The 115,343-nt window shown below is 60.8% G+C and carries 87 protein-coding genes and 3 pseudogenes (2 of these 90 running past the window's edge); 28 read left to right on the forward strand and 62 right to left on the reverse strand.

What is annotated here, in order from left to right; genetic code table 11:
• Both AO356_RS23305 and AO356_RS23310 read right to left on the reverse strand, forming a co-directional pair.
• A protein-coding gene (locus AO356_RS23305) for a monovalent cation/H+ antiporter subunit A (RefSeq protein WP_060741751.1) crosses the window boundary here: on the reverse strand, positions 1-2,019 show its 5' portion. The gene continues 906 nt to the left of window position 1, outside the view; the window shows 2,019 of its 2,925 coding nt (coding positions 1-2,019); the start codon lies at positions 2,017-2,019; the stop codon falls past the left edge of the window.
• A gap of 204 nt (positions 2,020-2,223) precedes the next feature.
• Positions 2,224-3,228 carry a DMT family transporter gene (locus tag AO356_RS23310; protein ID WP_060741752.1) on the reverse strand — a complete coding sequence of 335 codons (1,005 nt, stop codon included), beginning with the start codon at positions 3,226-3,228 and terminating at the stop codon, positions 2,224-2,226.
• 12 nt (positions 3,229-3,240) lie between these two features.
• Between AO356_RS23310 and AO356_RS23315 the strand changes: the two genes are divergently transcribed.
• Both AO356_RS23315 and AO356_RS23320 read left to right on the forward strand, forming a co-directional pair.
• A complete protein-coding gene (locus AO356_RS23315) occupies positions 3,241-3,804 on the forward strand; it encodes a helix-turn-helix domain-containing protein (protein WP_060741753.1) in 564 nt (187 codons plus the stop codon).
• A gap of 17 nt (positions 3,805-3,821) precedes the next feature.
• Positions 3,822-5,261 carry an FAD/NAD(P)-binding protein gene (locus AO356_RS23320; RefSeq protein WP_060741754.1) on the forward strand — a complete coding sequence of 480 codons (1,440 nt, stop codon included), beginning with the start codon at positions 3,822-3,824 and terminating at the stop codon, positions 5,259-5,261.
• A gap of 129 nt (positions 5,262-5,390) precedes the next feature.
• Here AO356_RS23320 and AO356_RS23325 read toward each other — a convergent pair whose 3' ends face one another.
• The 7 genes from AO356_RS23325 to AO356_RS23355 form a co-directional block, all read right to left on the reverse strand.
• Positions 5,391-8,177: an RHS repeat domain-containing protein gene (locus AO356_RS23325; protein WP_237140770.1), complete on the reverse strand. Its 2,787-nt coding sequence runs from the start codon at positions 8,175-8,177 to the stop codon at positions 5,391-5,393.
• A 27-nt stretch (positions 8,178-8,204) separates the two neighbouring features.
• Entirely contained in the window at positions 8,205-13,037 is a 4,833-nt protein-coding gene (locus tag AO356_RS23330; protein ID WP_060741755.1) for a neuraminidase-like domain-containing protein, read from the reverse strand.
• Positions 13,038-13,053: 16 nt separating this feature from the next.
• Positions 13,054-16,548: a Tc toxin subunit A gene (locus AO356_RS23335; protein WP_081015410.1), complete on the reverse strand. Its 3,495-nt coding sequence runs from the start codon at positions 16,546-16,548 to the stop codon at positions 13,054-13,056.
• Positions 16,541-20,863 carry a SpvB/TcaC N-terminal domain-containing protein gene (locus AO356_RS23340; protein ID WP_060741757.1) on the reverse strand — a complete coding sequence of 1,441 codons (4,323 nt, stop codon included), beginning with the start codon at positions 20,861-20,863 and terminating at the stop codon, positions 16,541-16,543. Before AO356_RS23340 ends, AO356_RS23335 begins: the two co-directional genes overlap by 8 nt.
• A 326-nt stretch (positions 20,864-21,189) precedes the next feature.
• A complete protein-coding gene (locus AO356_RS23345) occupies positions 21,190-22,305 on the reverse strand; it encodes a Gfo/Idh/MocA family protein (protein ID WP_060741758.1) in 1,116 nt (371 codons plus the stop codon).
• 232 nt (positions 22,306-22,537) lie between these two features.
• A complete protein-coding gene (locus AO356_RS23350) occupies positions 22,538-23,305 on the reverse strand; it encodes an SDR family oxidoreductase (RefSeq protein WP_003180553.1) in 768 nt (255 codons plus the stop codon).
• Positions 23,306-23,328: 23 nt separating this feature from the next.
• Positions 23,329-24,396, reverse strand: coding sequence for a phosphotransferase family protein (locus AO356_RS23355; protein ID WP_060741759.1), 1,068 nt, complete (start codon positions 24,394-24,396; stop codon positions 23,329-23,331).
• A 195-nt stretch (positions 24,397-24,591) separates the two neighbouring features.
• On the opposite strand from AO356_RS23355, the gene AO356_RS23360 reads away from it, so the two are divergent.
• On the forward strand, positions 24,592-24,987 hold the full coding sequence (locus AO356_RS23360; protein ID WP_060741760.1) for a DUF4280 domain-containing protein: 396 nt from the start codon (positions 24,592-24,594) through the stop codon (positions 24,985-24,987).
• Between the two features lie 172 nt (positions 24,988-25,159).
• Here AO356_RS23360 and AO356_RS33455 read toward each other — a convergent pair whose 3' ends face one another.
• Both AO356_RS33455 and AO356_RS33460 read right to left on the reverse strand, forming a co-directional pair.
• Positions 25,160-26,077, reverse strand: coding sequence for a methyl-accepting chemotaxis protein (locus AO356_RS33455; RefSeq protein ID WP_420480622.1), 918 nt, complete (start codon positions 26,075-26,077; stop codon positions 25,160-25,162).
• Between the two features lie 3 nt (positions 26,078-26,080).
• Positions 26,081-27,187: pseudogene (locus AO356_RS33460) on the reverse strand (FIST signal transduction protein); the annotation flags it as partial.
• 342 nt (positions 27,188-27,529) lie between these two features.
• On the opposite strand from AO356_RS33460, the gene AO356_RS23370 reads away from it, so the two are divergent.
• Positions 27,530-28,636 (forward strand): hypothetical protein, encoded by a 1,107-nt coding sequence (locus tag AO356_RS23370; protein WP_060741762.1) that lies wholly within the window; start codon positions 27,530-27,532, stop codon positions 28,634-28,636.
• A gap of 435 nt (positions 28,637-29,071) precedes the next feature.
• Here the strand turns inward: AO356_RS23370 and yghU are convergent, their stop codons facing one another.
• The 5 genes from yghU to AO356_RS23395 form a co-directional block, all read right to left on the reverse strand.
• On the reverse strand, positions 29,072-29,911 hold the full coding sequence (gene yghU, locus AO356_RS23375; protein WP_060741763.1) for a glutathione-dependent disulfide-bond oxidoreductase: 840 nt from the start codon (positions 29,909-29,911) through the stop codon (positions 29,072-29,074).
• Between the two features lie 43 nt (positions 29,912-29,954).
• The gene (locus tag AO356_RS23380; protein ID WP_060741764.1) at positions 29,955-30,689 is read right to left on the reverse strand and encodes a substrate-binding periplasmic protein; all 735 of its coding nucleotides are present in this window, start codon (positions 30,687-30,689) and stop codon (positions 29,955-29,957) included.
• Positions 30,690-30,717: 28 nt separating this feature from the next.
• Positions 30,718-32,061 (reverse strand): GGDEF domain-containing protein, encoded by a 1,344-nt coding sequence (locus AO356_RS23385; RefSeq protein WP_060741765.1) that lies wholly within the window; start codon positions 32,059-32,061, stop codon positions 30,718-30,720.
• Between the two features lies 1 nt (position 32,062).
• On the reverse strand, positions 32,063-32,821 hold the full coding sequence (locus tag AO356_RS23390) for a substrate-binding periplasmic protein (protein WP_060741766.1): 759 nt from the start codon (positions 32,819-32,821) through the stop codon (positions 32,063-32,065).
• A gap of 123 nt (positions 32,822-32,944) precedes the next feature.
• Complete coding sequence (locus AO356_RS23395; protein WP_060741767.1) at positions 32,945-33,940, reverse strand: aldo/keto reductase; 996 nt, start codon at positions 33,938-33,940, stop codon at positions 32,945-32,947.
• A 113-nt stretch (positions 33,941-34,053) separates the two neighbouring features.
• Here AO356_RS23395 and AO356_RS23400 point away from each other — a divergent pair, with 113 nt between their 5' ends.
• Positions 34,054-34,977 (forward strand): LysR family transcriptional regulator, encoded by a 924-nt coding sequence (locus AO356_RS23400; RefSeq protein WP_060741768.1) that lies wholly within the window; start codon positions 34,054-34,056, stop codon positions 34,975-34,977.
• Positions 34,978-35,071: 94 nt separating this feature from the next.
• Positions 35,072-36,274 carry a hypothetical protein gene (locus AO356_RS23405; RefSeq protein ID WP_060741769.1) on the forward strand — a complete coding sequence of 401 codons (1,203 nt, stop codon included), beginning with the start codon at positions 35,072-35,074 and terminating at the stop codon, positions 36,272-36,274.
• Positions 36,275-36,469: 195 nt separating this feature from the next.
• Here AO356_RS23405 and AO356_RS23410 read toward each other — a convergent pair whose 3' ends face one another.
• The 6 genes from AO356_RS23410 to ppk2 form a co-directional block, all read right to left on the reverse strand.
• Entirely contained in the window at positions 36,470-37,213 is a 744-nt protein-coding gene (locus AO356_RS23410; RefSeq protein WP_060741770.1) for an SDR family NAD(P)-dependent oxidoreductase, read from the reverse strand.
• Between the two features lie 186 nt (positions 37,214-37,399).
• The gene (gene phnE / locus AO356_RS23415; protein WP_060741771.1) at positions 37,400-38,167 is read right to left on the reverse strand and encodes a phosphonate ABC transporter, permease protein PhnE; all 768 of its coding nucleotides are present in this window, start codon (positions 38,165-38,167) and stop codon (positions 37,400-37,402) included.
• Positions 38,164-38,991 carry a PhnE/PtxC family ABC transporter permease gene (locus tag AO356_RS23420; RefSeq protein WP_060741772.1) on the reverse strand — a complete coding sequence of 276 codons (828 nt, stop codon included), beginning with the start codon at positions 38,989-38,991 and terminating at the stop codon, positions 38,164-38,166. The genes phnE and AO356_RS23420 overlap by 4 nt, the downstream gene beginning before the upstream one ends.
• Positions 38,985-39,785 (reverse strand): phosphonate ABC transporter ATP-binding protein, encoded by an 801-nt coding sequence (locus tag AO356_RS23425; RefSeq protein WP_060741773.1) that lies wholly within the window; start codon positions 39,783-39,785, stop codon positions 38,985-38,987. Before AO356_RS23425 ends, AO356_RS23420 begins: the two co-directional genes overlap by 7 nt.
• Entirely contained in the window at positions 39,782-40,633 is an 852-nt protein-coding gene (locus tag AO356_RS23430) for a putative selenate ABC transporter substrate-binding protein (RefSeq protein WP_060741774.1), read from the reverse strand. The genes AO356_RS23425 and AO356_RS23430 overlap by 4 nt, the downstream gene beginning before the upstream one ends.
• Before the next feature lie 318 nt (positions 40,634-40,951).
• A complete protein-coding gene (ppk2, locus tag AO356_RS23435) occupies positions 40,952-41,869 on the reverse strand; it encodes a polyphosphate kinase 2 (RefSeq protein WP_060743179.1) in 918 nt (305 codons plus the stop codon).
• A 222-nt stretch (positions 41,870-42,091) separates the two neighbouring features.
• Between ppk2 and AO356_RS23440 the strand changes: the two genes are divergently transcribed.
• The 3 genes from AO356_RS23440 to AO356_RS23450 all read left to right on the forward strand — a co-directional run bounded on the left by AO356_RS23440 (position 42,092) and on the right by AO356_RS23450 (position 45,646).
• Positions 42,092-43,027, forward strand: a complete 936-nt coding sequence (locus AO356_RS23440) for a Ppx/GppA family phosphatase (RefSeq protein ID WP_060741775.1) — start codon at positions 42,092-42,094, stop codon at positions 43,025-43,027.
• Positions 43,028-43,278: 251 nt separating this feature from the next.
• Positions 43,279-44,376 (forward strand): carboxynorspermidine decarboxylase, encoded by a 1,098-nt coding sequence (locus AO356_RS23445; protein ID WP_058545429.1) that lies wholly within the window; start codon positions 43,279-43,281, stop codon positions 44,374-44,376.
• A 25-nt stretch (positions 44,377-44,401) separates the two neighbouring features.
• Entirely contained in the window at positions 44,402-45,646 is a 1,245-nt protein-coding gene (locus tag AO356_RS23450) for a saccharopine dehydrogenase family protein (protein ID WP_060741776.1), read from the forward strand.
• Positions 45,647-46,030: 384 nt separating this feature from the next.
• On the opposite strand, the gene AO356_RS23455 is transcribed toward AO356_RS23450, so the two are convergent.
• The 3 genes from AO356_RS23455 to AO356_RS23465 are packed head-to-tail and all read right to left on the reverse strand — an operon-like array spanning position 46,031 to position 47,701.
• Entirely contained in the window at positions 46,031-46,786 is a 756-nt protein-coding gene (locus AO356_RS23455; protein WP_060741777.1) for an SIR2 family NAD-dependent protein deacylase, read from the reverse strand.
• A gap of 14 nt (positions 46,787-46,800) precedes the next feature.
• A complete protein-coding gene (locus AO356_RS23460; RefSeq protein ID WP_060741778.1) occupies positions 46,801-47,280 on the reverse strand; it encodes a DUF4760 domain-containing protein in 480 nt (159 codons plus the stop codon).
• The gene (locus tag AO356_RS23465; RefSeq protein WP_060741779.1) at positions 47,273-47,701 is read right to left on the reverse strand and encodes a DUF1810 domain-containing protein; all 429 of its coding nucleotides are present in this window, start codon (positions 47,699-47,701) and stop codon (positions 47,273-47,275) included. Before AO356_RS23465 ends, AO356_RS23460 begins: the two co-directional genes overlap by 8 nt.
• 245 nt (positions 47,702-47,946) lie before the next feature.
• Between AO356_RS23465 and AO356_RS23470 the strand changes: the two genes are divergently transcribed.
• Both AO356_RS23470 and AO356_RS23475 read left to right on the forward strand, forming a co-directional pair.
• The gene (locus AO356_RS23470; protein ID WP_060741780.1) at positions 47,947-48,729 is read left to right on the forward strand and encodes a hypothetical protein; all 783 of its coding nucleotides are present in this window, start codon (positions 47,947-47,949) and stop codon (positions 48,727-48,729) included.
• On the forward strand, positions 48,716-49,381 hold the full coding sequence (locus AO356_RS23475; RefSeq protein WP_081015411.1) for a LuxR C-terminal-related transcriptional regulator: 666 nt from the start codon (positions 48,716-48,718) through the stop codon (positions 49,379-49,381). Before AO356_RS23470 ends, AO356_RS23475 begins: the two co-directional genes overlap by 14 nt.
• 4 nt (positions 49,382-49,385) lie before the next feature.
• On the opposite strand, the gene AO356_RS23480 is transcribed toward AO356_RS23475, so the two are convergent.
• From AO356_RS23480 to AO356_RS23520, 9 genes are all read right to left on the reverse strand, one after another.
• On the reverse strand, positions 49,386-51,038 hold the full coding sequence (locus AO356_RS23480; RefSeq protein WP_203225761.1) for a sensor domain-containing diguanylate cyclase: 1,653 nt from the start codon (positions 51,036-51,038) through the stop codon (positions 49,386-49,388).
• A gap of 148 nt (positions 51,039-51,186) precedes the next feature.
• Positions 51,187-51,885 carry an outer membrane protein gene (locus AO356_RS23485; protein WP_060741782.1) on the reverse strand — a complete coding sequence of 233 codons (699 nt, stop codon included), beginning with the start codon at positions 51,883-51,885 and terminating at the stop codon, positions 51,187-51,189.
• 56 nt (positions 51,886-51,941) lie between these two features.
• The gene (locus AO356_RS23490) at positions 51,942-52,463 is read right to left on the reverse strand and encodes an SRPBCC family protein (protein ID WP_219739241.1); all 522 of its coding nucleotides are present in this window, start codon (positions 52,461-52,463) and stop codon (positions 51,942-51,944) included.
• Positions 52,464-52,470: 7 nt separating this feature from the next.
• On the reverse strand, positions 52,471-55,881 hold the full coding sequence (locus tag AO356_RS23495) for a beta-ketoacyl synthase N-terminal-like domain-containing protein (RefSeq protein ID WP_060741783.1): 3,411 nt from the start codon (positions 55,879-55,881) through the stop codon (positions 52,471-52,473).
• A gap of 74 nt (positions 55,882-55,955) precedes the next feature.
• Positions 55,956-57,047, reverse strand: a complete 1,092-nt coding sequence (locus AO356_RS23500; protein ID WP_060741784.1) for an acyl carrier protein — start codon at positions 57,045-57,047, stop codon at positions 55,956-55,958.
• Positions 57,048-57,166: 119 nt separating this feature from the next.
• Positions 57,167-58,930, reverse strand: a complete 1,764-nt coding sequence (locus tag AO356_RS23505; RefSeq protein WP_060741785.1) for an FAD-dependent monooxygenase — start codon at positions 58,928-58,930, stop codon at positions 57,167-57,169.
• 3 nt (positions 58,931-58,933) lie between these two features.
• Positions 58,934-59,545 (reverse strand): HAD-IB family hydrolase, encoded by a 612-nt coding sequence (locus AO356_RS23510; protein WP_060741786.1) that lies wholly within the window; start codon positions 59,543-59,545, stop codon positions 58,934-58,936.
• A complete protein-coding gene (locus AO356_RS23515) occupies positions 59,535-61,055 on the reverse strand; it encodes a class I adenylate-forming enzyme family protein (RefSeq protein WP_060741787.1) in 1,521 nt (506 codons plus the stop codon). Before AO356_RS23515 ends, AO356_RS23510 begins: the two co-directional genes overlap by 11 nt.
• 81 nt (positions 61,056-61,136) lie before the next feature.
• Entirely contained in the window at positions 61,137-62,150 is a 1,014-nt protein-coding gene (locus tag AO356_RS23520) for an SDR family oxidoreductase (protein WP_060741788.1), read from the reverse strand.
• Between the two features lie 513 nt (positions 62,151-62,663).
• Between AO356_RS23520 and AO356_RS23525 the strand changes: the two genes are divergently transcribed.
• Positions 62,664-63,260 (forward strand): TetR/AcrR family transcriptional regulator, encoded by a 597-nt coding sequence (locus tag AO356_RS23525; protein WP_060741789.1) that lies wholly within the window; start codon positions 62,664-62,666, stop codon positions 63,258-63,260.
• A gap of 10 nt (positions 63,261-63,270) precedes the next feature.
• Here the strand turns inward: AO356_RS23525 and hisM are convergent, their stop codons facing one another.
• From hisM to AO356_RS23550, 5 genes are all read right to left on the reverse strand, one after another.
• A complete protein-coding gene (hisM, locus tag AO356_RS23530) occupies positions 63,271-63,972 on the reverse strand; it encodes a histidine ABC transporter permease HisM (RefSeq protein ID WP_060741790.1) in 702 nt (233 codons plus the stop codon).
• Positions 63,969-64,658 (reverse strand): ABC transporter permease, encoded by a 690-nt coding sequence (locus AO356_RS23535; RefSeq protein WP_060741791.1) that lies wholly within the window; start codon positions 64,656-64,658, stop codon positions 63,969-63,971. The genes hisM and AO356_RS23535 overlap by 4 nt, the downstream gene beginning before the upstream one ends.
• Positions 64,659-64,682: 24 nt before the next feature.
• The gene (locus AO356_RS23540; RefSeq protein ID WP_060741792.1) at positions 64,683-65,453 is read right to left on the reverse strand and encodes an ABC transporter substrate-binding protein; all 771 of its coding nucleotides are present in this window, start codon (positions 65,451-65,453) and stop codon (positions 64,683-64,685) included.
• 61 nt (positions 65,454-65,514) lie between these two features.
• Complete coding sequence (locus AO356_RS23545; protein WP_060741793.1) at positions 65,515-66,369, reverse strand: PfkB family carbohydrate kinase; 855 nt, start codon at positions 66,367-66,369, stop codon at positions 65,515-65,517.
• 2 nt (positions 66,370-66,371) lie between these two features.
• Complete coding sequence (locus tag AO356_RS23550) at positions 66,372-67,385, reverse strand: SIS domain-containing protein (RefSeq protein ID WP_060741794.1); 1,014 nt, start codon at positions 67,383-67,385, stop codon at positions 66,372-66,374.
• A 246-nt stretch (positions 67,386-67,631) separates the two neighbouring features.
• On the opposite strand from AO356_RS23550, the gene AO356_RS23555 reads away from it, so the two are divergent.
• Positions 67,632-68,423 (forward strand): GntR family transcriptional regulator, encoded by a 792-nt coding sequence (locus tag AO356_RS23555; protein WP_060741795.1) that lies wholly within the window; start codon positions 67,632-67,634, stop codon positions 68,421-68,423.
• Between the two features lie 182 nt (positions 68,424-68,605).
• Positions 68,606-69,517, forward strand: a complete 912-nt coding sequence (locus AO356_RS23560; protein WP_060741796.1) for a bifunctional helix-turn-helix transcriptional regulator/GNAT family N-acetyltransferase — start codon at positions 68,606-68,608, stop codon at positions 69,515-69,517.
• 6 nt (positions 69,518-69,523) lie between these two features.
• Here AO356_RS23560 and AO356_RS23565 read toward each other — a convergent pair whose 3' ends face one another.
• Positions 69,524-70,267 carry a GntR family transcriptional regulator gene (locus AO356_RS23565; protein ID WP_060741797.1) on the reverse strand — a complete coding sequence of 248 codons (744 nt, stop codon included), beginning with the start codon at positions 70,265-70,267 and terminating at the stop codon, positions 69,524-69,526.
• A 134-nt stretch (positions 70,268-70,401) separates the two neighbouring features.
• Here AO356_RS23565 and AO356_RS23570 point away from each other — a divergent pair, with 134 nt between their 5' ends.
• The 8 genes from AO356_RS23570 to AO356_RS23605 all read left to right on the forward strand — a co-directional run bounded on the left by AO356_RS23570 (position 70,402) and on the right by AO356_RS23605 (position 81,139).
• Positions 70,402-71,241: an ABC transporter ATP-binding protein gene (locus AO356_RS23570; RefSeq protein ID WP_060741798.1), complete on the forward strand. Its 840-nt coding sequence runs from the start codon at positions 70,402-70,404 to the stop codon at positions 71,239-71,241.
• Positions 71,238-72,239, forward strand: coding sequence for an ABC transporter substrate-binding protein (locus AO356_RS23575; protein WP_060741799.1), 1,002 nt, complete (start codon positions 71,238-71,240; stop codon positions 72,237-72,239). The genes AO356_RS23570 and AO356_RS23575 overlap by 4 nt, the downstream gene beginning before the upstream one ends.
• A 7-nt stretch (positions 72,240-72,246) precedes the next feature.
• Complete coding sequence (locus AO356_RS23580; RefSeq protein ID WP_060741800.1) at positions 72,247-72,996, forward strand: ABC transporter permease; 750 nt, start codon at positions 72,247-72,249, stop codon at positions 72,994-72,996.
• A gap of 52 nt (positions 72,997-73,048) precedes the next feature.
• Complete coding sequence (locus AO356_RS23585) at positions 73,049-75,418, forward strand: hypothetical protein (RefSeq protein WP_060741801.1); 2,370 nt, start codon at positions 73,049-73,051, stop codon at positions 75,416-75,418.
• Between the two features lie 102 nt (positions 75,419-75,520).
• Positions 75,521-77,305 carry a type I secretion system permease/ATPase gene (locus AO356_RS23590; RefSeq protein WP_060741802.1) on the forward strand — a complete coding sequence of 595 codons (1,785 nt, stop codon included), beginning with the start codon at positions 75,521-75,523 and terminating at the stop codon, positions 77,303-77,305.
• The gene (locus AO356_RS23595) at positions 77,274-78,599 is read left to right on the forward strand and encodes an HlyD family type I secretion periplasmic adaptor subunit (protein WP_203225762.1); all 1,326 of its coding nucleotides are present in this window, start codon (positions 77,274-77,276) and stop codon (positions 78,597-78,599) included. The genes AO356_RS23590 and AO356_RS23595 overlap by 32 nt, the downstream gene beginning before the upstream one ends.
• A gap of 2 nt (positions 78,600-78,601) precedes the next feature.
• A complete protein-coding gene (locus AO356_RS23600) occupies positions 78,602-79,975 on the forward strand; it encodes a TolC family outer membrane protein (protein WP_060741803.1) in 1,374 nt (457 codons plus the stop codon).
• Positions 79,976-80,419: 444 nt separating this feature from the next.
• Positions 80,420-81,139, forward strand: coding sequence for a LuxR C-terminal-related transcriptional regulator (locus AO356_RS23605; RefSeq protein ID WP_060741804.1), 720 nt, complete (start codon positions 80,420-80,422; stop codon positions 81,137-81,139).
• An 84-nt stretch (positions 81,140-81,223) separates the two neighbouring features.
• Here the strand turns inward: AO356_RS23605 and AO356_RS23610 are convergent, their stop codons facing one another.
• On the reverse strand, positions 81,224-81,583 hold the full coding sequence (locus tag AO356_RS23610; RefSeq protein ID WP_060741805.1) for a DUF6124 family protein: 360 nt from the start codon (positions 81,581-81,583) through the stop codon (positions 81,224-81,226).
• Positions 81,584-82,360: 777 nt separating this feature from the next.
• Positions 82,361-86,536, reverse strand: a complete 4,176-nt coding sequence (locus AO356_RS23615) for a DUF5801 repeats-in-toxin domain-containing protein (RefSeq protein WP_060741806.1) — start codon at positions 86,534-86,536, stop codon at positions 82,361-82,363.
• Between the two features lie 307 nt (positions 86,537-86,843).
• On the opposite strand from AO356_RS23615, the gene AO356_RS23620 reads away from it, so the two are divergent.
• The gene (locus tag AO356_RS23620) at positions 86,844-87,608 is read left to right on the forward strand and encodes an SDR family NAD(P)-dependent oxidoreductase (RefSeq protein WP_060741807.1); all 765 of its coding nucleotides are present in this window, start codon (positions 86,844-86,846) and stop codon (positions 87,606-87,608) included.
• A gap of 60 nt (positions 87,609-87,668) precedes the next feature.
• Here the strand turns inward: AO356_RS23620 and AO356_RS23625 are convergent, their stop codons facing one another.
• The 13 genes from AO356_RS23625 to AO356_RS23685 all read right to left on the reverse strand — a co-directional run bounded on the left by AO356_RS23625 (position 87,669) and on the right by AO356_RS23685 (position 104,744).
• Positions 87,669-88,724: a hypothetical protein gene (locus AO356_RS23625; RefSeq protein WP_060741808.1), complete on the reverse strand. Its 1,056-nt coding sequence runs from the start codon at positions 88,722-88,724 to the stop codon at positions 87,669-87,671.
• A 32-nt stretch (positions 88,725-88,756) separates the two neighbouring features.
• Positions 88,757-90,574 carry a hypothetical protein gene (locus AO356_RS23630; RefSeq protein WP_060741809.1) on the reverse strand — a complete coding sequence of 606 codons (1,818 nt, stop codon included), beginning with the start codon at positions 90,572-90,574 and terminating at the stop codon, positions 88,757-88,759.
• 3 nt (positions 90,575-90,577) lie between these two features.
• The gene (locus tag AO356_RS23635; protein ID WP_060741810.1) at positions 90,578-91,882 is read right to left on the reverse strand and encodes a hypothetical protein; all 1,305 of its coding nucleotides are present in this window, start codon (positions 91,880-91,882) and stop codon (positions 90,578-90,580) included.
• 18 nt (positions 91,883-91,900) lie between these two features.
• Complete coding sequence (locus tag AO356_RS23640) at positions 91,901-92,821, reverse strand: hypothetical protein (protein WP_060741811.1); 921 nt, start codon at positions 92,819-92,821, stop codon at positions 91,901-91,903.
• Positions 92,822-93,055: 234 nt separating this feature from the next.
• Complete coding sequence (locus tag AO356_RS23645; protein WP_060741812.1) at positions 93,056-95,440, reverse strand: hypothetical protein; 2,385 nt, start codon at positions 95,438-95,440, stop codon at positions 93,056-93,058.
• 10 nt (positions 95,441-95,450) lie between these two features.
• Positions 95,451-96,593 carry a hypothetical protein gene (locus AO356_RS23650; protein WP_060741813.1) on the reverse strand — a complete coding sequence of 381 codons (1,143 nt, stop codon included), beginning with the start codon at positions 96,591-96,593 and terminating at the stop codon, positions 95,451-95,453.
• Positions 96,572-98,017 (reverse strand): alkaline phosphatase family protein, encoded by a 1,446-nt coding sequence (locus AO356_RS23655; RefSeq protein WP_060741814.1) that lies wholly within the window; start codon positions 98,015-98,017, stop codon positions 96,572-96,574. The genes AO356_RS23650 and AO356_RS23655 overlap by 22 nt, the downstream gene beginning before the upstream one ends.
• Positions 98,007-99,236 carry a metabolite traffic protein EboE gene (eboE, locus tag AO356_RS23660; protein WP_060741815.1) on the reverse strand — a complete coding sequence of 410 codons (1,230 nt, stop codon included), beginning with the start codon at positions 99,234-99,236 and terminating at the stop codon, positions 98,007-98,009. The genes AO356_RS23655 and eboE overlap by 11 nt, the downstream gene beginning before the upstream one ends.
• Positions 99,233-100,117 carry a TatD family hydrolase gene (locus AO356_RS23665; protein ID WP_060741816.1) on the reverse strand — a complete coding sequence of 295 codons (885 nt, stop codon included), beginning with the start codon at positions 100,115-100,117 and terminating at the stop codon, positions 99,233-99,235. The genes eboE and AO356_RS23665 overlap by 4 nt, the downstream gene beginning before the upstream one ends.
• A gap of 38 nt (positions 100,118-100,155) precedes the next feature.
• Complete coding sequence (locus AO356_RS23670; RefSeq protein ID WP_060741817.1) at positions 100,156-100,929, reverse strand: EboA domain-containing protein; 774 nt, start codon at positions 100,927-100,929, stop codon at positions 100,156-100,158.
• Positions 100,926-101,816, reverse strand: a complete 891-nt coding sequence (locus AO356_RS23675; RefSeq protein ID WP_060741818.1) for a UbiA family prenyltransferase — start codon at positions 101,814-101,816, stop codon at positions 100,926-100,928. The genes AO356_RS23670 and AO356_RS23675 overlap by 4 nt, the downstream gene beginning before the upstream one ends.
• Complete coding sequence (locus AO356_RS23680; protein ID WP_060741819.1) at positions 101,813-103,687, reverse strand: 3-dehydroquinate synthase; 1,875 nt, start codon at positions 103,685-103,687, stop codon at positions 101,813-101,815. Before AO356_RS23680 ends, AO356_RS23675 begins: the two co-directional genes overlap by 4 nt.
• Before the next feature lie 241 nt (positions 103,688-103,928).
• Positions 103,929-104,744, reverse strand: coding sequence for a helix-turn-helix transcriptional regulator (locus tag AO356_RS23685; protein WP_060741820.1), 816 nt, complete (start codon positions 104,742-104,744; stop codon positions 103,929-103,931).
• Positions 104,745-104,837: 93 nt separating this feature from the next.
• On the opposite strand from AO356_RS23685, the gene AO356_RS23690 reads away from it, so the two are divergent.
• Positions 104,838-105,794 (forward strand): threonine dehydratase, encoded by a 957-nt coding sequence (locus AO356_RS23690; RefSeq protein ID WP_060741821.1) that lies wholly within the window; start codon positions 104,838-104,840, stop codon positions 105,792-105,794.
• 291 nt (positions 105,795-106,085) lie between these two features.
• Positions 106,086-106,595 (forward strand): hypothetical protein, encoded by a 510-nt coding sequence (locus AO356_RS31195; RefSeq protein ID WP_072404789.1) that lies wholly within the window; start codon positions 106,086-106,088, stop codon positions 106,593-106,595.
• A 129-nt stretch (positions 106,596-106,724) separates the two neighbouring features.
• Here AO356_RS31195 and AO356_RS23700 read toward each other — a convergent pair whose 3' ends face one another.
• From AO356_RS23700 to AO356_RS23715, 5 genes are all read right to left on the reverse strand, one after another.
• Positions 106,725-107,315 carry a helix-turn-helix domain-containing protein gene (locus AO356_RS23700; RefSeq protein ID WP_162491264.1) on the reverse strand — a complete coding sequence of 197 codons (591 nt, stop codon included), beginning with the start codon at positions 107,313-107,315 and terminating at the stop codon, positions 106,725-106,727.
• Positions 107,316-107,368: 53 nt separating this feature from the next.
• Positions 107,369-107,530 (reverse strand): hypothetical protein, encoded by a 162-nt coding sequence (locus AO356_RS32885; RefSeq protein WP_177431673.1) that lies wholly within the window; start codon positions 107,528-107,530, stop codon positions 107,369-107,371.
• 122 nt (positions 107,531-107,652) lie between these two features.
• Positions 107,653-108,366: an ABC transporter ATP-binding protein gene (locus tag AO356_RS23705; protein ID WP_060741824.1), complete on the reverse strand. Its 714-nt coding sequence runs from the start codon at positions 108,364-108,366 to the stop codon at positions 107,653-107,655.
• A gap of 3 nt (positions 108,367-108,369) precedes the next feature.
• Complete coding sequence (locus AO356_RS23710; RefSeq protein WP_060741825.1) at positions 108,370-109,215, reverse strand: ABC transporter permease; 846 nt, start codon at positions 109,213-109,215, stop codon at positions 108,370-108,372.
• 62 nt (positions 109,216-109,277) lie between these two features.
• Positions 109,278-110,270, reverse strand: coding sequence for an aliphatic sulfonate ABC transporter substrate-binding protein (locus AO356_RS23715; protein WP_060741826.1), 993 nt, complete (start codon positions 110,268-110,270; stop codon positions 109,278-109,280).
• 302 nt (positions 110,271-110,572) lie between these two features.
• On the opposite strand from AO356_RS23715, the gene AO356_RS23720 reads away from it, so the two are divergent.
• Entirely contained in the window at positions 110,573-111,520 is a 948-nt protein-coding gene (locus AO356_RS23720) for an ABC transporter substrate-binding protein (RefSeq protein ID WP_060741827.1), read from the forward strand.
• 411 nt (positions 111,521-111,931) lie between these two features.
• On the opposite strand, the gene AO356_RS23725 is transcribed toward AO356_RS23720, so the two are convergent.
• On the reverse strand, positions 111,932-112,882 hold the full coding sequence (locus AO356_RS23725; RefSeq protein ID WP_060741828.1) for a DNA/RNA non-specific endonuclease: 951 nt from the start codon (positions 112,880-112,882) through the stop codon (positions 111,932-111,934).
• Between the two features lie 364 nt (positions 112,883-113,246).
• On the opposite strand from AO356_RS23725, the pseudogene AO356_RS33465 reads away from it, so the two are divergent.
• Positions 113,247-113,876: pseudogene (locus AO356_RS33465) on the forward strand (PAS domain-containing protein); the annotation flags it as partial.
• Positions 113,877-114,038: 162 nt separating this feature from the next.
• Positions 114,039-114,512, forward strand: a pseudogene (locus AO356_RS33470) (methyl-accepting chemotaxis protein); the annotation flags it as partial.
• On the opposite strand, the gene AO356_RS23735 reads toward AO356_RS33470, so the two are convergent.
• Positions 114,493-115,343, reverse strand: the 3' portion of a protein-coding gene (locus tag AO356_RS23735; protein ID WP_060741830.1) for a hybrid sensor histidine kinase/response regulator. 787 nt of this gene lie beyond the right edge of the window; 851 of the gene's 1,638 nt are visible here — the last part of the coding sequence; its start codon lies off the right edge, out of view; the stop codon is at positions 114,493-114,495. The pseudogene AO356_RS33470 and the gene AO356_RS23735 overlap by 20 nt on opposite strands.

The following is a 115,343-nucleotide window of genomic DNA, read 5'->3' on the forward strand; positions in this document are numbered from 1 at the left end:
CAGCAGGATCAGCACGGTGGTCACCACTTCCACCACCAGTTGCGTCAAGGCCAGGTCGGGGGCGGAAAACCAGACGAAGGTCACGCAGGTCATCAGGCCGCAGACGCTGACCATGGTCAGGGCCGCGAGCCGGTGATACTTGGCCTGCCAGGCCGCGCCCAGGGCACAGATGATTGCCAGCAGCCACAAGGTGACGAAGACGATGGAGCCGGGGATCTTCGGCCGGTCGCCCCAGACCAGCGTGCTGTGCAGCATCGGGATCAACCCGGCGAGCACGGCAGCCAGGACCAGCCAGAACAACTGGGCTTGCAGGCGGCGGGTGCTGATCCGTCGTTCCAGGCGCCGGCCCTGGCGCATCATCAGCACCAGGCAGCGCTCGAACAGGCGCTTGCCGCTGAGTCGGCCAATGAACGGCGGGTGCTTGATGTGGCCTTGCCGGAACTGATTGCGCAACAACAGGTACAGGACGATGCCGCCGGACATCGCCACCAGGCTCATGATCATCGGCGCGTTCAGGCCGTGCCAGATCGCCAGGCTGTACTCGGGCAGCGTGCCACCCACCACCGGCAACGCGGCGGCCGCGAGCAGCGAGCCGACCACCTGGGCCGGAAAAATCCCCACCAACAGGCAGGTGAACACCAGTAATTCAACTGGCGCGCGCATCCAGCGCGGCGGTTCGTGGGGGGTATGGGGCAGGTCGGTGGCGGTGGGGCCGAAGAACACATCCACGGTGAAGCGCAGGGAGTAGGCGACGCTGAAGGTCCCGGCGATGGTGGCGATGATCGGCAGCGCCAGCTCGACCCAGACCGTGGCGGAAATGAACACCGTCTCGGCGAAGAACATTTCCTTGGACAGGAAACCATTGAGCAGCGGCACCCCGGCCATCGCTGCGCTGGCGACCATGGCCAGGGTGGCGGTGAACGGAATCAGCCGCACCAGGCCGCTGAGCTTGCGAATGTCCCGGGTGCCGCTTTCGTGGTCGATGATCCCGGCGGCCATGAACAGCGACGCCTTGAAGGTGGCATGGTTAAGGATATGGAACACCGCCGCCACGGCCGCCAGTGGACTGTTCAGGCCCAGCAACAGGGTGATCAGCCCGAGGTGGCTGATGGTGGAGTAAGCCAGCAAACCCTTGAGGTCGTTCTGGAACATGGCGCAGTAGGCGCCCAGCAGCAAGGTACAGGCCCCCGCGCCGCTGACGATGTAGAACCATTCTTCACTGCCCGACAGCGACGGCCATAACCGCGCCAGCAGGAACACCCCGGCCTTGACCATGGTCGCCGAGTGCAGGTACGCCGACACCGGCGTGGGGGCGGCCATGGCGTGGGGGAGCCAGAAGTGGAAAGGGAATTGCGCGCTTTTGCTCAGGGCACCGATCAGGATCAACGGCAGCAGGATGGGGTAGAGGGCATGGGCACGGATCAGGTCGCCAGCGGCCAGGACCTTGTCCAGCTCATAGCTGCCTACCACATGGCCGAGCAGCATCACCCCCGCCAGCAGGCAAAGCCCGCCGGCCCCGGTCACCATCAAGGCCATATAGGCACCGCGCCGCGCGTCTGAGCGGTGGTGCCAGTAACCGATCAGCAGGAACGAGAACAGGCTGGTCAGCTCCCAGAAAAACACCATCTGGATCAGGTTGCCGGAGATCACCAGCCCGAGCATGGCCCCCATGAACGCCAGGAAGAAGGCGAAGAAGCGCGGCACCGGATCGTCCGGCGACATGTAATAGCGGGCGTACAGCGATACCAGCGTGCCGATGCCCAGCACCAGCAACGAAAACAGCCAGGCGAACCCGTCCAGGCGCAGCACGAAATCCAGGCCCAGGCTGGGCAACCAGGCATAGTGCTCGCGGATTACGCCGCCGTCGGCGATCTGCGGGTACAGCAAGGCCACCTGAACGGTACCGGCCAGGGCGACGAGGCCGGCCAGCAGTGATTCGGCGTTACGGGCGTTATGCGGCAGCAGCGCCGCGACACAGCTGCCGATGAAGGGCAAAAGCAATAGAACTATCAGTGACATAGGCTTCTATTCGGCGGGAGGTTGTGAGGGATCATACGTGGCGTATTCCCGATCACCAACCGTGAGGGTGTCGCAGAATCCTACAAGGTAGGCAGTGTTTTCCGACTTTGCAGGGTTTCAGATGACCTCGGACGAAGCGTCAACGCCGGAATGGCCGCTGCCGAGGCGGCTTTTTTTCGGTGGCGAATGGATTGCTGGCCGGCCTCAACCTTCCCGCTCAAGCGATTCATTGGCTGCAATGGCATCTTTGCTGCGGGTCTTCAGCTCACTGACAATCACCGCCGCCACGATCAGCGCCGCGCCGAACAAGGCAATCGCCGGCAACCGCTCACCGGCCAGGCGCCCGGCGATGCCGGCCCACACCGGTTCGCCGGCATAGATCAGCGTGGCGCGGGTCGGCGAGACGCTTTTCTGCGCCCAGTTCATCGCCACCTGGATCGCGGCACTGGCGGCGCCCAGGCCCACGGCACTGACCAGCAGCAACAGGGAAAAATTCGGGATCGCTTCCTGGGTCGGCACCACCATCAGGAACGCCAGCACCGCCGTGCTCGCCAGTTGCACCACGGTCACCCGGCGCACGTCGACCTGGCCGGCATAGGCGCTGATCAGGATGATCTCGGCGGCAATCGCGATGGCGCTGATCAACGTGGCGATTTCACCGGGGCTGAAATTCAATGAAGCGCCCGCCGGCCCCGACACCAGCATCAAGCCGGTGAACGCCAGCATGATGCCGATGCTGGGCATCAGCCCAGGGCGACGGCCCAGCACCAGCCATTGCAGCAAGGGCACGAAGGGCACGTAAAGCGCGGTGATGAACGCCGACTGGCTGCTGGGAATGGTTTGCAGGCCGACGGTCTGCAAACCGTAGCCGAGCATGATTGCCACGCCGATGAAGCACCCGGCCTTGAGTTCGAACAGCGTCAGGTCGCGCAGGTGCCGCCAGGAAAACAGTGCGACGAACGCGGCGGCGGCCGCGAAGCGCAGGCCGACGAAAAACATCGGCCCGCTGACCGTCATGGCGTGCTGTACCAGCAAGAACGTTCCACCCCAGATCATGGTGATCAGCACCAGCACGCATTCGGCCTTGCTGAACCGGGAGAAACGGGGGGAAGCTTGAGGGGAGTTCACCGATACCATGACCTTGCGCGCCACTTGAGGGGAACGCACAATGCGCCCGAAGGTGGGCAGTATAATGCGCAACCCAGCCATGTGAGCAATATAGTGCACAAAGAATCCGGCCAGCGGGCCTCCGTCCTGCAACACGTCAGCCAGAACGTCCGTCGTCTGCGCCATGCCGCCGAGCTCAGCCAGACCGCACTGGCGGAATTGTCCGGGGTCAGCCGGCGCATGCTGGTGGCCATCGAGGCGGGGGAAAAGAACGTCAGCCTGACCACCCTCGATCGGGTCGCCGAAGCCCTGGACGTGGCCTTCAGCGACTTGATCCAGGCCCCCGAGGCGCGTGACCCGAGCCGCATCAATGAACTGGCCTGGGCCGGCACCATCCCCGGCAGCAAGGCCGTATTGCTGGCCAAGGCCACCGCCAGCCGTGAAGTCGAGCTTTGGGAATGGCGCCTGGAGCCCGGCGAGCATTACCCTTCAGAGCCGGACGCCGACGGTTGGAGCGAGCAGCTTTATGTCTTCGAGGGTTGCCTGACCCTGCTGTTGGGCAGCGAGGAGCGCCGCATTGGCGCCGGTGAGTTTTTCATGTTCGCCAGCAACCAGCCCCATGCCTATCGCAACGATGGCCCGGTGGCGGCGAGATTCGTACGCAACGTGGTGATTTGATTCCTGGGGAGAGCGGTATGGACACAGCGCTGGAACGACAGGGGAGTGGCCTCATCCGCGAAGCCGACATCCTGATTATCGGTGGCGGCCTGAGCGGTGCCATGCTGGCCGCGCAGTTGCTGCGCCTGCCGGGCCGGCGCGAGGTGCTGATCGTCGAGCCGCGCAGCGAGCTGGGCCGGGGCGAGGCCTACAGTGCCGTGGAGCTGGGGCACACCTTGAACGGCAACGCCGCGCGCATGAGCGTCGATCCGGACAACGCCGACGACCTGACCCAATGGCTCACCGCGTTCATCGAAGCCGGCGGCTGGCCCGAGTCGGATCAGCAGCACGTGCCGATCAGCGAGTTGTTCCCGCCCCGGGGAATCTTTGGCCTGTATGTGCAGCAACGCCTGGCCGAGGCCCGCGAGTTGGGCGCACAAAACGGTTCGACCGCCGAGCATGTGCGCGGGGAGGCTGTGGACCTGCGGCTTGCCGACGATGCCGTGATGGTTACGCTCGCCGACGGCCAAGTCTTGCGAGGCGGTTTCGCGGTGCTGGCCACCGGCATGTTCCCGGCGGCGCGCACCCCGCAAACCGAATCCAGCGGCTTGAATGCCGCGGCCCTGGATCCCTGGGATGTGGCCGCGATGCGCCAGCTCGATCCCCAGGCCACGGTGCTGATCATCGGCTCGGGACTGACCATGGTCGACGCCGTGGTGTCCCTGGAGCAGGCCGGGCACCGTGGCCCCATCGAAGTGTTTTCCCGCCATGGGCTGTTGCCACACGTGCGCCGCCAGCCGCCGGCCTGGGTGGATTTCCTCGCCGAAGATCACAGCCTGCGTTCGCCCCGCCAGTTGATGCGCGCCCTGCGTGAGCAATGCCGCCAGGCCCAAGCTCAAGGCATCGATTGGCAAGCGCCGCTGGACACCGTGCGTGCGCACATCGGGCGTTTGTGGAACCAGGCCAGCGATGTGCAGCGCCGGCAGTTCGTGCGGCATGTGCGGCCGTGGTGGGAGAGTCATCACCATCGCTCGCCACCGTTGAGCGCGGAGCTGGTGGCGCGTTTGCATGGGGAAGGGCGGTTGCGGATCCAGGCGGCGTCGTTCAAAGGGTTGGCGTCGTCTCCCGAGGGCACAGTGGGTATTCGCATCCGTCGCCGGGGCGAGGCAGGACTGGAAGTGGTGCAGGGCGCCGCGCTGATCAACTCCAGTGGCATTGAATATGACTGGCGCCGCGTTGCGCGGCCGTTGCCGCAACAGCTGCTGGCCCGGGGGCTGGTCCAGCCGGGGCCGCTGGCCCTGGGCATCGCCGCCCGTGCCGATGGTGCGGTGCTGGATGCTCGAGGCGAACCCGCCGAGCGCCTGTTCGCCATGGGCCCGCCACTGCGGGGGATGTGGTGGGAAAGTACTGCCGTGACTGATGTGGCGAGTCAGGCCAAGGCGTTGGCGGGGCGGTTGGTTGGGTTGCAAACCCAGTGACCGCGGTCCCCCGTGACGAGGGAGCTTGCTCCGCTTAGATGAAGTCTTCGGTGTGCAATTTAGAGGCTTTCCTGGTGGCTCGGATATGAGATCTGCTCCCGTACGGCTGTGCGGGAGCGATCACGACGATCAAAACCAATATTGCTGAGTTCTTTTTTCAAAGAGTGTTCTATTCTCTGGGGTGTATTCAGGTGCCGAGAAAAATAGTTCACTCCCAAGTTTTTCATGGAACTCATCAGCTTTGTGAAACATTACTGAGCCCAAATCAAATTTCACGCCATCATCTGTATATACTTCGTCTGAGATGAATGTGCGGGTTAGATCAATACCTGCTTTTTTTAAAAAATCGAGCGTCCGATGTTTTTGCTCCATGTAGGGTCGATAGTGTCCGCTTTTGTTTTCAATGTAAGCAATATGGCCTTCATGGATCGTCATCATGCCGGCATCTACAACTCGCCCCCCCGCGGCACCGCTGGAATGGTGAAATCGATTTTTTTGGTGAGGAAAAATCAATAGTTCCTTCTGCTTAGGGTTATCATTTTCCCACTTCAATACATAGGCCATCTGAGAGTTTTTCCAATTCAGGCCAGTTGTGGTTTTAGGTGTGCGTAAGCTGATGGTTGCTCCATTTAATTCTTTTTCTGAGTACGTGGTTAATGGCTTGCTTTTTTCGCCAGAGGAATAAACTAGGCCTTTTTTAATGATGGCTTTATATTTTTCTTGTTGATCGGAGTCAAAGTATTCTACGCCTTGAAATTTTCTTGAGTCGCTCCTCTGTCGCTCTGGGTCAACTAAATTTTCGCCAGCTGCGCGAGTTAGTCGGCGACTGCCTATGTACTTATGTTGTAATGAGAGTGGTCGGGTGTCGGGGAATAACTTGGTTTTAATTGCCCAGCGTGCCCGTTTCCATCCTTCACCCTGTAAACCGAGACGATCCAAATAAAGTATTGGGTTGTTGGAGACCATTAGAAAACGATTCAAGCCATCCACATCCCCAGCCGGATCCGGATTAACCCACCGCTGCAACCATGTTGCGTAATACCTGAACCCATAATAATAAAGCCCCGTCGCATCCCGCTCTTTCCCCGAATAACGCACGGTCTTGTAACTGGCCTCCACCTCACTGCGCCCGGCAAACCAGGCCGTACTGCCGTAGGGATGGTAGGTTTCCCGGCTGATCACGCCGGCCTCGCCATCCAGTTCCAGGCTGCTGGAACCCAGATGGTCGGTCAGGCTGTAGCGATATTGATCGTTGTTCATACCTGCAGGCGGTGTGGTTTCCCAGTGCAGCACCTGCATGGCGCTGCGTCCGGCCTGTACGCAGATCACTTGCAACACTTCGCCCGTACCTTGGCGAGTGCGAATCTCCAGGCCTGGCAAATAGCGAACTTCCGAGATCAGCGAACGGGCATTGGTTTGGGTGGAGCGGACCTTGCGGCGCCGCATTCCGTCGCCGCCGTAGAAGTACCGTTCGCGGTCATCGTCACCGCTGTCACGTTCCACCGGGCGCACCTCGTGCAATTGATTGCGCAGGTCCCAACTCATGACTTGCCCCGGTTGCAGTTCCAGCAGATTGCCGTTGCCATCGAACGCCGCGACGATTTCCTCTTCAGTCGGTGGTCGGTCATCCAGGTCAGGCAGGCAACGATTGCTGTAACGAGCGGCCGTCAGTTTGCGGCTGTGACTTTGTGGACCTGCATGAATCAGTTCCAGCAAGTTGCCACCTGCATCGTAGTGGTATGTTTGCTGATAGTTGGCGACTGCGCCCGGCTCGTCGAAGCGGTTGAAGCCCGGACCTCGACTGGCACTTCCGGCCTCCCAGCCGGTTGCCTTGGTCAATTGATAGAGGCTGTCATAGTCATAGCGGTTGATCGGTTCCACCCGTTGGTTGGCGAAGTAACGAATTGGCAAGGCAGCATCTTCGATACTCAGCACATTGCCCACCGGGTCGTAGACATAGCGAAGATCCTGCAGAGGGGCATCGGCATCGCGCGCGGCGTGCAGCCGCAGAAGGCGCCCGTCCTCGGCACGGTAAGTCAGGGTGCTGACCACACCGTTACCGGCAGTTTCCTGTTCAACCTGGCTATAGGCGTTGTAGGCGATATCACCGACCAGCGTCCGAGGCGTTGCTTGACCGCTCAGTTGCAGGTGGCTCGCGAACAACAACCCATCGACGGTGTAGTCGAACAATTGCCGATTGCCCTTGGCATCGATCTGTTCCAGCACATCGCCCAGTGGGTTAAAGCGAGAAGAGCTGGTGGCTGCTTGAGCAACAGGTTCCAACAGTGCTTCTCGGTCCGCGGGCCCTGGTGGCCAATCCGGTATTTCCAAGGAACTCAAAAAGCGTTGGGTCTGTTCAAGTATCCCGCCGGTTAAAGCGTACTCGTCCAGAGTCTGGGTGCCCGCCGGATCATCGTGTCGGATCACTTGCCCGCACTGGTTGTGAGCGGCAAAGCTGGTGTCGCCATTGGCGTATTCATAACGTTCGGTGCATCGCGCGGCTTCGCCTTTACCCTGTTCGTAAATGGCCAATGGGCGCAGCAGATCGTCGTATTCGACCCGTCGTTCAGTCTCCCGGCTGTCCCACGTTTCCACTAACTGATCTGCATCGCCGAACAAGCTGATCCGCTCACCGGCATCGACACTCACCGAGCCCAGTACTTTGCCTGACAGCGAGTAGCGGTTGTTCAGGTTCGCCGGTGTTGCCGCATCTTCTGTCTTGAGCGCCCATAGTCTGGGGTCCCATTGTTTAACCAGGCGTCCCATCGCGTCATAAGCGCTGCGGTTGATTCGCTCTTCGGGGGCTGTCGTCTCGACGGCACGGTAGTAGGTGACTGAACGCACATCGAGGCCACGCGGGTCTGCCACCGTCAGGGTCGGTGTGTGAGTGTGAATGCCCTGCGTCAGAACCGTCATGGTTGACACTCTCTATATCGATAGCACCTAGGACTTGGCAGTGTATTGGACGTGCACGATGATATCGGTCAGGGACCGTAGCGCATCCTGCTGTCGGTCCGACCGCGGAAACACCAGGGCCCAGCGTGACACCGCGCCGGTACCCTCGAACGGCAGGTAGCGTTCATCGTCGAAGTTCAACGCGAACATCCCGTCATCGCTGAGTCCGCTGGACAGCGCGATCTGCTGGCTGGCGCGCAGGTTTTCCCGCACCACCCCATCGACGGTCGCACTCAGCTGGACCTTGTTGTAAGTCTGCGTCAGCTCGGCTCGGATATTTTCATAGGGGCCCACGAGCAACGGCAGGGACACGCCGATGCGCTTGATACGGCGTAGGTAGTGCCCGGGATAATCGTCGTCGAACATCACCTGGGTCAGTTCGAAAGCAACGCTGCCGTCTTGCTCCAGACGGTCCTGCAGTGCCTCCCAGGACAGATTGATGGTCGATTCCGGATCCTTGTCCTTGAGCTCGCGTAGCGAAACGGTCTTGGTAATTTCCAGCTTGCGTTCGTGACGCTTGAGGTACTCGCTCTCCATTCTCAGCAGATTGACTTTCAACGACTCACCGGCGCCCAAGCCTCGATAGCTGTCGTTCCAACCACCGGTGTGAATGAAGGTGGTGACGAAGTCGGCGATCTCGTATTGCCAACTGGCCTGGGTGGCCAGGCACAGGGACAAGGTCGCGTCGTACATCTGGTAATAGAACGTCGCAAACTGGCCGATCAGCCATTGATACAACTGGGGGGTAGTGAAGCGTTTGGACAGGAAGGCATAGCTGACCCGGGCCTGTTCCAACGCTGCTTCGGCCTGCAGCAGTTGCAATCGGGTGGCCTCCTGCTGCTCGTCCATTACCTTGAGCTGGGCATCTATCTGGGCGATTTCCAGTACCGCCTGATCACGGGCCTGCATCCATTCCTGGTGGCGGCGACGGTAGCCTTCGGCACGATCCAACGCTTCGCCGGTTGCGTGGCTCAGTGCCGCGACACCGCGGGCGATATGGGCAACAACCTCAGGAACGGCGTTGCTCTCAATCCCGCTGACACCGGCACCGCCTATTGCTCCATTCGCCGTGCCGGCCATTGCCCCTGCGTTCACCGAAGTACCGCTAGGCACCAGCTTGAGTCCCGCGGCGATAGTGTCAGAGAACGCAGCCCCTCCCTCAAGGATACGTCCTTGCAAATGCTCCATGCCGGCCAGGATTTCTCCGGAACTGACCACTTCTTCGCTCAATCCTTTGTAGAAAATCCGGCGGCCTTCAACAACCTTTTTACTGGCTTCCAGAGCCTCGCGACTCTCTATTTCAATCTTCTGTGCCTGCTTTTGCAAAACAATGGCATGTTCGGCGAACTCCCAGGCTTGCTGGTGCTGCAATTCCAGGAACTCCGCTTGCTCCTTGCGTTCGATCAACGATAGCAAGGTCTGGCCAAACTGGATCAGGCTGTCCACTGCGCTGCTGGCGCTACGGAACATGATCGAGAAACGATAATGCGGGGTGTCCGCGGCGATCAGGCGGCCAACACCGCCACTGCCGCCGCCCTGGCCGAAGGCAGCGAGCAGGGCTCGCGGGTCGAGCGGGGCAGCGAACAAAGGCAGCAGCAAAGGCTTGCCGTCCAGGGTGCGATTGTTACGCAAGTTGTGCAGTCGGCTCTCGGCGGTATCCCAGAGTTCCACCAGCTTGAAGTTCATTGGTACACGCAGGAATTCGCTGTCCACGCTCAGCACGTTTGGATCCGGGGCGAAGGTGCGCAACTCAAGCGGTGGTTCGTTGAACAAGACCAGAGACACGCCATCGTTGGCCTCCGCGCTTTCGCGCCGCTCCTGATCCTGGGCCGCCAATCGCCGCTCATAGTCGCGCAGGCCTTGGCTCGAACTGGCGGCCAGGGTCTGCAGGGTGATCGGTGTCCAGGGGTCGATCAGGTTGATATCCGGTCGCGGTCCCAGCAGATCCAGCACGCGTACGTACCAGAGTTTCGCTTCGGCCAGGCTGTCGGGCGTCAGTTGCCGGTAGGCGCTGTCGCCCCGGTCGAGCAGATTCTTCAGAGAAAAGCTGTAGATGGCCTTGCGATAATGGATCGGGTTGCTGCTGGCGATGCCATCCGGATCCTGGGGCGCCCGGGAGGCATAATCGAGATCACGACTCTCGTTCTCCACCAACGGGCGCACATTCCAATAGGCCGGGCGGCCGCTGCTATCAGGTTTGCGGCTGGTGTCGAAAATGAAACTCAACCAGTATTCGCTGCCGTCGAACTGCTGCTCGAGGTTCATGCGATGGGCCACCATGAACGGCAGGTGCAGGAACAACTCCCAGAAGTACAGGCCGTTGGCACCATTGAAATCCATCTTGTTATTGGTTGTCGGTGGCGTCAATGGCGGTTCTTCCTGTTGCTGGGTTTCCCAGGACAACAGGCTTTCCAGCGCGATATTGGCCTTTTCCACCAAGGTACGGGCGAACAGGGTGTTCATGCGAATAGGTTTGCGAGCGACCGTGGTCGAACCGTCGCTGAACGCGATGTCGGACCCCGCGAAATCTATGAACTCGGCGATGCCCAGTGTGGGGCTATCACGCGTGCCCATGCCAGGGGCTTTCAACGTATCGCCGCTTGTGGTCTCCAGTTTCAACTCGACGGTTAAGTGTTTGTTGCCGCCACCGAGCAAGGGGCCATTAGCTGCGCCATCACGAACGTAGACACCGTGGTTGAATGGAATCACTTTAGAGTTTTCAGGCCATTCCACCGGCCAGTCGGGAAGCAAGGTTTCTGGATTTATTTTAATCTTGGCACTTAGATTATTAGGCGCTGGCAGATCTGTTGAATAATTGGTGTTCGCCAACCAAACGGATCCGGCCACCAGATTGGCAGGTGTGGGGGCGCTGATTAATTTAGGGCGTGCAAGTTGGTGCTGGAAGTACGATCTCGTCAATCCAGGATAGAGAGTTCGCTGCTGGAGCATGGCATGGTCTGGTGCATTGTCATCTGGGTGTGTTACTTCTAATCGATACAAAAATGACTCTTCAAAAAGTTTTTCAATAGCTCTTGTCCGAACATATTTTCCGGCAAGGGATATCATCTTGGCGCCGTTCTCGATAGCCGGAATTGTTAAACCTCCGCCGCTTTTGTTGTCGCATAAAAAGTCAATGCCTGACTCGGGAATGGGCAAAACAATGATTCCGGAATTAAATATATATGGCTTGCTTTTGTTGAAGTACCACGGGGCAAAAAGACTCATGATGGAAGACCCGTCCATCAATATCTGGAACTCATCAGCTACGATCCTTTCAGTGATAATCAGGGTTATCCGAAATCTTTCTGTCTGTGGACCTATATCTATACACTGAATAACAATCAGTCGAAGCTTTTCTCCCGTCAAATCAGATGTTATTTGCGAAGTGATCTCCACTTCCGATTTCGTGCGGTCATATGTAACATTGGTGCTGGTCACATCAGCAATAATGCTTTGCAGGTTCTCATGATTCCAGTGAGGTTCTGTTCGGAGCGGCGATGAGTTTTTTACTTCTTTCAAGGAAATCTGAAATGCCGGTAATTTGAATTGAAACTTATCCTTGTTTTCATGGGCAAATATTCGTGCTACTTTTAATACGTGTGGTTTTTTACGGCCTGGGTCCGATTGATTCAAGCTGACTTTGCCGGCAATCGGAAACAGAAATTCGCGATTGAAGTTCTTGTCTATGTTGGCCGTCTTGAGGAAGGCGTATGTATCTTTACTGCCATCAATTTCAGTACTAGGCGTATACCCTGCGTACATCGCAATGAACAAGGCGTCGGGCGTCGTTGAAGTGTCCTGGATAGCAATGGTCTCCAACACCCCGTTCAAATCCTCGCCCAGCGGAAAGTTATCCGCCTCACTGGTGGCAGTGATGTAACAAAGCGGGGCACTCCAGGAATTGTCATATTTCTTATAGGAAACGTTCAAGTGCAACTCGGTACGGTTGAACGTGATGGTCTCTATTTCGGGTGGGGCGTTACCAACGGGAGGCTTCTTGTTGAATTCCGTTCTTTCGGCCAGGTGCAGCACATCGACCCAAACCACGAACAAGCGATTATTGAAAAACACCGGGCGGATGGTTTTCTCTACCGTAGCCTCGGAAATTCCCAAGTCTGCGCTTGTCCAGTCTGACCAAGCCCCCGGTTGCGGGTAGTCGTGTTTGGGCCCGTTGGTGCCACTCACGTAGCTGCGTTGCGACATGTCCACCGAGCGCCAGTAATACCGGTTCTCCGCTCGTGACTTGCCGATGAAGTAATAGGTGCCGTTGGCGAAGTCGTCATCGGTGATATAGCCATTGACGATGGTCAGGTTGGCCACCTCCTCGAAGCTGGCCAGGTAGTGCTTGACCGCTTCCTGGGTCGTGTCGAGGTGGATCTTGTTCTGGTTGATATCGTTTTCCAACTGGAGGAAGTACTTGGACTTCTTCATTCGCAAGCTAGGGTCGATATAGATCGAAGGGTAATAGGCCAACTGCTGGTTCGCCGCCCACAGCGGGTATTGGCATTGCTGGTCGCGCCATTCGGCGATCTGGTGGTCAGCCAGGGTTTTGGTCTCGTAGCCAGGTTCCATGCCCATGAGTACGCCATTGATGTATTGCTGCAGGCTGGCGATGGCCGAGGCGACATAGCTGGTCTCCACTTCCTGGCTGACTTGGACATCCAGCAGTAGAAACTCGTACAGGTCGTTGGCGGTTTTCAGTTTGTCGCCGAGGCCTAATTGCTGCAAAACAGGGTCGTGGGGCACAACCTGATCCAAGTAGTAAGCCACTTGAATATCGCGCAACGTTTCATTCAGTTGTTTTTCGATGGAAATCGTCATTAGGAATACCTCCTGATCAGCGACTTGCAGCCATCATGGCTTCGCCCAAAGGGAGCCAACTGGTGCTGTTACTGTAGGCGCTCACCCCCGCGCACAGCAGCACGGAGGCGGCCCCAAGCCCCGTCGTCTGGCACACCTGTTGGCAGCGGTACACCCACTCCATCTGAAGCCATTGGGTCGCACGACCATCCGGCAAGGTATCGCATAAGGTTTTCACTTCGCCGGGCTGCCAGCCCAGTAGTTGGGCCAACGCTGTGTTGGCTGAGTCGTTGATGGTTGCCGCTCGATCTTTGGCTTTCCGGGCTTTGTCGGGGGAGTTTGCGAGCGCCAGATAAGCAAGCCACTCGGCTTCCGATTTGCCCAGGGTGTCGAGCAAAAGGCCGTAGCGCTCAAGGTAGTAGAGGCTGGCCAGGGTAAGGTTCGATGCGTTGTTCGCGAGGCCTAGCCAGGCCGGTTCACGGAGGAATGTTCGCAGCGCACGTTCACTGATCCCCAGATGCCGTGCGACGGCGGCATGGCACAGCAGTGGCTGAAAACGCTCAGTCAGGGCGGTGTTCTGGCCCTGGGTCGGCATCGCGAGCACCTCGGACAGCAAGCCATGTGTGGTGTTATTGCTCCATTGGACGACACTCTCCGCCAGGGCCATGGGCAAGCCCAGGGTATCTTGCAGCAGGCCTTCAAGCAGCTGCAGTTGTCGTGCGTAGCCATTGACCAGGCACTCGCCGAGCTTCGCCTGAATGCTTGTCTTGACGTCATTTGATAAATGCAGAGGCTGGAGTACTTGCGCCAGAGTGCGGTCGATCATCTGGACCGTTGTATCCTCCAAAGTCTCTGGATAGGGATAGCCACCGGTCACCAGCCCCTGATCGTTGAGCAATCGGGTTCTGAGTAAGGCGCGCCAGGCGATGTCCGCGTTCTGGTCGTCTTTTACCGGAAGGCTCAACCGATCCAGCTCCGATGGGCTGACGAGCGCCGGCGTCAACTCGGCCGCCAATCGATTCAAACGCTCCAGCAACGTTTGTAGCGGGAGGAACTCATACGGGTCTCGGCTCAGCAGACGCCGCACATCACCGACTTTGCGTTTAGTGTCCCTGAGCCAGGTAACGGCCCAGTCCATGTGCATCAATATATCGGCGATATCCGGCGCGCCGCCGCCCAAGCGGAACCGGCCCGTGGCGAGATTCTTCTGATAGGCTTCGCCCCCCAGCAAGTCCAGCAAGGCACAGTAATCCTCAATCGACAGATCCAACATCCGCGCGATACGGGCCTGGCGGTAAAGCGAGGAGACGGTCTCCAACGAACGCGTCAAGGGACCGACATGGGCAATCGTGATATTCGCCAGTTGCAGCAGAGAACCTTCAGTCAATTGAACGCCAAGGCCGGCGCAGAGCTGATAGGCGGTTTTCTGATCGGCGGGATCTGCGCTGGTAAGATCGAATGCTTGCTGGTCCAGTACGAACGGCGTATCGAACAGGCTCGGGCTGTTGAATACCTGGTCGAACAGTGGGGTCCGGTCTCCCGTGGCGTAGGGGGGCAGGTGATGGAAAAACGCCGCGAACTCTTCAGCGGTGATCTGATAGTGGCTGCTGAAATAGCGAAATAGCCCCAGAACACGCATGACATCGCCATTGAGCGCCATGTCCAGGTTGTTTTCACCGCAGCCGCGAATGGCACTGACCACCAGGGTATCCAGTTCGGCGAAGGGGATGTTCATCCAGCGTTGCAGGCGAATCATGCGTTGCAGGCGGTCGAAACGGTTCAGAGACGTCTTGGTGATGGACCATTCGCTGCGCCCGTCCTCAAAGGTTTCCTTGAGCCCCATGGAGTTATCGAACCTGTCGAAGTCCGGGTTTTCGGCGGACGCATCGAACCTGTCGGAGCCCACGCCGTTCACGTAACAGGCCCCATAATGTGACGCGTGCGGATAGGGTAGATTGAACTGCACACCGTTTACCAAAGGGTTGAGGGACGGGCAATTGGCCGATAGCCGAGGGCGCTGGCTGCGTTGGGAAAGCAGGGCCTCGACCTGGTCGGCATTCAATCCGGTCCTGGCCATGAAGGTGTTCAGGTTCGACAGGGACGCCGTGTTCAGCGTCATCACCTCCATGCCGTAGTAGGTACGAAAGAATTCCTGCTCTGGACCGGTCAACACGTAAGCTTCATCGAGTGCCAGGGTGAAGCGCTGTTTTTCGAGAAGTTGGGTACTGTTATCAGCACCTAACGTCGCCACGAGCATATCGAAGGTCACTTGATAACCGGGACTTACTTGCAGCGAGGCACCTGCATTATCAGCCGGTAGATATTGAATATACGTGCATGCTGGTTGAGCCTTGACCGGGGAGTAACGGTTGATCGCATAATTTGTATTTTCTCTGATCCGGCGAACGCCAAAGCTCAATACAGTGTCTTTATCGGCCTCGCCGGATTTGCTGAAAGCAAGCGTTACCTGAGTGCTCATGGCCCCTCCCGAAGTCGCAATTTCATGCGCCTCGGGTTCTGCACGCTTGATCACCTCTTGCTGGGGCAACAGGTAACTGGTCGAGCGGGCCTCAAATAGATTCAGGTTGGAAATGCTTGGTCCCTGCCAGCCTTGGACCAGTTGGGAATGCGAAATGTAGTAAGTGCTGAACGGTGTAGATCGCGTCAACACGCCGTATTGCTCGACGCTCAACCCTGCAAACAGCTGTTGCGCGACTGTGGGGTGTTGCTGCCCTCGGCCGTAATTGTTGCCGCCCGTGACGGGCAGTTGTGGACTGATTAAATAGTTGATCTCACCCAGCATCAGTTTTTTCTGGGACAACCCCAACTGGCACTGGTGATGAGCGTGGGTGTACGGAAAACTGAAGGGGTAATACTTCGCGGCAAACAAACGGTGAAGCGGCGTTCCTGCGGAAGGCGTACCGGACAGATAACGTTCGATCCCCTGACTCAGGACCGTGTTGGCAATATCCAGCATCGGCAGGGGCTTGAAGGTCGCTTGTTGGTCGATCAATAAGGTCTTGATATCGGGCCGGCGAACATCCAGACGAATCTTCTTCGACGCGTCGCCCGTGTTCTCCTCCTCCAATGACGTCGTTGCCAGGCGATAGAGGGCACTCAGGTAAGCCACCGGAGAATCCACCGCCGCCAGTGCACCGACTTTGCAGAACTCGTCCCAACGCTCCTTGAACAAGTTGGGATAGCTGGGGCCGATATCCACCAGGGCGCGAACCCCTGTGCGTTTGGACGCGGGACGAGCGCTGTCGGAAGTCACCTGCTTTTCGCGGTACAAACGGGCAATTTGTACCGCGTAGCACAAGGCATTGTCATAGGCCAGTTCGCCATCGGCATCACTGAACTTGGCCAGGCGTTGGCAAAAAAGTCCCTTGGGTTGCCGGACGATATCAAACACCGACTGGATATCGAGGCGTTCCATCGCAGTGACGAAGTCGACTTTCTCTTCCTTCGTCCCATCCGCAGGTGCCTCGGTAGCGTCAACGAGATGGCTCAATAACGGATTGGACTCACTCATCGCTCAGCCCTCTGTCAAACAAGGTGTCATTCTCGTCTTCGCCAATCCCATACCAACCTAGATACCGCTGCCGCCGCCAATACCCCATGGCCGTGACCGTCAAGGTCGGTCTACCCAGTGGGTCATAGAACTGCTGGTCGCAATGGCCGAATCGGCGAAACGATTCATCGTTGATGTAGCGATAGCCGTCGGCGAAATACGGTCGGTAGATGCGCACCGCCAGACCTTTGTTGTTGTACTCGACCCGTTCGCTGACCCGCCAACGCTCGGCGGCCGGCGCGCTCACCGGTTGGTCGTCGTCCAGCACCAGGCTGCCGTCCTCCGCGATCTGATAGGCCGTACCTGGCTCGACCTTTTGTTTGCTCTGTAGACTCCGGCCAAAGCCATCCCAGCACTGCACGGCGATACGGATCTTGCGTTCGGGATTGTCCGGCGGTTGCGGATAGCGGTCGGCTTGCAAGACGGCGGCGTGTACCGGCTCACGGCGCTGCACCCAACTGAAGGCATCGCGAAAACAGGCGCTGGCCGCGCCTTGCAGGGCGGCGTCGGGGGCGGCAATGGCTTCGGTCGGTAAACGGATACCCGGCTGGTGCTGGTCTATTGGGTCGAAACCGACCTCGATGCCGCGCTCGGTGCCATGGAAGCTGCTGGCCGACAGCTCGCCAAAACCGTCATAGCGGGCCTCCTGAATGTTCTGGTTCGGATCGACGATGCGCCGGGGTAGCAGGAACCGGTAGTCGACTTCGGCCACGCGGGTGCTGCATCCGTCAGCCGTGGTGACGCTGAGTGGCAGGCAGTGATAGGCATCGAAAACAATGTCCGTCGGCCCCTGGCTTTCAGTGGGCCGGGCGCTGATCAGCCGGTAGAATCCCTCCGGTCCGGCATAGGTCATGAACCCCTTGCGCGTCGACCACAACACCCGGTCCGGTTCCGTCGGCAACACGGCGGCCATGGAGTGATAACCGAGCCCAGGGAGTTTGTCCGCCAGCTCTTCGGGGCTGAGCACTGACGCATACGCTTGTAGCGCTGTCTCATCCAGCTCGGCGGATTCAAGGTAGTCGGCCAAGGCCTCGAAGCTGGCCTGTCCCGCCGGCAAGGTCTGGCCGGCGTGTTGATAGCGCTGTTCGGACAAGTGGGCCAGCACTCGCTGGAATTCTCCGCCGGGCGGGGCATTGAGGCGGTCGAACAGCGCCTCATGGGAGATGTCTTGCGGCCGCAGCACCGTCTTCGACAGCACCATCACGTTGTTCCGGGACAGGTAGGGCAAGCCCAGGCGAACGGCTTGCTGATCGTCCAGGTGAATGAACTGGGCGCGGTGTTCATTCAGGTAGTAGAAACGCTGCGCGTCATCGTGGGCGGCACGCCACCAGGTTTGTTCATGGACGTCGTCGAACGGGGGCGTGTCGTCGATAGTTTTGCGTCGGGCATAGTCGACCGTCACTTCGTGGGTGAGCGCGCCATAACGATCCCAGGCCAGGTTGATGTGGTGCTGGCACAGCGGGTCGTCCGGCTGGCGCTCGTAGGTGTAGACGATGGACTCCAGTTCCAGCGGTTGCATCCGACAGTACGGCTGGTAGTCGTCCCGCCCTTGCCACAGGCGCACGGCATAGCGCGATTGCTGCACCGAATAGGGCCGGGCCTGCAACGGGTCGGCGGCGTCTAGGCCGAATACCTCGACCCGCAGCAACACGCCGGCCAGGGCGTAGGCCATGTCGTGGCGGGTTTCGTCATTGGCGTTGCCGATGATCTCGTCCGGTGCGTCACCTTGGGGTGCCAGCAGCAAGGCCATGCCCAGGGGCTGGGCCGCGCTGTCCGAACGGTCATAGTCCAGCCCCGGCAGGTCGGGCGTGCGCCCGGTATGGAACCAGCTTTTGCGCAGTACCGGCGCGGTAAAGCCGACCTGGCGCTGTTCGTCGCCGGTGGTTTCGCTGTCGGTTTGCAGCACCAGGCCAAAGCCGCGGAATTCGCGTTCCTGCCCGTCGTAAAAACCCTGTCGGTATTCAAAGCACTGGGTCAACTGATTGCCGGTGATTTCATCCAGCCGGATCTGCCGCACGGACACGGGCATCGGAAACGGTACATAACTGGCGATTTCCAGGTTCGCCGCCAGCAGTGCCTGTTTTTCATCGAGCCATTCCTGGGCTGAGCTGCGGTAGAACACTTCGCCTGCCGCGCCCATATTGTTGTTCGTACGGTGCAGCAGATAGGGCTTGGCCTGGACAAAGTCGCAGCGCCAGTGCCGGGGCTTCATGTGCGGTACGGTCAGCACCAGGCTGGAACAGCCGAGGCCTTGCAAATCGGCGGCGCTGACCTGGCACAGACGGTCATAACGCACGCCCGGGGGCCAGGGCAGGATCCGTGGGGTGGTCTCGAACCCCATGCCGGTGCGGTTCATGAAGATTTCGACGTGTTCGCTGGTGAGGTAGATCAGGTCAGCGGCGCCGGAACCGTCCAGATCGGCAAGCAGCACCCGCGAGGCATCGAAAGACTTGTAGGTGTAAGGCAGGTTCCCGAGACGGAAGCCTGGGTCGAAGCGACCGTGGCCACGGTTGGGCCAACAGACGATTTCGTTGTGGCGAATGCGCACCAGATGCTGTTGGCCAGTGCCCAACACATCACTGAACGCCACCAATTCGGTCTGCGCCTGGCTCAACAAGGGCAGGCGATCGTCGGGGGCCGTTTCGACGAAATGCGCGACATCCTTGCCCGCCGCGAAGCCTTCATTTCGACGATTGGCGTACAACCGCACACTGCGTGGGCCGATCAAGGCCAGGTCGGACAATCCACCGCCCATCAGGTCGGCCAGTTGGCTTTGTGGATGGAAGAACTCCACGGGGAAGGCACCAAAGGTGACGAACTTCGACCAGTGGCGATCCGGGTTGAGGGTGAAAAAGCCACTCACGCCGGGTTGCGCCATGACCCAATCCAGCCGGCCATCGCCAGTGAGGTCCATCAATGACTGGCGCACCGGTTTGCGGCTGTCCATGACCGGGATGGCGTCCAAGCGTTTCCACGCGTCGTAGCTCACCTCATCCGGTGTTTGGGGCGCCTGGGCGCGCAGCGGCTCGCGGTAGTACCAGGCCTTGTCGCTGCGATAGAGCACACCGGGAATACCCTCGCCATACAGGTCGACCAACTGGTATTGCTGGCCGTCGTTGAGGCCGGGCATGGCATCGAATTTCTGGTACCCGGCATCTTCGGTCGAAAACGCCGCGTAGCTGAACGCCACCGGTGGGCGCGACTCGATGTGCCCTTGTTCGTCGTAGCCTTGTTGATGCGCGGCAGACAGCAGGTTATAGCCCAGTTCGGTGGTGTGGTACTCCAGCAGCAAGCGCTGCACCAGCCGTGGTTCGCTGCCCAGTTCAGCGAAATGGTGGAACATCAGCACTTGCCGGCACAGACGCAGGTTGCCCAGCAGGAAACCGTAGCCGTAGGTGGCGAAAGCATCGCTGCGTACCGGCCACGTATTCGTCGGCGCGTAGGCGGGGATGTCCGTCAACCCGGTGTCGCGCTCGCCATAATCGAAGATCAGGTCGAAGTGCCACTGGGCTCGTTCGTGTTGGGACGGCGCCCAGTGATAAAGGTGCGCGTTCGCTTCGGCATTGCCATAGCGCACTCGGCTCAGGTAACACTGGGCGCGAAAGTCCCGCGGCGTATCGGCGGGCATGCCCGCATGATCTTCGCCCGCGTATTCATAGAGAATGTGTTCGCCATGGGCGTTCAGGCTTTCTTCCAGCAGCCACTCGCCGACACGCAGGGCGTCTTCGAGGTCGGTGCTGCGTGACGAAGCGTTGAAACCATACAGATGCAGGCTGCCATCGGCCCCGTGAATCAACCAGAACCCTGGGTAGTCATCCGCTGACCGCCAGTGTTCGATACGTTCGAAAGCACCCTCGATACGCGGAAAATAACGCGCGACCTGATAGACCGTGCCCAGGTCCAGACCTTGATACGTGTCGACAGGCCGGCGAATGATCTCGGCGTCATCATCGCGCTCCGGCATCCACACCGTGCCGTCGGGGCCCAACATGACATCGTCGTCGGTGTAGGCCGGTACGCCCTTGCTGATCCGCCGTGCGACGCAGCCCAGCGACAGCACCCAGCCGATTCCGAACAGGCTGTTGCCCACGCTGCTGCCGTAACCGAGCCGCAGGGCAGGGGCGAAACCGCGTCCTGGAGAAATCGGCAGCGGCAAGTCGAAGGACGCCTTGCCGGTGGAACCCACTTCGCCCCAGCCGCTGCCGATGCTCTGGATGGCTCCGCCGCCCTTTGGCAACGAAGGAGGGGTGATGCTCAAGCGTTCCGGTTGATCCATCGCCAGGCTCTGTGCGGGTGTGCAGGGAGCTAATTTGGCGCGAATCTGAGGGGGTATCTACTGTCAGAGCTGACAGTTCTCTAGTCGTTAATGAAATAAGAAAATGGTGGGAGGGGGCATATCTCACCACAGACTTACTCTCTACCCTTGGGGAACATGCTTTTGTGGCGAGGGAGCTTGCTCCCGCTGGGCTACGAAGTAGCCCCAAAACCATTCACCCGGGTGTGTCAGGTTGGTCGCATTCAGCATTCAGTCTTTTTAGGGTTGCTGCGCAACCCAGCGGGAGCAAGCTCCCTCGCCACAAAAGTGTTCACTGAGGTGAGCGGTTACAGCTCGCTGACCTTGACCCAGCGCTGCTCCCGCGCCGCCATCCGAATCGCTGCCGCCAGCCGCTCCACTTCCCAGGCCTCGTCGAAGTCCGTGCCGCTGCCGCCTTCGCCAGCGAGGGCCATGATCAGTTCCTGCACCTCCAATGTCTTCAATTCGTTGTAGCCCAACTGGTGCCCGGCGGCGGGGCTGAATGCGGCATAGCCGGGCAGGTCCGGGCCGGCCAGCAGGCGCTGGAAACCTGGCTGGCCGGCGCGACACAGGCGCAGTTCATTGAGCCGTTCCTGATCGAAGGCCAATGTGCCGAGGGTGCCGCTGATCTCGAAACTCAGATGATTCTTGTAGCCATGCTTGAGCCAACTGCTGCTCACCGTGCCCCGGGCGCCATTGGCGAAACGCAGCAGCCCGTGGACGTGGTCGTCCACCGCGATGGCCCGTTGTTCGGCATTGCCGGCGCTGGCAGGGCGTTGGTGATGCACGGTCTGGCTGTCGGCGCACACGGCCTCGACATCGCCCAACAAGTGTCGGGCCATGGCCAGCAAGTGGCTGCCCAGGTCGGCCAGTGCGCCACCGGCGTGGCTCGCTTCGCAACGCCATGACCACGGCGAAGCGGGATCGGCCATGAAGTCTTCGCTGAACTCACCCTGGAAGCTGATGATCTGTCCCAGCTCGCCGCGCTGGATCATGTCCCGCGCCAGTTGGATGATCGGGTTGTGCTGGTAGTTGTAGCCGACCCGCGTCACTACCCCGGCGGCTCTGGCCGCCTGGCGCATCTGCTCGGCCTGCTCCAGGGACACCGCCAGGGGCTTTTCACAATAGACCGGCTTGCCCGCCGCCAACGCCGCCATGGCCATCGGGAAGTGCAGGTGGTTGGGGGTGGTGATGGCGATCAGGTTGACCTTGGGGTCGTCGATCAGCTGTTGCCAGTCACTGTGGGCCGTCTCGAACCCCCAGCTTTGGGCGCACTGCCGGGCACGCTGCGGATCGGCGTCGGCCAGGGCCGCGAGTGTCAGGTTCAGGGGGAGGTCGAACACCGCCTTGGCATTGTGGAACGCCAAGGCATGGGCACGGCCCATGAAGCCGGTGCCAATCAGACCGATGCCGAGTTCACGCATGAGAAAGAGCCCTTTGAATTGTTATTTTCAGAAGGTTCTTTATGGAATAAATATTCTCAAATTGCAAATGTTGGAATAAATATTCATTTGTGCGATCGCAGAGGATCCCTTGTGGGAGCGAGCTTGCTCGCGATGGCGGCGTGTCAGTGAAAAAGATCTTGGCTGACACACCGCCATCGCGAGCAAGCTCGCTCCCACAGGGTTTCTCACAGGTCTGCCATGGCGTTCGCTATCAGGAGAGGAACCCACCATCCACATTCAACGCCACACCCGTGGTGTAGCTCGACGCATCGCTGGCCAGGTACAGCACCGCGCCGGCCATTTCGCTCGGGTCGGCCACGCGCTTGAGGGGGATCTGCGCCAGGGCGGTTTTCAGGATGGCGTCGTTCTTGACCAGCGCCGAGGCGAACTTGGTGTCGGTCAGGCCCGGTAGCAGGGCGTTGCAGCGGATGCCGAACTGCGCGCATTCCTTGGCGAAGACCTTGGTCATGTTGATCACCGCGGCCTTGGTCACCGAATAGATGCCCTGGAAGATCCCCGGCGAGATGCCGTTGATCGACGCCACGTTGATGATGCTGCCGCCGCCGTTTTCGCGCATCAGCTTGCCGGCTTCCACCGACATGAAGAAATAGCCGCGGATGTTCACGTCCACGGTTTTCTGGAACGCACCCAGGTCGGTGTCCAGGACGTTGCAGAACTGCGGGTTGGTGGCGGCGTTGTTCACCAGGATGTCCAGGCGCCCGAACTGTTCGCGGATACCGGCGAACACCTGGCTGATCTGCTCCATTTCCCCGATGTGGCAGGCGATGGCGGTGGCCTTGCCGCCGGCGGCGATGATCGCATCGGCCACGTGCTGGCAACCGTCGAGCTTGCGGCTGGACACGATCACATGGGCGCCTTGCTGGGCCAGCAGTTTGGCGATGGCTTCGCCGATGCCGCGGCTGGCGCCGGAAACGAAGGCGATTTTACCGTCGAGGTCGAACAACTGGGTCTTGGACATGCTGTTTCCTTGTGATGGGGCGCTCAGAGCGTGGATTTACCGATGACCTGCAGGCTCATCTGCTCCAGCAGTTTGTTCATCTGAACGAACTGCGCGAAGCGTTTGTCCTGGGTCTGGCCGTGGAAGAAGCGGTAGTAGATCTGCTGGACGATCCCGGCCAGGCGGAACAGGCCGTAGGTGTAGTAGAAGTCGAAGTTGTCGATGCGGATCCCGGCGCGCTCGGCGTAGTAATCGACGAATTCGCGGCGGGTGAGCATGCCGGGGGCGTGGCTCGGCTGGCGGCGCATCAGTTGCACCGGCGCCGGGTCGTCCGCCTCGATCCAGTAGGCGAGGCTGTTGCCCAGGTCCATCAACGGGTCGCCCAGGGTGGTCAGTTCCCAGTCCAGCACGCCGATGATCTGCATCGGGTTCTCGGGGTCGAGGATCACGTTGTCGAAGCGGTAGTCGTTGTGGACGATGCTCGACGTCGGGTGGTCGGCGGGCATCTTGTCATTGAGCCAGGCCTTGACCGCCGCCCATTTCGGCGCATCGGGGGTCAGGGCTTTTTCGTAGCGGTCGCTCCAGCCACGGATCTGCCGGGCCACGTAGCCTTCGGGCTTGCCCAGGTCGGCCAGGCCGCAAGCGTTGTAGTCGACGCGGTGCAGTTCGACGAGCCGGTCGATGAAGCTCTTGCATAGCGCTTCGGTGCGGGCGGCGTCGAAACCCAGCTCCGGCGGCAGGTCGGAGCGCAGGATGATGCCCTTGACCCGTTCCATCACATAGAACTCGGCGCCCATCACCGATTCGTCAGTGCAATGCACATAGGCTTTGGGGCAGTACGGGAACGCTTCGCGCAATTGGTTGAGGATGCGGAACTCACGGCCCATGTCGTGGGCGGACTTGGCCTTGTGGCCGAACGGCGGCCGACGCAGGACGAATTCCTGTTCGGGGTATTCCAGCAGGTAGGTCAGGTTCGACGCGCCACCGGGAAACTGGCTGATCCGTGGCAGGCCGGTCAGGCCTGGAATGTGGGCCTTGAGGTACGGGTCGATCAGGTTGGCATCGAGTTCTTCACCGTCGCGCACGCGGGTGGACTGATCAGTAAACGCCATGCTTATCCCTTCTGCTTATTTTGGAGGCCATCGATCATTGGCTAATCTAATGGCGCGTGGGAGGCGTCACAAGCACGCCAGGGTCTTATAGGTTAGCGTGTTGCCGGATAATCAGCGGGCTTGATGCATGGCGGCGTGCGCGTCGGATGCGGGCGAGCTATGGTTCGGGGAGTCGCTGTCAAAGGAGCCACCGCGATGGGATGCCCGCAAGTCTGTAGCACCGCGACCCTGCAATGCAGCTTCGGCGCAGCCCCGGCGGTGCTCAATGTGCTGCCGGTCAATCGCCTGCTGACCGGCGGGATGCCGGCGGCGAACATCATGGATCACATCCCGCTGGTGAACGTCACCACCTTCGGCATGTGCATGAGCCTGGCGAACCCCACCGTGGCCGCCGCCACGGCGGCGGCCCTGGGCGTGCTGACCCCCATGCCCTGCATCCCGGCCACTGCGGCCCCGTGGATCCCCGGCGGCGCACCGACCCTGTTGCTGGGCAACATGCCGGCCATCGACGCCAACAGCACCTTGATGTGTTCCTGGGCCGGGGTGATCAAGATCGTCGTGCCGGGGCAGGTGCAGATGTTGATTCCCTGACGGTGACGCCTGTGAACAACCACAAACTCCCTGTGGGAGCGAGCTTGCTCGCGATAGCGGTAGATCAGTTTGCGGTGATTGACTGTGCCGACGTCATCGCGAGCAAGCTCGCTCCCACAAGGGGACGTGTGCTGATCGCTCAATCTTGATCCATCGCCGGGGCGACTTGGCCTCACGCATTGGCGTGGGTCAGCCCGGTCAAGGTGTCGGCGATGGCCTTCGTGCGTTGTGCCGTGCCTTCGGTGGTACGGCTGGAGTCTTCCAGGGCATCGAGCATCTCCCGCAGGGCGCTCACGGCGACGGACTGGTCTTCGATCTGTTGGGCGACGCCTTGGATCTCCGTCGAGAGCAGGTCGATGTCCACGCCGATTTCCGCGGCATTCTTGCGGGTGATTTCCGCAAGCTTGCGGACCTCATCGGCCACCACCGCAAAGCCTCTGCCCATCTCACCGGCCCGCGCTGCTTCGATGGCGGCGTTGAGGGCCAACAGGTTGGTCTGTCCCGCGATTTGCTGGATGACCTGTACGATCGACTGGATACGCAAGCTCGAACTGGCGAGCGCACGGGCACCGACCACCGCTTCACCCGCTTGCGTGGCAAGCTGCTCGACGGTGGTGCCGGCCTGCTCGGCCACGCTGTTTTGCCGGTCGATGGTGCCCGTCAGGTCATCCATCGACAGGTGCAGTTCGCCGGAGTAATGCTTGATTTGCGTCGCCATCGACGCTTGGTGCTGGCTGGCCTGCGCCAATACCTGGCCCAGGTCCGTCAGGCCGTCGAACACCGGCAGGATCGTCTGGTCCAGGCCGCGAGTGTCCAAGGCGCTGCTGAAGTCATTCATCTTGAACGCCATGATCTGCTTGACCACGACATGGTTCAGGCCCGCCAGCTTCTTGATCTGGCGGCGCAGGAAAAAGGCTTTGAACTCGCCATAGTGAGTGATGAAGTGATCGACGTACTCGTCGACAAACCCGGCGCCCTTGGTGACCCTGAAGAAGAAAATCGCCGTGAGTGTCTGGTTAAGGTTCAAACCGAGGATTTCACCAAACGTCGAGAAGCCGGCCAGAGGCACATCCCCGAAAATACCGGCCATGCTGCCCAGGTCGCTGCTGTTGTTGAGCCGGCGCAGGATGCAATCGTTGAGAATGGCGGCCACCGGCCGGCCACCTTTGCCTTTGAGAAATTTCTCGTAGTCGAGCCGGGTCGCCTCGCGCAGGGGCGTGCGCTTGACCATCACCAGCTCTTCGCCGGGCGCCACGTCGCAGAACAACTGGATGATCTGCTGCTGATGGTCGATGCGGGCAATGGAACGGACGAACAGCTCATCACCCACGCGGATGGCGAATGAATAATCGGCCAGCTTCTTTTCCAGCGCCTGGGCACTGCACTCGAAGGCCTCGCACAGCGCCTGGACCATGCTCTTGATGTTTCCACGGCTGTCGATGACCTGATCGATGGTGCGGTCTTCGACCGACGCGGTCAGCACGCTGAACGTCAGCCCGGCAGGTTGGAAGTTCTGGCTCTTGAACACTCCGAAGCGCACATCCGCCGCGGTTTTCAGAAAGACAATCTGCGCATGGTTCTGGTAACTGCGCTGCCCATCACTGATCAGGGTCTTCTTGAAATCCGCCTTGCCACCGGCTGAACCGCCGACGAACAGGCAGGGGAAGCGTCCAGACTCATAAAGCGCCTCCATAAAGAACGACTCGGAAGCCGAAAGACCATCGAACACCACGTAGGCCAAGGTATCGCGATGGTCAATGGGCGTGCTCACCTGCGCCTGCTTGATGTTACTCACCAACCGAGCGATTCGCTCACGCATGGCCAGGCGCTTGCCGCCACCGCGAATGTCCTCGCACTCCAGCGGTACCATCACCACCTCGGCTGACGCAATCACACTGGCGTCGAACAGCTGCAACACCACCCGGTCCCAGGTCTCTCCAGTCTGGCAATACAGCGCGTTCGCACCGTTGCACAGCTCACCCGACGTCGTGCACAGGCTGATGGCGCTTTGGGGAAAACGCTGTTTGACCTTGGCGGCGACCCGGTCGATGTCCAGGTGAGGGGAGACAAACCCGGCGATCAATACCGGTGTGATGCGTACGCTGGCCAGTGCCTGGTCCAGTTCGCTCAACGTGCAGGCCACGCTGACCGCCCCCTGTGTGCGGGCTCGGGCTTTGTTGAAGAGATTCGATAGGTTCATGGCAGGACTCGGTTGAGCGCGACGTGACGCGTACGAGGTATGCGTGCGGAGTCCTTTCTCTGTAGCGATCACGGCAGGGGACTTGTATGGGCGTGAGCTTGTGCTATTTGCGGGGGCGGTCCATAGGGGCTTTTGGTTGGGATTTACTCCGTCTGTTGGATAGCGACTTTCGTATTGGTCCCAGGAAACCTACTGGAAAAAATCAGCATTTGCGCGCTGGACGACAAAGCCCCACCCGCTATGCTATCGACGATGGCCTCTTGCCATTTGCCATGCCCACCACAACCCATCCCCGGCGCGAGACGAGAACCTGCTCGTCACCGCCCTTTGCAGAGACGATTCATGAACAAACACAAAGCCGTGTCAGGAGTTGCCTGGGGTGTTCTGTTGGGTTGCATCGGACACGCCAACGCTTTTCAACTCTCGCCGGATGGCACGTTGGCTGAACGGGAGATGGCCAAGAAATACGGGGTTTCCTATAAGGCGACGGTGCCTTTCGCCAGTTTCGCGCTGCATAACTTTTCCGATCCTGCCCACGAGGCGCTGACGCAGAAGATCTATGGGTGTGACGGGGATTGGCAGGATTGCAGCAACCCCAACCTGGAGAACGCCGGCGCTTATGTCATTGCCGGGGTTCGCTGGAACGATGATCCGGTGTTCATGCCGGGCGCGGACGATGCCAAGACCAAGGGCTGCGATGGACGTTACTCGGTTGGTTTCATCTCGCAGACGCGGTGCTGGGTCAATCTCTTCGAGAAAGCCGAGGACATAAGCGCTTCTGATCCGATGGCGTTCATGGGAGCGGGGAACTACATCTCCCGTTCGCATTTTGGCGACCTGCAATTCTTGCATGCAATGGCGTCCCAAGAGGGCGACGCGCCAGAGAAGACCAAGCGCGAAATCATGATGTGGGCCGAGTTCGCCTGGGGGGTTGCCGATGGTACCTACCCCCTCAATACCTATTTGAAAGACATCCAGATCGAAGGCTGGGAACAGCATTTCAATAACGGACAAACCGTGCAGGATCTTTTTGCGGTGGGGCGTCCATGGTTGCGGGCGAATGTGAATCAGGTGGCGTTTGGCAGTTTGCTTCATCTTGTCCAGGACAGCTTTGCCGGTGGACATGCGCAGCGGCGCGAAGAGGTCCTGGGTGACAAGTGCATGGGCGGTGCCGAGGCTGTGTTGGGGCGGATCGAGGAGTTTCATTCCTACGCTCGGCAGGATCATGCCAAGCACAAGGACGATGACGCCAGCTCAGTCGCCAGGCTCATGTTGATGGCCCATGAGCCGGATGTTGTGGATGCCGGTAAGAAGCTGCGAGGGTTTATCGCCGATCGCAAGAAATGGGCGGATGTCAGGCCTTATCTGGATGAGTGTGTTTTTGCCCTGGCCAATGAGACGACTCCGGCGTCGGCGGGTGATAGGTACAAGCTGGAAGCCAGCCGCTGAACATTTGACAAAAAACTGTGGGAGCGAGCTTGCTCGCGAAGACGTCGGCATATTCAGCATCGAGGCCAACTGATCCACCGCTATCGCGAGCAAGCTCGCTCCCACAGGGGGGCTGTGCCAGTCGAGAAAGCGAGGTTCACCACCGATCCAATGTGGGAGCGAGCTTGCTCGCGATGACGTCGGCATATTCAGCATCGAGGCCAGCTGATCCACCGCTATCGCGAGCAAGCTCGCTCCCACAGGGGGGCGGTGCCAGTCGATAAACTGAGGTTCACCCCCGATCCAATGTGGGAGCGAGCTCGCTCGCGAAGACGTCGGCACATCCAGCATCGAGGCCAGCTGATCCACCGCCATCGCGAGCAAGCTCGCTCCCACAAGGGGGCTGTGTCAGTTGAGGAATCCAGGTTCATCACCGAGCCGGCGTGCGACCTGGCCTCAGCCCAAATCCCCAGCCCCATGCCGCTCCGGCACCTGGCTCGCCTCATCCCCCCACGTGCGGTTGACCCGCTGTCCGCGCAGGACGGCGGGGCGCTTGGCAATGTCTTCTGCCCAGCGCTGCACATGGGTGTATTCGTGGGCACTGAGGAATTCGGCGGCGCCGTATACGTTGTTGCGCACCAGTTGGCCATACCAGGGCCAGACCGCGATGTCGGCGATGGTGTAGTCGTTGCCTGCCAGGTATTGGCTTTCGCCGAGGCGGCGGTCCAGGACGTCGAGTTGACGCTTGGCTTCCATAGTGAAGCGATTGATCGGGTATTCGAGTTTCTCCGGCGCATACGCGTAGAAATGCCCGAAGCCACCGCCCAGGTACGGGGCAGAGCCCATCTGCCAGAACAGCCAGTTCAGTGTTTCGGTGCGGCCCGCCGGATCGGTGGGCAGGAAGGCGCCGAATTTTTCCGCCAGGTAAAGCAGGATCGAGCCGGATTCGAAGACCCGAATGGCGGGCTCCACGCTGCGGTCCAGCAGGGCCGGGATCTTGGAGTTGGGGTTGATCTCGACGAAGCCGCTGGAGAACTGGTCGCCCTCGTTGATGCGGATCAGCCAGGCATCGTATTCCGCGCCCGTATGACCCAGCGCCAGCAGTTCCTCCAGCAGGATGGTCACCTTCACGCCGTTGGGCGTGGCCAGGGAATAGAGCTGCAGCGGGTGCTTGCCAACCGGCAAGGTTTTGTCATGGGTCGGCCCGGCGATGGGGCGGTTGATGCTGGCGAACTGGCCGCCAGACGGGGCGTCGTTTTTCCAGACCTTGGGCGGAACGTAGGACGCTTTACTCATCGGGACATACCTCATCGTTGCTTGCGGTGTGATCCCCCAGAGTCTACCGCTGTTCGTTCATGATGCGTGCGACTTCACCGGAAGCCTTGAGTTGTTCGAAGGCGCGTTGGGCCTTGGCGACGACTTCATCCGGTGTGCTCAGGCTGAAGGCCAGGTGGACCCTGTGGGGTTGTTCGTCGAGGGTATAGACCTCTTCCAGCGAAGCGAAATCCAGTTGTGCATCCTGGCTCATCAGGCGCGCGGTGTTCTCCGGCATTGGCAGCAATTGGATCTGGCGATTGAGCAGTTTCTGAAAGTTGTCGTGGTTGTTGGCCGAGATGACCAGCCGGGTGAACCCACGCTGCTGCAGGTAAATCTGCTTGGCGTCGTTTCGCACCACGCCGATGCTGTACTGCTTGGCCTCCTCGAGGCTGCTGACGGTGATGTCGCGGTTATCGCGCAGTTTATAGAGCCGGCTCGCCACCCGATGTATTTCACCCACCCATTTGAACAATGTCTCGCGGGCCGGGGTGCGGTCCAGCGGGAAGATCAGCACGTTGGGTTCGTGCAGCGCTTTTTCGTAGGCCCGGGCCCACGGGTACAGCGACAGGCTGTAGTCGGTGAGCTGCGCGTTTCTCAGTGTTTCCTCGGCAATGCGAATGCCCGGCCCGACGACCTTGTCGTCACGCTGATAGGCGTACAGCGAGTCTTCGGTAACGACTTCGATTGTGTCGGCGTGGCTTGCCAGGCTGATCGAGGCGAGTAGCAGGCATGAGCAGAGTGTCAGGCGAATGTGCATATGCAGACCTCATGGCGCGCGGTGGTCGTTACAGGGCAACGCGGTCGCGTCCCTGGTGTTTGGCCCGATATAGCGCCTGGTCGGCGCGTTGCAGCACTTGATCGAAATGGTCCATGGTCTCCGGGTCCAGCTCGGCAACGCCGATGCTCACGGTGACGAAAGGCGAGACCTTGGAACCGCTGTGGGGCAGCTCGCGTTCCGCCAGGCTGGTGCGAAAGCGTTGAGCCGCTTGGCAGGCCTGTGCGGCGTCGATATTGGGCAGGACCACGACGAACTCTTCGCCGCCTACGCGGGCGGTCAGTTCGCCGGAGCGGCCGAACACGCTGCGCAGGGTCTCTGCGATCTCTTTCAGGCACAGGTCGCCCTGCATGTGGCCGTAGGTGTCGTTGTAGATCTTGAAGAAATCGACATCGCACATGAGCACGGCCAGCGGGGTGTTGTGGCGGATTGCCCGGCGAAACTCGATTTCCTTCAATTCGTCGAAGTAGCGACGATTGGCCAGGCCCGTCAAGGCATCGTGACGGGACAGCGCTTCGAGCGATTGGTTGGCCGCTTTCAGTTCCGCAGTGCGTGCCTCCACCAGTTCGGCCATTTGATCGCGGCTGGCGGCCAGGGCCAGTTCGTCCGAATGCTGGCGTTCGAGGTGGGCGTACAGATTGTCCTGGAGTTCGTTGACCTGGAATTCCAGCAGGCCCAGTTCGTCCTGGCGATTCACCGCCCGTTGCAGCTTGAGGTGATGCTTGAGGGTATGCGGCGCGAGTCCGCCCAGGTGACGGGCGATATGCACCACATGCACGGTCACCAGGCGATTGAACATGGTCATGACCAACCCGGCCAGCAGCAGGGACTGGATGAGCTGGGTGATGACGATGCTGCGTGCTTCGCTCCAGAGACGCTCCCACAGCAGGTTATTATCGCCTTCGATGGTCAGCTCACCGACTTTCTCATGGGCCCCGGCGTAGGGCTCGGCGATAAGCTGGCGATGCAGCACCGGCACCACACCCGATTGATCGACGGCGTATCGATTGAGTTCGATGACTTCCGGCGCTTGCCCGGGGCGCAGGATGTTCAGCACCACGCGGCCCACGGGGGCTGCCGCGGCAACGCTGGTGATTTGCTGGTCCAGGGATTCACGGTCCAGTTCCCAAATGGCGTAGGCCAAGGTGTTCTGGAACACCTGATCGATCAGGGCCAGCTCCGAATTCATTTCCGCCAGGTTGTTTTCCCAGGCCAGCCAGGTGCGCCAGGTGACCATCGCCAGGGTAAAGAACAGGCAGAACAACAGCGTTGCCAGTACCAGGCGCCGTCCCAGGGAGCTGAACGCCTTGGTCGGTGGTGGCTGGGACGATGCCGTGCGGAAAGGGGCCCCCATGTCATAACCATTTGCGCAGGATGGCGTCGTAGACCCCATTGCGACGGATGGTCTCAAGGCCGGCGCGGAACTTTTCCACCGTTTCGGCCGGCGTCTTGCGGCTGAACGCCATGCTCAGGCCGTCCGGGCTGCTCAGTTCGGGAAGCGCCAGCGAGCGGATCAGCACCTTGTTCGGGTCTTCGCCATTCTGGCGAGTCAGGTACAGCGCGTTGAGCTCGTTGGAAATCCACAGTTCCACGTGATCGACCTTGAGCTTGCGGTAGTTGTGTTCGTACTTGGTGCTCGACTGCAATTCCTCGCCGATGCGGAAACCCTTCGAGACCAGGTATTGCTCGCCCACGTCCTGATTGACCGTGGCGATCTGGTGACCATGGGCGTCGGCCAGCGAGTCGAGTTTTACCGGCCGGTCCGCCAGTGAGTAGATGTACCACTGTGTCGGGCCAATGGTGCCCACCCACTGGAAAAGCGATTCGCGTGCAGGCGTACGGACGATCGAATAGATCAACACATTGCTTTCGTTGAGCGCCAGTTCGTAGGCCCGGGCCCAGGGCATGGGCTGGATAGGCGCGTCCATGCCGACTTCCTTGAGCACGGCCTGGACCACTTCGGTGCTCATGCCGGTCACGCGTCCGTTCTGCGTCATGTTGTAGGGCGGCAGCTCCTCCGTCACGATGCGCAGGGGTGTCTCTGCCGCGCAAGCGCTTGCAGCGAGGAACATCAGGACGCCCCACATCAGCAGGCGATTCAGCGGCAAACTCATTGATCGTTACCCTATGCAACTGGCAGAGCCCGGCGAAGCCTGGGGCTATTATTGATAGGGTTATCGGCTGGGCTGGCGCCTGCTTGAATCCGGCCTGTCGAAACCGACAGCCCAGCCGACGGATCAACCGTTCAACAACGTCATCGTCTGCGCCTGGTATCGGTCGCCCGCCACCACACCTTCGCCTGCGAAAATCCCATCCAGATGGGCCAGTTCATCAGCGCCCAACACCACTGAAGCCGCCGCCACATTGCTCTCCAGGTACTTGCGCTGCTTGGTGCCCGGGATCGGAATGACGTGGTCACCCTGGGCCAATACCCAACCCAGGGCCAGTTGCGAGGCGCTGATGCCCTTGTCCGCGGCCAAGGCCTTGACCCGTTCGACCAGCGCCAGGTTGCGCTTGAAGTTGTCGGCCTGGAAGCGTGGGTTGAAGCGGCGATAGTCATCGGCGGCAAAATCCTCCGGTGATTTCAGCTCGCCGGTCAGAAAGCCCCGGCCCAAGGGACTGTAGGCGACGAACGCAATGCCCAGGCGCTTGCAGGTATCGAGCACGCCATTGTGTTCAGGCTCGCGGGACCACAACGAGTATTCGCTTTGCACCGCCGCCAGTGGATGCACGGCGTGGGCCCGTTGGATGGTCTCGGCGCTGGCCTCCGAGATTCCGATGTGGCGGACCTTGCCGGCCTGGACCAGCTCGGCCATGGCGCCGATGGTTTCCTCGACGGGCACTTCAGGGTCGATGCGATGCTGGTAGTAAAGGTCGAGGTAGTCGGTGGCGAGGCGCTTGAGGCTGCCTTCGACCGATTGCCGGACGTATTCGGGGCGGCCGTTGACGCCGCGGGCATGGGGATCGCTGCTGCGTACCAGGCCGAACTTGCTCGCCAGGTACAGGCGTTCACGCTTGCCTCGCAAGGCGCGTCCGAGCAGCTCTTCATTGGTATGCGGCCCGTACATGTCGGCGGTGTCGAACAGTGTCACGCCCAATTCCAGGGCGCGGTGGAGCGTGGCAATCGCTTCTCCCTCGTCCACGCCCGTGGTGTAGAAGTCCGACATGCCCATGCAGCCCAGGCCGATGGAGGAAACGTAAGGGCCGCGATGGCCGAGTTGGCGGGTCTTCATGCTGATAGCTCCTGGAAATGAACGACCTGTGCAGTCTCCAGCAAGGGCTTTCCTGGATAAATCCACGATTATTGGTTTAACTATTCGGGATATCTAAATAATGAGGCGCGACAGTGGACCGATTACAGGCCATGCAAGTGTTCCGGCGTATCGTCGAGCTGGGTGGTTTTGGCAAGGCGGCCGATGACCTTGGCTTGCCCCGGGCCACGGTCAGCCTGTTGATCCAGCAGTTGGAAGCCCATCTGGGCGTGCAACTGTTGCAGCGCACCACCCGGCAGGTGCGCGCAACGCTCGATGGCCAAGCGTATTACCAACGCAGCGGCCAGTTGCTGGACGACCTCGATGACCTGGAAAGTTCGCTGTCGGTGCAACGGAGCCAGCCGCGCGGCACCTTGAAGGTGGACATGCCCATTGCCTTTGGTTGCACCTGGATCCTGCCGCGCCTGCCGGATTTCTACCGGCGCTACCCGGCGTTGCAACTGGACATGGGTTTTCATGACCACCAGGTCCATCTGCAGCGCGAGGGTGTGGATTGTGCGATCCGCGCCGGCACTATCCTTGATCAAGGGTTGGTCGCGCGCCCCATCGTGCGGCTGCATCAGCTGACCTGCGCCAGCCCCGACTACCTCGCTCGCGCCGGCACGCCTCGCCGGTTGGAGGATTTGCCGGCGCACCAGGCCATCGGCTTTGCCTCTGGCAATGGACGGTTCTTCCCGTTCGAATTCGAAGTGGCGGGGCGGGGGCGCGAAATGCAATTGCCGAGTGAGTTGACCGTCAATAACGCCGACGCTTATGTAACGGCCTGTGAAGCGGGATTCGGCTTGATCCAGGTGCCGCGTTACCACGTGCAACGGCAGTTGGCCGAGGGCGGCCTGGTCGAAGTATTGAGCGAGTACGGCGTGCCGACGTGGCCGATCTCAGCGGTGTACCCGCCGCACCGACAGCTGTCACCCAGGGTTCGGGTGTTTATCGATTGGGTGGTTGAGTTGTTGCAGGGGGAGGTGGATGCGCAGGGCGAGTTGATGATGAGGGCTTAAAACCGCTCGTCAGTGCTGTCAACTCTGACAGTAGTGACTCGAAAACACTTTCCCTATACCTGTAGTCCCATCCTTTCCTTCAGGAGCAGCGGGTATGACTACGCAAAAAGCAGCAAAAGCGGCGGGTGATCTTGACCCAAGCTTTGGTGACGAGGGAAAAGTAGTGTTCACTCTTGCCCAAGGCAGTTTTTTAGGAACATCAAAGTTACTCAGCGACGGAAAAATATTATCGGCTGCCGCCAATGCCGATGACGTCGTTTTGGTGCGACATTTGAGTAATGGCGATATGGATGATTCTTTTGGTGACCATGGAATCACACGTCTCAATATTTTTCCCGGCGTCCAGGTAGGGCAGGTCGGCTTAACCGTCCAACCCAATGATCACGCGTTTATATTTGGCAATGTCGGGGAACAATTTGAAGAGATACTTTATCTTCTCAAAATCTTGCCTGACGGAAAACTGGACACCACCTTTGGCAAGGAAGGGCGCGTGATTATCGATTTGCCGATTGGCGAAGATATTGCTCATCTTCTAGCGATCCAGCCCGACGGAAAAATCGTCCTCGTCGCAAGGGTTGTGAGGGGGTATGAGAACTATGATGAAGTTCTCCTTCGACTTGACAGCAAAGGGGAACTTGACCCGACTTTCGGTGAAACCGGCATGGTGTTTGTCGGGAAGGTTTACTTCTCATCACTGATCATACTCCCGGATGGCCGCCTGCTTTTCGCCGGGGCAAAAAATGGGGCCTTGTTGTTTGCACGCTACCTGAGTGATGGACGACCAGATCGTTCTTTTGGTGAGGAAGGCGTTGTTACGATTGAAGTAAAAAACAGCCAACTCGCGCAAATTTTTGCCGCCGAGCGGCAGCAGGATGGAAAAATCGTGGCCGTGGGTTTTGCGGATATTGAGTCAAAGGGGTTCCATACGCTGACAACGCGAATCAATCCTGACGGAAGTCTGGACGAGACTTTTAATCACGGAGCACCTGCTGTTATTAGTTTTCATGGTTACGAAGCTCAGAATCACGCTGTGGCTATTCAACAGGACAATAAAATTATTGCAGCGGGAGGCTCCTTGGGGACCGCAGCAACCTCCAATTTCACGTTGATGCGGTTCCTCCCCAATGGCGCGCCAGATCCCGAGTTTGGATTGCACGGTCGAGTCATGACGGACCTGGGTGGTTTGGATACGGCAAGGCGTATCTCTTTGCAAACCGACGGCAAGATAGTGGTGTCCGGGTGGGTTTTGGGCTTGCCCAGAACAGGCGTGGGGATAGTGCGTTATCTCAGCCAATGAGACAGCACCTGTGATCACCCGTTGACCCATCGCTCGGCACGAAAGAACGACCTGTGGGAGCGAGCTTGCTCGCGATGACGGCGACCCAGCCGACATTGATGCTAACTGACCTGACCCTATCGCGAGCAAGCTCGCTCCCACAGGGTTACATGCTCAGCCAAACATACTGTCTCTTCTAGTCAGGACTCGCCGCAATCAACGCAAGGTGTAGCCGCTGTCCACCACCCAGTCCTGACCATACACGCCCCGTGCACCCTGGCCCAATTGGAACAGGATGACATCTGCCACGGCTCCAGGTTCGAGGAATTGCCCACCCAGCAATCGTTGCTTGACCGTGCTCGCCACCGAGCCCAGAGCCTCTGCATCGAGGCCCAGGGTGCCCCAGATCGGTGTGGCGGTAGGCCCCGGCGAAACCATGTTGAGGCGAACGCCAAGGGGGGCCAGTTCAACGGCCAGGGTGCGCATCTGCGCGCGCAAGGCCGCTTTCGATGCAATGTACGCGGCCAACCCCGGGAAGCTGACCTGTTCGAGGAACGTGCCGATGAACACCACGGACGCCTCGGCTGCCAGGTGCTCGCGCAGGCTGCTCAGGGTATTGAGGGCGCCCGCGCCATTGACGGCCCATTGCCTGTCGAAAGCGGCCAGGTCCAGGCCGTCGGCCAGTTGCGCGATTCCCGCATTGGGTACCAGGCAATCCACCGGGCCGATGGAGGCGGCCAGTTGTGCCAGCCTGGCCTGGTCGGTCGCCTGTGTCACGTCGCCGGGCAGCCAGGACAGCCTGTCGCCAAACCGCTCGACCAGTTTGCCGAGGCCACCGATCTGTCGCGACATCGCGATCACGTTGGAGCCGTGCTCCAGCAAACGTTGGGTAACGGCCAGGCCAATACCCGAACTGGCACCGGTGACTACGCTAAGACCAGGCTTGAATTCATTACTCATGTGGCTTTCTTCCTAGGTTCGCCAAAAGGGGCAGAAGACCTGATCAGAAAGTGTGCCAATTAATAATGCCTTGCCAGTCAATGGGTTGGTGTTTGTTGGGTTATTTTGACTCGGATGCGTCGTGGTCATAAAGACCTGACTCTTGGTCTTTATGACCAATTCCATATTCGTCGCTGTGCACAGCCATCAAGCCTTTACCCAACGCTGGCGGCTCCAGCCGCTCAAGGTATCGACGGCGAGCACCAATAGCAGCATCGCCAGAATCACCGTGCTGCCCTGGGCCTCCTGGAACAGGCTGAGGCTGACATAGAGCATTTGTCCAAGCCCTCCGGCACCGACAAAGCCGAGCACGCTGGCCATGCGGATGTTGTTTTCCCAGCGATACAGGACGTAGGCCAGCAGTTGCGGCAGCAGGTTGGGCAGTGTCCCGTAGCAGAACGCCAATACAGCGTTGCCGCCTTGCAAACGGATGGCGTCGGCCGGTTCGGAGGGGGTATTTTCCAACGCCTCGGCGAACAGGCGCCCGAGTACGCCGGTGGTGTGCAGGGCGAGCGCCAGGGTGCCGGCATTGGGGCCGAGCCCGGCGGCCAGGACCATCAGTGCGGCCCACACCAGCTCCGGAACCGCGCGCAAGGCGTTGAGCACCAGGCGCGACGCGCTCTGCAAAGGCCAGCCGAAGCGTCCGGCCGCGGGCAAGGCCAACAGCAGGCCGAACACGGCGGCGAGCAGGGTGCCGAGGGCGGACATGGCCAGGGTTTCCAGGGCGCCGTGACCGATTGCTTTCAGATGGCCGGGGCTCAGGTCCGGGCTGAGAAAGCGCTGCGCATAAGCGCCCATCCGCTGCAGATTGCCGTTGTCGCCGAGCTCGCCCAGGTCGATGCCCAGGTAGACGAACGAGGCGATGACTGCCGCGCCGATGCACAGGACCATGACCACGTTGAGCAGGCGATTCATGCCAGCCTCCAGCGCAGCAGGCGGCTGAGTTGATCGGCGAGCAGCACCAGTGCCAGGAACGTCAGCAGCAGGCTGGCGACTTCACCGCCAGCGAACATTCGCAGCGACAGGTCCATCTGCTGACCCAGCCCTCCGGCGCCGACGAAGCCCATCACCACCGAGGCGCGGATCGCGCATTCCCAGCGGTACACCGTGTACGACAACAGTTCCGCCGCGACATTGGGCAGGATCCCATAGCAAAAGGCCGCCAGCCGGCTGCTGCCGGACTGCAAGAGCGCGTGGGCCGGGCGCTGGTCGACCGACTCGTAGATTTCCGCGTAGACCTTGCCCAGCATGCCGCTGTAGGTAATGGCAATCGCCAGTACACCGGCCGTTGGGCCGAGGCCGACGGCGCGCACGAAGAGCAGGGCCCAGACGATTTCCGGGACGCTGCGCAAGAAGATCAACAAGCCGCGTACCGGCCAGCGCAGCAGTTGGCCCCAATAGCCCGGATGGCCGGCGCGGGAGGCTGCCGACAGCGACAGGGCGCGGCTGGCCAGCAGGCTCGCGGGCACCGCCAACAGCAACGCCAAGGCCATGCCAGCCGTGGCGATCGCCAGCGTCTGCAAGGTGGCCTGCCACAGCAGTTCAACGAATTCGTCGCCATGGGCGGGCGGCCAGAACGCCGCTACGAACCGGCCCATTTCGCTCTGGCTGTCGCTCGCCAGCAGCACGCCGAGGTCCAATTCGCTGAACTGGATGCCCGGCCACAGCAACACCAGGGCCAGCAGACTGAGCAGCAGGCGAGGGCGGGTGGCGGGGTCTCGGGTATCGCGCGTCAGCATCGGGGAATCTGCACGCTCAAGGACGCGTGGGGCGTTGTTGGTGAAGACTGCAGCTGTTCGTTGGCGTAGAGCGTGTCGAGCAACGGACGGTCGACCGCCTCGGTTGGCAGGTCGAACAGGATCTGCCCGTCCCGCAGGCCAATGACCCGGGAAAAGTGCGCCAAGGCCAGTTCCACCGCATGCAGGCTGGCGACCAGGGTGACGTTGTGTTCCCGGGCGTGGCGACAAAGCACCGAAAGCGTGTGCTCGGCCAATACCGGGTCCATGGCCGAAACCGGTTCGTCGGCCAGCAACACCTCCGGCGCCTGGTACAACACCCGGGCAATGCCCACGCGTTGCAGTTGTCCGCCGGACAGCTGCTGGCATTGCGCGAACAGTTTGTCGCCCAGGTCCAACTGGGCCAATGCCGCCCTGGCGCCTGGAATATCCAGCGGGTGCAACAGGTTCAACAGGCTTTTACCGATGCCCCACTGGCCGAGCTTTCCGGCCAGGACCGCCGTCACCACACGCTGGCGCGGCGGCAGGGGCGGCGATTGGTGAATCAGGCCGATGCGCGCGCGCAGGCTTTGACGCTGACGGGCGGACAGTTGCCAGGCGCGTTCGCCAAGCAACTGCAGCTCTCCGCTGCCCGGGCGCAGGGCGGTGGCCAGCAGGTTGAGCAGGCTCGACTTGCCGGCGCCGGACGGGCCGATGATGGCGACCTGTTCGCCGGCGCCGATGTGCAAGTCCACGCCACGCAGCGCCTGGACGCCGTTGGCATGGGTAACGCTGACCTGGGTCAGTCGCAGGGTCATTTGAGCAGTTCGGCGGCGCGTGCGGCTTCCTCGATGCCCTTGTAGTTCTCAGGCTTGGTTTCGATGAAGCGGCTGGCGGCTTGCAGGTCGAGGATTTCCTTGTCCTTCGGGTTGGCCGGGTCGAGTGCGAGGAAGGCCGCCTTGATCTTGGCCGCCAACGCGGGGTCGAGGGTTCCGCGCACTGTCCAGTTGTAGTCGAAGTAGGCTGGGGTGGTGGCGAAGACCTTGACCTTGGTCGTGTCGACCTTGCCGGCCGCGACCAGTTTTTCCCAGACGCTGGCGTTCAGTACCCCGGCGTCCACTTTGCCGGCCTGGACCCAGGCGACGGTGGCGTCGTGGGCGCCCGAATAGCCGACGCGGCTGAAGTAGCTCTCTGGCTTGATGCCGTCCTGAAGCATGAAATAGCGCGGCATGAGACTGCCCGATGTCGACGATACCGAACCGAAGGCGAAGGTCTTGCCCTTGAGGTCGGCCAGGGACTTGACGGTGGGGTCGGCGGTGATGAATTTGCTGGTGAACTGGGCGTCCTGTTCGCGCTGGACCAGCGGGATGGCGTTGCCGGTTTTCAGGCGCGCCTGGACGAAGGTGAAGCCCCCCAGCCAAGCCATGTCGATCCGGTCAGTGGCCAATGCCTCGACCACGGCCGGGTAGTCGCTCACGGGGACGAACTCGACCTTCATGCCGGTTTGCTGTTCCAGGTAAGCCCCCAGCGGCTTGAACTTGCGCAGCAATTCGGTGGGAGCCTCATCGGGAATCGCGCTGACTTTCAGGGTGTCGGCGGCCTGCGCCAGCCAGCTGCAAAACGACAGGGCAACACCAGCGGCCAATGCCAGGGAAGGCTTGAGCATGGAAGATCTCCGGTAGAGAAAGGCAAGGAATGTCGAAGTATCACGCCCACATGGATGGCGGTACGCCGTTCTGTGAGGGTAGACGAAGGAGAGGGATGTTAACCGTTTCTGGCGGTGAACTCACCCAATCCCCTGTGGGAGCGAGCTTGCTCGCGATAGCGGAGGATCAGTGACAAGATTCGTGACTGACACGCCGCTATCGCGAGCAAGCTCGCTCCCACACTGGGCTGTGGCGGGCGGGGGAACCGAGGCCTCGATCGTAAGGCCCCGGCGAACACGAGGTCAGAACCGCTTGTGGGGAGGCTTGCCTGGCGGGTCTCAGTAGACCTGGGGCACGATGAGCTCCGGTGGCGTCGGACTGCGGGAGTAGTCTTCCTGGCGTACCCGCTGCGGCAGTTCGATGGTCGGCAGCTCCACCTCTTCATAGGGCATTTGCCCAAGCAGGTGATGGATGCAGTTGAGCCGGGCTTTTTTCTTGTCGTCGGCCTGCACCACCCACCAGGGCGCCTCGGCGATGTGGGTGCGTTCGAGCATGATTTCCTTGGCCTTGGTATAGGCCTCCCAGCGCCGGCGGGACTCCAGGTCCATGGGGCTGAGCTTCCATTGCTTGAGCGGGTCATGGATGCGGCTGAGGAAGCGCAGGTGCTGTTCCTGGTCGGAAATGGAGAACCAGTACTTGATCAACTGGATGCCGGAGCGGGCGAGCATCCGCTCGAATTCCGGCACGGTACGGAAGAACTCTTCGTACTGTTCGTCGGTGCAGAACCCCATGACTTGCTCGACCCCGGCGCGGTTGTACCAACTGCGGTCGAACAGCACGATTTCACCCGCCGCCGGCAGGTGCGAAACGTAGCGCTGGAAGTACCATTGAGTCCGTTCACGGTCGTTGGGGGCGGGCAGGGCGGCGACGCGACATACCCGGGGATTGAGCCGCTGGGTAATGCGCTTGATCACGCCACCCTTGCCGGCGGCGTCACGCCCTTCGAACAGGATCACGACCTTGTGCCCGGTCTTGACCACCCAACTTTGCAGCTTCACCAGTTCGCCCTGAAGGCGGAACAGTTCGCTGAAATACAGGCGTCGGATTTCTTTCTCGCTGCTATCCGGGGCGTGTTCATCGAACAAGGCGTTCAGGTCATGCCCGTCTTCGGAGAGCTCCAGCTCCAGTTCTTCGTCGCTGTGATCGAGCAATTCGCGGTGGATGCGCTGTACCAAGGTGTCCTGGGTTGAAAGCATGATGGAGAACTCGGTCGTGGAGGCGCCATCCACGCTAGTTGCAATTTGTTACATAGTGGTGAACGTCATCTGTGCTTCATGCGCTGCCCTTGGCTAAAACAGTTACTGGGGCTCAAGGGGTGTCATCCAGGTGTCATCGAAGCCATGGCAGGATCTTCGCAAACCATCGTGGAATGCCCGCAGCGCTTGTGCCTGCTGGCTGATGAATCAAGGAACACCGCTATGAAAGGCGACGCCCCCCTGTTCGCGGCCATTGACCTGGGCTCCAACGCCTTTCGCCTGATGATTGGCCAGTCGGTCAAGCGCAATCGACAACGGGTGATCCAGGAAGTGAAAACCCTGCGCGAGCCGGTCCGATTGGCCGAGGGCCTGCAAGCCGGGGCCCTGGACGAGCTGGCGCTGGATCGAGGCTGGCAGGCCCTGGCCCGATTTGGCAAAAAGCTGCGTGGCTTCGAAGCCGGACGGGTACGGGCGGTGGCGACCAGTGCCGTGCGCGAAGCGGCCAATGCCCAATTGTTCCTGGCCAGTGCCGAGCGGCACCTGGGGTTTCGGATCGACGTGCTGTCCGGACATGAAGAAGCCCGGCTGGTGTATGCCGGTGTCGCCCATGCGGTGCCCGGTGTCGAGCGGACGCGACTGGTGGTGGACATCGGCGGTGGCTCGACCGAACTGATTCTGGGGCAGGGCGCTCAGCCGCTGTTGACGGAAAGCATCGCCATCGGCAGCGGCACCTTTGGCGCGCGTTACTTTGCGGGCGGACGCATCACCGCTCAAGCGCTGCTGGAGGCTGAACGCGTGGCCGTCCTGCAGTTTGAAGCGATGGCGGCGCGTTATCGCGCGCAGGGCTGGCAGCAGGTGATCGGCTCTTCCGGTACGGCGCGGATGTTGGCCAAAGTGCTCAAGGCCAATGGTCTCAATGACGTTGGACAAGGCGGCATTACCTACAGCGGGTTGTTGCGCCTGTCGTTGCGGCTGCTGGAAGTCGGCCATGTCGACCGCCTCAGATTGGCCGGCTTGCAAAGCCATCGCCTGGGCATCCTGCCCGGTGGCCTGGCGATCATGCTGGCAGCGTTCAAGGTCTTCGGTGTTACAGACATGATCGTTTGCGAAGCGGGCCTGAGGTTTGGTGTCCTGCATGACCTGATGCATAAACACTGATCACCCATGGCCTGTTGTGCAAGGCCGGTTATCCGCGACGGCTCAAGGTCGAGCGTCAGCGCTCTTTGCTTATCCTCCCTTTGCCAGATTCAGCATTTCGTCGCCTGGGCGACCGGTATGTCCGGTGATCGCAAAGCGTCGATCCGGATCGGGGTGATTGCGCGAACGGGGCTTTTCGCTCTTTCGATCTGCAGTCAGTGAAGGCACAATGCGCATCCTTTTTTGGCTCGCCTTGCCCGGAGGCCTCGAAAATGATCAAAACGCCGTACTACCTCATCGACAAACAAAAGCTGCTGGCGAACATGCAGAAGATCGCCTATGTGCGTGAGCAGTCCGGGGCCAAGGCCTTGCTGGCGCTCAAGTGCTTCGCCACCTGGTCGGTGTTCGACCTGATGCAGCAGTACATGGACGGCACCACGTCGTCGTCGCTGTATGAACTCAAGCTCGGCCGGCAGAAATTCGCGGGCGAGACCCACGCCTACAGCGTGGCCTGGGCCGACGACGAGATCGAGGAGATGCTCGCCAACTGCGACAAGATCATCTTCAACTCCATCGGCCAGTTGCAGCGCTACACCGAGGCGTCGGCCGGCAAGGTCCGCGGCCTGCGGGTCAACCCGCAAGTGAGCAGCTCCGATTACCTGCTGGCCGACCCGGCACGACCGTTCAGCCGCCTGGGCGAATGGGATCCGGTGAAAATCGAACAGGTCATCGAGCATATCTCCGGGTTCATGTTCCACAACAACTGCGAGAACGGCGATTTCGGTTTGTTCGACCAGATGCTGGGCACGATCGAGGAGCGTTTCGGTCATCTATTGCATAAGGTCGAGTGGGTCAGCCTCGGTGGCGGCATCCATTTCACCGGTGAGGGCTACGCCCTGGACGCCTTTTGCGCACGGCTCAAGGCCTTCTCGCAGAAGTATGGCGTGCAGGTCTACCTGGAACCGGGCGAGGCCGCGATCACCCAGAGCGCGTCGCTGGAAGTCACCGTGCTCGACACGCTCTACAACGGCAAGCACCTGGCCGTGGTGGACAGTTCCATCGAGGCACACATGCTCGATCTGCTGATCTATCGCCTGGACGCCAAGCTGGCACCGAGCGAGGGCGAGCACACCTACATGGTGTGCGGCAAATCCTGCCTGGCTGGAGACATCTTTGGCGAGTACCAATTCGATCGTCCGCTGTCCATCGGCGATCGGCTGTCGTTCATCGACGCAGCGGGCTACACCATGGTCAAGAAAAACTGGTTCAACGGCCTGAAAATGCCGTCCATCGTTGTGAAGCAACTCGACGGCAGCGTCGAGGTGGTTCGCGAGTTTGTTTACGACGACTACTTGTCCAGCCTCTCTTGAGCTGGCGGAAGGAGAAATAAAGAAATTGAAGAAGAACGTACTTATCATTGGTGCAGGAGGTGTCGCCAAGGTGGTGGCCCACAAGTGCGCGCAGCACAACGACGAACTCGGTCGTATTGCTATCGCGTCGCGCAACATCTCCAAATGCCAGGCCATCATCGACAGCGTCAAGGCCAAGGGTAGCCTCAAGCAACCCGCCGACATCAAGGCCTTTGCACTGAACGCTCTGGATGTCGAAGCGACCAAGGCGCTGATTCGCGAGACCGAGTCGCAGATCGTCATCAACGTCGGCTCTGCTTTCCTCAATATGTCGGTGCTGCGTGCCTGCATCGATACCGGCGTGGCCTACCTGGACACCGCCATCCACGAAGAGCCGGGCAAGGTCTGCGAGACGCCGCCCTGGTACGGCAACTACGAGTGGAACCATCTCCAGGAGTGCCAGGAGAAGAACATCACCGCCATTCTCGGCGTGGGCTTCGACCCGGGTGTGGTCAATGCCTATGCGGCACTGGCGCAACAACAGCATTTCGACCGCATTGATTCGATCGACATTCTCGACGTCAATGCTGGCTCCCATGGCAAATATTTCGCCACCAATTTCGATCCGGAAATCAATTTCCGTGAGTTCACCGGACAGGTGTGGAGCTGGCAGGACAGCCAGTGGACCAGCAACACCATGTTCGAGGTCAAGCGCACCGACGACCTGCCAGTGGTCGGCTCGCAGAACCTGTACCTGACCGGTCACGACGAAGTGCACTCGCTGTCGAAGAACCTCGATGTGCCCAACGTGCGTTTCTGGATGAGCTTCGGCGAGCACTACATCAATGTGTTCACCGTGCTCAAGAGCCTCGGCCTGCTTTCCGAGCAACCGGTCAAGACCGCCGAAGGCCTGGAAGTCGTGCCGCTGAAAGTGGTCAAGGCCGTGCTGCCTGACCCGAGCTCGCTGGCGCCGGGCTACACCGGCAAGACCTGCATCGGTGACCTGGTCAAAGGCGTCAAGGATGGCCAGCCGCGCGAAATGTTCATCTACAACGTGGCCGACCACGAGGACGCCTACGCCGAAACCGACAGCCAGGGCATTTCCTATACCGCCGGCGTGCCACCCGTGGCCGCGGCCTTGCTGGTGGCCCGTGGCGAGTGGGACGTGCAGCGCATGGTCAACGTCGAAGAGCTGCCTGCCGAGGCGTTCCTCGAGGCGCTGGATGTGATGGGCCTGCCGACGCGCATCAAGGACGAACATGGAGACCGTCCCTGGAACCAGAACGCCTGAAGGACTTCAGGCGGGTTCCCCCGATAGGAACTGCAGAATCGCTCTGGATTCTGCAGGCGATTGAACCAGAAGACTCACCGTCGCGTGAATACCTGGCAATCCGCGGGAAGCCTTGAAGAAATGCTCCGTATCGAAAGGTACGGGGCATTTTTCGTTTAGGGGCCCATCAAATAGGCCCGTGGCGAGGGAGCCTGCTCCCGCTGGCGCGTGAAGCGGCCCTGAAGTCAGACCCTGTGGTATTTCAGGCAGACCGCATTCAGCTTTTTGGGGCTGCTGTGCAGCCCAGCGGCCCCTAACAACGCGACTGCGACAATTCATGATCGGCCTGGGCGACGACCTCCCGGTTCAGTTCAGCGGTGTCGGGCAAGCCTTGCAGGCCACCTCTCAGCCCAACGCCTCAACCAGCCTCGGCAACCAGTATGTCGCATCGCCCACCAGCGTTTTATCGGAAGCGGCCCCCATCGGTTTGATATTGATATGCACCAGCCAGGCGCCATGCTCGGTTGCCAATGTTGGAATCCGTGCCGCCGGGTAGACCTCTCCAGAAGTGCCAATGGAGAGCATGACGTCGCAGTCGCGGGCCGCGCTGAAGGCCTGGTCCAGTTCCTGTTCCGGCATTTTCTCGCCGAACCAGACGACATTGGGGCGGATCCGGCCGTCGCAGTGTGGGCAACGCGGGGGTTCCAGGCGGTCGCAGTCCGGCCCGATGTCCACGGGCAACGCGCCCAGGTAGGGACGGTTGCACTGGAAGCAACGGGCGCTGGCCAGATCACCGTGAAGGTGAATCACCTCCTTGGACCCGGCGCGTTCGAGCAGGTCGTCGACGTTCTGCGTGATGACGGTCACGCGGGGCAAGCTCTGGGTCAGCCTGGCGACTGCTCGGTGCGCGTCATTGGGGGGCGCTTGGTTAACCAGCGTTCGGCGCCAGCTGTACCATGCCCATACCAGCGCAGGGTCTTTGGCGAAGGCGGCGGGGGTGGCCAGTTTCTTTGAGTCGTAACGCGCCCAGAGGCCGGTCGAGGGATCACGGAACGTGGAGATACCGCTTTGTGCGGAAATGCCGGCACCGGTAAAAATGGCAAGGTGCCTGGCCGCTCGCAGGCGTTTCACCGTTTCAGCGAAAATGGCTTCTGGATTCACTGTCACAACCCCCGTCAGACCTTAGAGCACTGCTCGCGCAGCCAGTCGAAGTTGCTCCAGTACTTTCGGTCGCCGCCGGGCTGGGCGCGTTTTGTCTCAATGAAAGGGGCAAGTATCTGGTGGCAGTGCTTGATGCTCGGCGCCCAGTTTTCGATGATGATGTGCTTGTTCTTGATCAAGTCGGCCCGCAATAACGCCGCGACGACGTCGTAGTTCGCACAGGTCAGCGAGGCATGCTGGACATGGGTTGCGTCCCATTGGTCATGATGCAGGGTCGACAGCGTGGCGCGAACCGCTTGCCGGGCATCGCGAGCCTGGCTGGCTTGCAGGAACTCGACAATCGAAATGATGCTCTGGGCCTCGGAAGCCTGTTGAGTCGCCTTCAGTTGTGCCGTCAGGATGACCACCTGGCGAACAACCAGGTACATCGACAGCAGGGCCACCAGGGCCACGGCCACCTGGACCACCAACGTCCATGTTTCGTAATTAGACATTTTTTCTCTCTTGCTCCTTAAGTAGTTCCAGTGTTCTTGAGTCGACATTCACCCCACCCTCCAGCGCCTGGGCATACACGCAATGCGCGCCCGCGGCCGCTGCGAACAGCGTCATGCAGGACGCGAATTTCATGGCGTCGAGTGTCCCCAGGAGTTTCTCTACCGCGACTTCCGAGTCCAGGACGGCGCGGGTTGCGCACTCCAGTCGTGGTCCCAGAAGCGGGTGATGCAAATAGTCGCGTGCTTCTTCCAGGTCGCGCAGGCCGTAGTAGGTGGCGTTCTCGCTGACACCCAGGCCGCGTAGTTGGGGAAAGATGAACCACATCCAGTGGCCTTCCTTGCGGCCGCGCCGTAGCTCGAGCAAAGCGTGGTCATAGGTTGACGCTTGCGCCTGGACAAAGCGCTCCAGTGATTCGGTCATACAAGCCTCTGATACGGTTTCAAGGCTGAAGAATGAAGCACGTCCAGGCTCGATCAAAAAAGATGGCTTTATGATGTCATGGTCTGGCGCGTATCGGTAGTCTCGATCATCACCCCCATCCAGAACGAGGGCAAAGCCTATAGCACACTTGCGCTATAGCGCCGCTCGGCACTCGACCCTAACCTATGAGCGCTATCGGGTTTTCGATCGGTCGCAACGAGCCTATTTGAACAAGGATCTGTTTTTTGAAAAGCACACCTGCCAGAAAGTCCAGCATCTGCCCGGCTTATCGCAAGCGCCTCGCAACGGCATTCGCCGTCTCGGCCCTTGTCGCCAGTGGCTGGGGTTCTTTGATCGCCGGTGCGTCGGCTTCCACGGCCAGTGAGACATCCTCTGCGGCTTGCACCAACGAGGCGGATTTCCAGGCCGGGACGGTGGTGGAGTATGAAAGTCGCGACAACCTGTCGCCAGCCACCAGTCGCGGTAAAACCGAGGCGCTCGGGCGCGAGGCGTTTGCCGGCGCCAATCCGGTGGCTTCGGTGCACACGTCGTTCCTGAACAATGCGCCGTTTTTCCTGACGACGACTTTCGCCGAGATCAAGGACGGTCGGCTGGTTCGTTACGGTGATCGTCATGGTGCCGGGGCATCGTTGGTGACCACCACCTACCAGCCTCCCGCTTCCACACCGATTGATCTGCAGCCTGGGCAGACCGTCACCGTCAGCTACAAAAACAAAGCGGTGAGCGCTGGGGGAGCGGTCGAGTTCGATGTCGTCGAGAAGCTGACGTACAACGGGCGTGAAACGATCAAGACGGCCCTGGGGACGTTTGATACCTGCAAATTCACCAATGAAATCTCCACGGGCCCGGTTTCGGCCGGGCAACCGAAACAGGTTGTCGTTGTCCAGAACTGGTTTCCCGCGGACGGACCTTATCGTGGTCAGTCGATCCGATCCGTCACGCCTCCGTTCAATGGCGTTGCGCAGAGAATCAGTGAAGTCGTCAAGATGCAGTATGGGACGCGATGAGAGACGCGTCTCGGGTCGGAAGATTTGCCGGGTGATCGTGGCAGATGAGCATCCGCTGTTCCGAGAGGGGATGATGGTGTTGCTGGAACGCCTGATACCTGACGCAATGATCGAACAAGCAGGGAGCCTGGAGGAAGTACGGACGCTGGCAACGAACGGACAACCTCTCGATACGCTGATTCTTGAAATACGTCTTCCCGGCCTGGGCTCCATCAGCGAGCTCGCGCAGTTGCGCCAGGCACTCAAGCACACCGTGATGATTGTGGTTTCGACCCTGGATGACAGCGATGTCATTGGCCGTGTCATGGCCACCGGTGTGGACGGGTTTGTCGGCAAGAGCCTTTCTCCCGACCAGGTCGGCCAGGCCATCGCCGATATTCGCCGTGGCGAAGTGCTGGTCAAGTACGAGTCTTCGGGCCCGCTCCCACTGGGTTCCGACGATGATATGAGCAAGCTCACGTCACGGCAGCGAGAGGTCTGGCAATTGATTGCCGAAGGCAAGACCAACAAGGAAATCGCCTCAGCGCTTGAGATCTCTCCCTTCACCGTGCGCATTCATGTCTCTTCGTTGATCCGTGCGCTGAACGTTCCCAACAGGGCGGTGGCCGCTGCTCGTTTTGCCGGGCGCGAGGCGCTTCAGACCTTGCGCTAGCGCCTCAGACCTTTGCTCCGGTATGTCCGGCCTCGGTGAACGAGGTGTCATGGAATTTCGCCTGGGACTTGCCCGCACGCTTGGCCCGGTAGAGCGCTTCATCGGCCTGGGCCAGCGCATCGGTAAACTCGCCGCCGGTCCACAGCGTCCCGCCGATACTGCAGCCGATCGTGATCGACTCCCCGGCCAGCACGACCGGCTCGGCCAGTTTTGCGATGATGCGCTGGGCGGCACCCTGCATGCTGGACAAGGATTCTCCGGTACGCAGGCGCAGCAGCAATACGAATTCATCCCCGCCGTGGCGCACAGCGATGTCGCCATCGCGCACAGCGGCCAGGAGCCGGAGGCCGACCTCCTGGAGCAATGCGTCGCCAACGGCATGGCCGAAGCAATCGTTGATGGGCTTGAACCCGTCCAGATCCAGGCACAGCACGCCGAAGCCAGGCTGTACGTCGACCTCGCTGCGTACCGCCTCGATGTACTTTTCCAAGGCTGCCCGATTCGGCAGGCCGGTGACGACATCGCGGTAGGCGATACCCTCGACCACCGCCAACTGACCCCTTTTTCGGGTGAGGCTATCAACGAGGTGCCGGATCGCGACACTCAGCGTTTCGACTTCGCGCGTGCCCTTGAGCAAGGGAATTCCCACATCGGCGCCTTCGGAAAGGCGCGCGGCAGCCTCGGCGATGACGTTCACCGGCCCGGTGAGAATACCTGCCATGATCCATCCGATGACCGCGAACAGGATGGACAGCAGGCCGCCCCAGATGAGTATTTCATTGCGCATCTCACGTGCAGCCGCAAAGGCGATCTCGGCGGGCTGGCGGGTCACCACGGTCCATCCCAGGCCGGGATAGTCGTCGACGCCGACACTTTGCGCCGCACCTGCCAGATAGAGCTTACCGTCCGGCCAGCGCTCCACCGACCAGCTTTGTCCGCGCCCGTCGAGCGTGACACCGGCGGGCTTGCCGATCATGTCCTTGGGGCCCAGCAAGACGGTGCCGTCCTTGCTGATGACCAGGAACTCCAGGCCAGGCAGGCGCTCCTGCAGGGGGGCAAAAAGCGATCGGCCGACTTCCGCAGCCCATTCCCAGGAAAGATGCGTCGCGAGCACCCCCGTGAGATTTCCGGCGACGTCCTTGATTGGCATGCTGATATCGACGAATTTCATCGCTTCCCCGGAAGGATTCGGCAGCAACTTGGCCAGCAGGACGGCTTCGTGGACATCGCCAATGAACGTCTTTTCCCGCGCATTGGCAAAGACCGGTCGTTGCGAGATGTCGGCGCCTGCGAGCACCCCGTTGGTCGAAGCGACCACTTTGCCGTGGGCGTCGGTGAGGCCGATCCAGGAATAGTTCGGGAATTGCTGGCTAAGGTGGTCGAGCAGGGCGCGTGCTTCGCCGGGGTTCGCCGTGTTGCGCAGGGTTTCCAGCTTGCTCAGGACCGTGAGCGCTTTTGAACGGTTGCTCATGTCGCGATCGAGGCGATCGATCATCGAGTAGGCATATTCGCTCAGTTGCAGCCCGGTTTGCTCCTTGAGCCGCGAAATGGAGGACTCGCCGATAACGGTGCCGAAGATGCAACTGAGCAGCAGCACCACCAGCGCCACGACGATGGCGAAGCGTGCCCGTAAGCTTTGGAAGAGAGGGATGTACATGTCGGACCGCCACGGGGATGGAAATTGGAAAGCCTGTATTCCATGGCGTTCTTGGCATGCATCCTCTCAAAATTTTCCAGTTTGGGGTACTGGCGCGTTCACCGCCGGACGCCCTGCGAATGAGGCAAGGCGCCGCTCCGTCTACCGCTTACAACCAGTATCGCAAACCCAGCATCAGGGACTGGGCGTTGTACTCCGTTTTCACATCGCCCTGGGGCAGGCCCTGGATGTTGCCGAAGTGCGCTTCACCGGTCTTGAAGTAGCGATAATCCAGGGACATGGACCAATGCTCGCTGAGCTCGTAGGCGACACCGGTGCCGAGTTGCCAGGCCGAGACGGTGTCGCGATGGGTGTCGCCGAACTCGACGCCGCCGGCTTCCAGGCCGGTGATGGTCAGCACGGCGTAGCCCAGGCCACCGCCGACGTAAGGGGTGAACCGGCTCAAGGGGGCTGGCAGGTTCGTGACGTCATACCAGAGGTTGGCCATGAGGCTGGTGGCTTGCTCTTCGCCTTTGCCGTCGATGCTGCCGCCACCTTCGTAGACCCGGTGATTGAACTGAGTCAGGGTGTTGCGGCGGTAGCTCAGTTCCACTTCAGGCCTCAGCCCGACCGGGAATCGCCAGCCCAGTGCCAGGCCGGTGGCGAAGCCGGAATGCAACGGTTGGTTGAATTCCATCTCGACGAAGTCAAGGTCGTTCTGGTTAAGGTCCTGCTCAGCGACCCAGTTCACGCCGCCCATGCCACTGACATAGGGGCCGAGTGTGTCGGCGAAACTCGACGCCGGGGCGGTACCACCCAGGCCAATGATGCCCATGACAAGATACCGGGTGTTTTTCTGTAGGTTCATGCTAGATCCGAAATGTTGCTGTTATCGATAAGTAGGCGAAGCGTGTCCGAAGACGTTCATACGAGGTGCAAGGGCGTCGCGGTTTTCCCGTGCACCGATGTGTCGATGGCTCGTTGTTCAGCCAGCCTGCACAGGTTGTCCAGTGCGGTGGTCATCGCCTTGGCCAGCGCTTTGCGCAGCAGCCCGCGGTACAGGAAGCTCAACGGGCCCGAAATCTTTGCGCTATGGATGACATGGGTTTCATCGGCAGAGAGCCTGCGCATCCGATGGTCGAATTCGAGGTCGATCCAGAGCAGCCGGGCGCTGTTGCGATAACTTTCGTGCGGACTCACGGCTTCCAGTTTCAGAGGCATTTCCAAGCCATTCTTGAGGACACATCGGCCACGGGTTCCAGCCTGGAACGGACCGTCGAGTTGACACTGGCGGACGTCGGTATCCCAGAGCGGCGCTTCGGGAAAATTGCTCCAGAGCTTCCAGATTTCAGAAGGGGGCGATTTGACTACGACTTGCACGTTGACATCGTTCACGGCGACACCTTGGTTGTGGGGGGCACGGTCATGCCGGGTGGGCAGATCCATTCCATGCTCAGGCTGCCGGTGCCGATTGACTCAGCACCTGGGCGGTAATGCTGGCTTGACCGATTTTTTCGCCCCGGTTGAACAGGTCGATATAGATGCGGTTGGTCTTGAAGGCCTGGAGCGACGCATCGAAACCGGCTTGCGGCGCCAAGGACAGCGGGCTGTTCCTGGGGATGGGCCGGTCCAGGGTGAAACTCAAGGCCAGCAGGTTCATCGGGGTATTGAGCGGGATCCGCAGGTGACTGTGGGCGATCTGCATGTAGCACTGGCGAGCCACTTCGAGGAAATACACCATCGAATAGTGCTGGGGATCGCCGGCCTGGAAGAAGTGTTCCGGCGGCAGTTTCACGGTGTCCACGCTCAGGCCCTGGGCGATGCCGCTCATGTCACTGACGATGACGTTTTCCGCCCTGGCCTTGTGCAACAGGGCCTTGTCGCGGCAGGGCGTGGCGCTGAATTCGCCAGCCGGCGAGGTCTCGAATGCCGAGCTGTAGGCCATGACGAGGACGCAGGTGCACATCACTTTTCCGGCCTGCATGACCTTCGCGTTGAACACCAGGGGGTCTTCGCCTTGTTCGACGTGCAGGTCGACCGTGTCCTGCTTCTGTACGTAGTGCTGGAACCTGATCCTCAGGGTCTTGATGTAGGCGACCCTTCCGCTCAGAGGCGGCATGGCCAGTTCGAGCAGTTGCAGCACGCCCTCCAGCAGCAAGATGCCCGGGATGTGATCCAGGGGATGATCGAAGAAGTACGGGTGCGCTTCATTCACCACGAGTTGGGCATACAGCGACTGAGGGCTGCGCTGGGCGTTGGTGATCACGCTATGTTCCGCACTGCGCTGCCAGTGCGTCGGGCGCTGGGCGGTATCGCCCCGGTGCAGGGCGAACAGGCTTTCCATGGCGCGCACCCGTACCCGCAGCCCGGAGAGCAGGGTGCTGGTGAGCATGTCGCTGAGCTGCTGCACGTCGACGCCATCGTTCTGCGGCTCGCGGACCAGGCTGACAGGCGTGATGACTTGCTGCAGTTCCTGGGATGACGAATGGGCAAAGCGCAACATGAACGGATGCTTGATGGGCGAGCTGACCTCGGCGGTGGTCGGGTTCCACTGGCGAAGCTGCTCGGTAAACAGCCACATCACCGCCTTGCCGGCTTCGCGCACTTCGATCACGGTATGGGGCGCGCCCCGCAACATCACCGCCAGCAGGGTTTCGATGCCACTGGCTTCAGCGAGGAAACCGGTGATGTCCTGCAGCGATCCGCTGGCAGGCGTCGCAACCGGCTGCAACTCGCAAACTTCAACGTGCAAAGAGTGGCCGGGCGCTTTGCCCAACAACCGGCAAGCCTCTTCCAGCGAGCCCGCCGCATGGGCGAGGACCGCGGCGCGGATCACCAGCAGCGGGTTGTCAGTGGCCTGGGGTTTATAGCGACGCAGCGCGATCAAACCCAATCCTTCACCTTGCTGGGTCGCGTTGCACCGAGCGCGCTCGACCTCGATTTCACCGCTGAAAAAACGCCCGGCGCCGAGCAGGAGCGTGGTGATGCCGTTGTCGAACCATTGCGGCGAGGCCAGCAAGGTTTGCCAGAACAGGCCTGCCGTGCCGACCAGGGTCTGATGGAAACCCTTGAAGTCGAAAATCTGCGCCGGGTAGCCGGATAGCATGTTTGGCAGCATGGTTGCCACGTCGGTCACCTCGACGCCCGGCGCCGCACCTTGTGCCCGGGAATAGAAGTTGTGGGCGCTGCTATAGGCGTTGCTGAAGCGCTCGCCGCCCATGTTGCAGCACATGACCATCGCGGTGCCGGGCGAACCGGCCACGCCCGGCAAGCGCCGCAGCAAGTGATTGACGCGATCGGTGATCAACAGCTTGAACGGATCGACATGGGCCAGCGGCTTGGGGCCCATGCCGAAGCCGTCGATATCGATGACGTGGTCCTGGGCGAGGAATTTTCCCAGCAAAGGCTGACCGGGAGCCGGGGTGTAATCGACGAAGCGCCCATAAGGAAACACGACGGAGGGTGCGGCGGGTTGGTCGAGCTGCTGCTGGAATGCTTGCAACGAGCGGTGGCTGCCCAGCGCGGCTTCAGCCTCGACAATGGCAAGGTCCAGCATCAGCACGCCGGAGGTGGTTGCGGGGTCTGTGGCAGGGTGGTCGCCGGGCAGGTATTCGTCCACCACCAGGTGTGCGTTGGCGCCGCCAAAACCAAAGCTGGAGATGCCAATCCGGAGCGCCGACGGACGCGCTTGCAGAGGCTGCACCTGCTGGGTGGCGAGTCGCAGGCAGGTGTCGTCGACCTTGGTGCTGGGGCGGTAGCCGGGCTGCGGTGGAATGCCTTTGTGGCGCAGTATCATCAAGGCCTTGGCGAGCGACGCGCCGCCGGCAGCGGCCAGGGGATGGCCGATGACCGACTTGATCGAACCGATGGTGATTTTCCGGTCGTCTGGGCGATGGGGGGCGAAGAAGTTGTTCAACGAGGCCAACTCCGTCGCATCCCCCAGCGGTGTGCCGGTGCCGTGGGTCTCGATGTAGTCCACGTCCCTTGGATCGAGGCCGCGATAGGCACGTTGGTAAGCCGAGTACTGGGCCTGTTTGCCGGGGGCGAACACCGAGCCCTCGGCACCGTCGGCGGACATGCCCAAGGCGCGCAAGACACCCAGGGGATGGCGCTGCGCCGTCAGGGCCTGGGCGACGGGTTCGACCAGAAACGCGACCGCGCATTCGCCCGGCACGATGCCGTCGGCGTCCTGGCCGAAAGCTTCCATCCGCGCCCGTGCGGAAAATGCCGTCAACTGCGAGAACCCGAGGAACAGCGCCGGAGGCAGCACGGTGTTGAGGGCCATGACAATCGCGTTGTCCGCCTGGCCACTGTTGACCAGCGCCTGGGCCATGTCCAGGGCGTAAGGGAACGAACTGCAGGCCGTGTCCACCGATAACGCCGGGCCGGCCAAGGCAAAGGCCGCGGCCAGTGCCGCCACTTGTTCACCCGGTGTAAAACCCGGCGGCGCAGCGGTTTTTCCGGACATGCCGGTGACGAAATAACTCTCGTCGCTCCAAGACGTCGCGACTACCAGCGCCGTGCGTTCCCCGCCCAGTGGCGAGCCTTGTGCGGTGAGTTGGGTCAACAGCGTCTGAAGCACCTTCTTGCCGATGGCGACCTGCCGTCCTTCGTGCCGTGACGGGATCGAGGCGTCGTCGGTCAGGCAAAAAGCGCTGTCCAGATACGTGCGATCCTTCTCACCGGCCTTGGTTGAATAGATCGACGCCTTGTCCACTTCCCAGCGTGTCGGCATCGATTCCATCGGTGCGACCTGCCCTTTGGCGAGCAACTGCCAGAGCGCCTCCGTTGACGGTGCCCCCGGAAACTCGCCCGCCATCGCGCTGAAGCAAAAATCGCCCGCTGTCGTTACTGCGCCACTCATACCCTGTCTCCTGATCGCCAAAATGCTGGGTGACCTGTTCGGTCACCCGGATTCCATTCCTGTTGCTGCTGGGCTCAGCTCAGCCTGGCCAGCAGCGACAAGGCATCCTGGGGCGTGCGACGGGACATCAGCGCTTCACCGGCAAATTCGCTGGCCGAGCACTGCTGCGCCATGGATTGGCAGAGCGTCTCCCGGGCAAAGCCGTTGAGACCCAGTTGTGCGAAGGGCGTCTGGATATCGATCGCCTGCGCTGCGTCCGGGATCAACGGCGACAAGGCGTTGAGCAGCAGGTTTTCTTCCTGTCCTTGAGTGTTCGTCGCGGCAGGGGAAGGCGTCTCGCAAGGCGTCGCTTGTGGCTGGGGATCGGCCAGGGCCGCTTGAATCAGGGCGATGGTTGCCTGCGGGAACCTGGCATTGGCCAGCTCGGAACTGTGAGCCTTGAGCTGCGGCCACAGGGCGACTACCGACTCGAGGAAATCCAGCTGCACCAGCGAATCCAGGCCCAGGTTTTCATAGCTTTGTGTCGGGTCGATCTGCTCGACCGTAAAGCCGGTGATCGCCGACAGTTGATCGAGTACCCAGCCCTGGACATCCACCGCCGGTGCCTGCGGATCGGCTTCGAGCCGTGCCAGCAAGGCGGTCGGGGTCGGGGCATCGAAGAGCTGCGAGGTGAGTGCTTTCTTTTCCGGGAAGTGCTGGGCCAGGGATTCGAAAATATCCACCAGCCCCAGCGAGTCGATCCCCAGGCTTTCGAAACTTTGATCGAAGTCGATCTGTTGCGCCTGGAACCCGGTCACCGTGCCGATTTCGCTGCGCAACCATTGCCCGTAGCTGAGTGCGGTGGCCTGTTCGACGGTTTCGGCGGTGGGCACCGGAGCCAGTATTGTCGGGTTCGAGTGAACAGGCTCCAGCACCGCAACATTCTGGCTGACGGGGGCGGCGATCCCATGGGCATAAACACCCTCGAGAACTTGTTGATGAGCATTGAAATAGTGGGCCGTGACGGATTCGGCCTGTTCCAACACCCGCAGCAATATCGCTTCCTTGGCGATATTGGATTCGCACAATGATTCAATGATCTTTTCGGACAGAGAGAAATAGCTGTGGGCTATTCTTCCGTTGGACACGATGAATTCCTGCACCACATCGTTAAGTTGCATGCGCATAAGGTTCTCCTAACCAAAGTCGGTCGATATTTCTATACAGAAGAAAGACCAGAAATCGCGGCCCAGGACTGGGCCGTGTTTATATCAATGAAGCAAACTGGCAGTAGCCATGGAGCGACTTAAAGTTGGAGTTCCATTGCGTCGATCTCGCGAGTCAGCGTTTTTCTGGCACCCTTGAGCAACCCGGACCTTACGTTCAGATACGTCACCAGCGTCATTGCATCGGCGCCCTGGAAAGCGATGTAGCCGTCAGGACGAATCAGCATCAACGTGCCTTCCTTGGCGTGGTAGCGCTTGTGCAATCGCCAATCGGGGTCCAGCAGTGTCGAGTGCCAGGCCGGTAGCCCGGCGCTGCTCAGGGCGTCGATCACGCAATAGGCCTTGATGCCCGGGTAGTCCTTTTCCACCGACTCGGCCAAGGCGTAGTAGCCCGGCAATAACGGCGAAAACTGATCGGCCGCGCTGAAGATCAACAACGTGAACGTGCCATGAAACAGGTCGATCAAGCGTTTCGTGGGCAGCCCTTGCAGTTGCCACAACTCGACATCCGGCGCCAGTTGCCCGGCGCGGGGCGCGGCGGTCTGGAACTCGGGTTTTTTGCCTTTTTTATTCCAGTTCTGGCGCTGCTTCTTCGTCAGCGATTCTTGGATGTAGTCACTCTTGTCATAGTGGTACTGATGACCGGAAATCATTGACGGCAACCTGCGCTGGACCTTTTTCCGGTTGCTCAACAGCGGCAGGACATGGTCGCGCAGCCAGACCAGGGCGCGCCGCCGAACGGTAATCAGCCGTGTCAGGCGGTGTGCGGTGTTCTCGACTTCCAGGGCAACCGGATAACGCTCTTCGTTGTAGCTGTCGAGCAAGGACGGGGCCGCCAGGCCTTGGTCGACATAAGCGATTTTCCAGGCCAGGTTATAGGCCTCGGAAACCCCCAGGTTCATCCACTGGCCACCGATGGGGCTGCCGATGTGCGCCGAGTCCCCCAGCAGGAACACCGAGCCTTGCTGCATCGTTTGCACGCGGCGATGCTGGAACGAGGCGATGGTGGTCGATGAGATATTGGACAGCGTCATCTTTTGCCCGCGTCCTTCGCACAGGCGCTGAAAGTTCTCCAGGCTCAAGGACGGGCGCTCGCCTTCGGGGGGCAGGTTATAGGGCATTTCGATGAACAGCCGATAACGGGACTGGGCGCTGATCGGTGCGACGGCCACATAACCGTCCTGCGCACCCAGGAAGAACGCGCCCTCATCCTGGCTGCCGGACCATTGGATATCGGCATCGGCCAGCATGAAGAAGCGGTCGTAGGACGAACCTTCGAAGGTCATGTCCAGGCGTTTTCTGATGTTGCTGCGAGCCCCGTCACAGGCAGCCACCCAGCGACTGGTGAAGGTTTCGTCGGTGCCGTCGGCATGCTTGAGCGTCATGCGTACCGAACCCGGCAGGTTTTCGATGTCCACCAGTTCGGTGTTCCATTCCACCTCGGCGCCCAGTTCCTTCAACCGCTCCAGGAGAATCTTCTCGGTTTGCGGCTGTGGCAGGCTCAAGAGCAGGGGATAGGTCGCGTCCAGGTAGGAGAAGTTGTAGTTCAGCACCCGCCTGGCGTTCGACTGCACGGAGAATTGGTTGATCGTGAAGCCGTCGTGGATGGCTTGCTCGGCAACGCCCAGGTCTCTGAAGATTTCCAGGGTCCGGGAGTGGATCGCCATGGCCTTGGTCGCCGTCGAGGGTCCGGCGTTCTTTTCAATGATGCGAAACGCCACACCCCATTTTTTCAGCATGATTGCCAGGGACAGGCCAATGGGGCCGGCGCCGACGATCATGACGGCCGGGGCGCTGCCAGGGCGCTTGAAATGCTGGGGGGCCAACGTGCTCAGAGTGTTCATCAATCAGTACCAGTTTTTGTAGAAGGGAGAGTTGGCAATGCCGAGCAGGGCATCGTCGCCCGATGAGTCGCCGTAGGCATAAATGTAAAAATCATCAAGGTTGCTCAGGCAGCCTTTGAGCCGCGTGACTTTCTCTCGCTCTACACAGTTGGTACCGGCTATCGCGCCAGTCAGTTTGTTCTTCGCCGTGGCCAGGCGGGTGCCGCACACATAGTCGAACCCCGCGACCCGGCCCCAGGGAATCAGGTAGTTTTCCGGCGAGTTGCTGACCAGGGCGGTGACGTGCCCCATGGATTGATGCCATTGCAGCCGCCGCAACGCCTCGGGCCTGAGCCAGCGCGGGAGCTGTTCGCTGATGAAGTACTTGGCGTGCTCGCGTTCTTGTTCCACCGACAACCCGCCCAGGTAACAGGCGATGAAAGCCAAGCGCGCTTGCATCAGCGGTGTGATGCCCAGGATCACGCTGAGCATCTTGGGCAGCAGGGGAATGATCCTGAGCCAGAACGCACGGGTACCCACGATAAAACGCATGTAGCGCCAGAACGTGTGGCGGTCGGTCAATGTGCCGTCGAAGTCGAAAACGGCCAGTACCGGTTGGGTGCTGTTAGCGTGCATGTGCCTCTTCCTTGAGCGAGATGATCTCGATGGTCTTGGGCAGCTTGAAGCCCGACAGGTAGCGCGAAAGCAGGGTGGAAAGCGCGTTCTGGGTCAGCTCGCCGGTCCCTTCGACGCACAGGTGCAGCACGTTGACTTCCTTGTGGTCCGGGACGATATAGGCCCTGGCCCGCACCACATCGGGGTGCTTGAGGGCGATGGATTCGATCTCCACCAGGTCGACCATCTGCGCCTTGATCTTCGAGATCCGCAGGCGTTGGCAAAAGAAAAACACATGCCCAGCGTCGTCCCGCCAGACCAGGTCACCGCTGTGGAACCAGCCCTCGCGGAAGAACCGGGCATTGCTGTCCTCGGCATCGTTGTAGCCGTCGATCACCATCGCGCCGCGGATCAGCAATTCACCGATGCGCCCGGGTGCCACGTCCTGGCCCTCGGCATCGACAACGCGCAGTTCCACGCCGGTGATTGGCTGGCCCATGGCGCCGCGGTGGACCTCGCCGATCGAGCTCTGGACAATGACTGGCATGCTTTCGGTCAGGCCATAGCCTTGCAGCACCGGGTTGCAACCCAGCAGCTTGCCCAGTTTCTCGGCTTCATCGGCCGGCAGGTGGCTGCCGCCGGAATAAATCATCAGTTGCGGGTGCAGCGGCAACGGCGTGCCTTTGCGTTTGGCCAGGCGCGTATTGAAGTAGCGGATGACATCGGGCACCAGGCAGGCGAAGGTGACCTGGTGCTCGGACAAGACTTCGGCCAGGTCGCGATTGAGCAGGGTGTTGGTCATGAGCAGGGTGGCGCCCACGCTCAAAGGGAACACCATCATCACCGACAGGCCGAAAATGGCATACAGCGGCAGCGTCACCAGGTGCACCGAGCCGACGCCCTGCAGGTGAAAGTGCTCGTGCAGGCCATCGCTCGATTGCGTCAGGTCGAGGTAGCGGTGAGAAACAGCCAGGGGCCTGCCGATACCACGGTAGGTGAACTGCACCGAGACGATCGGATTGCCGTCGGGCAACGACAAGGGTTCGAGCTGTCGAGGAAGTCCAGAGGCGGCCGTTGCATGGGCGGGCAGGGGCGATGACGGTTCGCTCCCACCGTCCAGCACCAGGGAGTGCCTGACGCCGTTGTCCGGCTGGAATACCTCGCTGTGTTGTCCCCACAACGGTTCGGTCGTGACCACCAGCGTCGGCCTGGCGAGGCTGACGACACTGTTCATTTCGAAGGGAGTCAACTTGTAGTTGAGGATGACCGGGATGGCACCCCGCCCGATAATCGCCAGGTAGTAAGCGATGAACGCCACCCCGTTGGGCAGCACCAGCGCTACTTTATCGCCTGGCAATACACCGAGTGCCGTCAGGGTACCGTTGCAGGCTTCGGCCTTGATGCGCAGCTCGCGGTAAGTGACGGTCTCTTCTTCCGTGTCCAGGTGCCGGATAGCAACTTGCTCGGGGAACGATTCCGAAAAACCGACAAAACGATGCAGAAAACCTTCTTTATATGAAAGGCTTTTCATTTACCAACCTCTTTCAATCCTTGGATATAGGGCGCGTCAAAATAAGTACTACTGAGGCAGGCTTTATATGAAGTGTTTCAATTAAGCATCTGTGTAGTTGTTATTCCGATACCAGTCCAGGGTATCGGTCAGGGTTTCAGCGACAGGGCGGAACTGGCATTCCAACTCCCTTGAACTTTTGTTGTGGCTGAAATGGGTACGGCCTTGTTCTTGCGCCATGAGCTTGACCGTGGAAGTACTGATGAGTACCGGTTTCTTGGTAATCCGGTAATAACCTTCATAGATCAGCGCGATGATTCGCAGCATGAACAAGGGCACTTTTCGTTCCGGGGCTTTCACGCCACTGACGCTGGACAGCGCCTGGAAAATGCTTTTCATGTCCATGTGATTGCCGGCGGCGAGGTAACGCTCTCCGGACCTGCCGCGGGTGATGGCCGCGATTTGATGTTCGGCCACATCCCGGGCATCGACGACGGAAAAGCTTCCGGGAAGTACGCCGGGCAATTTCTGTCCGACAAAGTCGAGCAGGAACTGGCCCGAGGAGGTCGGGCCGATATCCCCCGGGCCGAACATCCACCCTGGCAAGACCATGGCAATGAACATGTCCGGGTGCTGCGACAGGAATTGCTGGACCTTTTGTTCGGACAATATTTTGCTCAAGTAGTAATCGTCAGCCTCCTGTTCACTGCGAGACATGGTTTCATCGATCACTTGATCTTTATTGCCCTTCAACACGGCGATGGAAGAGGTGTGCACAGCACGACGGATGCCGGCGGCATAGGCGGCTTGCAACAATCGCTCGGTGCCGGTCACATTCGTGTCATAGAGTTTTTGCCAGTGTTTCCCGCCTTTGTAACTGTCGCGGAAATAGGCCGCGGTATGAAACAAGGCATCGCACCCTTGCAGGGCATGGCTGAAGGCATCGACATTGAGCATGTCGCCTTCGACCCATTCCACGGGCAGGCTGGCGAACTGTTTCTTGGCTTTCTCTGCGGAACGAACCAGTGCTTTTACTTTGATGTTTCGTTTTAACAGTGCACGAACGATATTGTTCCCGAGCAGGCCCGTAGCGCCTGTAACGAAGGCATATTCCATTAAAATACCGCTCCTGTGAGATGACCTGCCATTGCATCGAGACCCGTGTCACGGACGCGATGCCTGGATCAGGCGTTGGGCTCCACCAACGGCGCAATTAAAAACCATTCGGTATCTGAGAATCAAGTGGTATTTAGTAGTAGTGTCAAATCAGTGGCTCTGAACCGGGCCTTACGCAGATTTTTTACGCTGTGGTGTGCCGTGGGACGGTGGGGAAAAATGCCGTTTTGAGGTGGGTAGGAGGCACTCCATCCAGCTCGTCAGGCAAAGACCACAACGGTTTTGACTTGCCTGGGCCCAGGCAAGAAAGTGACTGGGTAGTCATCTTGCGTTCGCCCCAAGATTGTCCCGGTTACATGGCACATACATGGCACGGGATGGAAGTTAAAATGTAAATGATTGAACGAGGTGCGTATAAGATATGATGGCGAAGATGGATTCCATACAGTGAGTAGCCGCTGCGTCGCATTTAGTTACATGTACATAATTTGACTGGCCAAAGGAGCCGAGGGCGTGATTAAAAAGAGACTAGGTCGAGAAGAGAGCCAGCAAGTAACAAGAGATAAATTATTCGACACCGCCACTGAGCTGATGATCAGCAAAGGCTTTCATGCCGCCAGCGTCAACGTTATCGCCGAGGCGGCGGGCTTTTCCAAAGGAGCCTTCTTTTCCAATTTCGCCAGTAAATCGGATTTGCTCCTGCAACTGACTCAACGCTTCAAGCGAGTTGAAATCGATCGCTTGAGCGCGACCCTGGCGTCGGGCTATTCGGCGGAGCAGTTGAGCCATGGCTTGAATGCCTATATCGACACCCTGAAGAACAATACCCGCTGTGCGATCCTCGATGCCGAGTTGCAACTGATCGCCCTGCGGGATGAAGAGTTCTCACAGCATTACTACGACTTGCATGAGGAAAACAGCGAAGCCCTGGGCAAGTTGATTACCATCATATTCAACCATGCTGGCAAGAAACCGCCGCTGGACTATGCCGCGCTTGCGAAGACCTTCACGGCCCTGTCCGAAGGCTTGATATTGCAAGGGCATAAAGATCCGGCGATTGAAATAAAGCTGGTGCTCAATTCGCTCATCCAGACCGCGGAGCCTCTATAGGTCTTCATCGTTATCGCTGATAAGCCAGCAATCGGCGTTCAGCCAATCGGAATACACCCACCAGTGCGCACGCCAGCAACATGTAGAGCAGCGCGGCAATGCCATAGGCCTGGAACGTCTTGAAGGTGGCAGCGTTGACATCTGCCGCGATTTTAAGGATGTCAGGAACGGTCGCGGTAAAGGCGATGGCCGTGGCGTGCAGGACAAAGATCACTTCGTTGCTGTAGGCCGGGAGTGCTCGGCGCAGCATGCTCGGTATCAGCACCAGGAGGAATAGCTGAGTGCGGGTCATGCCCAGGGCGAGGGCGGCTTCGATCTCGCCGCGTGGGGTGGTGCGCAGTACGCCGGCGAGAATCTCGACGGTGTAGGCACAGGTGTGCAAGGCCAGGGCCAGGATCACGCAATGCATGCCATCGCGAAAGAACCACCACAGGCTCGGCGATTCCCTGATGACGCTCAGGCTGGCCAGGCCGCTGTAGATGATCAGCAGTTGCACGAACAACGGCGTGCCGCGCAACACCAGGGTATAAAGCTGGACAGGCAGTGCCAGCCAACGATTGCCATAGGTGCGAACCAGCGCCAGGGGGATCGCCGCGCACAAGCCGATGACGGCGGACGTGACCAATAACCATAGCGTGACGACCAGGCCGCTCCAGCGGTAACCGTCGGACCAGAGAAAGTTCGGTCCGAATTCCTTCAGAATCTCGATCATGACACGCTCCGCGGCGGTTCAACGCTGTAGCGCCGTTCCAGGTGTTTGAGCACCAGGCTTGAAAGAATTGCGAAAGCCAGGAAGATCGCCGCAATCACCAGGTAGAAGAACATCTGCCTCGAGGTCGCATTGCCCGCCTGTTTGGCCACTTGGACCATGTCGTTGAGGCCCAGCAGCGAGATCAGGCCCGCGCTTTTCAGGAGCACTTGCCAGATATTGCCGATGCCGGGCAATGCAAACCGCATCATCTGTGGCAGCCGGATACGCCGCAGCACCTGCCAATGGCTCATGCCATAGGCCCGGGCCGCTTCCAGTTGGCCGAACGCTATCGCCTGGAAGGCACCACGAAAGGTTTCGGCGCAATAGGCACCGTAAATGAAGCCCAAGGTGCCGATCGCCGTACCGTAAGGGTTCAACTGGAGCGATTCACGGCCAAACGCTTCTGCCACTTGGTTGAGTCCGATCTGCGCGCTGTAGTAGATCAATAGCATCAGCACCAGGTCCGGCACACTGCGCACCAGCGTGGTGTAGAGCGTCGCGACCAGCCGCAGCGGTGCCAGTGGCGAGAGTTTCGCCAAGGCCCCGAGCAGGCCAAGCACGAGGGCGACGCAGGCGGCCCACGTGGCCACTTGGACGGTCAGCCACGCACCCTGGAAAATGAGATAGCCGTACCCTTCGAGAAACATGCTTTCAGGCTCCGCGCGGTTGGTTCATTTCGGTGAGATATCGAAGTCGAAGTACTTACTGGCGATGCGTTCGTAGGTGCCATTGCGGTGGAGCCGTTCGAGCGCCTGATTGATTTCCCCGGCCAGGGCGGTATCGCTTTTACGCAATCCGATGCCGGTGCCCGGGCCGAAGATCTCCGGTGACTTGACCACCTCGCCGGCATAGCCGAAGCCTTTGCCTGCGGGCTTTTTCAACAGGCCCTCGGAGACGGCGATGGCATCGTCGAACGCCGCATCCAGCCGACCGTTGATCAAGTCCGAATAGGTCAAGTCACTGCTTTGATAGGGCACCACTTCCACGCCCTTCAGGCCCCACATCCGCTTGGCATAGACTTCGAACACACTGCCTTGCTGCACGCCGATGCGTTTGCCGCGCAGGGATTCGGCCGTTGGTTGCAACGGGCTGCCTTCAGGGGCTACCAGGCGTGCCGGGGTGTCATAGAGGGTGTTGGAAAAGGCAATTTCGGCTTTGCGTGCTTCAGTGATCGAGAGGGCAGAGAGGATCCCGTCGAACTTCCTGCCCTTGAGGGCCGAGACCATGCCGTCGAAGGCGTTTTCGACCCAGACGCAACGGCGTTGCAATTCGCTGCACAAGCTTTCGCCCAGCTCGATATCGAAACCTGTCAGGGAGCCGTCCGGGCGCTTGGACTCAAAGGGCGGGTAGGTGGGATCGACCCCGAAACGCAGTTCTTCATTGGCCCCCCAGGACATCAGCGGGCTGGCCACGAGCATCAAACCGATCAGATATTTTTTCATCGACAGGGTATCCACGACAGGTTGGTAGAGCCGTCCCGGGAGTGGCCCGGGGCAGTACGCATCAGCCTTGAATGTTCAAGGCGTGTTTCAGTTGTTGAACGCGTTGGCTGTCCACGGTCCGCCCATGGCCAAAGCCGCCGGCCCAACCGCACACCTGGCCGGCATGATCGACGCCGCGCGCAAGGCACTCGGCAAGGGGGTGCCGGGCTTGCCACGCCAGCAGGAACGCGGCGATAAAGCCGTCGCCGGCGCCCATGCTGTCAACGAACGCGCAGGGGCGCGCGGCCCGCTCATGCACGCCCTGTGAGTCGACTGCGAGGGCGCCCTGGGCACCGCGAGTGATGACCACCACCGCCGGCCCCTTGGCCCGCATCGCGTTCGCCAGTTCAATGGCTTGCGCCGTCGAGAGATCGGCCGCCGAGAAAAAAGCGACGTCCACGTGCTGGATCAGGGCCTGCCAGTCGAACTCGACCCAGTTGTCCGAGAAGTCGAAGGACAGGCAACCACTGGCCTGGCGAACCTGGGCCAATTGATCTTCCAGGCCGCTGTAGAGGCTGCTGTGTGCCAACGGGAATGTGCCGATATAGGCCAGGTCGTCGGCATCGAGGCGCAGTTGGCGGCACACGCCAGGATCGCTGCCGAGGAACACCCGCTCGCCCTCGACGTTGTCGACGCACGCCCAGCCATTGGCACCCGATAACGTCCGGCAGCGTGAAGCATCGACCGCTTCCTGTTGCAGGCAATCGAGCAGGTACTGGCCGTGCCGGTCATCACCAACGCAGCCCAGGTAGGCACTGCGAGCACCCAGCCGGGCGGCGAATACCGCGACATTGAGTGCATTGCCGCCGGGGTATTCGATGGTCTGGTCCAGGTAGACGTCCAGGGTGTTGTCACCGACCGCGATCAGGCTGGCCATGCTCAGTACTCCGTTTTCCACATGTAGCGGCGGGTCGTCAGTGGCTGTTGGTGCCAGACCGCCAGGTGGGCGGCGATGCGTTCCACGGCGATGCCGACAATGTAGGGCGCGACAATGGCGCGGATCTCGGGGTCGATGCCCTCCATCGGGAAGTCCTTGGCGTCATAGACCATGACCCGTTCCGTGTAGCGCTGGCAGAACCGCACGACGCGCTCCATCTGTGCACGACTGGGGTCTTCGCCTACCAGCAGGAGCAGGGGCGTGGTGGCATCGATGGCTTCGAACGGGCCGTGGAAAAACTCCGCGGCTTCCACCGGCAGGCAATGCAACCACTGGCTTTCCATGACCACGCAGACGCCGAACACATAGGCTGTGGTGAACATCGGCCCCGAAGCAAGGAAATACATGACGCGGTCGTCTTTGTAGAGGCGTGCCTCTTCGGTTGCCCGTTGGTCATTATTGATCGCGGCATCGGCCAGGGCCCTTGGCAATGCCTTGAGCGAGCGGGTGAGCTTGTCCAGCAGCGGCCAGCCTTCGCGCTTGGCCAGGATCCCGCCGATCAGGGCCTGGAGCGTCATGAAACAACCGAAGTAGGCTTCGTCGGTACGTCCCAGCAGGAAGCAATGCTGGACGGCCTGGGCCAGTGGCAACTCGGCAGTTTGCGTCACGCCTACGGTGAGGCACGGCTTGTCTTGCAGAAAGCGTGCGGCGGCGATGGTTTCCTGGGTCGTGCCGGACTTGGAGGCGAGGACCACCAGGGTGCGCTCATCCAGGCGCGGTGGATCGATGTCCATGAAATCGGCCGGGAAATAACGGCGCACTTCCAGCGTGTGGCTGTAGCGTTCAAGCCAGTATTGCAGGCCGAGCATGATGCGGTTGGGAGCGCCGCAGCTGACGAAATAGATGCGGTCGATCCGCGAGGCCAACTCCTGGCCGAACTGCTGGGCGTCGTCGACGATGTGCACGGATTGCTGCAAGGAACTGATGAATGCTTCCCGGTTGAACTGGATCGCCATGTGAACTCCTGGGCCTTGTTAAAGGGTTCATGCTGCTGTCATGAACACGATTTAGACCAAAAGCTATACCATGAAAAATACCATTACAAGGATTTTTCCCCATGGTCTAATAGGCTTCCTAAGGGATTTCTACGGTGTTCCGCGAGGCGGTTTTGCCGCTTATGATCAAGCTGGCGGGTTTGCGACATTATTTTGGGGTTCCACAGTCGCAATGCAGTGCCGAAAAAATAATCCAGGATGTAGACCATGAAAGTAACGCCTCCAAAGTCTTCCGACGTTGCGCTGTTGGCGCCCGAACGCAAGCAGGTGGCCTGGCAGGCTGTGCAGGCCTTGCTGGAGATGCTGGAACGCCCGGAATTCGGGCCCACTGAACGGATCCCGGCGGAACGGGATCTTGCCGAGCACCTGGGGATCAGCCGGATGACCCTGCGCAAGGCGCTGCAGACGCTGATCGATCGCGGGGTCCTGGAGCGTCGGGGCAATCGTGGCACCTTCGTCACGGCGCCCGGTGTCGAACGGCCGCTCAATACCGTCGCGCGCAAAGGTATCGCTGAAGTGGTCGAGCAGGCTGGCGCCCGGCCGGGCAGTAAATTGCTCTACTTCGAACAAACCCAAGCCAGTGCTCGAGTGGCGAAACTGCTGAAAATCCAGGAAGGCGACCCCTTGCTGACCATCAGGCGCCTGCGCACCGTGGATCAAAAGCCATTCTGCATCGAGACCAGTTACATCCCGGCCGCCCGGGCACCGGAGCTGGTGGCGGGGGACCTGATCGAGGGGGCTTCGTTGTATGCATTGTTGTTATCGCGCTACCAGATCGAAATAGAGAGCGACGAGGGCACGCTGAGCATCGCCACGATGAACGACCAGGAGGCGCGCTTGCTCGACGTCGAGCCCGGGACGGCGGCGCTGGTCTACCGGGGCGTGATCTTCGACCGCCAAGGGCAGCCCGTGGAATACCTGGTCTCGATCAACCACCCTCAGCGCGTGGTGTTCAAACTGGCGGACAGTCGGGTCAATAGCCTTCATGGCGATCATTAGGTGCTTGCTCCATTCGCTGCGCGGCGTGGCTGTTGCTCCTGGGATCTGGGCTGGAAAGCTTGACTGAACGCACGGATGGGTATTTAGTTGTGCGGTACAACCAAATACCCATCGCGCCCGAGGTTCCCGTGAATCATTGCCCACCAGATCTGATTGAGAACATCCGTTCGGCGTCGCGTCTCATGGTGCGGGAGCTGGGGTTCATGCATACGACGTTGGCTGCGACGGATTATCCGCCGTCGTCGGTGCACACCATCGTGGAGCTCGGCAATCGCCAATCCCTGACCGCGGGCGAGCTTGTCGAGCTGCTCGGCCTGGAAAAATCCAGCGTAAGCCGGATGGTTCGCAAGCTCATCGAGGCCGGCGAGATCGAAGAAGTTGCCCATGAACAGGATGCGCGGGCCAAGAGATTGCGACTCACCGCCCAGGGGCAAAACACCCTCTGCGCCATCGATGCTTTCGCCACGCAACAGGTTGTCGCGGCCATGGCTCACTTATCTGACGGGCAATGTCAGACCGTGAGTGAGGGGATTGCCAGCTATGCCATCGCGCTACACGCCCATCGGCTCGGTACAGCGCCGCCCGCGCCGGCGCAGTTGGAGATCGCGCGTGGCTACCGTCCTGGCGTCATTGGCCGCATTGTGCAAATGCATGCGGACTATTACGCCAGGCATTCGAACTTCGGCCAGTTGTTCGAAAGCCTGGTTGCATCGGACATGGCCGAGCTGATGGGGCGTCTGCACAATCCGCGCAATGAGGTCTGGGTCGCCCTGGATGGCGAACGAATAGTCGGTTCGATTGCCATCGACGGCGAAGGCGAGGGCGGCAGTGCGGTGCTGCGCTGCTTCATCCTGGATGATTCGGCGCGTGGCAAGGGGGCTGGCAGGCGCCTGTTGGCCGAAGCGATGAAGTTCTGCGACGAGTGGGGCTTTAGCTCAACGATCCTCTGGACGTTCCAGGGGCTCGACGCTGCTCGCAAGCTGTATGAAGCGTTCGGTTTCAGGTTGGAGCAGGAGCAAGAGGGACAGCAATGGGGGCGACCGGTTACAGAACAGTGTTTTGTCAGGCCGGGCCCAACCGTCGCGCCAATTTGAATCCTATCAATTGGCGGTATTGGATTTGAACACCCCACTGAGAACGAAGGCGTAGCGTTCCGGGCGGATGAAAAACGTCGTGCGGTCGCAGCAACGGCCATCGGCGAAATAGGACGTGCGCTCCATGACCAGCAGCGCGGCACCGCGTTTGACGTGCAGTGCGCTGCCCAGGCTTTTGTCGGCTTCCTGTGCACGGATGGCCAGGTCGGCGCGGCTGACCGCCAGGCCGGTGATCGATTCGAGAATGGAATAGATCGGCTGATGTTCGACCTCAGCCCAGGCCACGCTGGCCAACTCTGCCGGCAGGTGGCTGCGTCCCAATGCGATGGGTTCGTCATCGACGAAGTGCAGGCGCTCCAGAAGCAGGCAGTCGTGCGCTTGCTCAAACAACCCCCGCAGGGTTTCTGGAACGGGCTGCAGGGCATGGCTGAGCACCTGCATGCTCGGTTGCAGCCCTTGCAACAACAACGCCTCATGAAAGCTGCGCAACGCATCCAGGCCGTGGCGTACCTGCTTGGCCGCTACGAAGGTGCCTTTGCCTTGCTTGCGCTCCACCACGCCGTCGTCGCTGAGCTTGCCCACTGCAAGGCGAACCGTGACGCGGCTCACCCCGAACCGTTCGCCCAACTGCGCCTCGGACGGTAGCTTGCCGCTGGGTTCGTAGTCACCGCGTTGGATTTCTTCCAGCAGTTGATGGGCGATCTGTTCGTAGAGCGAGGTGGTGCTGTCGCGAAGAATGGAGGTGGACACTGTCAGCTTCCATGGCCTTGAGTGGGGCAGGGTGCCTTCACTTCTAAGGTTATAAAAATAGGTTATTGGGACTACTTGTATTAATACGTATTATGTCAGGCATTCCCATTGTAAACGACCTGACGACACTTGCCATGCCCAAAACCCTCCCTTACCCGCAGCCGCAAGCCGACGCCCTGACGGTCGATGACATCAGCTTCAGCTACCCCAATGGGCACCGCGTATTTTCCTCTTTCAGCCTGAATGCCAGGCCCGGCGAGTTCGTCGCGATCCTGGGGCCATCCGGTTGCGGGAAAACCACCTTGCTGAACCTGTTGTCAGGGTTCGTGCAACCGCAAAGCGGCCGGATCACCATCAACCAGACAGCGGTACGCCCGGAGCGCTCGGAGCTGGGTTATGTGTTCCAGGCGCCGCAATTGTTCCCCTGGTTGAGTGCCCTGGAAAACGTTCGTTTCGGTCTGCGGATGAGCGCCCGGACCGACGAAGCGCAGCAGCGCGCACAGGCGTTGCAGTACCTGCGCCTGGTCGGCCTGGAGAATGCCGCGCAGCGGTTGCCGCACCAGCTTTCCGGCGGCATGCAGCAGCGTGTCTCCCTGGCGAGAACCCTGGCACTGGAACCCAGCGTGTTGCTGATGGACGAGCCGTTCGCCGCGCTCGATGCCATCAGTCGCAACAGCATGAACGAAGAGACGTTGCGCATCTGGGCCGAATTGGGCCAGACGGTGTTGTTCATTACCCACGACATCGACGAAGCGGTGTTCTTGGCCGATCGGGTCATCGTGCTCAACATCGCGCCGGGCGGTATTCACAGCGAGCTGGAGATCCACCTGCCGCGCCCCCGCAGCAACCTGAAAACCCGTCGCCTGCCGGCGTTCCTCGATTACCGCAATGAGCTGATGACGCGCATTGCCCAGGTGATGGACGCCTGCGACACCACGGTTCACCCCACCCCTCGACTTGAGCTGACAGCATGATCAAACGTTCGCTGCTTGCCCTTACATTGTCTGCCGCCACGTTGGCAGGCAGCGCCTTCGCCGTGGCGGGCGAGGCGAAACCCTTGCGCGTGGGTTATGTCTTCGCCATGGCCAACGCCCCGGCGCTGATCGCCGACAAACAAGGTTACTACCGCGAAGAAGGCTTGAACGTCGACCTCAAGGCCTTGGGCGATGGTCCGGTGATCCAGCAGGCACTGGCCGCCGGTGAACTGGACGTGGCCTATGTCGGCACCCCACCGGTGTACCAATGGTTTTCCCGCGGGCTGCAAAGCCGGATCCTGGCGAAGGTCAATTACGGCCAGGCCGCAGTGATTGTCGACGCCAAGAGTCCGATCACCCAGCTGGAAGCGCTCAAGGGGAAAAAACTCGCCGGGGTCAAGAAGGGCAGTGGCATGGATGTGCTGCTGCGCGGTTATGTCCTGAAGGAAAAGGCCGGGCTCGATCCCGACAAGGACCTGGACATCATCGACATGCCGCCGGGCAACATGAACGCTGCCCTTGAACGTGGCATCGTTGACGCGGCATTTTCCTGGGAGCCCTTCGTCAGCCAGTCGGTGTTGCGCGGTTCGAGCCGGATCCTGCTGGACGTCAACCAGGCGCTGCCCCAGTACCCGTGGTACGTGGTGATCGCCTTGCCGAAAACCTTGCAGGAGCGCCCGGATGACGTGGTGAAGCTGTTACGCGCCCATCGCAAGGCCATCGCCTTCCTCAATGAACATCCCGACGAATCGAACCGGCTCATCGCCGAGGCATTCAAGCTCGAATCGGTGCAAGGCATTGACGGCAAGACCATCGCGCCGGAAACCATCGTTGCCCAGGCCCGAACCCGGCTGGGCTGGTCGGCGGACTTGCAGGCGGCGGACATCCAGTTCATCCAGCGCCTGATGGATTACTCCCACGACCTGGGTTTTATCGACACCACGCTCAAGACCGAACAGATCGTGGATACCTCCTACCTGGAAAAAGCCGCGCACTGAGTCCGTCATGTCCTTGCCAAAACCGAATTGGGGATGGGCGTCGCTGCCATTCCTGTTGTTGATCTGGATCGCCCTGGCGAGTCGCTTTCCCACCTACATCCTGCCGCAGCCCTGGGACGTTGCCCGCGAGGCGCTGCGCTGGCTGGGGGACCGTTCGCTGTGGCAGCACCTGCAGGCCAGCGTGCTGGAAGAACTGGGTGGTTTTTGCGCCGCGGTCATCGTTGCGCTCCTGCTGGGCACGGCCGCTGGCCTGTCCTCGCGCTTTCGCGATTTCATCTCGCCGCTCAACAGCCTGTTCATGGCCATCCCGCCGATTGCCTGGGCGCCGCTGATCATGATCATTTTCGGCCTGGGTTATGTCTCCATCGTGCTGGTGATTTTCATTGCCGCGATGTTCCCCATGGCGGTGACCATCCAGGAGGGCGTGCAGAGCATCCGCGGCGGTGAAGTTCGCGCGGCACGGACCTTGGGTGCCAACGCCTGGCAACTGTTGGCCCACGTCTATTTACCGGCCTCGTTGCCGTTCGTGACCGCCGCCTTGCGCATCGGCTTCAGCCAGGGCTGGCGGGCGCTGGTCGCGGCGGAAATGATCGGCGCTTCCCGCGGCATCGGCTGGATGGTCGCCACGGGCGGGCAGATCGGCAACAGCAGCCAGGTGCTGCTGGGCATTGTCGTGATCGGCTTGATTGCCTGGCTCATGGAAAGCTTTGTGTTCCGGCGCATCGAGCGTCACTACCAGCAATGGCGCGTGCAATAAGCAGCGCCCCACGTATTCGAACCCTTCAGTGGACCACTGCACGAGGTGTCATGTGAGTAACGTTTTCGATCCCCGCGAAGCCGGGCATTACATCGCCCCACAAGGCCTGTACGAGCGCAACAAGAAACGTCCGTTCCTGGGCAGCGTCCACTGCGACCGTGACACGCTGGTCGCCGGGCAGTGGGATGAAATCACCCTGGTCTACGAGGTCGGTGGCAGCGGCCTGGCCGACGGCGCGTGGCTCAAGCTGGCCTTCAAGTTCTATTCCGACTGGGCCTTGTTCCAGACCTCGAACCCGGCCGGTCCCAACTATGTCAGCGCCGAATACCAGGCCGGTGAGCTGGTCCCCGGCCAGAGCCAGGCCACGGTGCAGCACTTGAAAGTGCGCTTCGACCAGAAGGGCCATGAACGGCCATTCCAGAAAGCGATCATCATCGACATCATCGACGGGTACCTGAACCCGGGCGATAAAGTCATCATTCGCCTGGGGGACCGACGCCAGGGCGGGGCGGGGACGCGGGTGCAGAGTTTCGTCGAGAAGGACTTCCGTTTCCGCCTGTTCATCGACCCGTTGGGCAGTTCGAAATTTGCCGAAGTGCCGGGCGATCCTTTGTTGGACATCGTGCCGGGACCGGCGCAGCGCGTGCAACTGATCGTGCCTCGACTGGTCAGCGCCGGGGAAGCCTTCGATGTTCTCTTGCGGGTGGACGATGCCTGGGGCAACACCTGCCGAAACTTGCCGCTCGAGGGTGTCCTGAGCCTGGTTGATCCGGAGGGCGGCGAACGTCGACAGCCGTTCACGCTGGCGTCCGAAGGTTGGGCGACGGCCCGGCTCGAGGCGCTTGACCTCGGTGCCGTGGGCGAGTGGCGTTTGTCCGCCAACGTGGCGGCGCCGTTTGTCGACGGGGCCCAGGCCTTCGTCACTGTCGACCCGGTCGGTACGGCGTTGCGCCCGCTCTACGCCGACCTGCATGTGCACTCCGATGACACGGTGGGCACCAACGACACGCTGTACAACCTCAGCTACGGTCGCGATGTCGCCGGGCTCGACGTCCTCGGCTACACCGCCAATGACTTCAATATCACCGAGCAACGCTGGGACCAGGCGGTCAAGCTGATCCACGAGCTCAATGAGCCGGGTCGATTCGTGTGTTATCCCGGGACCGAATGGTGCGGTAACTCTTGCGCGGGCGGCGACCGCAACGTCGTATTCCTGCATGACCGCAAACCCGAGTTCCCCTTCGACAATCAAGGACGACTGGTGCGTTCCTTCGAATGGAACGAGTTCACCGCCGGCACCATCAAGCCAGGCGCCTGGCCGGTGGACGAGTTGTACGCCGCCTATGCCAAGGACCCCGAAGGCCATCTGATGATGCCCCATGTCGGCGGACGCCGTTGCAACCTCGACTGGCATCACCCGGAACTCGAGAGGCTGATCGAGGTGGGTTCGGCCTGGGGCCAGTTCCATTGGGTCTACGCCGAAGCGCTGCAGCGTGGCTATCGGGTTGGCGCCGCGGCGAACAGCGATGAACACCAGGGCCGCTGCGGTGGCGGCGTTCCGGCCACGGCAGTGTTCGGCTCCCGTGGCGGGTTGACGGGGGTGGTCGCCGAGGCTTTCGACCGCGCCAGCGTCGGCAAGGCCTTGCGCGCCCGCCGTACCTTCGCCACGACCGGGGAGCGTTCGTTCGCCAGCCTGCGCCAGGGCAAGCACTTCATGGGGGAAGTCTTCACTGCCGATTCGAATGCCTCCCTGGACTATCGACTGCTGGGGGAGGCCGGGTGGGAGCAGGTCGATCTGTTCGATGGCGACCAGTTGATCTGGTCGCGTAACCTGCACCAGGAACTGGGTTTCTGCGCCCAACGCATTCGCCTGCGCCTGGGTGGTGCGCGGATCAAGGACCGCTATCGCGGTGCGTACTGGACTGGCGAAATCCGTATCACCGGCGCGGTCATCAATGGTTTCCGCGCCTTGGGCCTCGACCATCCCGAGCAGACCGTATGGCGCAAGGACGCCACGGTCCTGGCGTTTCGCACCGACACCAACGGCGATACCGACAGCATCGAAATCGACCTGTCGCAACTGGCCGGCGCCACGCTACAGATCCACAGCCGTATCGACAATTACATCAAGGTCGGCGACCCGTCCGAACCGCAACCTTACGTGCATGCACCGACCGTGGTGATGGAGCTGTCCGGCGATGAGTTGTTGGCGCAATCGCAAGTGGTCGAGCAGTTGCCGGGCGCGGAGTTGAAGCTGTCCCTGGAACGGATGACCGCTGCACCGTTGCCCCGTGAGTTGCAGGGGCGCATCGAACTGGCCCGCCTGGGGCTTGATCCAGGGCGTGAACACCCCTTGTTCATTTGTGCCCGCCAGCGGGATCAGTCACGGGTCTGGACCTCCGCGCTGTTCCTGACCCTGTAGACGCTGGCATTGGCTGACAGAAAACAAACTGGCTAATTGCGACACGCCGTCGTCCGGCATGATCTAAGCTCCAGAGGAGGGTCACCCGAGCAGGGGGTTTCAATGCGAAGCGCACCTGAAAACAGCTTGAAAAAAGCACTGAAAGCCTGCCGGGACAGCTTCATTTCTGTCGGGTTTTTCAGCTTTTTCATCAATGCGCTGATGCTCGTTCCCACGTTCTATATGCTCCAGGTCTATGGTCGAGTGATCACCAGTGGAAGTCTCGCGACCCTGACCATGCTGACGCTGATCATGATCGCATTGCTGGTGACCCTCGGTTCGCTGGAATGGATCCGTTCACGCATCATGGTTCGGGTCAGCACTCGGCTGGATGTGCTGCTCAGTCGCCAGGTCTACAGGGCGAGCTTCAAGCGGGCCCTGGAAAGCGGCGGCATGGACGCCTCGGCCCAATCGCTCAATGACTTGACGGGCTTGCGGCAGTTTCTCTCCGGCAACGGTTTGTTCGCGTTTTTCGATGCGCCCTGGCTGCCGATCTATATCGCGGTGATGTTCCTGTTCCATCCCTGGTTTGGTTGGGTGGCGACGGCCAGCGCGCTGTTGTTGCTTGCGCTCGCTTTCATCAACGAAAGACTGACGGGGCCGGTGCTAGCCCAGGCCAACAAAGAGCACATCGGCGCGACGCTCCACACCACCAAGAACCTGCGCAACGCCGAAGTCATCGAATCGATGGGCATGCTTGAGACCCTGATGGATCGCTGGAGCCGGCGGCAACGCAACGTACTGTTGCTGCAATCGGCAGCGAGTGACAGCGGGGCGATCATCAGCACGCTGTCGCGCACCTTCCGCATCCTTGTGCAGTCGCTTGTCCTGGGCTTGGGGGCCTACCTGGCCGTGGACCATCAGGTCGGGGCCGGCTTGGTGTTCGCCGGGTCCGTGTTGTTGGGGCGGGCGTTGGCCCCCATCGACCTGATCATCGGCAGTTGGAAGGGCTTTATCACCGCCCGTTCTCAATACAGCCGCCTGAATGACATCCTCGATAAACAGCAGGCGCAACCCGAGCGCATGGCTTTGCCAGCCCCCCAAGGGCACGTGCAGGTCGAGAACCTGATTGTCGCGGCCCCCGGTTCCAGGACCCCGATCCTCAAGAACATCAGCTTCAGCGCACCTGCCGGTTGCATGGTGGGTATCATCGGCCCCAGTGCGGCGGGGAAGTCGACCCTGGCCAGGGCCTTGCTGGGCGTCTGGGCTGCGCAGCATGGAGTGGTTCGGCTCGATGGCGCGGACATTAGCACTTGGGACAAGCATGCGCTTGGGCCCCATATCGGTTACTTGCCTCAGGACATCGAGTTGTTCGAAGGCACCCTCGGTGAGAACATCGCTCGCTTCACCGCGGTCGATTCGCTGCAAGTCATCCAGGCGGCCAGAGTCGCCGGCGTTCACGAGATGATCCTGCAGATGCCCGATGGCTATGACACCGTCATCGGCAGCGAGGGCCTCATGCTTTCGGCAGGGCAGCGCCAGCGCATCGGACTGGCCCGGGCGCTGTATGGCAGCCCACGGCTGATCGTTCTCGACGAGCCCAATTCCAATCTCGATGACGTCGGCGACCGTGCCCTCGCGGCAGCGATCCTGCAGTTGAGGCAGATCGGCGCGACGCTGTTTGTCATTACCCATCGCACCAACATCGTGTCGCAGCTTGACCGACTCATGGTGATGAACGCTGGGGTTATCAGTCTCTACGGGCCACGCGAGCATGTCCTGGCCGAACTTAACGCGCAGCGACAGCAGGCACAGATGCCAGCCGTGCCCGCAAGCACCGGCACGGCTTCGGTCGATACCGGCAAGGGTGATTCCGATGAACCCTATGGTGCCCAGTCGTCAAATTGAGAGCTTCGCCGACCTGCCAACCTCCGATCGTAAAATTCGTCGCCTGGGCATTGTCATTATCGCCGTGATCTTCGGCCTGTTCGGCACCTGGGCGGCCGTCGCCCCGCTCGACGGTGCCGCCTACGCGCCAGGCGTGGTCACCGTGCAGGCGTATCGAAAAACCGTCCAGCACCTTGAAGGTGGCATCGTCAAGGCGCTGCTTGCTCATTATGGCGACATCGTCAAACGTGACGACCCGCTGATCATTCTGGATGACGCCCAACTGCGCTTCGAGTACGAAATGGCCCGGGGTCAACTGATCGCGGCCAGGGCCATGGAGGCGCGGCTTGTGGCCGAGCGCGACAGCTTGCCGGCGATCAGTTTTGGCAACAGTGCCGATCTCGACAGTGTCCGGGGTATGGAGGCGCGCCAGGGTGAGACGCGGGTATTCAACGCTCGACAAGGCTCGCGGCTGGGCCAGATTGCGGTGCTGCGCGAGCGCATTGGCCAGTTCCGCCAGCAGATCAAAGGGCTGGAGTCGATGGTCGGCTCCAAGGTTCATTTGGAGAAATCCTACAGCGGCGAAATCGAAGAGTTGACTGACCTGCTCAAGCAGGGGTTCGTTGACAAACAGCGTCTGCTCGAACAGGAGCGCAAGTTGGGGCTGCTGCATTCAGAGGTTGCCGATCACCGCTCCACCATTGACCGGACGCGCCTGCAGATCAACGAAACACAGCTGCAGATCCTGCAAGTCGACAAAGATTTCAACGCTGACGTCGTCAAGCAATTGGCCGAGGTCCAGACCCGGGTCTACGACCTCCAGGAGAAAACCTCGGCGCTGGAAGACCGGCTCGCTCGTATCGTCATCCGGGCGCCCGACGCGGGCATGGTGATCGACATGACGGTGCATACCATTGGCGGGATCGTACGTCCGGCGACGCCATTGCTCGATATCGTGCCCTCGGTGTCCGACCTGATCATAGAAGCACAGGTGGCGCCGGTGGATATCGATCGCATCGCCATCGGCAAGCGTGCCGATATCCGTTTCGGCGCATTCAATAGCGCTACCACGCCGGTGATCGAAGGCGAGGTCAGCAGCGTATCTGCAGACCGCATGACCAACGAAAAGACCGGGACGGCCTATTACCTGGCGCGGGTGCGGGTGACCGACGAGGGGGCACGCACCTTGGGTGAGCGCAAACTGCTGCCGGGCATGCCGGCGGACGTGTTGATTATCACTGGGCAACGCACGCTGTTGCAGTATCTGATGCAGCCGGCTCGCAATGCTCTGTCTCAATCGATGATCGAGGAATGACCATGGCCGTGTCGACAGCTCTGCTAGGCGGTTTCTTGATGCTCGCAGCGGCCGCCGCCCTGGCGCAGGCCGAGGCGGCAACCCCCACCGGGATCAATGCCTCGACGTTTTCCACCGACCTTATGCAATTGTATCGCGAGGCACGGCTGGAGGATCCGCAGATACTGGCGTCCTATGCGCAAGCGCAGGCCGGTCAGGAGCATCAGAGCGAAGCCATGGGCGCGCTCTTGCCGCAATTGTCGTTCAACGCCGGGTCGAATCGGATTCACCAGGAAAGCGATCTTGTGCAACGCAGTTTCGATAGCGAAAGCTATGGCCTGGTGTTGCGTCAATACCTCTATAACAAAGCCGCCTGGGAGAACTATCAGAAGTTCAAGAGCCTGGCCAGGCAGTCCGAATCCCAAGCCCTGGAAACCCAGGCCGAAGCCTCGGTGGAGCTGGCCCGGCGTTACTTCACCGCGCTGGCGGCCGAGGACGAGTTGCAGTTGGTGCGGGCAGAGCGTCGAACCACCCAGAGAAGCCTGGACCGGATCAATGCGTTGTATGAAAAGCAGTTGGCGTTGATCACCGATCAACTCGATCTCAAGGCCCGGGTGGATCTGCTCTCGGCCCAGGAACTGGATGCCCGCAACCAGGCCAGCCTCAGTCGCGAGGCACTGGCAGAGATTGTCGGTCGGCCGGTCAAGGAGCGACTCAATCGGATTCGTGACGACCTTGAACTGCAAGTCTCGGCGCACAGCCTGGAAACCTGGGTTCGCGATGGCATGGCACTCAACCCTGCGCTCAAGGCCAACGAGAGCGGCGTCGAAGCGGCGGGGGCGGCCTTGCGCAGCGGCAAGGGAGGGCACTATCCGACCCTGAGCTTGAACCTGAGTGCCCAGCAGACCAATGAGGGCTACAACAACTCCCTGGCACCTCGCACGGACAGTTATGTCGCCGGGATAGGTCTCCAGGTTCCGCTGTACAGCGGCGGATCCACGTCGGCGCGGGTCCGTGGACTCTATCAGGACCAAGTGGTCGCCGAGCAGCAGTTGGAAGCGACTCGGCGGCGGGTGGTCAAGGAGATCACTAACGCTTATCTGACCGCCAACTCCAATGGCGAAAAAATCGGCGCGAACCGGCTGGCCCTGGAGTCGGCACAGTTATCCAGGGTCGCCGCCGAAAAAGCCCTGAGCTACGGGATGGTCAATTCCGTCGATGTCCTGGCCAGCGTGCGCAATGAATACCGGGCTCGGCGGGATCTGCTTAAAACTCAATACGACTTTCTCAGCAATGTGCTGATCCTGAACCGCTGGGCGGGTAAACCACCGGCCGAGAGCATTGAGAATGTGAATGGCTGGCTAAGTCCCGACAGCGCTGGCCAAGACTTTCGCTGATCAGCCTGTTTGCGTTCCTGTATCGGGTTGCCCGGCGTGGGCGTTTTCTTGACGTTACTTTTAAGTCGCTTTATTGCGGTGGCTAAGTACGTACCATTTGTCGATTAATTGACGATTCTCGTCCAGCCTCGGCAGTCTCGCCGACTCCTTGCCCTGGGCTTAACGAACTGATTTAACGAGCGTTTCCCCACCTTTCTGGAAAATTGGCCAGACGGTCGGTGCCAGATTCAGGCCGACGACTGGCTAATGGATGTTCGGCGGTGCGCTGGGCTGTCCTAGACTCAGCCTACGAGCTCGAAAGGAGCACATTATCATGTGTAAGCTGTTGATAATTATTCCTATCCAGGTTGTCTCGAGGGTTTCGTCCGGCTTCTTGAAATGCACGCTACCCCCACCAGAAAACCCAGTGGACATCCTGGTTTGCCTTGCGAGGGGGGCAGCGATATGAGACCGGATCACAGAGCACCAATCCGCGTGATGTTGGTCGATTGTCGCCCCCTTGTCCTTCGGGGACTTCATGACTTGATCAACGCCAGAAAGCCGCAGATGGAAGTGAGTGGTCAGGCTGCGACCTATACCCATGCACTGGACCTCGCCGATCAGTTGCGGCCCAACGTGATTTTCTTCAGTTTCTTTCCTGATGCGCTGAACCCTCTGGAGGTTGTCGCCGGGCTGACCCGCAGCGCGCAGATGAAAGTGCTCGTGCTCAAGGGCTTGTATGAGGCCGTTCCTGTTGCTCAGGCGATAGAGGCGGGCGCACGGGGCATCGTGTTGGCCGAAGATCCGACGGAGGCGATCATCCAGGCCATCGTCAAGGTGCATCATCGCGATATCGGAATGGACAGGGCCTGGGCCGGTGGGCTTTCCGGCTATGCCGCCATCGGCCATGCAACCACCCAATGCAATCTGGAGCAGGCGAAACTGGCTCGGTTGACGTTGCGCGAGAAGGAATTGATTCGTGCCATCGTGGGGGACCCGTCTGCCAAATACATCAGCATCGCTGGGCGCCTGGGTATCAGCGAGCACACGGTGCACAATCACCTCAGTAACATTTATCAGAAGCTTGATCTCATTAACCGCATCGACCTGTTGATGTATGCGCTAAAGCATGGACTTACCGCCAGTGAAGAACCGCCGGAGTCCACTTGGGTGGAGTTGGATTGAGCGATCTGTGTGGGAGCGAGCTGGCGGCCTTGTAGTCGAGGCGTCTACAAGTGCCCGCCAACCCTTTCGACTTGGGGTGAGTTGTTAACGTGGATCGGCGATATCCAGCGCCCGATTCGCCAGCAGCTCACTCACTTCAATCACTTGCTGGATACCCATCGCAACATGCCGGCGAGAGTCCTCGAGATCGAATGCCAAGTCGCTGATCATGGCGTTGGCTGAGGCCAGGTTTTCGCTGAGGTTGGCGAGCAGGCTTTCAGTGTCGATGTCATCGACAACGGTGAAGAGCTGGGCCGTTGTCCGGCCTTTCTTGGGTTTGGCCTGTTCCGGCTTCAAGTAATAATCGAGCGCCCGCTCGGTGGCTTCGTGGAATTTTTCCGGATCGAGGCTTGAGTAGGAAGAGGTGGGGTCTGATTCCGGTGGATTGGGTGTGGCTTTGAACAAGATGACGCTCCTAGGGGTAATGGAGCCGCCAGACATCGCTGCTAAACGAAAAGGGTGGCGACTGTACGCGGGTTAGCAGACCGGACCCCTAGAAGCCGGCAGACCCAAAGGTCTCCCACGCACAACCGCCATTACATGGCAGGCATTAATACCTGCTCAACAATGTGGAGCACCGTGCGTCTAGGGATTCAGGCTGCTAAACCCGACCGCTGATTTTCAGCGACCAGGTAACCATAGAATCCAGCCCCAAAGCGCACAAGCGGGCGGATTCTGGCTTAGTTGTAGGCAAAGGCGCAAGACGACGTAGCCTCAGGACTGGCGCTCCTTGTTACTACGTATTTGTCTGTAAGACTCGATGCCTGCAGTTAAAGAGGACGGGGCGTTGACGCCATGTGGTGGGTCCAACCTGTGGGAGCAAAGCTTGTTCGCGCTGACGGCGGAAAATCCAGTGGTTATGGCAACTGACCCACCGCTTTCGCGAGCAAGCTCGCTCCCACAGAGGGATTGATGCCGAACACAAGTCTTTTGCTCTCTGAATAACCAGTGTGGGAGCGAGCTTGCTCGCGAAGACGGCGGCACATGCACCATTGATGCAGGCTGACCCACCGCTTTCGCGAGCAAGCTCGCTCCCACAGGAAAATCGCCGTGAACATGGAGTTCGCATCCAACCCAGAAACCCATGAGGGTGAGCGGGTTTCGTCGTGATCAGGGAAGGTATAAAAAGCGATGCGAGGATGGTTTCCAGGCCCTCCTCGCATCTTTCACACGCGCGGTGCTTCAGGCGTTGCCGAAGACCACGTCGCTCCCCAGCAGGTCGACGCCCACCAAGGTAATGGTTGTGATTTGCCCGCCCGTCTCAGCGACGGTCACGATGCTGTCTGCGCCGTTGTTGTCGATCGATTGGACTACGGCGCCCTGGTCACCATTGAGCACCAGCGTGTCTCGCAGGTTTTGGCTGACATCGAAGCCCGTGACTTGGTACAGGTTTTCGGTGAAGGTCAGGTCGATGTTGAAGGCATCCCGCTCACCGCCTGTGCCCACCAGCGTGTAGTCGAAGAGTGCGTCGGTTGCGTTGTTGGCGAACAGGTTGGCGTCGAATGCGCTCGTCGCCGTATCTCCGTCTTTGTCCGTCAGCGTTGCGTTGAACGACAGCTGCACATCGCTGGCCAGGTTCTCGGTCTCCTGGATGAACTGGATCACGGGAATCTTGATCGCGCCACGGCCCATTGTGAGTTGAACGGCATCGATCATTGCCGTGCCTTCGCGCTCGATCTCGAAGGACACCTGACCACCGATCTCGGGCGTCAGGGTATTAACCTCGGTGAGGTTGGAAAACGTGCCGTCTTCGTAGTAGATCCGGAAATACAGGTCTTCGGTCGCGGTGTTGTAGCCTGCCACCGAGTTGTCGATGAAGACTTTCATGCCCGTGATCAGGCTTTCCGGGTTGATGACGAAGCTTTCATCGGCCGCGCCGATTGCCGCCAGGTTGTCCCCTTGCAGCAGGTTGTTGCCGACGCCGATGCCGGAGGTGCTGACGTTCATGGCCGTCGGGTCGATGTAGGACGGCAGTGGCGTGGTTTGCAGGGCAGCCTCGGTGGGGTCGGGGGCTCCGAGTCCGATGCCGGTCAGGATATCCGTGGTGGAGGCCAGTGCCTTCGCGGAGAAGAACACGATTTCTTCGGATGCCGAAGGAATGGCCGGATTGTTCGTCTCAGGGATCAACAAGGTGCGCACCGGATCCGGGCCACCGGCATCGAGCGAACCGTCGGCACTGCTACGTACGATGGTCGAGCTGAAGCCTTGCACCAGGTCCAGTGCATAGCGACCATTGGCGTAGGCAGTCAGCGTGTAGTCGACGCTGGTGTCGGCAGTGGTGGCATTGTTGTCGAAGTCGCCGGTCAATGTCCCAGCGAAATGGTACGCGCCGTTGGCGTCCGGCGAGGGCGCCTGTTCGGTGAGCGTGCCGGTCCCGGTGGTGGTCGTGTCGTCAGGCCTGACCAGGGTGAACTGGCCATTGACCAACGAGATGTCCAGGCCCGCAGCCCCCAGTCCGTCGGCCCCGACCGATTTATCCCAGAATCCGTACTGCGCAAGCACACTTCCGGTACCGATCAGGTTGCCGAACGCGACGGAAGGACCATCGTCTTCGAACACCAGGTTCTGGCCGATATTGAGCGTTGCCTGGAGGCTGTCGCCGTCCTTGTCGGTCTTGGTCGCGATCAACGTGATCAGGTTGTCCGCCAGGCTCTTGGCATCATCGGGATTGGTGGCGTCGGGGTGCACCAGCGCCCGGATCTGGTCGAGGGTGACATCGCCATTGGTGGCGACGCTGACGGTTAACACCAACAGGTTGGTAGTGGCCGTGCGACCTTCGACCGTCGTGCCATTGAGCGAGAGGTTGACCGCCTCGCCGGTGGCCGTGTCGGTGAGTCCGGAAGCGCCGGTCACCACGCCGAGGGCGTAGGTCAGCGTGCCGGCACCGTCGGCGCCGTAGGCGGAGGTGAAGTTGGCGGCGAAGTTCTGCGTGGCGTTGGTGCCCAGTAGCGTTTCGTCCACCGTCAGGGTTGGCTCGGTGCCGGTGGTGCTGATGCTCGGCCCGTCATCTTCGAACACCAGGTTCTGGCCGATGTTGAGCGTCGCCTGGACGCTGTCACCGTCCTTGTCGGTTTTGGTCGCGGTCAGCGTGACCAGGTTGTCCGAGGTCAGGCTCTTGGCGTCATCGGGATTGGTGGTGTCGGGGTGCACCACGGCCCGCATCTGGTCGAGCGTGACATCGCCATTAGTGGCCACGCTGACGGTGAACACCAGCAGATTGGTACTGGCCGTGCGGCCCTCCACAACCGCGCCGTTGAGCGAGAGGTTGACCGCTTCACCCGTGGCCGTGTCGGTCAGCCCGGAAGCACCCGCAACCACGCCCAGCGCATAAGTCAGCGTACCGGCACCGTCGGCGCCGTAGGCGGAGGTGAAGTTGGCGGCGAAGTTCTGTGTGGCGTTGGTGCCCAGTAGTGTCTCATCTACCGTCAGCGTTGGTTCGGTGCCGGTGGTGCTGATGCTCGGCCCGTCATCTTCGAACACTAGGTTCTGGCCGATGTTGAGCGTCGCCTGGACGCTGTCACCGTCCTTGTCGGTTTTGGTCGCGGTCAGCGTGACCAGGTTGTCCGAGGTCAGGCTCTTGGCGTCATCGGGATTGGTGGTGTCGGGGTGCACCACGGCCCGCATCTGGTCGAGCGTGACATCGCCATTAGTGGCCACGCTGACGGTGAACACCAGCAGATTGGTACTGGCCGTGCGGCCCTCCACAACCGCGCCGTTGAGCGACAGATTGACCGCTTCACCCGTGGCCGTGTCGGTCAGCCCGGAAGCGCCGGCCACCACGCCCAGTGCATAGGTCAACGTACCGGCACCGTCGGCGCCGTAGGCGGAGGTAAAGTTGGCGGCGAAGTTCTGCGTGGCGTTGGTGCCCAGTAGCGTCTCGTCCACCGTCAGGGTTGGCTCGGTGCCGGTGGTGCTGATGCTCGGCCCGTCGTCTTCGAAAATCATCTTGGAGCCGATTTCGGTCTTCGCAACGGACGCCTGGACCAGGGTGAAGCCGCCGATGTCAAAGTCGGCGTGGTTGGTGCCCTTGGCATCGAGGGCCGCGCCGTTTTCGATGAGCACACGGTTGTGATCTGACGTGGTGGTGTATTCGATCTGGTAGCCGGCCTTGACGCCGGTGATGGTGGCGACCCCGGACGCGAAGCTGATGACTATGCCCGCATCATTGGCAGAGCCGTCCGAGTTCTCGATGACCACCCCGGTGCTGGTATTGGTGACACGGACATTGCTGATCGCTACCGAGGTGTCACCGGTGTAGCCATTGACGAAATTCACCCCGGATTCAGCCGCGGTGCTGAACGCGCTGATTTTTACCACGGCGGTCTTGCCGGCCTGCAACTGCACGACATCGAAGTTGGCCATCTTCGTATTGAAGACGTCGGTAAAGTCGATGTTGGATTCCACATCCGCTTCGGTCTGGTCCAGGTTGGGAATGGTCACATCCTGCCTGGCACCGGTGACGAAAGTGAAACGGATGCCTTCCTGTTCCACGATCATCTGGTTATTGGTACCGAAGGTTGTCGGCCCACCGGCCTGGCTGGTGTTGATCGTGTCACCGGTGGTGATGTTGGCGCCGCTGGACTGGTCGGCCGGGTTCTTGCCGGTGGCGATGATAGTGGGGTCGGTGATGCGCAGGACACCGTCGACCAGCTCCGTCGTGGGGTTCGCTGTTGTGAACATCAGGAACAGGTTCTGGCCGGAAGGCGCATTGGCCAGGCTGAATTCCAGGTCCTGGCTCGCGCCGATGAAGACTTTGTCCAGCAGGTTGACGGCATCGTCGGGGTTGGTGTTGACGGGTTGCTGGAGCGGTTCGTAGAGCACGGTCCAGATCTTGCCGCCGGTGGCGGTTTCTTCAATGTAGGCGGCGAAGACGATGGCACCAGTTAGCCCACCGGCCCTACCGAGAACGATATTGTCGTTGGTGTCCGTGTAGAGAAGGATGCTGGTGCCGTTGAGCGTATCCAGTCCACTGTCCACACCGTCGAGCGGCGCACCGGTGCTGCCGACGAAGCTGATATTGGTAATGCTTGCGCCAGGTGCGGCATTGACCGTGAATGCATCGCTGCCGGTGTCGCCTACGGCACCGGTATAGCCGCTCAAGGCGACGCCCGTCGCGGCCCCTGTGCCAAGGGCAGTCAGCCGACTGGCGAAGGTCAGGGGGAGGGACGCGACCAGAATGTCGTTGTCATCCGTATCTGTTGCGGCGCCCGGCGTGGCGGTGCCGTTTTGCAAGCCGGCGGTTTCATCCAGCGTCACGTTGACGCCGGTTGACACGACACCCAGGCCAGTGCTGGCTGTTACCGTGTATAGCGAGTCTGGATCGCTCGGCAGCGCGGAGTCTTGCTCGAGAATAGTCATGACTTTCTCCAAAGCATGCGGTCATCAAGGCCTGACCGTTGACCGTTGACCGCAACTATGAGGAAGCACAGGGCCATCGCGCATCGGCTGATACTCCCAGGCGGGGTGGGAGTTTCGGCCTATGCCGTGTACCGGCAACGGGAGTGAGTCGGTGAGGGCAGATTTGCGCAAAACCCCGACAGTCCCAGCAAGCCTGCGAAAGCCTGGCAGTCGCCATTGCGAGAAAGTGAAGTCGTCGATAACGACAGCGCCCACGGGCGCCGGGCGGGCGAATGTTTCGTCTGCCTGCTCACGCAGGAGAGCGATCATGACCGATTTTCAACACAGCATTCCCCACGAAGTCCAAGGCAAGGTTGCACTGGTCACTGGCGCCGCCAGTGGCATCGGCAAGGCCATCGCATTGCTGTTGCATGTCCGCGGCGCCAAGGTAATCGCTGAAGACATCAACCCCGCCGTCCATGAGCTGGCCCGTCCCGGGCTGGTGCCGCTGGAGGCCGACATCACCGCGGATGGCGCCGCCGAGCGCGCTGTCGGCCTGGCCGTCGAGCAGTTCGGCCGGCTGGATATCCTGGTCAACAATGCCGGGATCATCATCAATAAACTCGTCATCGACATGACACGCCAGGACTGGGAGCGCATCCAGGCGGTCAACGCCACGGCCGCTTTCCTGCATTCGCGCGAAGCGGTCAAGGCGATGATGCCGAACAAGGCGGGGGCCATCGTCAACATTGCGTCCTACGCGTCCTATTTTGCCTTCCCGACCATTGCCGCCTATACCGCGTCCAAAGGTGCCCTGGCGCAACTGACGCGCACCCTGGCACTGGAAGTCATCGAGCATGGCATTCGCGTCAATGCCATCGGTGTTGGCGATGTGGTCACCAACATCCTCAATGACGTGGTCGAGGACGGTCCGGCGTTCCTCGCCCAGCACGGTGAAGCTGCGCCCATCGGCCGGGCCGCGCAGCCGGAAGAAATTGCCGAGGTGGTTGCGTTCCTGGCCTCGGATCGCGCGAGTTTTGTGGTCGGCGCGGTGGTCATGGCCGACGGTGGCATGACCGTTACCGCAGGCTGAATCGAGTGGTGGATGATACCTGGGTCACCGGCCGGGCTGTGCGCCCGGCCGGTGTTGTTGTCAGAGTTGCACCCGACGAAGCCGGCCGCGTAACGGCACCACGTTTTCCTCTGGCGTGGGCAGTGGCCGCCCGACCAGGCCCATGCCTTCGCTGACCAGTACCGCGTCGGGTAACAGGCACAGGTTGGACGGGGTATCCAAGCCTCGGGCAAGCACGGTGACCTGGGCTGTTTGCAAGTCGCAGCCCAGCAGTCGTCCACTGAATCGGGTAAAGCCGCCATGCAGGGGTTCGCCGTTCCAGTCGGGGAGCAGGGGTTGTTGCAAGCGCTCGCAGAGTTCCAGCACCAGCAGGTGGCCGTTGGGGCGCAGCGCCAGCCCGGTGGGCAGTTGCAGGCCGCGAATCAGGATGTCGATCTCGGCGCTGGCGGGGCAGACCCGGATCACCTGGCCGGCCTTTTCGGCAAAGTCGATGCCCTTGCGGCTCGGGTCGCCGTGCAGTTCCCCCGAGAACAGACTGATCAGCACAGCGTCTGTCGCCGGTTCGTACACCAGGGTCACGGGAACGGCTTCCTGGCCTTGATCCAGTTCGGGCAGTTGAGCCAGCACGCGCTCCTCTTGGCCCTTGACGAACTCCACCAACTGATTGGTATCGGGCTTGACGGCCAGCCAACTGCGGCGGGTCGGGTGGTAGCACAGCGCGTTCAGGTTGCCGCGGCTATGGAAGACCGGCTCGGGCGGCGTGAATTGCAGGTCCAGCAGTTTGGAACCGGCGACGTAATCGGTCTGGCTGACCAGGCAGCGTCCGTCACCGCAGGCGATGTCCGACAGCCCCATGATTTCATCACGCAGCATGCGTGCCTGTATGTTCATGGCGCGAAACCCTTGCGCCAGGGTTTCGCGGGGCAGGTAGGCGCCGGGCCGCTGCAGATCCGGGCGCAGTCGACTGATACGGCCGCTGAAAGGTTGGTCGGGCAGCCCGGAACCTGCTTCGGTGAGCAGCAGGCTGCCGTCGGCTTGCAGGCAGAGGCCACGAGGGTTCAGCAGGTCCTCGGCGACAAGGGTGCTGGGGCGCAGGCTTTCCTCCGGGTGTGCGGGGATCTGAAGGGGAACTGACATAGGCTCTCTCCGTGAACAAAAGGGGGACGCGGTCATTGCGGCGGTTGCCACGGTTCACCGGTGAGGTAGGCCCGCAGCAGTGCCCGCTGGCAGGGCGACATCGAGCGCACCACCGGCATGAACAGCGTGGTGCCTTTGTACGCATCCGAGGTGCGGGCCAGGATGGGGTTCTTGGCGCCCATGATGGCGTCGGGCTGATTCAGCGGGATATAGCGCGACATGGCGGGGAAGGCCAGGTAGTGAAAGCGCAGCACGTTGGGGTACATCAGCGGCCAGGTGATGGTCGTGCCCTGGGGGATGCCGAAGTCGGTCTGGGCGTATTTGCGAAAGTTGGTGAAGTAAGCGCTGCTGTCGAGGCCGTTGGCCGTGCAGGTCAGGGCGACGAAACCGGCCTGGGCGGCGCTGCCCGGTTTGACGGTGACGGGGAAGCTGACTGAAAGCTGGCCGGCGCTGACCGTCAGCGAGTCAGGGTAGTCGAGGAAGTCCCAGTACTGTGGTTCTTTGTACGTGGGGGGATCGGCTGCCGGGATTGCCTTCAGGCCGATTTCGGTGGTGCTGGGCACCGCGCCGCCCAGGTACCGGACCTGCAGGGTGATCGACAGGCCGTTGGGGTAGTCCTCCAGGTAGACGTTGCGCTGGTCGGCATAGATCCGATAGGTCGACTCGGTGGCTTGCAACGTGGTACCGGCGACCTTGCCCGGTGCGTTGATCGCCAAGGCAGAGGTCCGTACTGCCTCTAGCTGATCGAAGGTCAGGGGCAGGTCGACGATGCCGCCGTACACGTAGTAGTCCAATAAAAAGCGGCTGGTCGGCTCCAGGGTCGTCAGGGTGGTGGCGCCGGCGCTGATGGTCACGGTCCCGTAATTGGCGTTGGGGCCGATCGGGCTGGTGATGTCGTCCCTGACAGCCCGGAAGGTCTCCTTCGGAATGACGTTCACCATGTCGATGCTCAGGTAACCGGTATTGTCCAGGTCGGCATAGCCAGCATTGCCCGTGCTCTGGTTGACCAGTTGCCGGCCCGGCTGGCAGTTCAGCGGCTCGTTGGCGAAGGCCGGGGCCAGCGTGCCGATGACCCGGCCGATGCTCGGGTTGGGGGTGTACTTGCCGGCGGCGTAGTCGGCGTCCAGTTGTTCGGTGGTCATCGTGGGGCACATTTCGAACATGACGAAACGCAGGACAATGCCCGTGGCATTCGGTGCCTGGATGATCGCGCGCAGGCCGCTGCTGTTCTGGTTCCAGCTGACGATGCTGCTCAAGGGGAACGTCAGTTGAAAGGTGCCACTGGCGTGGAAAGAGCCCGGCGCATCCATTTTTGCCGGCAACAGCACACGTCCCGCGACGTCGAAACTGCTGCACACGGTGTCGCTGCGAATCAGCAACTGGATGTTGTCGTTGCCGCCGATTTGCAGGCCGCCGACGAAGATCTGGGTGGTCGTCGAGGCGGTGGGGTCCAGGTCCACCATCATCGGGCCGGACACCGGTCCCTGGCCGGTCACCGGGTCCACCGAGCCGAGCAGGTAGACGGCCTGGCCCACCAGGTCGCCGGTGGTGCTGATGCTGCCGGGGATGCCCTGGGAGCTGATCAAGGCGTTCTGCATGTCGACGACATGCTGCCCGTAATGATTCCAGCCACCGGCGGTGTAGTAGTTGCCGGTGGGGGCATTGATCATGTTGTTCAACTGGTCATCGGTGTAGGACTCGGCCCCGGGTGCCAGGGTCGAGGTGGTCAGGTCGAAGAGCGGCCAGTCATCGTTGCCATCGTAGGGAATGGTCGGGGAGTTGTTCGGCAGGCTGACGTCCGTGCGGATGCCGCCCCAGAAATTCAGCCGTGGTCCGTTCAGGATGCTCATGAGTTATTCCTCGTCCTTGATGGTTTTGCCGACAGGCGAATTGGCGAATTTGAACAGGTAGGAGTAATCGGATTTGTAGGGGCTCTTGACCGGTGTCGCCATGGAGTGGCAATTCATGCAACTGCTGTTGGGCTGGATGTAGCTTTCCATGGTTACGTTGGCCGAGAGGGCGGGTGTCGGCTGGCCCAGTGGGTTGCTGGGGTTGTCCGGCATCAGCGGGCGCTGGGTGGTGATGAGTTGGTAGTACTTCAACACGCTGCGTTGCAGGTCCGGGTCGCTGCGGTAGCGGGCGTTCACCCCGTTGGTGATCTCGGCGATCGGGGTGAACCGGTTCAACGGGTTCGGCGTCTGGAAGGTGGTGCCGGGTTTGGGCACGCAGACCAGGTGCGCGCCCTGGGTCTGCCAGTCGCAGGGTGACTGGTTGAGGCTGGCTGCCGGCGCGTTGGGGTTGAAGTAGGAATAGGCCGTGCCGGCTACCGGCTGGTCGACCCATACCCCGTTCACCAGCGCTTTGGGCGCAACGTTGTCGATCTGTTCGAAGGTCGACCAGATCCACTGCGGATAACCGTTCACCTTGGTGATGATGTGCAACCCCACCAGGCCCAGATAGGCCTCGGTGACGCCGGTGCGCTGGCCTTGGTCGTCGAACGTGGCGACGCGGGCGAGCATGGTCAGATAGCGGCTGGCGTTGTCATGCGTGGTAAGGATGCGCCAGCTGGATTTGACCTCGATGACCCCGTAGGGAAAGGTGATGTTGTTGGCTTTGGACACCACATCGGCGTTATAGAACTGGTTGGCGACGATGTAGTTGTAGGAGGTCTCGTTGGCCGAGATGTCGTAGTAGGTCGGGTTGCCGGCCTGGTCGATCAGCCAGCCGCCGACGGCCTGGTCGACGGCATTCACCAGGGAGCTGTTCTTCAGCGCGGCGATGTTGATGATGCCCAGGCTCTTGGCCAGTTGCGGGGTGTTCCAGGGGCCTGGATCGGCCCCCCGTGGCAGGAAGATTTCTTCCACGGTCTTGTAGGTCTGCCAGACGGTGTAGCCAGGGTCCCCCGGTTGCTTGCTGCAGTCGGGATCCCCGCGCTGCCCTGCCTGGGCGGGCCAGTTCACGGCGATGAACAGCTGCCAGCTGTATTGATCGAACAGGTCCTGGCTGGCGGTGGCCGCCGGCGCCGTGCTGGGGGGCTGGCAATTCAGGCTGGAGGCCTGTGTCCGTGGCATGGCTTGTTCCTGGGATTGCTCCAGGGCCAGGGCCGGAAGATTGGCCAGACCCACTAGTACCAGGATGAAACGCAGTGAAATGTTCATGGCGATCTCCGTCATTGCTCAGGGTTTGCGCTGCATGAGCTTGTTCCACTGCGCCTTTTGCCCGTTGCTCTGGGAAGCCGGTGGCTCGAACAACTGGCAGGGCGGTGGATTCGCCGGGCACATCGCGGCCACCTGCGCCCAGGTCTGGGCCGGGTCCGGTCTGGCGATGCGGAAGTTGGTGTAGTTCTGGCTGACGATGGGGGCATTGGCGACGCTGGTGTCACCGGAGAAAAAGAACGATTGGGGCTGCCGGTAGGGCGGCTGCCCCGACATCTTTTTGTAGAAGGCATAGCCGAACAGGATCGGCCCCTGCGGTGATTGAAGGTCCAGCGCGTAGGCCTGCACGCTGGCGTCGAGGTTTTGGCTGCGCTCGGCGCTGTAGGGCAGGTGCTGGATGAAGTCTTGGCGCGGTGGATGATTCATCGGCGAGAACATGCAGCAGGCCGGCATGTCCTTGGGGCGATCCTGCGGATAAGTCAGGAAGTACGCCTTGTTGCCCAGGGACACGAAGGAGCAGGTGTAATTGTTGTTCTTGATCGGGAAGATCGGCAGGCAGTACTTCTCATAGTGCTCCATCATCGCACCGAAGCCGTCGCCATCGGCCGGGATATAGGCCGTGTCGTAGTAGCTGGTGCCTCGGGAGACGGTGTAGTCCGCCGGGGTCAGGGTGGAGGGCGGATTGCTGTAGGGCGGCGGGTTTTTTTCGTAGTTGTGCATCACCCGGTACATGGTCCAATCGCTGATCCAGAACGCCGGGAAGAACGGATCGGAAGGGTCGCCCGGGGCGCGTTTGGCGATGCAGTTGCCGTTCTGTTCGTTGCACCCCTCGGTGTTGTGCACGCCCATGGTGAAGTAGACGGCACCGCTGTCCTCGGCGAACAGCGGTGGGCTGAACAGCAGGATCAACAGCAACAGCCGGTTCAAGATACTGGTTTTCATAGGTCATTCCTTTGAAAAGTACCGGGTGACACTGTGTGCGAGCCTGTGGGAGCAAAGCTTGTGTGGGAGCTGAGCTTGCTCGCGATGAACGATAACGCGGTCATTCGAAAGACCGAGGTGCCTTCATCGCGAGCAAGCTCAGCTCCCACACAAGCTCGGCTCCCACAAAAGCTCAGCTCCTACACAAGCTCGCTCCCACAGTGGTTTATCTTTCCTGGGTGAACAGCGTTACGGTCAGAGGTTGTCGTAGTCGCTCATCTTGAGTTGTTGTGGCGGATAGTTGCGCTTCACCAGCTTCTTGGCCCACAGCTCCAATACCGCGCGGCGGCTCTGGGACATGTCACGGGTGATGGGCATCGAGAGCGTGCTTTCTTCCTGGTAGGGCTTGCTGATCAGCACAATCAGCTGGTCGATGGCGCCTTCGACGCGTGCCTGGGAGTTGAGCGGCATGTACTTGTTCATGATGGGGTACAGGTAATAGAAGGTCTGCAGGATGCGTGGGTAGAGGAAGCCCTCCCACAGCTGCGTGGCGGCGTTCTGATCCTTGTAGACGGTGTTCCAGTAGTTGATGAAGTCCTGTTGCAGTTGCACGTCCAAGGGCAGGACGCGGAGCGGGGCGAGGAAGTCGATGTAGGCTTGGGGAACGGGGAAACTGAAGGGGATGACCGGATCGCTGTCGCCGTCCTTGACGAAAAAACGCAAGGTCGGGAAGCCCGGGGCCACGGCCCTGAAGCTCACCTGGGCGATGCCGTTGGCGTCGGTGGTCGTGGTGACATAAGAGTAATCCACCGGCGTGGCGTGGACGTCGTCGTGCAGGGTTCCGGTGGCGTAGAGGCCAGCGTCGAATGCCAGGCAAGGGTGCAAGTCGATCGTGACCGGTTTGCCCTCGCCCTGCAGGAATTGCTGATAACCGATCGGGTCTCCAATGTCCTCATCCGTATTGCGCAGCGCGGTCAGTCGGCGGCCGCTGCCTTCGGCCAGATAGTTTTGTACGGGCGGCGCGTTATTGAAGTTCGGTAGATTGGCCTTGTTCAGTTCGGGGTGGTTCGGGTGGTCGAAGAACAGCGTGAAATTGGCCGCGTTGCTGGAGGCCAGATAGTAGTCGCTGGTGGTCACCATGTAGGGGTTGCCATATTCCGCCACCCATAGCGTGGTATTGGCGGCCGGCTGACCATTTTTCTGCACCATGATGGTCAGTGTCTTATGGTCGCCCACGTCGATGAAACTGCCGCTCTCCACCACTTCGGCGGTCCAGGTTTGCTGGGTGGCGGCGATCACGGGGGTTGGGGCGGCCGTGGCCTTCAGTCGCAGCTCCAATGGATTATCTGCCTGTAGCTTCGTCAGGGCCTCGTCGCTGAGCGTGAAGTCCTGCAGGCCGGAGCGTTTGTCGAAGGCTGCCTGGTCATACCGGTCGAAACCGAAGTCCACTACCGACGTGAATTGATCACCCTCGCGTACACCCAGTTGGTAGTCGCCGGCCTGGAATTTTTCGGCGGTCAGGATGGGGGCATTGGGCTCTACCGGATAGAACGGGAACGTGTTGGCCAGATCCAGCGACAGGGTGTTGCCGGTAATCTGCACCGAAGTCACGCCCAGTGTGGCGTTTTGGGGAGTTCCACTGGGTTGAACAACAGATACGGCCTGCGCGGGCACCAGGCGCAGGCCGGCGGGCGCGGTCGGGTATTCGTCGGCGAACCAGAGGCCCAGGGTCGCGGCGGTGCGGCTGTAGGCGGGATTGAAGAAAATACCGGAAACGTTGTCCAGGCCCTTCTGATACATCGCTTGCAGACGAGCCGTATCCGAGGGGGCATTGGAACGGGTGTTGACGTACGGGAAGTCGTTGAAAACACCGTTCCTGTCGTAGCAGGTCAGGTAGGTGGAGAACCTGAACATCAGGCCCTTTGCCCCTTGCAGCTTCATCTGCTGCTGCAGGTTACTCAGCAGCGCCGAATCGCCGATGACCCATTCCAGGTTCTCCTGGGGAAAGCAGGTCTGCCAGGTGGTGGTGACATACACCAGGCCACCGAAGGCGCCCCAATTGAAATTGAGGAAGCGATCCATCATCCGATACTGGCGATTGAGGGTCAGGCCACACGTGGCATCCCCCAGCATCAGCTTGTCGAAATACAACGCGGTGAAGGTGTTCTGCCACGGGCTGACGTCCACGAAGCGCGCGGCAGTCGGAGCGTTGCTGCCAAAGGGATTGCCGAGCAATTGGTAGTCCCTGCCAACCAGCGCATCTTCGGTGATGTAGGTGTCGGCCTGCAGCTCGCCGCCAATGATCGTTGAGCGAGTCCCTTTGTAGCTCACCGTGCCGCAGGCATTGTCACCAAACAGATCCCATTCGGCGGGCATGTATGGGTAGGTTTTCGGGTTGGCATTGGTCGGTACCTGCAGCATATAGAGCGGCAGCTCATTCTTTGCCAGGGGCTTGATGGCCCAGGGCATCAGCTGGGTGGGGGCGTTCGTGGCGTTGATGCCGAAGTGGCTCATGAACGGCCAGTTGATGTCCGCGTTGACCGCGTCATACAGCGGATATACATCGTTATTGTTGGCCGTCGGTGGGTTCCAGAACATATGGCCGTTGAGGTAGATACGGGGGAAATTCAATACGCTCATGTCATGCTCCTTAGCGTTGCCACTGGGCGCGTTTCAGCGACCAGACAAAGTCCAGTTTTTTGTAGCCATCGAATGCCGAGGGCGGCAGCGGAGTGGTGGGATAGACGATGCCGCCCCCCTGGTTCAGAGCGAAATTGAAGTAGCCGTTGTCGTTCGAGTAGGCGGCGGTGCCGTGGCAGGCCAGGCAGGACGAGGTGTTCTGGAACGCCGATTCCAGTTGTGAATTGGCCAGTACCTGGGTGATGGGTTGGAACTCGACCCCGATCAACTCGTACTTCGACAGGCTCCGATTATTGGCCTGGAAGCTGGCATTGACCGGCTTGGCAGCCGCAGTCGGCCCGGTGGTGTTGGTCATCGGCGCCGGCGTCGGGGCATTGGTTACGGTGTACTTGCTGTTGTTGATGTTTTCGAAGGTGGTCCAGACCCAGTCAGCGTTCAGTTTGTTGACGACATGCAGGCCGCTCAATGCCACATAGCCGACCTGATAGGTACCATCGTCCTGCTGGTAGTAGGCCTGGGCAATGTAGTAGCCGTCGTTCACCAGGGTTTGTCGGTAGGTCGTGTCCGTGCCGATCCACAGCCACGCGGCTTTCAACTCCCAGGCGGTGGGGGGGAAGTCCAGGTCGTTGGCCAGGGCGGCCTGACCGTTCACGTTGTAGACCTGCTTCTTCACGATGTAATCGAACGTGTCCTTGCCCATCAGTAACTGAAAGCGTACGGGCTGGCCTTGTTGGGCATCGGGCACGGCACCCCCCATTTGCAGGATCAGGCCATCGACCTGTTGGGTGGCATTGATGTTATGGAAGGATCGGGACAGGTCCATGCCCTGTGCCTTGGCTTGCGTCACCACGGCGGCCGGGAGCGGCGCTGAGCTGTCATAGGTGCCCGGTGGTGCGCCGTTGGGCAGGTAGACCTGGTCCGAAGGCTTCATCGTCTCCCACACGAGATTGCTGCTTTGCGCGGTGCTGGGTTGGTTCAAACAGACGAACCAGTTCCAGGCCATGGTCTCGGGACTCTGGGCAAACGCGGTCCGGGTCTTGTTGATGTCTGCTCCAAACTGCAGGAAGTTGCTGCAATCGAAGTTGTTGGTGTCCTGTGCCTGGGCCAAACCGGCCAGGGCACTGAGAACGGTTATGGAAATGGCTCGCCGCATGGAAGCTCCTTGGCATTCGCCGTATCGGCATGAGGGCGCCCCCGGAAGTGTTCCAGGAGCAGTTGCTTCACCGCCGTGGCCGCAAGGTGCTGCGGCAACGACAGATCACAATTGGTGATGAGCAGCGGGCCGGTCTTTTCGCTCGCGGGCAGCCGTCCGTGACTGCCGCGGACCAGGCGGGTGTCCAGCGGAATCAGGTCCATGTAGTAGCGAAAGCCGAGTTTTTTCTGAAGCAGGCGGCGCGCCACTTTCAATTTCGGGAAGCGAATGGCTGGGTCGATGAACAGCTCGAGCGGGTCGTAGCCTGGCTTGCGATGGATGTCCACGGTGCGGGCAAAGTCGGGGGCCTTGCGGTCGTCGAACCAGTAGTAGTAATCGAACCAGCAACCGGCGGCGGCCACGGCCACCAGTTCGCCGCTGCGCGGATGATCCAGGTGCCAGGCCCGTTGTTCGGTTTTATCCAGCACCTGCTCGATGCCGGCCTGGCGCTGCAACAGCGCCTTGACGCGAGGGATGTCGCGCGCCTGCTTCACGTAGATGTGCGCGACCTGATGGTCGGCCACGGCAAACGCCGCACTGGCACCGGGATCGAGCAACTCCCAGGCCAGCGATTGGCGGACCTGCAACAAGCCTTCGGCGCGTAGCAACCGGTTGATGGAAACGGATTGGGTGACGGCTTCGATCCCGTATTCGGACAGCAGCATCACCGCCGCGCCCTGTGCTTGGGCAAAGTCCAGCAGACGCCCGACTTCGCTGTCGATGGCGCGCACCTCGTCGGCAATCGACGGATGATCGGGGCCCAGGCGTTGCAGGCTGTAGTCGAGATGGGGCAGGTAGATCAACTGCAGGTCGGGGCGGTCGAGCTGGAATTCGGCGATGGCGCAATCGACGATCCAGCGGCTCGAGGCGATGCCGGCTGCCGGGCCCCAGAAACTTGGAAAGGGGAATTCGCCGATCTGCTGTTCGATATGCTCGTGCAACGAGGCCGGCGTCGAATACAGGCCGAACATCTTGCGGCCATCGGCCGGGTAATGCGGCCGTGGGGTAATGGCGGCGTCCACGTCGGCATACATGTTGTACCACCAGAACAACTGGCTGCAGCGAAACCCGGGGTACTGGCGCTTGAGTGTCTGCCAGACTTTTTCCCCCTGGATCAGTGCGTTGGGCTGCAGCCAGAAACGCACTTCGGCCTGATCGCGAAAATACCAGCCGTTGCCGACGATGCCGTGCTCCGACGGTGGCTGGCCCGTGAGGATCGAGGCTTGCACCGTGGAGGTGACCGCCGGGAACACCGGTTGCAGCGTGGCCATCCTGGCCGTTTTCAACAGGGCATTGATGCAGGGCGTCGCGGCCCCCAGCAGTGCGGGTGTCAGGCCGACCACGTTGATCAGCAGCAACGGCTGGCGCGCAGGCTCAGAGGACATCGGCGCAGGCCTTCAGCGCTTGGGTTTGCAGCAACTGGCGCTGCTGCAACTGGTCTTCGACCCAGTGCAACTCCGCCGCGATGCCCTGGAGTTGGGCGTGCTCGGTGGTGGGTCGCAACTGGCTGGGCAGGACGCCCCAGCTGTAGGTTTCCACTTCCAGTACCGGGCGAAAATCCCCATGGTCGGCGAGAAAATCGAAGGTCTGCGCCAGGGCGACCTGGCTGCCGCTGAGTTCGGGCAACAGCAGGTGTTCGCTGAACAACGGAATGTGGAAGTGAATCCTCAGCTCGGGAGGGGCGCGGCCGTCCTGCTCACACTCGTACAGGGCCGCGGGAAGGTCGGCCCAGGCCGATAACCGCTCCTGTCCAGCGCGGGCTTTGACTTGATGCAGGTAGGTGGGTTCGGCAAAACCGGCCAATGTCCTGAGCACCTGTTCGCGCCGCTGCGCATCCTCAGGCAGGTGGCAAATCAGCGCATTGGATAGCTGGATCTTGCCGATGGGGACCCGGGCCCGACGCAATCGGTCCAGTGACTGATAGCAGTCTTCGAACATCACGGCCTGGTGGCAGACGTCAAAACACAGCGCCAGGTGTTCATGGTGTGGGTCCGTGGCTTGCCAGTGACGAAAGAAGGCGATGGCCTGGTCGGTGTTTTCCAGCACGCAATCGGGCTCCATTTCCAGGCAGATCACGATCTTCTTGCCTGTCTCTCGTTGCAACCGGGCCAGCGCGGCGGTGAGCTCGCGCAGTTGCTGCTCGGCACGTTGCTGCAACGTCGGGCTCCAGTGGGCGGCATAGCCCAGCGGGAGGCTGGAGATCACCCCCTGGGCACAGTCCGCTGGCAGGGCCTGGGCGAGAAATCGAGCCAGGTCCAGGCTGTACGCCAGCCGCTGCGGATCGGCCCAACTGGGCAGGTAGACGTCGGCTTTCACCGCGCCCTGGTGAAATTGGCCGTAGGGAAACCCGTTGAGAGAGGTCAGGCGTAGCCCGCTGCGTTGCAGCAGGTCGAGGAAATCCGCACGGGCGGACGCCTGTTGGAGCTCGGCGGCGGCGACGGCGCTGATCCACAATCCACTGTCTTGGGTGTCGAGCCCGCGCAGTGTACGTACGGTCTGGAAATGCCGTTCGATGGAAGCGCGCAGCCCGCCCAGGTCATGGGTCGGGTGCACGTTGCTGCAATAGCCGATCTGCGTGGCCGTCCAACCCGTGCGGGCACTCATTTGATCACCGGCTCCTGGCCCCGCAGGGCAGAGTTGTCCTGCCACTGTCGCCGCTGATCGATGGGCAGGGGCGTGCTGACCAGGGTTTTGTCCAGCTGGCCGCTCTGGGCAAAAAAGTCCACCGGGTTGTGGAACAGCACCTGTTCGACCTGGGCTTCACTGAAGCCGGCGGCCAGCATCGCCTGGCCGGTCTTGGGCACTTTGAGCGGGTCGCTGATGCCCCAGTCGGCGGCGCTGTTGACCACCATTTTTTCCGTGCCGTACTGCTGCAGCAGCGCGACCATGCGTTGTTCCGACATCTTGGTGTTGGGGTAGATGGAATGGCCGCGCCAGCAATCGCTGTCCAGCACCAGGGGCAGGGTCAGTTCGTTGAGGTGGTCGATGATCACCAGGTGTTCGGCAATGCCGACCTCGCGAATGACCGCGAGTGTGCGCTTGGTGCCACCGATCTTGTCGCGGTGCGGGGTGTGCACCAGCACCGGCAGGTTGAATTGTTTGGCCAGCTCCAATTGGGCGGCGAGAAAGCGATCCTCCTCCGGGGTGATGTCGTCGTAGCCGATTTCACCCACCGCCACCACGCCATCTTTCACCAGGTAGCGCGGCAGGATCTCCAGCACTTCATTGGCCACCGACAAGTCGTTGGCCTCCTTGGGGTTCAGGCCGATGGTGCAGAAGTGATGGATGCCGAACATGCTGGCGCGAAAACGCTCCCAGCCCAACAGCGTGTCGAAGTAGTCGATGAAGCTGCCGACGCTGGTCCTGGCCTGACCCTGCCAGAAGGCCGGTTCGATCACGCCGGTGATGCCGGCGGCCGCCATGTTCTGGTAGTCGTCGGTGGTGCGGCTGACCATATGGATATGCGGGTCGAAGTACTTGAGCATGGTGAATCCTCGTCAAAAAAGCAGGGGAAGGGCGGGCGTCAGTTCGGCAAAGTGCCGCCCAGGTGCGCCTGCCATGGCGGCGGCAAGCGTTGTTGCTGGGCCAGCCCGACCAGGCGCTGACGTTGCGCCGGGCTCAGCAGGGCAAAGGCAATCACGTGGGTCAGTCCGGCAGACACCGTTCGTTCGGCGGCGAGTTGTTCGTCCAGCAGGTCGAGGGCCAACTGGTTGAGCGTGACGCTTTGTCGTTGCGTCAGGCCGACCAGGCGCCCTACATCGAGGCCCATGCCCAGGGCTTTCAACACCAGTTGGTTGAAGGCCCGTTCGTCGTAGTGACGCGATGGGTAGGCGGTGTCCAGGGCGAGGGCGGCAAACACCTGGCTGTTGCTGGTGCGCCCGGCCTGAAGTGCAAGCTCGACGCAGAGCCCACCGCTGTCGAGCCAGTCGAGGGCTTTCAAGGTGGCGATCTTTTCCTGGTCGTCGCCCCACAGGAACAACTGGCGCAGCAAGGACACTTGCCCGGCGACGGGTTGCAGTTCCAGGACCTGGGCCAGCAGCAATGCCCGCGCCAGTTGGACATTGCTCCAGCCGTCGGTGCCGGGCTGGGCGCGCTCCTTGAGGTGGCGCTTGCACTGGCCGCTCAGGAACGCCGCGGTGTTGGCGTCCGGGCGTTGGGCAAGTTGCGCCTGCGCCGAGAGCCACCATTGCCGCTCGGTTTCATCGAGCGACTGGGTGAAATGCCGGCGTTGTTCGTTCAGGCAATCCTGGCGCATGTCGAGGGCTGCCGATGCCAATGCTGTAACGTCCGTGTTCATGTGGGTTTGATCCAGCGTTGGAAATGAGGAAGCAGGAAAAACACCAGGACACATAACAGGCTGCCCAGCGGCTGGTTGGCGACGGCCAGCACCAGGGCATCGAACAGCGGCAGGGCGGCCAGGCCCGCACCGATAAAGGCGCGGACCTGCCGTTGCCGCGGGTTGGCCAGGTTGCGCCAGTAGTGCCAGCCCAACCAGCCAAGCCATATCAGCAGGACCGGCCAGAACCAGGCGTTGTCTGCGTAGATCGCCAACGCCAGTGGGCTCAACATCAGCAGCAGCGGGAGGCGGCTGATCAGTTGATTGCGGTGTTCCTGGCGGGCCAGGTAGGTCAGGCCGCTGATGTAGACGCCGAGCAAAAGGGCGCAGAGCCAGATCGGTTCGGGTGGCATCGCCAGGCTGGCCGCCGCGGTGAGGTAGAGCGCCGAGCGACAGGCCCCCATCAGCCAGACGCTGTGGGCGTACTTCTTGTGCAGCAGGTTGTAGCCGAGGATGCAACCCACCAACAGCGTGGCGCTGCCCAGCAGCCAGTGCGGTTGTTCGATCAACCGGCTCAGGCCCAGCAACGCGACCGCGGCCAGCACCAGTAGCAGCGCCGTGGCCAACCGCACTTGCTGGCGGCTGACCAGGCCCAGGGTGATGGGGCGCGGATTGTGGTGGCGTTGATCCCAGTCGGCGTCCAACAGGTCATTCAACAGCATGCCGGCCAGGTACAGCAGCGACAGTGCCGCCAGCAGCAGGAGCCAGACCAGGGACGATGGCGGTGCCAGGGCCCCTGCGCTGCTGGCGAGCAGGGCGGCGGCCAGGGTGTTGGTCCACACCGTGGGCAGGTTGGAGACGCGGCCGAGGGTCATCCAGGTCTTGAGGTCCGGCGACGACGGGTTCATTGCGCACAGCTCTCGTTCAGTGTGAGTGCAGGGGCCGCCTGCGTGCAGAGCCGTTGCAGCGCCTGCTCCATTCGCGCGGTATCGATTTCATGCAAGTCCACCGACTCGCCGATCCGGCTGAGCATGGGGATGGAGAGTTGCCCGCCCAAATGCTGGCGGAACTCTTCCAGCCCGAGCAGAACCTGCGAGCGTCCCTGTGCATCTTTCAGGGTCAGTTCCGGCGGGTTCAGGCAGAAGCCGAGCTTGAGCAGCAGGTGCAGCAGCCGGTCGCTGTCGGCGTCGCTCAACAGCCCCAGGGCATTGGCGTAGAGTCCATCCAGGGCCATGCCCACGGCGACGGCTTCACCATGGCGCAGTCGGTGGTGACTGAGGTTTTCCAATTTGTGAGCGGCCCAATGCCCGTAGTCCAATGGCCGCCCATTACCGCGCTCGAAGGGATCACCGGCGCCGGTGATGTGCGCCAGGTGCAGTTCGGCACAGCGGCGGATCGCGTAGCGGCTGGCCGCGTGATCGAAGTGGGCGAGGGCGTCGGCCTGTTGCTCCATCCATTGGAAAAACGCCTGGTCCTTGATCAGCGCCACCTTGACTGCCTCGGCCAGCCCGGCGATCTGGTCGCGTCGGCTCAGGCTGGTCAGCAATTGAAAATCGTTGATGACCGCGGTGGCGGGGTAGAAGGCGCCCAGCAGGTTCTTCTGGCCAAAGGCGTTGATGCCGTTTTTCACACCGATCCCGGCGTCGTTCTGGGCGAGTACGGTGCTTGGGATGCGAATCAGGCGAATGCCGCGGTGGAACGTGGCGCAGGCGTAGCCCACCGCATCGAGCACCGCGCCGCCACCGAGGGCCAGCACATAGCAATGCCGGTCCAGGCCATGTTGCAGCATGTCGCTGTACAGCTGCTGCAACACCTGGGAATCCTTGCTCGATTCGCCGGCCGGGACCGCGATGGGGGGCGCCTGCAAATGCAGGTCCGGAAAATGGCTGGCGAAGTAGGTATTGATCTGTGCCAGCAGGTGCGGAGCGCTGTGCAGCAGTTGTTCGTCGGCGAACACCAGCACCGTTACCTGGCCGCGGTGTCCGGCGGTGAGCTGACGATGCAGGCAGGGATTGAGCGGGTCGAACAGATGATCGGTGAACACCACCGGGTAGTCGTAGCTGACCTTGAAGCGCCCGTGCAAGGGTTGCGCCGTGTCGCGCCGGCGAATGTTCTTGAACAGGCTGTACCCGGCGATGAACAGCCCGGGCAATACCATGCTGGCGAGCAGGGTCACCAGCAGCGCGTTCTGTTCGACGAGAAAGGTGCCGATGGCACTGTAGGCCAACGCGAGGCCGGCATTGGCCAGGGTGGTGACCAGGATGAACGCGCGCAATGGGTAGCGTTGCATGCCGGCAGCGACGACCGAGGTTTCCGCCAGCACCGGGACACCGCGCAGGCAGATCAACGACAGCGTGCCCAACCGGTACGCCAGTTGCCCCGGCTGGCGCTGATGCAGGCCCAGGCGGCCGGACAGCAGGCGCAAATAGCCGGCTCCCAGCGCATAACCCAGCCCGGCCCCCAGGCACAGGCCGACGAAAATCACCAGGTATCCACCCAGGCTGCCAAGCATCGCCACGGCCAGCAGCGCGACCATGCTCGACGGCACCGGCAACACCACGTCCAGCGCCAGCAGGGCAATCAGCAGCAAGGCCAGGTTGAGTTTCTGCGCGGGCGTCGAGGGCAGGTACAGGTTGAGATGGGTCAGGAAATCCTGGATCTGTTGTTCGAACAACAGGAAGCTGGCGATCACCAGGCCTGAAAAGCAAACCAATGACAGCCAGAAATGTCCGGCTGGTCCTTTTTGCGAGCGCGAACGATACCCACGGCCATGCTTCATCAAGCATCCCTCTTGTTGATATGACTGATTCCGTGTCAGTAATTGAAAGCAACGCCAAGTGTGTTTTTCAGGCCAATAGACGCTCTCGCCCGAGGGGCTGTCAGGTGTGGTTGAAGATCTGGTTGGAGACAGGTTTGAATCTAGACGGCCAGGGTGTTTTTGCAAGGCCATCTGATGGCAATTTGGTTTGGGGCGCCATTTCGCCCCTCAGGTGCCCCCATCAACCCATTGCCCAGAGGCTTCAGGGCCTTGAATACCCGCGCAACTGCGCCGGGCTGACGCCCAGGCGTTGCTTGAACAGCGTGGTCATGTGCGCCTGGGAATTGAAGCCGCAGATGTGGGCGATATCGGTCAGTCGGGCGGTTGAGTCGCGCATCAGCGCCCGTGCCTTGGCGAGGCGTCGGTCGATCAGGTAGCTGTGTGGGCTTTTGCCGGTCGCCTGTTTGAATGCCCGCATGAAATAACCTTCGGACAAGCCAAGCAGCCCGGCCATTTCCTTGACCCCCAGCGGGCCGTCGAGACCGGCGTCGATGAATTCATCGAGCAGGCGCATCCGGCCGGCCGTGATCGAACCTTGGGAATGTGCCGAAAACCGCTTGTGGTCCTTCACTCGCTCAGCCAGCCCGAGCGCCCAGGCTTCCCAATCGTCTTCTGCCGTGGCACGCAGCAGTGCGCTGCGCATTCTCAAGGCGAGGGTGATGGCCTGCGGGTCAATACGATTGTTGAACGCATGTTTCGCCGGCAACGCCATGCCGTCGGTGCGCACCATCCGCAGGTATTCACCGCCCCGGGGAGATTCGGAGAGCACGTCGCACCCGGCGGGAACGAATGCCAGGCCGTTGGGCAGCGCCTCGAAGGGCAACACGCGGTCGCTGCCGATGGCGTGCAGGCCGCGCTGACTGTCGAAGGCAAAGCCGATCGCCGACTGGGTCGCGACGTAGCGGGTCGCGTAGGCACAGCCGGGGAGCAATTCGATCGCCCAGGGCCCAGCCTCGATACGACGGACCGGTTCAGACAGGGGCGGCGGTGGGTGATTTCGCGGGCTCATGAACAGCATAGTAATGAAGAGTGGGCCCGAAAGTCAGGTCAGTTTTCTGAAAGCCCCGTCGCCGGCGCGCTGATTAGACTGGGCAAAACCAGGAGGCCCATCATGCACACACTGACCCGCGACGACATCGAACACGCTGCCCGCCATCTCTATCAATTCATGCCCGCCACGGCGCAGTATGCCTGGCCGTTGCTGGCTGAACGGTTGGGTTGCACGGTGTGGGTCAAGCACGAGAATCACACCCCGACCGGGGCCTTCAAGGTGCGCGGCGGCCTGACCTTCGTGCACTGGCTCAAGCGCGAGCATCCCGAGGCGAAAGGCATTGTCACGGCGACGCGCGGCAACCATGGCCAGAGCCTGGCACTGGCGGCCACCGCCTTGGGTTTGAAAGCGTTGATCGTCGTGCCGCAAGGTAACTCGGTGGAGAAGAACAATGCCATGCGTGGCTTTGGCGGCGAGGTGGTCGAGTATGGCCGCGATTTTGATGAGGCCCGGGAAGAGGCAGCACGCCTGGCCCACGCTCAGGGGCTCTACCTGGTGCCGCCGTTCCATCCTGAGTTGGTCAGGGGCGTGGCGACTTATGGGCTTGAGCTGTTCAAGGCGGTGCCGGACCTCGACACGGTCTACGTGCCGATAGGCTGTGGGTCGGGGATTTGCGCAGTCATCGCCGCCCGCGATGCTTTGGGGCTGAAAACCCAAGTGGTGGGCGTGGTGTCCACCGAGGCCGTCGCGGCGAAGTTGTCATTTGAAACCGGAAGACTGTGTGAGACCGCTTCGGCGAATACCTTCGCGGACGGGTTGGCCGTGCGTAGACCCATTCCCGAGGCCTTTGCCATCTATGGGGCCGCTGCGGCGCGGATCGTCGCGGTCAGCGACGCGCAAATAGCCGAGGCCATGCGGGTGTATTACACCGACACTCATAACCTGGCCGAGGGCGCAGGTGCCGCGGCCTTGGCGGCACTCATGCAGGAACGTGAAGCGATGCAGGGGAAAAAGGTGGGGGTGATTCTGTCTGGTGGGAATATCGACCGGCCGGTGTATGCCCAGTTGATTGGCTGAGCCTTCGTGGCGGGAAACGCTGGATGATATTTAGATCGATTATTTCTTACGGTTATTGATATAGGTTTGGATCGCATATCCATGACCGAAGAATCGAAGCTGTCGTTTGTAAAATGTCTGCAATGAAATCGAAGTGCATGCAGCAGCAGACGACTTGGCGTGTGTCGCTCCGGTAAGCCTGTCTGAACGTTCATTCTTGCTGTTCGATCGCCATCTTGTCGGGTCCGGGTCAATGCTTAGAATCCGCCCCATCAGCTTGTCCGACTCTCGAACCTTACAGGGAACACCACCATGATGAACGCCATGCAGATGCCAATGCCGATGAACGCCAACATGCCGATGATGCCAATGATGGGCATGCCGATGATGATGGCGACCATGACCTGCGAAATGATGGACGACGGCATGATGTGCAAAATGATGCCAGCCGCCGGCATGGACATGGCCATGTTCAAGAACAGCGCCGACATGATGCAGATGATGATGAACTGCGGCATGCCGATGATGATGCACTGCGGCAACATGAGCATGATGTGCATGTCCCAGGCGAGCATGGCCATGCCGATGGCGAGCATGATGATGCCAATGCCGATGATGGGCATGCCGATGCCGATGATGAAGTGCGTGATGGAATGCACGGTGATGGCGGACTGCATGATGTGCAAAGTCATGCCGATGGCGGGCATGAACATGGACATGATGAAAAACTGCTGCGCCTTGATGATGAAGATGATGGACGACTGCAGCATGCCGATGATGATGAGCTGCAACGGCATGCCGATGATGTGCTGCACCTGCTGATTACAGCCGGGCAACGTCCTTGAGACTGGCCCGTGGCGAGGGAGCTTGCTCCCGCTGGGCTGCGCAGCAGCCCCATTTTGTGAGCGCTGCGCACTCAAACGGGAACAAGCTCCCTCGCCACCGGCGGGTTCAGTCCAGGCGTTCCGGGTAGGTAACCACCAGGTACGCCACCGCTTCGCTGTCGGCCGGGTTGCGATAGCGGTGTGGTTGGTCGGCATAAAACAGAATCGAGTCGCCGGTGGAGAGCAGGTAGCGCTCGTCGTTGACACTGATCTCCAGCACACCCTGGGACACCACCAGGTTCTCCTGAACACCCGGCCCATGCCCTTCGGAGTGCTCCTCCCCCAGCGGGCTCAGGCGCAGCTCGTAGAATTCCGACTGGCGTGCCACATCGAACGGGAACAGGGCACGGCTGACGAAGGCGCCACTGGCGCTGACCAGGCGTTTGCTCTGGCTGACCGACAGCACCGCCACCCCCTCGAAAGCCCGATGTTCCAGGAACGCGGCAACCGACACCTTCAGACCCTTGGCGATTTTGCACAGCACCTTGATCGAGGGCACGCTGCGTCCGGACTCGATCTGCGCCAGCATGGCCCGACTTACCCCGCACTGGCGAGCGAGGGCGTCCAGGGACAGGTGTCGCTTGCCGCGCAGGCGTTGCAGGTTCTGCGCGACCCGTTCGCAAATCGGATCTTCATCCAAGGCTTCCAGGTTGTTCAGATCCACTTCGGGTTCGTCGGCACTCGCCAAAAAGCGCGAGGGTTCCTGGGCGCTCACGCCTGGTACGTCCTGGTCGGCTGGAACGCCTGGACCCACTGGAACGCCTGGTAACCGGCATTACGCGCGTACATTTCCCACATGGCCCGGGCCTGTTGCTGAGCCTGCTTGCGTTTGCGGAATTGGACGAAGTCGATAACGTTGTCAGTCGGTTTCATAAGGCACTTCACTGTCGTGACCAATGGGACGGGATGAGTTGAGAGTACGTGGTTATTTTTATAACCATAAATACTGATTGTTTATTTGTTAATGCTATTAAGTGCTTAGCGAAGGGCCTTGATCAAATCACATGAGCACGTTGCAGTTCGGTCAGGGCCAGCGCCTTGAGTCGGGCCAGCAACGGGTCGCGCCGGTCTCGCGGATGGTCCAGTTGCACCGTCAATGCTTGGCGAATGCGGCTGGGGCGGTTGTCCATCACCAACACCCGGTCGCTCAGGTACAGCGCCTCGTCGACATCGTGAGTCACCAGCAACAAGGCGATCCCATGCCGTTCGGCCAGTTGCAGCAACAGGTCCTGCAATTTCATTCGGGTGAAGGCATCCACGGCGCTGAAGGGCTCGTCTAGCAACAGCACCTGTGGTCGCGCGTACAGGCCGCGGGCAATCGCCACCCGCTGCGCCATACCGCCGGACAACGCCTTGGGCAATGCGTCGGCAAATCCCGTGAGGCCGACTTCCTCGATCAACTGCGCGACCCAGGCCTTGTCGTAATCGTCGTCATCACTGAATCCGATGTTCTGTTGCACCGTCAGCCAGGGCATCAAGCGCGGTTCCTGGAACACAAAGGCCAGGTGTTCGGTGTGGCTGAGCAGTTGCCCTTCGAAGTCTTTCTCCAGACCGGCGACGATGCGCAGCAAGGTGCTCTTGCCACAGCCGCTGGGGCCCAGCAGGCACACGGTTTCCCGGGGTTGCAGTTGCAGGTGGATATGATTGAGCACGGTGGTGTCGGCGAACGTCTTGCGCTCGACGTGGATGTCCAGCAGGGCTTGGGTCATGGCTCACTCCTCGGTGCCGTTAAAGGTGTCGCGCCAGGCCAGGAAATGCTTTTCCAGGGCGGCGAGGATGCCGTCGCTGAGCTTGCCCAGCAGGGCGAGCACGATGATCGCCGCCAGCACGATGTCCGGACGCGAGGTTTCGCGGCCATCGCTGAGCAGATAGCCCAGGCCCTTGGTCGCGGCGATCAGCTCGGCGGCCACCAGGAACATCCAGGCCAGGCTCATGCCGCCGCGCAACCCGGTGAACAGGCCGGGGAGGGCGGCGGGCAGGAGAATCCGCCGCACCAGACGGCGGCGGCTGAAGCCGTACATTTGGCCGACCTCCACCAGCTTGCGGTCGATGTTGCGAATCGCTGCCACGCCATTGAGGTACACGGGAAAGAACGCGCCGATGGCGATCAGCACCACCTTCGAGGTTTCGTCGATGCCCAGCCACAGCAGGAGCAATGGCACCCAGGCCAGGCTGGGGATCGAGCGCAGGCCGGCGAAGGTCGGCTCCAGATAGGCTTCGGCCTCCCGACTCAAGCCAACCCAGGCGGCGAAGACCAACGCCAGGCTGGCGCCGATGGCAAAGCCCAGCAGCACTCGCAACAGGCTGGCGCTGATATGTTTCCATAGCGCCCCCTCGGCCAGGTCGCCGAGGGTCAGGGCGATCTCGCTGGGGGCCGGCATCTGGTAGGCGGGCAGCCAACCGATGCGCACGATGATCTCCAGGAACACGATGATCAGCACCGGCAGGGCCAGCCCCTTGAGGCGCAGCCGCCAGCGGTCGGGATTGAACAGGGGCGCTTTGCCCGATGCGGGCAGGGCCAAATGGGGGCTGGAGAGGTCTTCGCTGTTACTGCTCATGGCGTTCCTCCGGCAACGCCGAATCCGCGCCAGGCGCGGATCGGTTGTCGCCTGGGCAAGGGTTATTGACGGGCCACGGCCTGCTGGCGACCGGTGTCGAGCAATTGATCGATCACCTGGTCCACATTCACCCCGCGACGAACCAACTCTTCCGAGACCAGGATCGGCGCGGCCGCCTTGGAAGCCAGCACATCCTTGGCACTCAACTGCGGGCTGCCCAGGTCGGTGCGGGACAGTTGCAGCCGGGCAACTTCCAGCGGCAGTCCGGATTCGTCGGCCAGCAATTTGGCCAGCTCTTGCGGATGCTCCACCGACCAGGCCCGGGCCTGTTCGTAGGCCGCAAGCACGGTGTCGATGGTTTGCGGATGCTCCTGGGCATATTTCTCCGTGACACTGACCACGCCGTAGCTGTTGAAGGCGGGGTTGCGATACAGCAGGCGCGACCCGGCTTGTACTTCGCTGGCGGCCATGTGCGGGTCGAGACCGGCCCAGGCGTCGACATCGCCTTTTTCCAGGGCGGTGCGACCGTCCGGGTGCTGCAAGTGCACCAGCTCCACATCGTCTTTCTTCAGCCCGGCCTGTTGCAGGCTGCGCAGGGTGAACAGGTAGGGATCGGTGCCTTTGGTGGCGGCGATTTTCTTGCCCTTGAGGTCGGCGACCGTCTGGTACGGCGAATCCTTGCGCACCACCAGGGCGGTCCATTCGGCGCGACTGTAGACATACACCGACTTGATCGGGCTGCCATTGGCCCGGCTCAGCACCGCGGCGAGGCTGGCGGACGAAGCGAAGTCGACGCCGCCGCTATTGAGGTATTCCAGGGAGCGGTTACTGCCCTGGCTCAGGACCCAACTGACCTTGGTCTGGGGCAGGGCCTTTTCCAGGTAACCGAAATGCTTGAGCACCAGGCTGACCGGCGAGTAATAGGCGTAATCCAGGTGCACTTCGGCAGGAGGGCTTTCTGCGGCCTGGGCCAGGGTCGGCAGGCTCAACGCCAGGGCACAGGCACCGATCAGGGATCTGGCGAGGGCCAGTGGGAAGCGGAAGTCGGGTTTCATGAAACAGCTCCAGCAAGGCGGTGAGAAGGCAATGTTCTTATTTCCGAAAGATCGGAGTGCGGAAGAAAATCGCACTTGAAAGGAATATTGCAGGCTCTGTGCCATAGCCGGCGAATGGGCGGTTTTCGGGTGCCGCCACGGGGTGAAGGCTTCAAGGAAATGTTGCCCAGGCAACAGTCTGTTGCGGCACTGTTGGGTCGTGGACAGTGGCTGCTTGTGACTATGAGCTTATGCGTTAAAAGAATTTATGATGTGAATTACAAGAGCGTTATGTTCTATGAAACTCATTCAGGATTGCCTTCATGACGTTCGCCCGATCCCTGCGCGGTCTGCTCCTCAGCACATTGTTCGCCGCCCCTTGGCTCCAGGCCAGTGAGCCGTTGGTCCTGTATGTTGGCGACCAGAACTACTACAACGTGCGGGCTTCGGTGGAGGCCTCGGGGGTGCTTGAGGGCGCTCCCTACCGCGTCGACTGGAAACACTTCCAAGCCGCCGCGCCCCTGGCCGAGGCGCTGAATACCGGCGACCTGGACCTGGGCTTTCTCGGCGATTCGGGTTTTCTGTTCCTGGCTGCCAAACAGGCACCGGTGAAACTGATCGGTGTTTCGCGGCAGAACCCGGACACCATTGCGCTGTTGGTGCCCAAGGACTCACCGGTCAAGACCATCGCCGACCTCAAGGGCAAGAAGGTTGCCTATTGGCCCGGCGCCTGGAGCCAGCAACTGACCCTGCGCGCCCTGGAGCAGGCCGGCTTGCCGGAGAACCATGTGGAATTCATCAAGCTGATGCCGATCGACGCGGCGGCGGCCTTGCCCCAGGGCAGCATCGATGCCTTTCCGGTGTGGGAACCCTACATCTCGCAACAGATCCTGTTCTCCGGCGCCCGGCCGATCCTGACGGCGAAAAACCTCATGCCCGGTCTCAGCGCCATTGCCGCTTCGACACCGTCCATCGACAGCAAGCGCGAAGCCATCGCCGACTTCCTCGGCCGCGTGAAACAAGCCCGAACCTGGGTCGACAACCACACCGACTCATACGCGGACTTGTGGGCGAAAAAGGCCAACCTCGACCAGAACGTCTCACGCCATTGGTTGCGCCAGGCCCACATGAGCGTCGGCCCGGTGGATCGACAGGCCGCCGCCGACCTGCAAAGCACGGCGGACTTCCTGTTCAAGGTCAAGGCGCTGCCAGCCCCGCTGGCCACTGCCGGGATTATCGACACCTCCTTCAGCCAAGCCTTGAGCGAATAAGTCCCACCGTTTTTTGAATCGCTCACCAACATCCCATGCACCTTCAATCCCCTGTGGGAGCGAGCTTGCTCGCGATAGCGGCAGGTCAGTTTGCGGGGATGTTGACTGTGCCGCCGTCATCGCGAGCAAGCTCGCTCCCACAGTATTTTGAGTCGTTCACCAACATCCCATGCACCTTCAATCCCCTGTGGGAGCGAGCTTGCTCGCGATAGCGGCGGGTCAGTTTGCGGGGATGTTGGCTGTGCTGCCGTCATCGCGAGCTAGCTCGCTCCCACAGTATTTTGAGTCGTTCACCAACATCCCATGCACCTTCAATCCCCTGTGGGAGCGAGCTTGCTCGCGATAGCGGCGGGTCAGCTTGCGGGGATGTCTGTACTGCCGTCATCGCGAGCCAGCTCATTCCCACCGTTTTCAAAGGCGAATGTCTTCAGGCCCACGGATTGGCGCTTCAATCCTCGTACCTGTCAGTCGTTCTTCATTGGAAAAGCCGTCGTAGTCAGCCAAGTCGCCAAAGCGGATACCGGTCAGCGCCTCAATTTGATCGACGCTGCGTCGGTAAGTCTTGAGTGCTCCGAACACAAGTTCCAACTTTTCCAGTTCCTGGCGCTGGTCAATCATGTAGGCACTGGCCGAAGGTTTGCCGTCGTCACCGAGAAAGGTCACGACTTTCCAGAACGCAGTGGGGATCTGTACGCCTCTGTACGCTTGATCATCGTCCCGGAACAAGGGCCCGGTAAATATCGTCGCCCTGGCTTTCCACCGGCGCGTGTTATCGAGGATGTAATCCTCAAGCTCGAGCCAGGTTTTTTGATTGAAGGCTGCCATCTGCGGCGAGCAATTGGTGAAGTGGAAGGTGTCGTTGTTGGCGGTCTGTGCATCGGAGCCCCAATTGGGATCCTGTCGTCTGACCAGATGACCGCGATCCAGCAAATTGCCGGCGTACAGCGCCTCTCCAATCTGGGCATCGCTGGGGATTCGACCGTCATACGCCCAGGCGTCACGCCCCCGGTCGATCTCGACACTGCTGGCGCCATCGATGTTGACGCCCGCCACCAGGGCCAGGCGTCGCCGTCGCGAAAGAACGATGGAGAAGTGCTGATAATCCAGGCGATTGTCGACGGTGCCGGTCGGGTAGACGTCATCGACCAAGGCTGCTTCCACGCTTGGCCAAGGCACGATGAAGTCGCCAAGAAAGCCGCTGTCGTATCCCTGCCGGTCTTGCAACTGCACCGCCGGTGTGACGGCCGGCCCTGGCTGTTTGCGCAGGGTGCTGGACAGGCGCCTGGCGGGTTCCAGCAGGGGGTGCAGATCGGCAAGCCGTGGTCGATGGGCGAAGTCCACCTGGAGTCCTTGCGGTGGCATGGTCCTACCTCGCTGAATGGGAACGAAAGTAATCAGCAAACGTAGCGATCATGCTCCGGCACCATGAAATTTTTATGATGCTGCCTAGCGGACAACCCCGCGATTTACTTCGTCACCCCACATGAACTGGCCGATGCCCCAAAGGTGCAGGCCTTTAGAACCTGGTTGATGGATTCGGTGGGTTTTGGCGTCGAAACATAATTTCGTCATACCGTTCAGCCCCAAGCTAACCAGTCGATATGTATATAAGGTCCGGTTACTTCGAGGGTACGTCATGTTTAATAAAAAACTAAAAGATGAACTGACGGCTAGGACGGCCGAATTGGCAACTTACAAAGGACTGGTGGGCGCTCTGGAGCGGTCGATGGCTGTTATCGAGTTCAGCTCCGATGGCAAGGTCCTTCGGGCGAACGAGAATTTCCTGAGCACGATGGGTTACCGTGCGGAACAATTGGCCAGCCTGTCCCATCGGGATTTCTGCCCCCCGGCGTTGGCGGGCAGCGCCGAGTACCGTGAGTTCTGGAACAAATTGCGCACCGGTCAATTCGTATCCGGCACGTTTCACCGCCGCAGCGCGTCAGGCCAGAACGTGTGGCTGGAAGCCAGCTATAACCCGGTGGTGGACGAACAAGGCCGTGTCGTGAAGGTGGTCAAGTACGCACTCGATGTCACCGCCAAGGTCACCGCCGAGGCCGAAACACGCGGCCGGCTGGCGGCCCTCGACCGGGCCATGGCGGTCATCGAGTTCGACCTGGGCGGCAACATCCTGACCGCCAACGACAACTTCATGAATGTCATGCATTACTCACTGGCCGAACTCAAGGGCAAGCACCACCGGATGTTTTGCGAACCGAGCCTGGTGGGTAGCTCGGAGTACAGTGATTTCTGGCGTCGTCTGAACGCCGGTGAGTTTTTCAGCGGGCAATTCAAGCGTCTCGGCAAAAACGGCAAAGTTGTCTGGCTGGAAGCCAGCTACAACCCGGTCTACGACGCCGAAGGCAAGTTGTGCAAGATTGTGAAGTTCGCCAGTGACATCACCGAACGGGTAGAGAAATTCGAGGAGGACTCACGCGGCGCCTCCCGTGCGTACCACATCTCCGCCGAGACCGAGCGCGTGGCCGAGCAGGGCGCCCAGGTGATCCACCAGACCGCCAAGGAGATGCGCGAGATCGCCGACAACATCGGCGCCTCCGCGCGCCTGGTTGGGCAACTGGGCGCCCGTTCGGAAGAGATCACGGCCATCGTCAATACCATTCGCGGCATTGCCGACCAGACCAACCTGCTGGCCCTCAACGCGGCCATCGAGGCTGCGCGGGCCGGCGATCAGGGGCGGGGGTTCGCGGTGGTGGCCGACGAGGTCCGGCAACTGGCCGGGCGCACCAGTCGTTCCACCTCGGAGATTGCCGAAATGATCGGCATGATCCTCTCCGAAACCCGCGATGCTGTCGCGAGCATGAACGTGACCCATGAGGGCGCCTTGCGCGGTGTCACCCTGGCAGACCAGGCCGGATCGGTCATCGTGCAGATCCGGAACGGGACCACCGATGCCCTCGATGCGGTGAGCATGTTCGCTTCCAAGCTCGACGAGTCCGAGGTGATTCCCAAGACGGCTATCGGCTGGGTGGGTTGAGGTGAGCTGAGCCCTCGCCCTGGCGATCCATGGACTTGAGCAGTTCAAGCAATACTGTTCGCAGCTCCGGCGGTCGTACGGGCTTGGCCAGCACCGAGATGTTCAGGCTTTGCAATGACTGGCGTATGCGCTCGATCTCGTGTCCGGTGATGACCAATGCCGGGACTTCCCAGCCGCGCTGTGCGCGTATCGCGGCGATGCATTCGGCGCCGGAGACTTTCGTGCCCAGGTCGAAATCGGCGATGACGATGGCGCAATCGCTGGTCAGCCCCTCGCCGTCGCTGTGAGCCTCAACCTCGCAACCCCATTTTTCCAGGAGCGCCGACGTCGCCATCAGGACGTTGGCGTCGTCTTCCACCAAGCACACCCGTAATCCGTCCAAGCGATTCTGGACGGGCGACACCTTGGGCTCCATGGCCCTTGGCGCCGCCAGTTCCAGGCCGCTGATCGCTACCTTGGTGCCTTGTCCAACCGTGGAGCGGATGTGTACATCGACACCGAGTATCTGGCTGATGCGCTTGACGATGGACAGGCCCAGGCCAAGACCCTCGACATCCTTGTCGCGCACATGGCGCACGCGGTAGAACTCCTTGAACACTTCGGGCAAATGTTCGGCCGCAATGCCGCGGCCCTTGTCGTAGATCACCACGGCCAGGCGCTTGCCCTGGCGTCGCACGCCGATCAGTACCGGTTGGCCGGGCGCGTATTTGAGGGCGTTGGACAGCAGGTTCTGGACCATCGTGGTCAGCATGCCTGGATTGACGCTGACCCAGTAAGGGCTGGCGCGCAGGCGCAGTTCGACCCCAGCCCAGCGAGCCGCCTCGGTGTTCT

Source organism: Pseudomonas fluorescens (assembly GCF_001307275.1).
Classification (GTDB): Bacteria; Pseudomonadota; Gammaproteobacteria; order Pseudomonadales; family Pseudomonadaceae; genus Aquipseudomonas; species Aquipseudomonas fluorescens_AA.

What these genes read in the sequence shown, in the direction of transcription:
- AO356_RS23310 (WP_060741752.1), bottom strand. Translation starts at nt 3,228, where the DNA reads ATGGCTGGGTTGCGCATTATACTGCCCACCTTCGGGCGCATTGTGCGT.
- AO356_RS23320 (WP_060741754.1), top strand. Translation starts at nt 3,822, where the DNA reads ATGGACACAGCGCTGGAACGACAGGGGAGTGGCCTCATCCGCGAAGCC.
- AO356_RS23325 (WP_237140770.1), bottom strand. Translation starts at nt 8,177, where the DNA reads ATGACGGTTCTGACGCAGGGCATTCACACTCACACACCGACCCTGACG.
- AO356_RS23330 (WP_060741755.1), bottom strand. Translation starts at nt 13,037, where the DNA reads ATGACGATTTCCATCGAAAAACAACTGAATGAAACGTTGCGCGATATT.
- AO356_RS23335 (WP_081015410.1), bottom strand. Translation starts at nt 16,548, where the DNA reads ATGAGTGAGTCCAATCCGTTATTGAGCCATCTCGTTGACGCTACCGAG.
- AO356_RS23340 (WP_060741757.1), bottom strand. Translation starts at nt 20,863, where the DNA reads ATGGATCAACCGGAACGCTTGAGCATCACCCCTCCTTCGTTGCCAAAG.
- AO356_RS23345 (WP_060741758.1), bottom strand. Translation starts at nt 22,305, where the DNA reads ATGCGTGAACTCGGCATCGGTCTGATTGGCACCGGCTTCATGGGCCGT.
- AO356_RS23350 (WP_003180553.1), bottom strand. Translation starts at nt 23,305, where the DNA reads ATGTCCAAGACCCAGTTGTTCGACCTCGACGGTAAAATCGCCTTCGTT.
- AO356_RS23355 (WP_060741759.1), bottom strand. Translation starts at nt 24,396, where the DNA reads ATGGCGTTTACTGATCAGTCCACCCGCGTGCGCGACGGTGAAGAACTC.
- AO356_RS23360 (WP_060741760.1), top strand. Translation starts at nt 24,592, where the DNA reads ATGGGATGCCCGCAAGTCTGTAGCACCGCGACCCTGCAATGCAGCTTC.
- AO356_RS33455 (WP_420480622.1), bottom strand. Translation starts at nt 26,077, where the DNA reads ATGGCCGGTATTTTCGGGGATGTGCCTCTGGCCGGCTTCTCGACGTTT.
- AO356_RS23370 (WP_060741762.1), top strand. Translation starts at nt 27,530, where the DNA reads ATGAACAAACACAAAGCCGTGTCAGGAGTTGCCTGGGGTGTTCTGTTG.
- yghU (WP_060741763.1), bottom strand. Translation starts at nt 29,911, where the DNA reads ATGAGTAAAGCGTCCTACGTTCCGCCCAAGGTCTGGAAAAACGACGCC.
- AO356_RS23380 (WP_060741764.1), bottom strand. Translation starts at nt 30,689, where the DNA reads ATGCACATTCGCCTGACACTCTGCTCATGCCTGCTACTCGCCTCGATC.
- AO356_RS23385 (WP_060741765.1), bottom strand. Translation starts at nt 32,061, where the DNA reads ATGGGGGCCCCTTTCCGCACGGCATCGTCCCAGCCACCACCGACCAAG.
- AO356_RS23390 (WP_060741766.1), bottom strand. Translation starts at nt 32,821, where the DNA reads ATGAGTTTGCCGCTGAATCGCCTGCTGATGTGGGGCGTCCTGATGTTC.
- AO356_RS23395 (WP_060741767.1), bottom strand. Translation starts at nt 33,940, where the DNA reads ATGAAGACCCGCCAACTCGGCCATCGCGGCCCTTACGTTTCCTCCATC.
- AO356_RS23405 (WP_060741769.1), top strand. Translation starts at nt 35,072, where the DNA reads ATGACTACGCAAAAAGCAGCAAAAGCGGCGGGTGATCTTGACCCAAGC.
- AO356_RS23410 (WP_060741770.1), bottom strand. Translation starts at nt 37,213, where the DNA reads ATGAGTAATGAATTCAAGCCTGGTCTTAGCGTAGTCACCGGTGCCAGT.
- phnE (WP_060741771.1), bottom strand. Translation starts at nt 38,167, where the DNA reads ATGAATCGCCTGCTCAACGTGGTCATGGTCCTGTGCATCGGCGCGGCA.
- AO356_RS23420 (WP_060741772.1), bottom strand. Translation starts at nt 38,991, where the DNA reads ATGCTGACGCGCGATACCCGAGACCCCGCCACCCGCCCTCGCCTGCTG.
- AO356_RS23425 (WP_060741773.1), bottom strand. Translation starts at nt 39,785, where the DNA reads ATGACCCTGCGACTGACCCAGGTCAGCGTTACCCATGCCAACGGCGTC.
- AO356_RS23430 (WP_060741774.1), bottom strand. Translation starts at nt 40,633, where the DNA reads ATGCTCAAGCCTTCCCTGGCATTGGCCGCTGGTGTTGCCCTGTCGTTT.
- ppk2 (WP_060743179.1), bottom strand. Translation starts at nt 41,869, where the DNA reads ATGCTTTCAACCCAGGACACCTTGGTACAGCGCATCCACCGCGAATTG.
- AO356_RS23440 (WP_060741775.1), top strand. Translation starts at nt 42,092, where the DNA reads ATGAAAGGCGACGCCCCCCTGTTCGCGGCCATTGACCTGGGCTCCAAC.
- AO356_RS23445 (WP_058545429.1), top strand. Translation starts at nt 43,279, where the DNA reads ATGATCAAAACGCCGTACTACCTCATCGACAAACAAAAGCTGCTGGCG.
- AO356_RS23460 (WP_060741778.1), bottom strand. Translation starts at nt 47,280, where the DNA reads ATGTCTAATTACGAAACATGGACGTTGGTGGTCCAGGTGGCCGTGGCC.
- AO356_RS23465 (WP_060741779.1), bottom strand. Translation starts at nt 47,701, where the DNA reads ATGACCGAATCACTGGAGCGCTTTGTCCAGGCGCAAGCGTCAACCTAT.
- AO356_RS23475 (WP_081015411.1), top strand. Translation starts at nt 48,716, where the DNA reads ATGGGACGCGATGAGAGACGCGTCTCGGGTCGGAAGATTTGCCGGGTG.
- AO356_RS23480 (WP_203225761.1), bottom strand. Translation starts at nt 51,038, where the DNA reads ATGTACATCCCTCTCTTCCAAAGCTTACGGGCACGCTTCGCCATCGTC.
- AO356_RS23485 (WP_060741782.1), bottom strand. Translation starts at nt 51,885, where the DNA reads ATGAACCTACAGAAAAACACCCGGTATCTTGTCATGGGCATCATTGGC.
- AO356_RS23490 (WP_219739241.1), bottom strand. Translation starts at nt 52,463, where the DNA reads ATGGATCTGCCCACCCGGCATGACCGTGCCCCCCACAACCAAGGTGTC.
- AO356_RS23495 (WP_060741783.1), bottom strand. Translation starts at nt 55,881, where the DNA reads ATGAGTGGCGCAGTAACGACAGCGGGCGATTTTTGCTTCAGCGCGATG.
- AO356_RS23500 (WP_060741784.1), bottom strand. Translation starts at nt 57,047, where the DNA reads ATGCGCATGCAACTTAACGATGTGGTGCAGGAATTCATCGTGTCCAAC.
- AO356_RS23505 (WP_060741785.1), bottom strand. Translation starts at nt 58,930, where the DNA reads ATGAACACTCTGAGCACGTTGGCCCCCCAGCATTTCAAGCGCCCTGGC.
- AO356_RS23510 (WP_060741786.1), bottom strand. Translation starts at nt 59,545, where the DNA reads ATGCACGCTAACAGCACCCAACCGGTACTGGCCGTTTTCGACTTCGAC.
- AO356_RS23515 (WP_060741787.1), bottom strand. Translation starts at nt 61,055, where the DNA reads ATGAAAAGCCTTTCATATAAAGAAGGTTTTCTGCATCGTTTTGTCGGT.
- AO356_RS23520 (WP_060741788.1), bottom strand. Translation starts at nt 62,150, where the DNA reads ATGGAATATGCCTTCGTTACAGGCGCTACGGGCCTGCTCGGGAACAAT.
- hisM (WP_060741790.1), bottom strand. Translation starts at nt 63,972, where the DNA reads ATGATCGAGATTCTGAAGGAATTCGGACCGAACTTTCTCTGGTCCGAC.
- AO356_RS23535 (WP_060741791.1), bottom strand. Translation starts at nt 64,658, where the DNA reads ATGTTTCTCGAAGGGTACGGCTATCTCATTTTCCAGGGTGCGTGGCTG.
- AO356_RS23540 (WP_060741792.1), bottom strand. Translation starts at nt 65,453, where the DNA reads ATGAAAAAATATCTGATCGGTTTGATGCTCGTGGCCAGCCCGCTGATG.
- AO356_RS23545 (WP_060741793.1), bottom strand. Translation starts at nt 66,369, where the DNA reads ATGGCCAGCCTGATCGCGGTCGGTGACAACACCCTGGACGTCTACCTG.
- AO356_RS23550 (WP_060741794.1), bottom strand. Translation starts at nt 67,385, where the DNA reads ATGGCGATCCAGTTCAACCGGGAAGCATTCATCAGTTCCTTGCAGCAA.
- AO356_RS23555 (WP_060741795.1), top strand. Translation starts at nt 67,632, where the DNA reads ATGAAAGTAACGCCTCCAAAGTCTTCCGACGTTGCGCTGTTGGCGCCC.
- AO356_RS23560 (WP_060741796.1), top strand. Translation starts at nt 68,606, where the DNA reads ATGGTGCGGGAGCTGGGGTTCATGCATACGACGTTGGCTGCGACGGAT.
- AO356_RS23570 (WP_060741798.1), top strand. Translation starts at nt 70,402, where the DNA reads ATGCCCAAAACCCTCCCTTACCCGCAGCCGCAAGCCGACGCCCTGACG.
- AO356_RS23575 (WP_060741799.1), top strand. Translation starts at nt 71,238, where the DNA reads ATGATCAAACGTTCGCTGCTTGCCCTTACATTGTCTGCCGCCACGTTG.
- AO356_RS23580 (WP_060741800.1), top strand. Translation starts at nt 72,247, where the DNA reads ATGTCCTTGCCAAAACCGAATTGGGGATGGGCGTCGCTGCCATTCCTG.
- AO356_RS23590 (WP_060741802.1), top strand. Translation starts at nt 75,521, where the DNA reads ATGCGAAGCGCACCTGAAAACAGCTTGAAAAAAGCACTGAAAGCCTGC.
- AO356_RS23595 (WP_203225762.1), top strand. Translation starts at nt 77,274, where the DNA reads ATGAACCCTATGGTGCCCAGTCGTCAAATTGAGAGCTTCGCCGACCTG.
- AO356_RS23600 (WP_060741803.1), top strand. Translation starts at nt 78,602, where the DNA reads ATGGCCGTGTCGACAGCTCTGCTAGGCGGTTTCTTGATGCTCGCAGCG.
- AO356_RS23605 (WP_060741804.1), top strand. Translation starts at nt 80,420, where the DNA reads ATGAGACCGGATCACAGAGCACCAATCCGCGTGATGTTGGTCGATTGT.
- AO356_RS23615 (WP_060741806.1), bottom strand. Translation starts at nt 86,536, where the DNA reads ATGACTATTCTCGAGCAAGACTCCGCGCTGCCGAGCGATCCAGACTCG.
- AO356_RS23620 (WP_060741807.1), top strand. Translation starts at nt 86,844, where the DNA reads ATGACCGATTTTCAACACAGCATTCCCCACGAAGTCCAAGGCAAGGTT.
- AO356_RS23625 (WP_060741808.1), bottom strand. Translation starts at nt 88,724, where the DNA reads ATGTCAGTTCCCCTTCAGATCCCCGCACACCCGGAGGAAAGCCTGCGC.
- AO356_RS23630 (WP_060741809.1), bottom strand. Translation starts at nt 90,574, where the DNA reads ATGAGCATCCTGAACGGACCACGGCTGAATTTCTGGGGCGGCATCCGC.
- AO356_RS23635 (WP_060741810.1), bottom strand. Translation starts at nt 91,882, where the DNA reads ATGAACATTTCACTGCGTTTCATCCTGGTACTAGTGGGTCTGGCCAAT.
- AO356_RS23640 (WP_060741811.1), bottom strand. Translation starts at nt 92,821, where the DNA reads ATGAAAACCAGTATCTTGAACCGGCTGTTGCTGTTGATCCTGCTGTTC.
- AO356_RS23645 (WP_060741812.1), bottom strand. Translation starts at nt 95,440, where the DNA reads ATGAGCGTATTGAATTTCCCCCGTATCTACCTCAACGGCCATATGTTC.
- AO356_RS23650 (WP_060741813.1), bottom strand. Translation starts at nt 96,593, where the DNA reads ATGCGGCGAGCCATTTCCATAACCGTTCTCAGTGCCCTGGCCGGTTTG.
- AO356_RS23655 (WP_060741814.1), bottom strand. Translation starts at nt 98,017, where the DNA reads ATGTCCTCTGAGCCTGCGCGCCAGCCGTTGCTGCTGATCAACGTGGTC.
- eboE (WP_060741815.1), bottom strand. Translation starts at nt 99,236, where the DNA reads ATGAGTGCCCGCACGGGTTGGACGGCCACGCAGATCGGCTATTGCAGC.
- AO356_RS23665 (WP_060741816.1), bottom strand. Translation starts at nt 100,117, where the DNA reads ATGCTCAAGTACTTCGACCCGCATATCCATATGGTCAGCCGCACCACC.
- AO356_RS23670 (WP_060741817.1), bottom strand. Translation starts at nt 100,929, where the DNA reads ATGAACACGGACGTTACAGCATTGGCATCGGCAGCCCTCGACATGCGC.
- AO356_RS23675 (WP_060741818.1), bottom strand. Translation starts at nt 101,816, where the DNA reads ATGAACCCGTCGTCGCCGGACCTCAAGACCTGGATGACCCTCGGCCGC.
- AO356_RS23680 (WP_060741819.1), bottom strand. Translation starts at nt 103,687, where the DNA reads ATGAAGCATGGCCGTGGGTATCGTTCGCGCTCGCAAAAAGGACCAGCC.
- AO356_RS23685 (WP_060741820.1), bottom strand. Translation starts at nt 104,744, where the DNA reads ATGCTGTTCATGAGCCCGCGAAATCACCCACCGCCGCCCCTGTCTGAA.
- AO356_RS23690 (WP_060741821.1), top strand. Translation starts at nt 104,838, where the DNA reads ATGCACACACTGACCCGCGACGACATCGAACACGCTGCCCGCCATCTC.
- AO356_RS31195 (WP_072404789.1), top strand. Translation starts at nt 106,086, where the DNA reads ATGATGAACGCCATGCAGATGCCAATGCCGATGAACGCCAACATGCCG.
- AO356_RS32885 (WP_177431673.1), bottom strand. Translation starts at nt 107,530, where the DNA reads ATGAAACCGACTGACAACGTTATCGACTTCGTCCAATTCCGCAAACGC.
- AO356_RS23705 (WP_060741824.1), bottom strand. Translation starts at nt 108,366, where the DNA reads ATGACCCAAGCCCTGCTGGACATCCACGTCGAGCGCAAGACGTTCGCC.
- AO356_RS23710 (WP_060741825.1), bottom strand. Translation starts at nt 109,215, where the DNA reads ATGAGCAGTAACAGCGAAGACCTCTCCAGCCCCCATTTGGCCCTGCCC.
- AO356_RS23715 (WP_060741826.1), bottom strand. Translation starts at nt 110,270, where the DNA reads ATGAAACCCGACTTCCGCTTCCCACTGGCCCTCGCCAGATCCCTGATC.
- AO356_RS23720 (WP_060741827.1), top strand. Translation starts at nt 110,573, where the DNA reads ATGACGTTCGCCCGATCCCTGCGCGGTCTGCTCCTCAGCACATTGTTC.
- AO356_RS23725 (WP_060741828.1), bottom strand. Translation starts at nt 112,882, where the DNA reads ATGCCACCGCAAGGACTCCAGGTGGACTTCGCCCATCGACCACGGCTT.